Annotated in this window: 102 protein-coding genes, 2 pseudogenes and 1 riboswitch (1 of these 105 running past the window's edge); of the genes and pseudogenes, 47 read left to right on the top strand and 57 right to left on the bottom strand. The window is 72.3% G+C overall.

All coding sequences use genetic code 11. The annotated features are described in order from the left end of the window. A protein-coding gene (locus tag HNR20_RS00515; protein WP_184175352.1) for an NAD(P)/FAD-dependent oxidoreductase crosses the window boundary here: on the bottom strand, window positions 1-742 show its 5' end (the start). 818 nt of this gene lie to the left of the window's left edge; the window shows 742 of its 1560 coding nt (coding positions 1-742); it begins with the start codon at window positions 740-742; its stop codon lies off the left edge, out of view. Between the two features lie 172 nt (window positions 743-914). Between HNR20_RS00515 and HNR20_RS00510 the strand changes: the two genes are divergently transcribed. From HNR20_RS00510 to HNR20_RS00500, 3 genes are all read left to right on the top strand, one after another. After that, on the top strand, window positions 915-2141 hold the full coding sequence (locus tag HNR20_RS00510) for a hypothetical protein (RefSeq protein WP_229687404.1): 1227 nt from the start codon (window positions 915-917) through the stop codon (window positions 2139-2141). A 138-nt stretch (window positions 2142-2279) separates the two neighbouring features. Beyond that, window positions 2280-2852, top strand: coding sequence for a GNAT family N-acetyltransferase (locus HNR20_RS00505; protein ID WP_184175350.1), 573 nt, complete (start codon window positions 2280-2282; stop codon window positions 2850-2852). A gap of 29 nt (window positions 2853-2881) precedes the next feature. Beyond that, window positions 2882-3295 (top strand): type II toxin-antitoxin system Phd/YefM family antitoxin, encoded by a 414-nt coding sequence (locus HNR20_RS00500; RefSeq protein WP_184175348.1) that lies wholly within the window; start codon window positions 2882-2884, stop codon window positions 3293-3295. A 245-nt stretch (window positions 3296-3540) separates the two neighbouring features. Here HNR20_RS00500 and HNR20_RS00495 read toward each other — a convergent pair whose 3' ends face one another. The 3 genes from HNR20_RS00495 to HNR20_RS00485 all read right to left on the bottom strand — a co-directional run bounded on the left by HNR20_RS00495 (window position 3541) and on the right by HNR20_RS00485 (window position 6844). Then, window positions 3541-3933: an SCO5389 family protein gene (locus HNR20_RS00495; protein ID WP_184175346.1), complete on the bottom strand. Its 393-nt coding sequence runs from the start codon at window positions 3931-3933 to the stop codon at window positions 3541-3543. A 141-nt stretch (window positions 3934-4074) separates the two neighbouring features. Next, window positions 4075-4566 (bottom strand): SsrA-binding protein SmpB, encoded by a 492-nt coding sequence (smpB, locus tag HNR20_RS00490; RefSeq protein WP_184175343.1) that lies wholly within the window; start codon window positions 4564-4566, stop codon window positions 4075-4077. Window positions 4567-4591: 25 nt separating this feature from the next. Next, complete coding sequence (locus HNR20_RS00485; RefSeq protein WP_184175341.1) at window positions 4592-6844, bottom strand: hypothetical protein; 2253 nt, start codon at window positions 6842-6844, stop codon at window positions 4592-4594. Window positions 6845-6995: 151 nt separating this feature from the next. On the opposite strand from HNR20_RS00485, the gene HNR20_RS00480 reads away from it, so the two are divergent. The 4 genes from HNR20_RS00480 to HNR20_RS00465 all read left to right on the top strand — a co-directional run bounded on the left by HNR20_RS00480 (window position 6996) and on the right by HNR20_RS00465 (window position 12891). Then, complete coding sequence (locus HNR20_RS00480) at window positions 6996-8654, top strand: NAD(P)/FAD-dependent oxidoreductase (protein WP_184175339.1); 1659 nt, start codon at window positions 6996-6998, stop codon at window positions 8652-8654. Then, window positions 8651-10087, top strand: coding sequence for an ATP-binding protein (locus tag HNR20_RS00475; RefSeq protein WP_184175337.1), 1437 nt, complete (start codon window positions 8651-8653; stop codon window positions 10085-10087). The genes HNR20_RS00480 and HNR20_RS00475 overlap by 4 nt, the downstream gene beginning before the upstream one ends. Window positions 10088-10166: 79 nt before the next feature. Next, window positions 10167-10799: a flavin reductase family protein gene (locus HNR20_RS00470; protein ID WP_184175335.1), complete on the top strand. Its 633-nt coding sequence runs from the start codon at window positions 10167-10169 to the stop codon at window positions 10797-10799. 148 nt (window positions 10800-10947) lie between these two features. Further along, window positions 10948-12891 (top strand): ABC transporter ATP-binding protein, encoded by a 1944-nt coding sequence (locus HNR20_RS00465; protein ID WP_184187767.1) that lies wholly within the window; start codon window positions 10948-10950, stop codon window positions 12889-12891. Window positions 12892-13060: 169 nt separating this feature from the next. On the opposite strand, the gene HNR20_RS00460 is transcribed toward HNR20_RS00465, so the two are convergent. The 11 genes from HNR20_RS00460 to HNR20_RS00410 form a co-directional block, all read right to left on the bottom strand. Beyond that, the gene (locus HNR20_RS00460; RefSeq protein ID WP_184175333.1) at window positions 13061-13576 is read right to left on the bottom strand and encodes an NUDIX domain-containing protein; all 516 of its coding nucleotides are present in this window, start codon (window positions 13574-13576) and stop codon (window positions 13061-13063) included. 57 nt (window positions 13577-13633) lie between these two features. Then, entirely contained in the window at window positions 13634-14275 is a 642-nt protein-coding gene (locus tag HNR20_RS00455; RefSeq protein ID WP_184175331.1) for an SRPBCC family protein, read from the bottom strand. After that, entirely contained in the window at window positions 14275-14640 is a 366-nt protein-coding gene (locus tag HNR20_RS00450; RefSeq protein WP_184175329.1) for an ArsR/SmtB family transcription factor, read from the bottom strand. Before HNR20_RS00450 ends, HNR20_RS00455 begins: the two co-directional genes overlap by 1 nt. Before the next feature lie 27 nt (window positions 14641-14667). Further along, on the bottom strand, window positions 14668-16764 hold the full coding sequence (locus HNR20_RS00445) for a xanthine dehydrogenase family protein molybdopterin-binding subunit (protein ID WP_184175327.1): 2097 nt from the start codon (window positions 16762-16764) through the stop codon (window positions 14668-14670). Continuing rightward, on the bottom strand, window positions 16761-17750 hold the full coding sequence (locus HNR20_RS00440) for an FAD binding domain-containing protein (protein WP_184175325.1): 990 nt from the start codon (window positions 17748-17750) through the stop codon (window positions 16761-16763). Before HNR20_RS00440 ends, HNR20_RS00445 begins: the two co-directional genes overlap by 4 nt. After that, the gene (locus HNR20_RS00435) at window positions 17747-18241 is read right to left on the bottom strand and encodes a 2Fe-2S iron-sulfur cluster-binding protein (RefSeq protein ID WP_229687437.1); all 495 of its coding nucleotides are present in this window, start codon (window positions 18239-18241) and stop codon (window positions 17747-17749) included. The genes HNR20_RS00440 and HNR20_RS00435 overlap by 4 nt, the downstream gene beginning before the upstream one ends. A 97-nt stretch (window positions 18242-18338) precedes the next feature. Further along, on the bottom strand, window positions 18339-19007 hold the full coding sequence (locus HNR20_RS00430) for a TMEM175 family protein (RefSeq protein ID WP_184175321.1): 669 nt from the start codon (window positions 19005-19007) through the stop codon (window positions 18339-18341). Window positions 19008-19118: 111 nt separating this feature from the next. Continuing rightward, entirely contained in the window at window positions 19119-20495 is a 1377-nt protein-coding gene (locus tag HNR20_RS00425) for a GH1 family beta-glucosidase (protein WP_184175319.1), read from the bottom strand. Between the two features lie 29 nt (window positions 20496-20524). After that, complete coding sequence (locus HNR20_RS00420; protein ID WP_184175316.1) at window positions 20525-21364, bottom strand: carbohydrate ABC transporter permease; 840 nt, start codon at window positions 21362-21364, stop codon at window positions 20525-20527. Further along, window positions 21357-22349, bottom strand: a complete 993-nt coding sequence (locus tag HNR20_RS00415) for a carbohydrate ABC transporter permease (protein ID WP_184175314.1) — start codon at window positions 22347-22349, stop codon at window positions 21357-21359. Before HNR20_RS00415 ends, HNR20_RS00420 begins: the two co-directional genes overlap by 8 nt. 70 nt (window positions 22350-22419) lie before the next feature. After that, window positions 22420-23718, bottom strand: coding sequence for an ABC transporter substrate-binding protein (locus HNR20_RS00410; protein ID WP_184175312.1), 1299 nt, complete (start codon window positions 23716-23718; stop codon window positions 22420-22422). 237 nt (window positions 23719-23955) lie between these two features. On the opposite strand from HNR20_RS00410, the gene HNR20_RS00405 reads away from it, so the two are divergent. Further along, the gene (locus HNR20_RS00405; protein WP_184175310.1) at window positions 23956-25155 is read left to right on the top strand and encodes an ROK family transcriptional regulator; all 1200 of its coding nucleotides are present in this window, start codon (window positions 23956-23958) and stop codon (window positions 25153-25155) included. A gap of 255 nt (window positions 25156-25410) precedes the next feature. Then, window positions 25411-28044, top strand: a complete 2634-nt coding sequence (locus HNR20_RS00400) for a discoidin domain-containing protein (protein ID WP_184175308.1) — start codon at window positions 25411-25413, stop codon at window positions 28042-28044. 129 nt (window positions 28045-28173) lie between these two features. Here HNR20_RS00400 and HNR20_RS00395 read toward each other — a convergent pair whose 3' ends face one another. Both HNR20_RS00395 and HNR20_RS00390 read right to left on the bottom strand, forming a co-directional pair. Then, a complete protein-coding gene (locus HNR20_RS00395) occupies window positions 28174-29529 on the bottom strand; it encodes a flavin monoamine oxidase family protein (protein WP_184175306.1) in 1356 nt (451 codons plus the stop codon). A 30-nt stretch (window positions 29530-29559) separates the two neighbouring features. Beyond that, a complete protein-coding gene (locus HNR20_RS00390; RefSeq protein ID WP_184175304.1) occupies window positions 29560-29760 on the bottom strand; it encodes a hypothetical protein in 201 nt (66 codons plus the stop codon). A 187-nt stretch (window positions 29761-29947) separates the two neighbouring features. Between HNR20_RS00390 and HNR20_RS00385 the strand changes: the two genes are divergently transcribed. Together HNR20_RS00385 and HNR20_RS00380 are read left to right on the top strand one after the other, a co-directional pair. After that, window positions 29948-30166 carry a winged helix-turn-helix domain-containing protein gene (locus HNR20_RS00385; RefSeq protein WP_229687405.1) on the top strand — a complete coding sequence of 73 codons (219 nt, stop codon included), beginning with the start codon at window positions 29948-29950 and terminating at the stop codon, window positions 30164-30166. A 267-nt stretch (window positions 30167-30433) separates the two neighbouring features. After that, entirely contained in the window at window positions 30434-31567 is a 1134-nt protein-coding gene (locus tag HNR20_RS00380) for a carboxylate-amine ligase (protein WP_184175298.1), read from the top strand. A gap of 12 nt (window positions 31568-31579) precedes the next feature. Here HNR20_RS00380 and HNR20_RS00375 read toward each other — a convergent pair whose 3' ends face one another. Together HNR20_RS00375 and HNR20_RS00370 are read right to left on the bottom strand one after the other, a co-directional pair. Then, window positions 31580-33364 carry an N-acetylglutaminylglutamine amidotransferase gene (locus HNR20_RS00375; RefSeq protein WP_184187764.1) on the bottom strand — a complete coding sequence of 595 codons (1785 nt, stop codon included), beginning with the start codon at window positions 33362-33364 and terminating at the stop codon, window positions 31580-31582. Between the two features lie 88 nt (window positions 33365-33452). Then, window positions 33453-33884, bottom strand: a complete 432-nt coding sequence (locus HNR20_RS00370) for a MarR family winged helix-turn-helix transcriptional regulator (RefSeq protein WP_184175296.1) — start codon at window positions 33882-33884, stop codon at window positions 33453-33455. A 94-nt stretch (window positions 33885-33978) separates the two neighbouring features. Here HNR20_RS00370 and HNR20_RS00365 point away from each other — a divergent pair, with 94 nt between their 5' ends. The 7 genes from HNR20_RS00365 to HNR20_RS00335 all read left to right on the top strand — a co-directional run bounded on the left by HNR20_RS00365 (window position 33979) and on the right by HNR20_RS00335 (window position 42430). Then, a complete protein-coding gene (locus HNR20_RS00365) occupies window positions 33979-35757 on the top strand; it encodes an ABC transporter ATP-binding protein (protein WP_184187761.1) in 1779 nt (592 codons plus the stop codon). Between the two features lie 189 nt (window positions 35758-35946). Further along, window positions 35947-36888 (top strand): endonuclease domain-containing protein, encoded by a 942-nt coding sequence (locus tag HNR20_RS00360; protein ID WP_184175294.1) that lies wholly within the window; start codon window positions 35947-35949, stop codon window positions 36886-36888. A 70-nt stretch (window positions 36889-36958) separates the two neighbouring features. Further along, a complete protein-coding gene (locus HNR20_RS00355) occupies window positions 36959-37423 on the top strand; it encodes a hypothetical protein (protein WP_184175291.1) in 465 nt (154 codons plus the stop codon). Further along, window positions 37420-37707, top strand: a complete 288-nt coding sequence (locus HNR20_RS00350) for a transcriptional regulator (protein ID WP_184175289.1) — start codon at window positions 37420-37422, stop codon at window positions 37705-37707. The genes HNR20_RS00355 and HNR20_RS00350 overlap by 4 nt, the downstream gene beginning before the upstream one ends. 311 nt (window positions 37708-38018) lie before the next feature. Next, the gene (locus HNR20_RS00345) at window positions 38019-38576 is read left to right on the top strand and encodes a dihydrofolate reductase family protein (RefSeq protein ID WP_184175287.1); all 558 of its coding nucleotides are present in this window, start codon (window positions 38019-38021) and stop codon (window positions 38574-38576) included. Window positions 38577-38699: 123 nt separating this feature from the next. Further along, window positions 38700-39272, top strand: a complete 573-nt coding sequence (locus HNR20_RS00340; protein WP_184175285.1) for a hypothetical protein — start codon at window positions 38700-38702, stop codon at window positions 39270-39272. 56 nt (window positions 39273-39328) lie between these two features. Further along, the gene (locus tag HNR20_RS00335; protein ID WP_184175283.1) at window positions 39329-42430 is read left to right on the top strand and encodes an NACHT domain-containing protein; all 3102 of its coding nucleotides are present in this window, start codon (window positions 39329-39331) and stop codon (window positions 42428-42430) included. A 46-nt stretch (window positions 42431-42476) separates the two neighbouring features. On the opposite strand, the gene coaD is transcribed toward HNR20_RS00335, so the two are convergent. Genes coaD through HNR20_RS00320 form a run of 3 tightly spaced genes read right to left on the bottom strand, consistent with a single transcriptional unit; the run spans window position 42477 to window position 45609 of the window. Continuing rightward, a complete protein-coding gene (coaD, locus tag HNR20_RS00330; protein WP_184175281.1) occupies window positions 42477-42905 on the bottom strand; it encodes a pantetheine-phosphate adenylyltransferase in 429 nt (142 codons plus the stop codon). Window positions 42906-42958: 53 nt separating this feature from the next. Then, on the bottom strand, window positions 42959-44728 hold the full coding sequence (locus tag HNR20_RS00325; RefSeq protein ID WP_184175279.1) for a P-loop NTPase fold protein: 1770 nt from the start codon (window positions 44726-44728) through the stop codon (window positions 42959-42961). A gap of 50 nt (window positions 44729-44778) precedes the next feature. Next, window positions 44779-45609, bottom strand: a complete 831-nt coding sequence (locus HNR20_RS00320) for a hypothetical protein (protein WP_184175277.1) — start codon at window positions 45607-45609, stop codon at window positions 44779-44781. A gap of 163 nt (window positions 45610-45772) precedes the next feature. Between HNR20_RS00320 and mptB the strand changes: the two genes are divergently transcribed. Both mptB and HNR20_RS00310 read left to right on the top strand, forming a co-directional pair. Then, entirely contained in the window at window positions 45773-47209 is a 1437-nt protein-coding gene (mptB, locus tag HNR20_RS00315; RefSeq protein WP_184175275.1) for a polyprenol phosphomannose-dependent alpha 1,6 mannosyltransferase MptB, read from the top strand. After that, a complete protein-coding gene (locus HNR20_RS00310; RefSeq protein WP_184175273.1) occupies window positions 47206-48474 on the top strand; it encodes a glycosyltransferase 87 family protein in 1269 nt (422 codons plus the stop codon). Before mptB ends, HNR20_RS00310 begins: the two co-directional genes overlap by 4 nt. Here HNR20_RS00310 and HNR20_RS00305 read toward each other — a convergent pair. The 9 genes from HNR20_RS00305 to HNR20_RS00265 all read right to left on the bottom strand — a co-directional run bounded on the left by HNR20_RS00305 (window position 48372) and on the right by HNR20_RS00265 (window position 60518). Beyond that, a complete protein-coding gene (locus tag HNR20_RS00305) occupies window positions 48372-49865 on the bottom strand; it encodes an FAD-binding oxidoreductase (RefSeq protein WP_184175271.1) in 1494 nt (497 codons plus the stop codon). The genes HNR20_RS00310 and HNR20_RS00305 overlap by 103 nt on opposite strands. A 151-nt stretch (window positions 49866-50016) precedes the next feature. Then, window positions 50017-51138 carry a hypothetical protein gene (locus tag HNR20_RS00300; protein WP_184175269.1) on the bottom strand — a complete coding sequence of 374 codons (1122 nt, stop codon included), beginning with the start codon at window positions 51136-51138 and terminating at the stop codon, window positions 50017-50019. 92 nt (window positions 51139-51230) lie between these two features. Next, window positions 51231-51959 carry an HD domain-containing protein gene (locus tag HNR20_RS00295; RefSeq protein WP_184175267.1) on the bottom strand — a complete coding sequence of 243 codons (729 nt, stop codon included), beginning with the start codon at window positions 51957-51959 and terminating at the stop codon, window positions 51231-51233. A 155-nt stretch (window positions 51960-52114) separates the two neighbouring features. Then, window positions 52115-53473: a pectate lyase family protein gene (locus HNR20_RS00290; protein ID WP_184175265.1), complete on the bottom strand. Its 1359-nt coding sequence runs from the start codon at window positions 53471-53473 to the stop codon at window positions 52115-52117. 213 nt (window positions 53474-53686) lie between these two features. Beyond that, window positions 53687-54865 (bottom strand): Gfo/Idh/MocA family protein, encoded by a 1179-nt coding sequence (locus HNR20_RS00285; RefSeq protein WP_184175263.1) that lies wholly within the window; start codon window positions 54863-54865, stop codon window positions 53687-53689. An 83-nt stretch (window positions 54866-54948) separates the two neighbouring features. After that, entirely contained in the window at window positions 54949-56439 is a 1491-nt protein-coding gene (locus tag HNR20_RS00280) for a mannitol dehydrogenase family protein (protein ID WP_184175261.1), read from the bottom strand. Continuing rightward, the gene (locus HNR20_RS00275; RefSeq protein WP_184175259.1) at window positions 56430-57734 is read right to left on the bottom strand and encodes an enolase C-terminal domain-like protein; all 1305 of its coding nucleotides are present in this window, start codon (window positions 57732-57734) and stop codon (window positions 56430-56432) included. Before HNR20_RS00275 ends, HNR20_RS00280 begins: the two co-directional genes overlap by 10 nt. Then, the gene (uxaC, locus tag HNR20_RS00270) at window positions 57731-59164 is read right to left on the bottom strand and encodes a glucuronate isomerase (protein WP_184175257.1); all 1434 of its coding nucleotides are present in this window, start codon (window positions 59162-59164) and stop codon (window positions 57731-57733) included. Before uxaC ends, HNR20_RS00275 begins: the two co-directional genes overlap by 4 nt. Window positions 59165-59189: 25 nt before the next feature. Next, window positions 59190-60518, bottom strand: a complete 1329-nt coding sequence (locus HNR20_RS00265; protein ID WP_184175255.1) for a Gfo/Idh/MocA family protein — start codon at window positions 60516-60518, stop codon at window positions 59190-59192. A 239-nt stretch (window positions 60519-60757) separates the two neighbouring features. Here HNR20_RS00265 and HNR20_RS00260 point away from each other — a divergent pair, with 239 nt between their 5' ends. The 7 genes from HNR20_RS00260 to HNR20_RS00230 all read left to right on the top strand — a co-directional run bounded on the left by HNR20_RS00260 (window position 60758) and on the right by HNR20_RS00230 (window position 67282). Further along, entirely contained in the window at window positions 60758-61888 is a 1131-nt protein-coding gene (locus HNR20_RS00260) for a LacI family DNA-binding transcriptional regulator (RefSeq protein ID WP_184175253.1), read from the top strand. A 19-nt stretch (window positions 61889-61907) separates the two neighbouring features. Continuing rightward, window positions 61908-63257, top strand: a complete 1350-nt coding sequence (locus tag HNR20_RS00255) for an ABC transporter substrate-binding protein (protein ID WP_184175251.1) — start codon at window positions 61908-61910, stop codon at window positions 63255-63257. A gap of 31 nt (window positions 63258-63288) precedes the next feature. Continuing rightward, window positions 63289-64272, top strand: coding sequence for a carbohydrate ABC transporter permease (locus HNR20_RS00250; RefSeq protein ID WP_184175249.1), 984 nt, complete (start codon window positions 63289-63291; stop codon window positions 64270-64272). Beyond that, window positions 64272-65171, top strand: a complete 900-nt coding sequence (locus HNR20_RS00245; protein WP_229687406.1) for a carbohydrate ABC transporter permease — start codon at window positions 64272-64274, stop codon at window positions 65169-65171. Before HNR20_RS00250 ends, HNR20_RS00245 begins: the two co-directional genes overlap by 1 nt. Further along, window positions 65155-65874, top strand: coding sequence for a hypothetical protein (locus tag HNR20_RS00240; RefSeq protein ID WP_184175247.1), 720 nt, complete (start codon window positions 65155-65157; stop codon window positions 65872-65874). The genes HNR20_RS00245 and HNR20_RS00240 overlap by 17 nt, the downstream gene beginning before the upstream one ends. Next, window positions 65871-66755, top strand: coding sequence for a DUF6807 domain-containing protein (locus tag HNR20_RS00235; protein WP_184175245.1), 885 nt, complete (start codon window positions 65871-65873; stop codon window positions 66753-66755). The genes HNR20_RS00240 and HNR20_RS00235 overlap by 4 nt, the downstream gene beginning before the upstream one ends. Window positions 66756-66907: 152 nt before the next feature. Then, window positions 66908-67282, top strand: a complete 375-nt coding sequence (locus tag HNR20_RS00230) for a cupin domain-containing protein (protein ID WP_184175243.1) — start codon at window positions 66908-66910, stop codon at window positions 67280-67282. Window positions 67283-67353: 71 nt separating this feature from the next. On the opposite strand, the gene HNR20_RS00225 is transcribed toward HNR20_RS00230, so the two are convergent. The 16 genes from HNR20_RS00225 to HNR20_RS00150 all read right to left on the bottom strand — a co-directional run bounded on the left by HNR20_RS00225 (window position 67354) and on the right by HNR20_RS00150 (window position 81645). Beyond that, window positions 67354-68130, bottom strand: a complete 777-nt coding sequence (locus HNR20_RS00225) for a hypothetical protein (RefSeq protein WP_184175241.1) — start codon at window positions 68128-68130, stop codon at window positions 67354-67356. 72 nt (window positions 68131-68202) lie between these two features. Continuing rightward, a complete protein-coding gene (locus HNR20_RS00220; protein ID WP_184175239.1) occupies window positions 68203-68664 on the bottom strand; it encodes a hypothetical protein in 462 nt (153 codons plus the stop codon). Next, the gene (locus HNR20_RS00215) at window positions 68661-69590 is read right to left on the bottom strand and encodes a carbohydrate-binding protein (protein ID WP_184175237.1); all 930 of its coding nucleotides are present in this window, start codon (window positions 69588-69590) and stop codon (window positions 68661-68663) included. Before HNR20_RS00215 ends, HNR20_RS00220 begins: the two co-directional genes overlap by 4 nt. Continuing rightward, on the bottom strand, window positions 69587-70102 hold the full coding sequence (locus tag HNR20_RS00210) for a phage tail protein (RefSeq protein ID WP_184175235.1): 516 nt from the start codon (window positions 70100-70102) through the stop codon (window positions 69587-69589). Before HNR20_RS00210 ends, HNR20_RS00215 begins: the two co-directional genes overlap by 4 nt. Continuing rightward, entirely contained in the window at window positions 70083-72761 is a 2679-nt protein-coding gene (locus HNR20_RS00205; RefSeq protein WP_184175233.1) for a putative baseplate assembly protein, read from the bottom strand. The genes HNR20_RS00210 and HNR20_RS00205 overlap by 20 nt, the downstream gene beginning before the upstream one ends. Further along, window positions 72758-73192, bottom strand: a complete 435-nt coding sequence (locus HNR20_RS00200; protein WP_184175231.1) for a GPW/gp25 family protein — start codon at window positions 73190-73192, stop codon at window positions 72758-72760. Before HNR20_RS00200 ends, HNR20_RS00205 begins: the two co-directional genes overlap by 4 nt. After that, window positions 73189-73527 carry a hypothetical protein gene (locus HNR20_RS00195; protein WP_184175229.1) on the bottom strand — a complete coding sequence of 113 codons (339 nt, stop codon included), beginning with the start codon at window positions 73525-73527 and terminating at the stop codon, window positions 73189-73191. Before HNR20_RS00195 ends, HNR20_RS00200 begins: the two co-directional genes overlap by 4 nt. Next, window positions 73527-75119 (bottom strand): contractile injection system protein, VgrG/Pvc8 family, encoded by a 1593-nt coding sequence (locus HNR20_RS00190; RefSeq protein ID WP_184175227.1) that lies wholly within the window; start codon window positions 75117-75119, stop codon window positions 73527-73529. The genes HNR20_RS00195 and HNR20_RS00190 overlap by 1 nt, the downstream gene beginning before the upstream one ends. Continuing rightward, a complete protein-coding gene (locus tag HNR20_RS00185; protein ID WP_184175225.1) occupies window positions 75116-76018 on the bottom strand; it encodes a CIS tube protein in 903 nt (300 codons plus the stop codon). Before HNR20_RS00185 ends, HNR20_RS00190 begins: the two co-directional genes overlap by 4 nt. Continuing rightward, window positions 76018-77418 carry a hypothetical protein gene (locus HNR20_RS00180; protein WP_184175223.1) on the bottom strand — a complete coding sequence of 467 codons (1401 nt, stop codon included), beginning with the start codon at window positions 77416-77418 and terminating at the stop codon, window positions 76018-76020. The genes HNR20_RS00185 and HNR20_RS00180 overlap by 1 nt, the downstream gene beginning before the upstream one ends. Continuing rightward, a complete protein-coding gene (locus HNR20_RS00175) occupies window positions 77393-77875 on the bottom strand; it encodes a phage tail protein (RefSeq protein WP_179779319.1) in 483 nt (160 codons plus the stop codon). Before HNR20_RS00175 ends, HNR20_RS00180 begins: the two co-directional genes overlap by 26 nt. A 1-nt stretch (window position 77876) precedes the next feature. Further along, window positions 77877-79136 (bottom strand): phage tail sheath family protein, encoded by a 1260-nt coding sequence (locus HNR20_RS00170; RefSeq protein ID WP_184175221.1) that lies wholly within the window; start codon window positions 79134-79136, stop codon window positions 77877-77879. Between the two features lie 23 nt (window positions 79137-79159). After that, window positions 79160-79858 carry a carboxypeptidase regulatory-like domain-containing protein gene (locus tag HNR20_RS00165; RefSeq protein WP_184175219.1) on the bottom strand — a complete coding sequence of 233 codons (699 nt, stop codon included), beginning with the start codon at window positions 79856-79858 and terminating at the stop codon, window positions 79160-79162. Further along, complete coding sequence (locus HNR20_RS00160; RefSeq protein WP_184175217.1) at window positions 79855-80463, bottom strand: glycine zipper family protein; 609 nt, start codon at window positions 80461-80463, stop codon at window positions 79855-79857. Before HNR20_RS00160 ends, HNR20_RS00165 begins: the two co-directional genes overlap by 4 nt. 11 nt (window positions 80464-80474) lie before the next feature. Then, on the bottom strand, window positions 80475-80810 hold the full coding sequence (locus tag HNR20_RS00155; protein WP_184175215.1) for a hypothetical protein: 336 nt from the start codon (window positions 80808-80810) through the stop codon (window positions 80475-80477). A gap of 145 nt (window positions 80811-80955) precedes the next feature. Continuing rightward, entirely contained in the window at window positions 80956-81645 is a 690-nt protein-coding gene (locus tag HNR20_RS00150) for an LppM family (lipo)protein (RefSeq protein ID WP_229687407.1), read from the bottom strand. A gap of 327 nt (window positions 81646-81972) precedes the next feature. Between HNR20_RS00150 and HNR20_RS00145 the strand changes: the two genes are divergently transcribed. Then, complete coding sequence (locus tag HNR20_RS00145; protein WP_184175213.1) at window positions 81973-82974, top strand: adenosine deaminase family protein; 1002 nt, start codon at window positions 81973-81975, stop codon at window positions 82972-82974. Here the strand turns inward: HNR20_RS00145 and HNR20_RS00140 are convergent. Further along, window positions 82944-84107 carry an FAD-dependent oxidoreductase gene (locus HNR20_RS00140; protein ID WP_184175211.1) on the bottom strand — a complete coding sequence of 388 codons (1164 nt, stop codon included), beginning with the start codon at window positions 84105-84107 and terminating at the stop codon, window positions 82944-82946. The genes HNR20_RS00145 and HNR20_RS00140 overlap by 31 nt on opposite strands. Window positions 84108-84173: 66 nt before the next feature. Here HNR20_RS00140 and HNR20_RS00135 point away from each other — a divergent pair, with 66 nt between their 5' ends. Both HNR20_RS00135 and HNR20_RS00130 read left to right on the top strand, forming a co-directional pair. Then, a complete protein-coding gene (locus HNR20_RS00135) occupies window positions 84174-84803 on the top strand; it encodes a TetR/AcrR family transcriptional regulator (RefSeq protein WP_229687408.1) in 630 nt (209 codons plus the stop codon). Window positions 84804-85025: 222 nt separating this feature from the next. Next, entirely contained in the window at window positions 85026-86153 is a 1128-nt protein-coding gene (locus HNR20_RS00130) for an FUSC family protein (RefSeq protein ID WP_184175209.1), read from the top strand. A gap of 46 nt (window positions 86154-86199) precedes the next feature. On the opposite strand, the gene HNR20_RS00125 is transcribed toward HNR20_RS00130, so the two are convergent. Both HNR20_RS00125 and HNR20_RS00120 read right to left on the bottom strand, forming a co-directional pair. Continuing rightward, window positions 86200-86913: an alpha/beta hydrolase gene (locus tag HNR20_RS00125; RefSeq protein WP_184175207.1), complete on the bottom strand. Its 714-nt coding sequence runs from the start codon at window positions 86911-86913 to the stop codon at window positions 86200-86202. A 96-nt stretch (window positions 86914-87009) separates the two neighbouring features. Next, window positions 87010-87999 (bottom strand): LacI family DNA-binding transcriptional regulator, encoded by a 990-nt coding sequence (locus HNR20_RS00120; protein WP_184175205.1) that lies wholly within the window; start codon window positions 87997-87999, stop codon window positions 87010-87012. 159 nt (window positions 88000-88158) lie between these two features. Here HNR20_RS00120 and HNR20_RS00115 point away from each other — a divergent pair, with 159 nt between their 5' ends. After that, window positions 88159-89424 (top strand): MFS transporter, encoded by a 1266-nt coding sequence (locus tag HNR20_RS00115; RefSeq protein WP_184175203.1) that lies wholly within the window; start codon window positions 88159-88161, stop codon window positions 89422-89424. 73 nt (window positions 89425-89497) lie between these two features. Continuing rightward, complete coding sequence (locus tag HNR20_RS00110; protein ID WP_184175201.1) at window positions 89498-90394, top strand: aldo/keto reductase; 897 nt, start codon at window positions 89498-89500, stop codon at window positions 90392-90394. Window positions 90395-90578: 184 nt separating this feature from the next. Here the strand turns inward: HNR20_RS00110 and HNR20_RS00105 are convergent, their stop codons facing one another. From HNR20_RS00105 to HNR20_RS00090, 4 genes are all read right to left on the bottom strand, one after another. Next, entirely contained in the window at window positions 90579-91247 is a 669-nt protein-coding gene (locus HNR20_RS00105; RefSeq protein ID WP_184175199.1) for a hypothetical protein, read from the bottom strand. A gap of 64 nt (window positions 91248-91311) precedes the next feature. Beyond that, window positions 91312-91809 (bottom strand): hypothetical protein, encoded by a 498-nt coding sequence (locus tag HNR20_RS00100; RefSeq protein WP_184175197.1) that lies wholly within the window; start codon window positions 91807-91809, stop codon window positions 91312-91314. Between the two features lie 100 nt (window positions 91810-91909). Beyond that, entirely contained in the window at window positions 91910-92620 is a 711-nt protein-coding gene (locus tag HNR20_RS00095) for a hypothetical protein (RefSeq protein WP_184175195.1), read from the bottom strand. Continuing rightward, complete coding sequence (locus HNR20_RS00090; RefSeq protein WP_229687409.1) at window positions 92613-93188, bottom strand: RNA polymerase sigma factor; 576 nt, start codon at window positions 93186-93188, stop codon at window positions 92613-92615. Before HNR20_RS00090 ends, HNR20_RS00095 begins: the two co-directional genes overlap by 8 nt. Before the next feature lie 135 nt (window positions 93189-93323). Between HNR20_RS00090 and HNR20_RS00085 the strand changes: the two genes are divergently transcribed. Further along, window positions 93324-93659 carry a hypothetical protein gene (locus HNR20_RS00085; RefSeq protein WP_184175191.1) on the top strand — a complete coding sequence of 112 codons (336 nt, stop codon included), beginning with the start codon at window positions 93324-93326 and terminating at the stop codon, window positions 93657-93659. Between the two features lie 4 nt (window positions 93660-93663). Here HNR20_RS00085 and HNR20_RS00080 read toward each other — a convergent pair whose 3' ends face one another. Next, window positions 93664-94911 (bottom strand): MFS transporter, encoded by a 1248-nt coding sequence (locus tag HNR20_RS00080; RefSeq protein ID WP_184175189.1) that lies wholly within the window; start codon window positions 94909-94911, stop codon window positions 93664-93666. Between the two features lie 94 nt (window positions 94912-95005). On the opposite strand from HNR20_RS00080, the gene HNR20_RS00075 reads away from it, so the two are divergent. Further along, the gene (locus HNR20_RS00075; RefSeq protein ID WP_184175187.1) at window positions 95006-95965 is read left to right on the top strand and encodes an ArsR/SmtB family transcription factor; all 960 of its coding nucleotides are present in this window, start codon (window positions 95006-95008) and stop codon (window positions 95963-95965) included. Window positions 95966-96038: 73 nt separating this feature from the next. Here the strand turns inward: HNR20_RS00075 and HNR20_RS00070 are convergent, their stop codons facing one another. Beyond that, window positions 96039-96746, bottom strand: coding sequence for an MBL fold metallo-hydrolase (locus HNR20_RS00070; protein ID WP_184175185.1), 708 nt, complete (start codon window positions 96744-96746; stop codon window positions 96039-96041). Between the two features lie 323 nt (window positions 96747-97069). Next, window positions 97070-97247, top strand: a riboswitch (cobalamin riboswitch). Window positions 97248-97536: 289 nt separating this feature from the next. Here HNR20_RS00070 and cobN point away from each other — a divergent pair. The 13 genes and pseudogenes from cobN to cobA all read left to right on the top strand — a co-directional run. Next, window positions 97537-101205, top strand: a complete 3669-nt coding sequence (gene cobN / locus HNR20_RS00065) for a cobaltochelatase subunit CobN (protein ID WP_184175183.1) — start codon at window positions 97537-97539, stop codon at window positions 101203-101205. Then, window positions 101202-103421, top strand: coding sequence for a putative cobaltochelatase (locus HNR20_RS00060; RefSeq protein ID WP_184175181.1), 2220 nt, complete (start codon window positions 101202-101204; stop codon window positions 103419-103421). The genes cobN and HNR20_RS00060 overlap by 4 nt, the downstream gene beginning before the upstream one ends. Window positions 103422-103496: 75 nt before the next feature. Then, the gene (cobO, locus tag HNR20_RS00055) at window positions 103497-104108 is read left to right on the top strand and encodes a cob(I)yrinic acid a,c-diamide adenosyltransferase (RefSeq protein ID WP_184175179.1); all 612 of its coding nucleotides are present in this window, start codon (window positions 103497-103499) and stop codon (window positions 104106-104108) included. Further along, window positions 104105-105466 carry a cobyrinic acid a,c-diamide synthase CobB gene (locus HNR20_RS00050; protein WP_184175178.1) on the top strand — a complete coding sequence of 454 codons (1362 nt, stop codon included), beginning with the start codon at window positions 104105-104107 and terminating at the stop codon, window positions 105464-105466. Before cobO ends, HNR20_RS00050 begins: the two co-directional genes overlap by 4 nt. Continuing rightward, the gene (gene cobI / locus HNR20_RS00045; protein WP_184175176.1) at window positions 105463-106281 is read left to right on the top strand and encodes a precorrin-2 C(20)-methyltransferase; all 819 of its coding nucleotides are present in this window, start codon (window positions 105463-105465) and stop codon (window positions 106279-106281) included. Before HNR20_RS00050 ends, cobI begins: the two co-directional genes overlap by 4 nt. Further along, the gene (gene cobM / locus HNR20_RS00040) at window positions 106278-107123 is read left to right on the top strand and encodes a precorrin-4 C(11)-methyltransferase (protein WP_184175174.1); all 846 of its coding nucleotides are present in this window, start codon (window positions 106278-106280) and stop codon (window positions 107121-107123) included. Before cobI ends, cobM begins: the two co-directional genes overlap by 4 nt. Further along, window positions 107120-108271, top strand: a complete 1152-nt coding sequence (locus HNR20_RS00035) for a cobalt-precorrin-5B (C(1))-methyltransferase (RefSeq protein ID WP_184175172.1) — start codon at window positions 107120-107122, stop codon at window positions 108269-108271. The genes cobM and HNR20_RS00035 overlap by 4 nt, the downstream gene beginning before the upstream one ends. After that, window positions 108259-109518 (top strand): precorrin-6y C5,15-methyltransferase (decarboxylating) subunit CbiE, encoded by a 1260-nt coding sequence (gene cbiE / locus HNR20_RS00030; protein WP_184175170.1) that lies wholly within the window; start codon window positions 108259-108261, stop codon window positions 109516-109518. The genes HNR20_RS00035 and cbiE overlap by 13 nt, the downstream gene beginning before the upstream one ends. Then, window positions 109515-111293, top strand: coding sequence for a precorrin-3B C(17)-methyltransferase (gene cobJ / locus HNR20_RS00025; protein ID WP_184175168.1), 1779 nt, complete (start codon window positions 109515-109517; stop codon window positions 111291-111293). The genes cbiE and cobJ overlap by 4 nt, the downstream gene beginning before the upstream one ends. Next, the gene (locus HNR20_RS00020) at window positions 111281-111505 is read left to right on the top strand and encodes a DUF362 domain-containing protein (protein ID WP_184175166.1); all 225 of its coding nucleotides are present in this window, start codon (window positions 111281-111283) and stop codon (window positions 111503-111505) included. Before cobJ ends, HNR20_RS00020 begins: the two co-directional genes overlap by 13 nt. Beyond that, a complete protein-coding gene (locus tag HNR20_RS00015; RefSeq protein WP_184175164.1) occupies window positions 111502-112098 on the top strand; it encodes a precorrin-8X methylmutase in 597 nt (198 codons plus the stop codon). The genes HNR20_RS00020 and HNR20_RS00015 overlap by 4 nt, the downstream gene beginning before the upstream one ends. Beyond that, window positions 112095-113079 (top strand): annotated as a pseudogene (locus HNR20_RS32820) (sirohydrochlorin chelatase); the annotation flags it as partial. The gene HNR20_RS00015 and the pseudogene HNR20_RS32820, both read left to right, overlap by 4 nt. Window positions 113080-113150: 71 nt before the next feature. Next, a pseudogene (gene cobA / locus HNR20_RS32815) lies at window positions 113151-113876 on the top strand (uroporphyrinogen-III C-methyltransferase); the annotation flags it as partial. A 3-nt stretch (window positions 113877-113879) separates the two neighbouring features. Here cobA and HNR20_RS00005 read toward each other — a convergent pair. After that, a partial coding sequence (locus HNR20_RS00005; RefSeq protein WP_311736865.1) for an ABC transporter permease occupies window positions 113880-114950 on the bottom strand: 1071 nt, incomplete at its 5' end.

Below are 114950 nucleotides of genomic sequence, written 5' to 3'. Positions count from 1 at the left end.
CCCGCCGTCGCACCGGGTCGTGGTGCACGGCGGTGACCCAGGTGCCGGTCGACACCCGCCCGCCCTGGTGGCACACCTGCTCGGCGCAGCGCTCCCACATCATTCCCGGCCCGTACTTCGGGTACTGGAACTGCTCGATCAGGCTGGTCACATCCGTGCGTCGACGCCGGGGCAGCAACGCGTTGCGGATCGCCTTGGCCAGCGACAGGTTCTTGATCCGCTGCGCGGCCCAGTCGGCCTGCAGCCGGTCCGCCGGCATCCCCCAGACCTTCTCGGTGTACGTCTTGAAGAAGATCGAATACAACCGCCAGCCGAACCGGGCCGACACCCAGCCCTCGAAGTGCGACTGGTCCTCTGGTGGGCGCAGCCGGGCGCGGGCGTACGAGCCGAGGCAGCGGGCCGCCTCCGGCAGCCCCAGGTTGCGCAGCGCGTTCACGGCGCTGAGTGGGTAGTTGAACAGCGCGCCGCGGTAGAAGATCCGGCTCATCCGGGGCCGGGTCAGGAAGTCCTCGTCCGGCAGGATCTCGTGCCAGAACGCCTCCACCCGGGGCACCTTCGTGAAGAACCGGTGCCCGCCGATGTCGAACCGCCATCCGTCGCGTTCCACGGTCCGGCTGATCCCGCCGACCACCTCGTCGGCCTCGAAGACCCGGACCGGCCGGCCGTGCCGGAGCAGCTCGTACGCCGCGGTGAGCCCCGCCGGCCCCGCACCGATGACCACCGTGCCGTGCTGCTCGCCCATGCCGCAGTGCTCCCTGCTCACCTGCCGTGGTTGAGGTGCCGCGCGTACCCGTTCTGCGTCGAATGTCACTCTTGGTCAACGATCGTTTCCGCTCCGGAGTGGCGCGTGGCGGCGTGCGACGGCGTGGACGACACTCCTGTGCGACGGGTGGGCGGGCGGGGGAGCGGGGCGGATGCACCGGTGGCGGAGCGGCGCGGCGACGCTGGCCGTCCGTTTTGTCGAGGCAGGCCGGGCCGGAGCGCGCACGGTCCGCCGCGTGCCGGCGCCCTGGTCGTACGTGATCGGCCTGTTCCTCGGCGCGAAGCTGCTGCTGACCCTGCTCGGGCTGCTGGTCCTGCACGCCTGGGACGGCGTCCCCGGGGCACCGCCGGCCGACGAGGCGTTGATGTGGGCGCAGCAGCGGGAGATCTCCGGGCACCGATGGATCTCCTTCTGGTTCGCCTGGGACGGGCTGCTCTACCTGCGGCTGAGCGAGCTGCCCCTGACCGGGCCGTGGAACGACTTCGGCTTCCCGTTGCTCTATCCGTTCCTGGCCCGGCCGGTGGGCGTGCTGCTCGGCGGTGACACCGCGCTGGCCCTGCTGTTGATCAGCAACGTCGCGTTCCTGCTCGCGCTCTGGTACGGCTACCGGCTGGCCGAGCTGCTGCTCGGCGACGCGCAGGCGGCCCGCCGCTTCACCCGTTACCTGGTGCTGCTGCCGACCGCGTTCCTCTTCCAGGCGGCGCTGACCGAGTCGCTCTTCGTCTGTCTCGCGTTGGCCGCGTTCTACCACGCCGAGCGACGCCAGTGGCTGCTGGTCGGCGTCCTCGGCTACTTCCTGGCGATGAGTCGCTCGGTTGGCCTGCTCGTCGCGCTGCCGCTGGCCCTGGTCCTGCTCCGTCAGCACGACTGGCGGCTCGGCCCGCGCGCGCTGCTCGGCTACCTGCGGATCGGCTGGCCGTTGCTGCTGTTGCCGGCCGGCTGGTTCACCTTCATGGCGTTCTGCCGGTGGCGCGGCGGAGACTGGTTCGCCTACCAGCACGCCCAGCAGGTCGGATGGGGCATCGAGGTGCAGAACCCGGTGCCGGTGCTGCTGGACGGGCTGGCCGGGGAACCGCGCGACGCCGCCCGGGTCCTCTTCGCGGTGGCCGTGCTGGGCGTGCTGGTCGCCGGGTTCCGCCGCCGGGAGCTGGCCTACCTGGTGTACGGCGTACTCATGGTGCTGGTGCCTCTGTCGATGGGCCCGGCGGTGTACCGGAGTCTGCTGCGCTACCTGCTCGCGGCGTTCCCGGTGGCCCTGGTGCTGGCCCGCTGGGCCCGCCACGCCAGCGTCGACGTGTGGCTGACCGCGGCGCTCGCCGTGGTGCAGGGCGCGCTGTTCGTGCTCTGGCTCAGTTACTGGACCCACATGATCATCTGATCGGGCCGCACCCGTCGATGATCCCGGCGTGCCCCGGTACGGGCGTGACCGAGGGGCCTGTGCGAGGCTGCTGCCCGTCGTCCGAAGCGCATGCGAGGCTGCTGCCCGTCGTCCGAAGCGCAGTCGAGTGGAGGCCTGGTGTTCGCCCTGCCGCTGAGCGAGGAAGTCGAGCTGCGCCCGCTGGACCCGTGGCGGGCCGAGGAGTTCCTCGACCACCTCGATCGGGCGCGGGAGCACATCCTGCCCTGGGTGTCGCCGGCCTTCGTCGCCACCGACCTGCCGTCCGCGCGAGCGGTGTTGCAGCGCTACGCCGACCGCTGGGCCAGCGACACCGGCGGCATCTGGGGCCTGTGGCGGCGGGGCGTTCTCGTCGGCGGGGTCATGTTCGTGTCGTTCGACGTGACCAGGGGCGTCTGCGAGGTCGGCTGCTGGGTGGAGCCGGAGGCGCAGGGGAGGGGCCTGGTCGCGCCGGCGGTCCGTCGGATCGTCGACTGGGCGGTCCGCGAGCGCGGCATTTCCCGGGTGGAGTGGCGGACCAACGCCGACAACATCCGCAGCAAGGCCCTCGCCCATCGACTCGGCCTGCGCCTCGACGGCACCCTCCGCCAGGTCAGCCCCGGCCCGCACGGTCGCATCGACCTTGAGGTCTGGTCGGTGCTGGCCGACGAGTGGTTGGCCGCGCCACGCACCGTCACTGACGACAGCGAATAGTTGTCATACCCGCGCGGCACCATGCATTCATGGCCGTCCCCGCGCTCACCCCGCACCCCGACCCGCCGCGTTCCGTGCCGCTGCGTGAGGCGCGCACCCGGTTCAGTCAGCTCGTCGCGCTGGCCGAGCTGACCGACGCGGTCACCGTCGTCACCCGCGACGGCGATCCCCGCCCGGTCGCCGCGATCGTCCCCGCCGCGGCCGCCCGCAGCGGCGCGCAGGCCCGCGCCGACGCCGACCGGCTCGCCACGGTCACCGCCGGCTGGGCACGGCGCCTTGAGGAGCAGCACCGGCGCAGCGGTCAGCGGCACGCCGCCGAGCTCGGTGCGATCCGCGCGGCGCTGGCCGAGGCGTGGGCCGAGCTGGATCGTCGGGTCGTCCCGGGCAGTGACCCGACGCTGGCCCGGCTGCGCGCCGCGCACAACGACCTGCTCGCCGGCTGACGTCAGCCGGTCGCCGGTTAGGCGTGCGTCTCGGCGGCCGATACCGCCACCCAGACCCGCTTGCGTCCGCATGATCGTGCTCGAACCAGGATGTAGTGGTGTCGGCGTATCGGTGAGGCCACTACATCCTGGATCGAGCACGATCATGGCGGCGGGGCGCGAGGCGGGGCGCGCGGCGGGCGGGGTGCGCGGCGGGCGGGGCGCGCGGCGGGCGGGCTCGCGGGAGCCCGCCCGCCGCGAGGTTCTCAGCAGTTGCGCAACTCGGGGGACTGGTTGAGCAGTTGGCCACGGGTCGACACGAAGCGGCGGTAGCGCTCCCCGTCGACTGCCGAGAGGCGGAACGCGGCGACCCGGTGGCAGTTCTGGAAGGCCAGGCGTACGCCGAAGTGTCGTTCCAGGCCGGCGCGGATCGCGTCGCTCGCCAGCGCTCGAAGCAGTTGACCCCGGTCGGCGTCGGTGGGCGGCGGAACGGTGTTGTCCGCCAGGTCGGCGTCGCCGGCCGCAAGCTCGGCCACCACCCGGCTGACGGTGGCCCAGGCGTACGGGAGGGAGTCGCGGACGCAGGCGATGAACGCCTCGTCGTCGACGGGGCCGCGTTCGGCGGCGTCGAGCAGGGCGGGCGGGACGGTGAGCGACATGGTTCTCCTCCGCTTCCAGACAATGAATACCGTTGTCATTAACGGTGCGAACAGAGCAGACCACGCTGGGTGGATGACGTCAACGACTTCCCGGCGTGCCGCGCCGGAACCCGTGGTGGAAGACGCGCGAGAGAGGGCAGCTCAGGGCTGGCGGGGGTGGCCCTTGAGGTGCCGGCCCAGTTCACGGGCGATCTCCCGGTTGGCGTCCCGCTCGGCCAGCGTCTGCCGCTTGTCATAGGAGCGCTTGCCCTTCGCCAGGGCCAGCTCGACCTTGGCGAAGCCGTTCTCGAAGTACATCGACAGCGGGACCAGGGTCACCCCGCCCTCGCGGACCTTGTCCAGGATCCGGTCGATCTCGGCCCGGTGCAGCAGCAGCTTGCGGTTGCGGCGGGGAGTGTGGTTGGTCCACGTGCCGTAGGCGTACTCGGCGATGTGCAGGCCGTACAGCACGATCTCGCCGTCGCGCTCGTGCGCGAACGCGTCGACCAGCGAGGCTCGCCCCTCGCGCAGCGACTTCACCTCGGTGCCGACCAGCACGATGCCCGCCTCATAGGTGCGCAGCACGGTGTACTCGTGCCGGGCCTTCTTGTTCGAGGCGATCAACCGGCGTTCGGGCTGCTTCGACGGGCTCACCCGCCGACGATATCCGGCCGCCCGATCAGCCCGTCCCGGGGCGGCCGGCGCGAAGCCGCGCGATCAGGTCCCGCGCCGCCTCCGCGAACGCCTCCTGTGACTCCGACGGCCAGTGCGCCATGATCGGCGGGGGAACGCTGTCGCTGGGTGGGGGCACCACGTCCAGCGGGTCGGTCAACCGCCGGTCCACCGCCGCCGCCGGTCCGGCCGGTGTCTCGTTGTCCCCGTCCCGGTGCGGAGCGAAGATCCAACCGCCGATCGGGTCGGTGTCGCGCCACAGGTTCACCCAGCGCCAACCGACCCGCTCGCCGATCTCCTCAAGCGCCGACACGTTGACGGATGCGGGAAACAGCCGCGCGTACAACCGGCGCAGCGGTGACCCGTGGGTCAGCAGGGCGCACCGGTCGGTGATCCGGGCCGGCAGTTGCAGCACCGTGGCGGCGAGCAGCACCGAGCCGTGGCTGTGCCCGGTCAGCAGCACGCCGTGACCCTGCTCCACCAGGTAGGAGATCCGCTTGGCCAACTCCGGCACGGCCCGCTCGGCGTAGCAGGGCGGGGCGAAGGGGTGTGCCGCGCGGGGCCAGAAGGTGCCCAGATCCCACAGCACGCCCACGTACCGGCGGAATCCCACCGTTCGGTACGCGAATAGGCCGCCGATCACCAGCCCGAGCAGGAGCGCGGCGATCACGTAACTGCCCGTTCCGATGAAGAAGTTGACGAAGTTCTCGGGTAGGCCGACGTACTGCTGCAACACGTCACCGGGAAGGATGTGGAACAGCCCGAGCGCGCTGGTCGCCAGCCCGAGCGCGGCCAGCCCGGCGTAGACCACGGTGAGCGGCTCCAGCCGTTCGGTGAACCGTGCCCGGGCAACCGCCTGCTCGACCTGGCGAAGCCGCTCGGCCGCCTCCGGCGGCGCGTGCGGGAAGTCCGCCGCCACGATCGCCCGGGCGGCCCGCCACCGACGGCCGCGGGTCAGCAGCGTGACCACTCCGGCCGCCAGCAACGCGCTCAACACCGCCAGGAAAAACCCGAAGATCGCCCATTTGTACGCCAGTGGCGGGCTGGTCACGAGGCCGTCCGCGGTCGTGCCGTCGCGGTCCAACACGTCTGCGGTCCGGTAGACCAACTCGGCGGAGAACGCCACCGCGAGCCCGGCGGCGATCGTGACCAGGACCGGCGCGCCCAGCGCACGCAGCGGCGCGGGACGTCCTCCGCCGTCGGGGTGTCTGCCGCCCCGCCGCCAGATCACCAAGGCCGCGAGGATCACCACCAGCACCGTCTGGCTGACGAACAGCCAGGCCACGATCGCGCCGTACCCGGGCAACGCGCGGCTCTCCGACCACGGCGCCGGGCTGATGACGACGTGCACGATCACCAGGATCGTCACGCCGCAGGCGATCGTGCGCAGCCCGCGGAAGAAGGCGTCCATGCCGGGCGTCGGGTCGGTCCGGTCGATGCTCCGTACCGCGGCGACCAGCACCAGGCAGGTGAGCAGCAACCCCCCGGTTGCCGCCAGCAGCACCACCATCGTCGGCGAGCGGTGCTGGCTGGACCGCGCGGCCAGCAAGCTGCCGTCCAGCGTGGCGAAGGCGGCCGCGACGTGCACCGAGCGCAGTCGACCCACCAGCGGTGCGCCGTCCCACTGGCCGACCGCGCTCAACCGGTGCTTCGAGGCTGCCGGCTCGCGCGTGCGGAACGCGTCGAACGAGTGGCTGAGACGGGTGCTCAGCCACCAGACGAGCCCGATCGCGGCGACCGGCACCAGCGCCAGCACTCCCAGGCGCAGCCCGATCGGACGGCCGCTGAGCCAGGACAGCCAGCTTCGGCCGCCCATGCACGCCGGTGTGCCCATGCAGCGCCAGGCGATCAGGTCCACCGCCACCCCGACGATGGAGAGCACGTAGAGCATGGTGAGGGTGAGGGCGAGCACCCGGCACAACGCGACGACCACGTTCTTCCAGCCGTGGATCGCCGGATGCATCCAGAGCGCCACGTTGCAGAGCATGAACGGCAGCAGGAACACCAGCGACAGCGTCCGCACGGCCGTGCCGGACGGTAGGTCGCTCCAGCGGTACGCCTCCAACGTCACCCCGCCGGTCCCGGTCGAATCCGGATAGCCGGGACGCGGTCGGTAAAACCCTCCGCTGCGGTCCCCGGCGACCTGGTGCACGTACGGCCGGTTCAACACCTGGTCCGCGCCCGACCCGGAGACGCCGTGCACCCGCAACTCCACGATCCCGCCCGACGTCGTCGTTCCGGTCGGCGACACGTCCGCCATGGGCCCCCCGAGGTGTGCGCGGCAGCCGGCCGGTCGTCGATGTGCGGCCACCCGCGCGGCTCCCCGGCTTACCCATCCCCGACCCGGTCAACCGTGCGTCGGAGCCCAGGCCATGGTGCGGCCCACCCTCGACAGGTGATTTCATGGCGCCATGGCGAACCCGGTGATCCTGAGCGTCGACGACGACCCCGTGGTGTCCCGGGCGGTGGCCCGGGACATCCGGCGCCGCTACGGCGACCGCTACCGGGTCCTGCGGGCCTCCTCCGGGCCCGAGGCGCTGGACGCGCTGCGGGAGGTCAAACTGCGCGGCGAACAGGTGGCGCTGCTGCTGGCCGACCACCGGATGCCGGAGATGACCGGTGTCGAGTTCCTCGAGGCGGCCATGGACATCTTTCCGGCCGCCCGCCGGGTGCTGCTCACCGCGTACGCGGACACCGACGCCGCGATCGAGGCCATCAACGTGGTCGACCTGGACCACTACCTGCTCAAGCCCTGGCATCCGCCCGAGGAGAAGCTCTATCCGGTGGTCGACGGGCTGCTGGAGGCGTGGGCGGTCACCCCGGACGCGGCGAGCGCCGAGATCCGGGTCGTCGGGCACCGTTGGTCGGCGCCGTCGTTCAAGGTCCGCGACTTCCTGGCCCGCAACCTGGTGCCGTACCGCTGGATGTTGTCCGACGACCCGGAGGGCATCCGCCTGCTCGACGCGGCCGGGGCCACCGAGGCGGACGTGCCGCTGGTGGTGACGGCCGAGGGCAAGGCGTTGATCGCCCCGAGCGAGACCGAGTTGGCCGCGCTGGCCGGGTTGACCGTGGTGCCCGCGTCCGACTTCTACGACCTGGTGGTGATCGGCGGTGGCCCGGCCGGCCTCGGCTCGGCGGTGTACGGCGCGTCGGAAGGGCTGCGCACCGTGCTCGTCGAGCGACGGGCGACCGGCGGGCAGGCCGGGCAGAGCAGTCGAATCGAAAACTACCTGGGCTTCCCGGACGGCGTCTCCGGCGCGCAGTTGACCGATCGGGCCCGGCGGCAGGCGGTCAAGTTCGGCGCCGAGTTGCTCAGCGCCCGGGAGGTGGTGGGCCTGAGTGAGGCCGGGGGCGCCCGGCTTTTGCGCTTCGGCGACGGCACCGAGATCGCGGCGCACACCGTGGTGCTGGCCACCGGAGTGTCGTACCGGGTGCTCGACGCTCCCGGGCTGGCCGACTTCACCGGCCGGGGGGTGTTCTACGGCGCCGCCGCGACCGAGGCGCCGAGCTGCGTGGAGCAGGACGTCTACATCGTCGGCGGGGCCAACTCCGCAGGCCAGGCGGCGGTGCACTTCTCCCGGTACGCGTCGAGGGTGCACCTGCTGATCCGAGGCGCGGACCTGACCGCCTCGATGTCGCGTTACCTGATCGACCAGTTGGAACGGATCGATCGGATCACCGTGCACCCGCACACGGCCGTCGTCGGCGCGGCGGGGGAGGACCACCTGCAACGGCTCACCCTCTGCGACACCCGCACCGGGGAGGCCCGCTCGGTCGACACCTCCTGGCTGTTCATCTTCATCGGCGCGGAGCCCCGGACCGACTGGCTGGACGGCGTGCTGGTCCGCGACGGCCGCGGCTTCATCGTCACCGGCCCGGACCTGCTCGCCGGGGGGCGACGGCCGGCCGGCTGGTCGCTGTCGCGCGACCCGTACCACCTGGAGACCAGTGTGCCGGGGGTCTTCGCCGCCGGGGACGTGCGGGCCGAGTCGGTCAAGCGGGTCGCCTCGGCAGTCGGCGAAGGCGCGATGGCCGTCTCCCTCGTGCACCGTTACCTGGAGGCCCAATGAGCATCGAATCGGACCGGCTGACGCCGGCGGAGCTACGCACCCTGTTCCTGTTCGAGGCCCTCGACGACGGGCAGCTCGCCTGGCTGGCCGAGCGTGGGCGGGTCGAGCAGCGCGCGGGCGGCACCCTGGTGTACGCCGAGGGTGAGCCCGCCACCTGCTTCTTCGTGTTGATGCGGGGTGCGGTGGCGCTGAGCCGGCAGGTGCGCGGCGACGACGTCGAGGTCAGCCGGACCGATCAGCGTGGGGTGTACGGCGGGGCCGTCCAGGCGTACCTGGGAGACCAGGTCGACCAGACCTACCGCAACAGTCTGCGGGCGGTGACCGACGCGGACTTCTTCGTGTTGCCGGCGGAGGACTTCGCGCACGCCCTGCGGACCTGGTTCCCGATGCCCATGCACCTGCTGGAGGGGCTGTTCTTCGGTATGCGGAATTCGCAGACCGTCGTCGGCGAACGGGAACGGTTGTTGGCCCTCGGCTCGCTCTCGGCGGGTCTGACCCACGAGCTGAACAATCCGGCCGCGGCGGCGGTGCGGGCCACCTCGGTGCTGCGCGAGCGTGTCGCCGGGATGCGACACAAGCTCGCCATGGTCGCCGACGGCCGGCTCGACGGCAGGGCCCTGCACGGCCTCGTCGCGTTGCAGGAGGAGGCGGTGGCCCGGGTCGCCACCGCGCCGAAGTTGACCCCGATGGCCACCGCCGACGCCGAGGACGCCCTCACCGACTGGCTGGAGGAGCACGGGGTCAGCGGCGCGTGGGACCTGGCGCCGATCCTGGTGGGTGGCGGGCTCGACGCGGCCTGGTTGGCGCAGGTGAAGGCGGCGGTTGGCGCCGCGGATCTGGAAGCGGCGGTTCGCTGGCTCACGTACACGGTCGACACCGAGCTGCTGATGCGCGAGATCGGCGACGCGGTCACCCGGATCTCCGGTCTCGTCGACGCCGCCAAGCAGTACTCGCAGCTGGATCGCGCACCGCACCGAGTGGTGGACGTGCACGATCTGCTCGACGCCACGCTGGTGATGTTCAAGGGGAAGATCCCCGCCGAGGTCAAGCTGGTCCGCGAGTACGACCGCAGCCTCCCGCCGGTTCCGGCGTACGCGGCCGAGCTGAACCAGGTGTGGACCAACCTGATCGACAACGCGTTGGGTGCGATGGGGGAGAAGGGGGTGCTGACCGTCCGCACCGGACTCAGCGGTGACCTGCTGGCGGTGGAGATCACCGACACCGGCCCGGGTATCCCGCCGGAGGTGCGTCCGCGCATCTTCGAGCCGTTCTTCACCACCAAGCCGGTCGGCACGGGCACCGGCCTGGGGCTGGACATCTCGTACCGGATCGTGGTGCACAAGCACCACGGCGACATCCGGGTGGAGACCGAGCCCGGACGCACGACGTTCCAGGTGCTCCTGCCGATCACCGAAGGCCCGTCACCATCCTGACCCGCAGAGCTGGCGGGTCTGTTCCTGGGGCGGTTGCTTCGGCGCACGCCGAACCATGACGGCCGTACGGTCGGCGACTATGACGATCAGCAACACGCCAACCGCCACCGAGCATCTGACGATCAACCCGAGCATCCTCTACTTCGGTACCCCGGTGGTGCTGCTGAGCACCGAGAACGACGACGGCAGCGCCAACCTGGCCCCGATCTCCTCGGCGTGGGCCCTCGGCCAGGTCGTCGTGCTGGGCCTCGGCGACGAGGGGCAGACCGCGCAGAATCTCGCCGCCCGCCCCGACCTGGTGATCAATCTTCCCGCTGCCGACCAGTGGGAGGCTGTCGAGCGGCTGGCGCCGCTGACCGGACGGCACCCGGTGCCCGCGGTCAAGCGGGACCGGTTCCGGCACGAGCCGGCGAAGTTCGAGGTCGCCGGCCTGCGGTCGCAACCGTCGCGCTGCGTCCGACCGCCCCGGGTGGCCGAGTGCCCGCTGCACCTGGAGGCCCGCGCCATCCGGATCCACGCCGACGTCACGGAAACGTTCCTCATCGTCGAGGCCCACGTCCTGGCGGTACACGCCGACGCCCGCATCGTCGTGCCGGGCACCAACCATGTCGACCCGGCGGCCTGGCATCCGTTGATCTACAACTTCCGCCACTACTTCGGGCTCGGCGCCGAACTGGGTCACAGTTTCCGCTCGGAGACGCCGGCTGGCTGACCTGGGCGACTCGGAATCATCCGGTTGGCGACGACACGCCATTGGCACACCCGTGCGACGCGCCGACTACCTAAAGACATTGAGTGGTCGCGGGCAGTAGTGTCGGGCGGCGTTCGTGATACCGCCCGGAGGAGGGTCCGTGGAGTCGATGGCCCGCCAGCGCAGCGCTCCCCAGAGCGACGATCAGCCGGGCGACCCGCCCACCGGCACCATGCTGCCGGAGTTGGAGGATCGCGACTGGTTGCACCACGCGCAGGAGTTCGCCCACACCAGCTTCTGGGCGGTTGCCCGCCGACTGCCCCGGCTGGTCCGGGAGGCGGTCGGGCTGGGCTGGGCCACCAACCGTCGGGACACGGTCGCCTCCATCGGCCTGAACATCGCCGCCGGCGTGATGACGACGTTCGGCCTGCTCGCCACGACCAGTGTGCTGCGCGAGTTGTTCGCCGCCGGTCCCACACCGGATCGGGTCCGCTCGGCTCTGCCGGCGCTGATCGTGGCCGCGGCGGCGGTGTCGGCGCGCGGCGGCCTGACGATCGCGGCCGGCTGGGCCCAGGCCCGGCTTATCCCGCAGATCAACTATCAGGTGGAGCTGCGGTTGTTCGAGGCCACCACTGCGGTGGACCTCGCCGCGTTCGACGACGCCGGCTTCGCCGAGGAGATGGACCGCGCGCGGGACCGGGGAATGGCGGAGGCGGCGTACATCGTCGACCACACCGTCAACCTGGTGACCGGCGTGGTCGGGATGCTCGCCACCGCCGTGGCGGTGACCGTGATCCAACCGTTGCTGCTGCCCTGCCTGCTGCTCGCCGCGGTGCCGCAGGCGATCACGGCGGTGCGGATGGCCCGCCGGGAGTATCTGGCGATGCTGGCCCGGATCACCCGGCGGCGCCGGATGTGGATGCTGGCCCACCTGATGGCCAACCGGCACACCGCTGCCGAGGTGCGCGCGTACCAGATGCGCGATTTCCTGCTCGCCGAGTATCGCGGGGTGATGGCCGTCGAGACCCGGGCCCAGCTGCGGCTGGTCCGCTCGCAGACCGGCACGCGGGTGGTCGGCGCGACGGTGGCGGGGCTGGCCACCTTCGGGGTGTACGCGGTCCTCGGCGGCCTGTTGCTCAACGGGATGGTCGCCCTCGCCGCCGCGGCCACCGCGTTGCTCGCCCTGCAGTCCGCGCGGACCAGCCTGGGCGTTTCGGTCGTCGCCACCAACTCGCTGTACGAGGACGCCCTCTACTACCAGGACTATCGGGACTTCCTGGCCCGCGCCCACGCGCGGGTGCCGATCGGCGGCGACCGGATGGCCGACGGTGTCGGCGTGATCGAGCTGACCGACGTGAGCCTGAGTTACCCGGACACCGACTCGCCGGCAGTGGACCGGGTCAGCCTGAGCGTCCGCCGGGGCGAGGTGATCGCACTGGTCGGCGAGAACGGCTCCGGCAAGACCACCCTGGCCAAACTGATCGCGGGGCTCTACCAGCCGACGGGCGGGGTGATCCGCTGGGACGGCGTCGACGCCGCCGAGCTGGACCCCCGAGCCCTTGGCGCCCAGGTGGCAGTGATGACCCAGGAGTGGTGGAAGTTCCCCTTCACCGCCGGGCAGAACATCCGCGTCGGGCGGCACGACCGCCCGCCGGAGCGATCCGGCCCCAGCGTCCAGGAGGCGGCTGCCGCAGCCGCCGCGCACGAGATGATCGTCGGTCTGCCGCACGGCTACGACACCCTGCTCGACCGGGAGTTCAAGGACGGCCATGAACTGTCCGGCGGGCAGTGGCAGCGGCTCGTCGCGGCTCGCGGCCTCTACCGGGATGCCGCCCTGCTGATCTGTGACGAACCCTCGGCAGCCCTGGACGCGCGTGCCGAACACGCCCTGTTCCAGCACCTGCGCCGGCGCCCTGATCGGGCGGTCGTCCTGATCACCCACCGGCTGGCCAACGTCCGGCACGCCGACCGGATCTTCGTGATGGATCGGGGCCGGATCGTCCAGCAGCGCCGCCACGACGAGCTGATGGCCGCGAACGGCCTCTACCGCGAGCTGTTCGACCTTCAGGCCAGCGGCTACCTGACGGGCGCCGACAACGCCCTGCCCCGCTGAGCCTCACCCGCCTGCTGCCGCGCTGCCCACGCCGCGCCGCCCCATGCAAGATCGTGCTCGATCCTGGAAGTAGTGGTCTCGTCGGCTCTTGATGCCACTAGAACCAGGATCGAGCACGATCTTGCACCGTCGGGGGCGTTGGGGGCGGCGTGTTCGGGGCGGCGTGGGGTCAGGCGAGGTGGCTGGGGGTCAGGAAGTCGGCCAGGACCCGAGTGTGGGTGGAGAACGCCAGCTCGACCGGATCGGTGAGCACCAGCCACTCGCTGGCCTCTTCGGTCGGCGCGGACGGGGGCAGGTCCTCGGCAGCTCGTTCGGGCAGCACCCCGAAGATCATCATCGTGCCGCCGGCGGGAGCGCCGTGCACCGCGAAGAGCTGGGCGTCCTCGGCCGCCGCGATCAGCCCGGTCTCCTCCCGCAGTTCACGGACGAGGGCGTCGGACCACTCCTCGCCGTACTCGATGAAGCCGCCGGGCAGCGCGAGCAGGCCGCGGGCCGGCTCGATGTCCCGGCGGACCACCACCACGCCCAGGCCCTCGGCGGTGCGGACCGGCAGCACCGCGACCGCGACGGGCAGGGGGTTGCGCCAGACGGTCTCGCCGCAGAGCGCGCAGACCCGCGGCCACCCGGCGGCCTCCGGGTAGGCGGCGCCACAGAAGGAGCAGTGCGAGTACGGCGAGCCTGTCATGCCGCAGCACGCTACCCCCGCCGCCGCTGCTCCTGCCGCCGCGCCGCCGCTCTTTGCTCAGGCCTCCGGGGCTCCGGTGTAGAAGGCGGTGGTGCGTGCGGCGGCGGCCTTCGCCTCGTCGGCGTCGGTGCCGGCGGCGATGCTCGCCTCGCCCCACAGGTGACTGCTCAGCTCCATGGTCCGTCGCCCCTCGTCGGACGCGCTCCACTCGGCGCTCTGCTCCGGGCTGACGCCGCTGCCGTCGGCGGCCAGGTGGGAGGCGAGACCGAGCAGCCCCAGGTCCCAGCCGACACCGACGGCACCCGGCCCGAACTGTGCCCACCGGTCCTGGTCGACGTGCGCGATGTGGTCCAACTCGAAGCGGGTCCGCTCGGCGTCGACCGGGGTGAGCCGCACCTCGATCCAGCTCACCTCGTCGCCGTACTCCCAGGTGGCGGTGAAGCTGTGCGGTGGGTCGCAGGTTTCGATGGTGCCGCCGGCATTGCCCTGGAGCTGGTACTTGCCGTGCAGCCGCAGGTCACCGGTGATCGGCATGAACCAGCGCGGGATGCGTTCGGCGTTGGTGCAGGCGTCCCACAGATCATCGAGCGTCGCCTGGTAGGTCTGGCTGAGCGTGCTCACGCGGGCCTCGCCGGCCTCCAGGGTGCGGCTGCCGACCCGCCGCTGGACGGCGTTGATCTGCTCGATCGCGTCGATCATCAGGTGTTCCTCTCGTCGGGTGGGTCGGCGGGCCCGCCCAGCCGACGCTCGCGTCGGCCCCGGGCCAGCTCGGTGGCGAGTGCCGCCAGGGGTGGGGTCCAGAATCGGCGGAAGTGCTCCAGCCAGCCGTCGACCTCGCGCAGTGGGCGTGGGTCGACCGCATAGAGCCGCCGGGTGCCCTCCGGTCGCACGGTGGCGAAGCCGTTGTCCCGCAACACCTTGAGGTGCTGGGACACGGCTGGCTGGGAGATGCCGAACTCGTCGCGGATGACCGCGCTGACCGCGCCGGCGGTCTGCTCGCCGCTGGCGAGCAGTTCCAGGATGCGGCGCCGGACCGGATCGCCCAGCACGTCGAAGGCGTGCACGACGCCTTTATATCACCAACTGCTTATTTAAGCGAGTGCTGATACCCCGACGAGCTTGTCCAACCGGATCGGCAGGTCCCGAATTCGCACGCCGGTGGCGTGGTGCACCGCGTTGGCGACGGCCGCCGCGGCGCCGACGATGCCGATCTCGCCGATGCCCTTCACCCCGGCGGGGTTCAACTCGTCGTCCTGTTCGTCCAACCAGTACGCCTCGATGGACTCCACATCCGGGCATGCGGTGATGTGATAGGTGGCCAGGTCGTGGTTGACCCAGTCGCCGTACCGCTCGTCGAGCAGGCCCTCCTCGTGCAGCGCCATCGACAGCCCCATCGTCATGCCGCCGAGGAGTTGGCTGCGCGCCGTCGTCGGGTTGACGATCCGCCCGGCCGCGAACACCCCGAGCATCCGGTTCAGCCGCACCTCACCGGTGTCCGCGTCCACCCGCACCTCGGCGAACTGCGCCCCGTATGCGTACCGGGGCAGGGTGGGCTGCCCGCCCACCTCGTCGTCGGTGCTCACCTCGGCGGTCACCTCGTCGGCCGGGGTGTCTCCGGGAAGGTTCCGAAGCTTCTCGCGCAGCGCCTGCCCGGCCCGGATCACCGCCCAGCTCCAACTGGCCGTGCCCATCGAGCCTCCGGCCACCGCCGCGGTCGGCAGGTCGCTGTCACCGATGCGGATCTCCACCCGCTCCGGCGGCACCCCGAGCGCGTCGGCGGCCACCTGCCAGACCGCCGTTCGGGCGCCGGTGCCGATGTCGGTGGCGTTGATCCGCACCAGGAAGCTGCCGTCGGGCCGGGCGGTGGCCGTGGCCGACGACGGCCTGTTCCGGGCCGGGTAGCTCGACCCGGCCACCCCGGTGCCGATCAGCCAGCGCCCGTCGCGTCGGGCGCGGGGCGTCGGGTCCCGGTCCGCCCAGCCGAAGCGCTGAGCACCCTCGCGCAGGCAGGCCACCAGGTTGCGGCTGGTGAACGGCCGCCCCTGGTCGGGGTCGACCTGTGCGTCGTTGCGGATCCGCAACTCCACCGGGTCGATGCCGGCGGCGATGGCCAGCTCGTCCATCGCCGACTCCAGCGCGTACGCGCCGGGGCACTCGCCGGGAGCGCGCATCCAGAACGGTGTGGGGACGTCGAGACGGACCAGTCGGTGCGTGGTGCGTCGGTGCGGTGCGGCGTACATGCTGCGGGTGTAGACGGCGGTCTGCTCGGCGAATTCCCGGACGGTCGAGGTCTGGCTGATCGCGTCGTGGCAGATCGCGGTGAGTCGCCCGTCGGCGTCGGCGGCGAGCCGGACCCGCTGGATGATCGGGGTGCGGTAGCCGATGGGCCCGAACAGTTGCTGACGGGTCAGCGCCAGCCTCACCGGCCGGTCCACGTGGCGGGCCGCGAGGGCGGCCAGCACCACCGAGGCCTTGGCGTACCCCTTGCTGCCGAAGCCACCACCGACGTGCTCGGCGACGACCCGGATCGACTCCGGTGGCATTTCGAACATGTCGGCCAGCGTGGCCCGCACCAGCGAGGCGCCCTGGGTGGAGTCGTGCACCAGTAGCCGCCCGTCGCGCCACTGCGCCGTCGTGGCGTGCGGCTCCATCGGGTTGTTGTGGTAGGCCGGCGTTCGATACGTGACGTCCACCCGCACCGGGGCGGCCGCGTACCCGGCGTCGAAATCGCCCTCGGCGGTGTCGGTCGGATAGCTGGGGTTGACCTTGTCCGGCCGGTACAGGCCGGGGTGGTCGGCGGCGAGCACCGTGCTGTGCGCTCCGGCGTCGTAGTCGATCCGGACCAGCCGGGCGCCCTCGCGGGCCGCCTCCAGGCTGGTGGCCACCACCACCGCGATGAACTCGCCCCGGTAGTGCACCGCGGGCTCCTGCAACAGCCACACCTCCGGCTGCGGGCCGGGCGCGAGGCGGGGCGCGTTGCCGTGGTGCAGGACGGCCAGCACACCGGGCGACGCGAGCGCCTCCGCCGTGTCGATCCGGGTGATGCGGCCCCGCACCACCGCCGACGGCACCGCCCAGCCGTAGGTCACCTCGTCCACCGGGTACTCCACCGCGTACCGGGCTGTGCCGGTGACCTTCTCCTTGCCCTCAAGCCGGGGGTACGCCCGGCCGACCGCGCCGGGGCTCACGGCGCTCCCTCGGCCAGCTCGCTGAGCGCCCGCACGGTGATGGCCCGGGTGAGTGGCACCTTGAACCCGTTGTGTCGTAACGGGCGCGCCTCGGCCAGCTCGGCGTCGGCGGCCCGTCCCGCCAGCTCCGGGCTGAACGTCCGACCCCGCAGCTCGGCCTCGGCCCGGTGGGCCCGCCACGGCCGGTGTGCCACCGCCCCATAGGCCAGCCGTACGTCGCGGACCACGTCCCCGTCGAGGTCCAGCACCGCGGCCACCGAACCGACGGCGAAGGCGAACGAGGCCCGGTCACGCACCTTGAGATACGTCGAGCGGCGCGCGGCCGGCAGCGGCGGCAACCGGACGGCGGTGATCAGCGCACCCCGGGCCAGAGTGGTTTCCCGCTCGGGGTGCGCACCGGGGGAGCGGTACAGGGCGGTGATCGGGATGTCGCGGGTGCCGTCGGTCTCGTGCACCTCCACCACCGTGTCGAGTGCGGTCAGCGCGACGGCCAGGTCGGACGGGTGCGTCGCCACGCACTGCTCGGACCAGTCGAGCACCGCCAGGTCGCGGTTCTGGCCGTGCAACGCCGCGCAACCGCTGCCCGGCGCACGCTTGTTGCACGCCTTGCCGGTGTCCTGGAAGTAGACGCAGCGGGTGCGCTGCAGCAGGTTGCCGCCGGTGGTGGCCATGTTGCGTAGCTGCCCGGAGGCGGCGGCGAGCAGGGCGCGGGCCAGCACCGGGTAGTCCCGGCGGACCACCGGGTGGGCGGCGAGATCGCTGTTGCGGACGGTCGCGCCGATCCGCAGCCCGCCGTCGGGCAACTCCTCGACGGTGTCCAGCGGAAGCCCGGTCACGTCCACGAGCACGTCGGGGCGCTGCACCCCGAGCTTCATCAGGTCCACCAGGTTGGTCCCGCCGCCCAGGTAGGCCGCCTGCGGTTCCGCGCTGAGCACGGCGACCGCGTCGGCCACATCGACCGGCCGGTGGTAGCGGAACTCCCTCATCGCGTCGCCGTCTCGCGCACGGCCGCCACGATGTGCGGGTACGCGGCACAGCGGCACAGGTTGCCGGCCATCCGCTCGCGGATCTCCGCGTCGGTCAGCTCGGCCGGCCCGCTCAGGTCGCCGGTGACCGCGCTCGGCCAGCCCCGGGCGACCTCGTCGAGCATGCCGCGGGCGGAGCAGAGTTGCCCGGGGGTGCAGTAGCCGCACTGGAACGCGTCGTGCGCGATGAACGCGGCCTGCAACGGGGACAGCTCGTCCGGCCCGGCCAGCCCTTCGACGGTCACCACCGAGCGGCCATCCAGCGTGACCGCGAACACCAGGCAGCTCTTCACGCGGCGGCCGTCCAGCAGCACCGTGCAGGAGCCGCACTGGCCGTGGTCGCAGCCCTTCTTCGCCCCGGTCAGGCCGAGGTGCTCGCGCAGCGTGTCGAGCAGGGTGGTGCGGTTGTCCAGCCGTACCTCGCGCGCCGCGCCGTTGACCTCGAACACCACCTGGGACGAGTGCCGCTCGTCGGTCGTCGTCGCGTTCTCTGGTCCACCCTGCACCGGCCCAGACTAGCTTTACCGGTACATACAGGGGCGAAAACGGTCAGCGCCGCGCGCCCCGCCGCCGCAACCCCTCGCTGGTCACCGCGTGATAGGCGATCATGACGATGATGCCGATCAGGCCCAGCACCGGGTTGACGAACCAGCCGAGCAGGCCGCTCAACCCGTACAGGACCAGGCCGGTGACCGGTCGCAGCCGTTGCGTCCGGACATGCTGAGGGCTGACCCCACGATCAAGCAGCTCGGGGTGGCGGTGCAGGTAGCCGAAGAACACCAGCCACGGTGCCGACATCAGCGCGGCCGCCAACGCGTACAGGGCGACGCCCGCGCGCTGGTCGGCGGTGTCCCCGTGGGTGAGCGCGGACGCCAGCACCGCGGTGGGGAACGGAATGATCACCGCGCCGAAGAGGACCGCGAGGTTGATCCAGCTCAGGGTGAGGGTCGTCGCGCGGATCAGCCTGAGCAGCGCGTGGTGGTTGAGCCAGAGCACCCCGATGTAGACGAACGACACGACGAACGCCAGGTAGGAGGCGCCTTCGCCGCGCAGCCCCGCCAGCAGCTCGCCCTCGTGGAACTCCGGCACCCGCAGGTCGAGCACCAGCAGGGTGATCACGATGGCGAACACGCCGTCGCTGAACGCGGTCATCCGGTCGGTGCTGGACAGGCGTGAGCCGGTGCCGCGATCGGCGACCTCGTCGGGGGCTTCGGCCATTGGGGAAGGCTAACCGCTCAGGGCGGCGGCAACTGGGCGTTCCGTAGAAGAGAACGGCCGCCCGGGGGTCGCCTACGCAACACCCCGGGCGGCCGGCCTCACCGCCCCCGTTCAGGCCACCTGCGTGGCGGAGCCGGTCGCCCCGGCGAGACGCTGATGGGCGCGGATCAGCTCGGCGTAACGCAGACCGCTCGCCTTCACCGTCCGGCGCTGGGTGGCGTAGTCGACGTGCACCAGCCCGAAGCGCTTGTCGTAGCCGTACGCCCACTCGAAGTTGTCCAGCAGCGACCAGACGAAGTAGCCGTCCAGCGGCACCCCCCGGGCCACCGCCGACGCGCAGGCGGCCAGGTGCTGCTCCAGATGGTCGGTGCGCTCCTTGTCCTCCACCGTGCCGTCCGCGGTGACCTCGTCCTGCCACGCCGAGCCGCTCTCGGTGACGATGATCCGGCCCGGCCGGTACTCCTCGTGCACGTCGACCAGCAGCCGCTCCAGCCCGGGCGGGTAGTTCTCCCAACCCATCGCGGTCTCCACCGATCCGGGCACCGGCACCTGCCGGGCGTACGGCGCCGCGCCGGTCGGGTCGTCCACCACCAGTTGCCGGAAGTAGTAGTTCACCCCGAGGTAGTCGGTGGGCGTGGCGATCACCGTCAGGTCGTCGCCGCGTACCGGCGGCTCGACCCCGTAGGTGGCGATCATGTCGGCGGGGTAGCCGCGCCCGTGGATCGGGTCCAGCCACCACCGGTTGACGTGCCCGTCCGCCCGTCGGGCAGCCGCGACATCCTCCGGCCGGTCGGTCGCCGCCTCGATCGGGCTGAGGTTGAGCACCAGCCCGATCGACGCCGGCCGGGCCGCGTTGGCCCGGACCGCCTGGGTGGCCAGACCGTGCCCGAGCAGCACGTGGTGCGAGGTGTGCACCGCGCGGGTCAGATCCCGGTCGCCGGGGGCCATCTTGCCCTCCAGGTGCCCGATCCAGGACACGCAGAGTGGTTCGTTGACGGTGCTCCAGTCGGCCACCCGGTCGCCGAGGCGGGCGGCGACAACCCCCGCGTAGTCGGCGAACGCCTCGGCGGTGGCACGCTCCGGCCAGCCGCCCCGGTCCTGCAGGGCCTGCGGCAGATCCCAGTGGTAGAGCGTGACGAACGGCCGGATCCCGTCGGCGAGCAGGGTGTCCACGAGCCGGTCGTAGAAGTCCAGCCCGGCGGGGTTGACCCGCCCGACGCCGTCGGGCATCACCCGGGGCCAGGCCACCGAGAAGCGGTACGCGTCCACGCCGAGCCGGCGCAGCAGCGCCAGGTCCTCCGGCCACCGGTGGTAGTGATCGCATGCCACCGCGCCGGTGTCGCCGTTGTCGACGTTGCCGGGGGTCGCCGAGAAGGTGTCCCAGATGGACGGCGCCCGGCCGTCGACGTCGACGGCCCCCTCGATCTGGTACGCCGCCGTGGCGACACCCCAGAGGAAGTCCGGTGGCAGCTTGGACAGGTCGGGCACGGGAAGGTTCTCCTCTGGGGTTGGATGACTCACTTGACCGCGCCGGCGGTGAGGCCGGCGACGAAGTAGCGCTGCAGGGCCAGGAACCCGATGACGACCGGGATGCTGACCACCAGCGAGGCGGCCATGATCTGGTTCCAGTAGACGTTGAACTGGGTGGAGTAGCCCTGCAGGCCGACGGCCAGGGTGCGGCTGCCCTCGTCGGTCATCACCGAGGCGAAGAGCACCTCGCCCCAGGCGGTCATGAACGCGTACACGGTGACCGCGACGACGCCGGGCACGGCGGCCGGCAGGATGACCCGGAACAGGATGCGCAGCGGCCCGGCCCCGTCGACCTGCGCCGCCTCGTCCAGTCCACGGGGGATCGAGTCGAAGTAGCCGACCAGCATCCAGATCGAGAACGGCAGCGAGAAGGTCAGGTACGTGATCACCAGGCCGGTACGGCTGGCGTACAGCTCGATGCCGGTGGCGTTGCCGAGGTTGACGTAGATGAGGAACAGCGGCAGCAGGAACAGGATGCCGGGGAACATCTGGGTGGACAGCACCGTCACCGAGAAGACACCCCGGCCGCGGAACCGGTACCGGCTGACCGCGAAGGCGGCGAAGATGGCCACCGCCACCGAGCAGACCGCCGCGATGCTCGACACCACCAGGCTGTTCACCAGGTACCGGGCCAGCGGCACGGTGCTCCACATGTCCACGAACGGCTGCAGGGTGGGCCGGCTGGGCCACCAGGTGAAACCGTTCTGCACGTCCTGCAACGGCTTCGCCGCGGAGGTGACCATCACGTAGAGCGGGATGAGGACGAAGAGGGCGAGCAGGGTCAGCACGATGCGCCGGCCCCAGCGCTCACCGGCGGTCTCACGCATGGTCGTCCCTCCGTCGGTTGGTGATCAGCAGGTACGCGGCCGAGACGATCAGCAGGAACAGCAGCAGCGCCACCGACATCGCCGAGCCGGAGCCGAAGTCCCAGGTCTTGAAGGAGCTGCGGTAGATGTGGATGGAGATGAGGTCGGCCTGCTCCGGCGCGGAGCCGCCGAAGAGCACGAACGGGGTGTTGAAGTCGTTGAAGGTCCACAGGAACAGCACCAGCAGCAGCACCAGGTTCACCGGCCGCAGCATCGGCAGGGTCACCGAGCGCAGCCGGCGCCAGAACCCGGCGCCGTCGATCGCGGCGGCCTCGTACATCTCGCCGGGCACGTTCTGCAGGCCGGCCATCAGGCAGAGGAACGCGAACGGCCAGTTGCGCCACACCGACACCACCAGCAGCGACCAGAAGCTGTTGTCGCCGATCAGCCAGAACGGCCGCTCGTTGAGCAGCCCGAGCTGGTCGACGAGGACGTGGTTGACCAGGCCGGTGTCACGTTGCAGCAGGAAGCTCCAGGTGATCACCGCGGCGTAGACCGGCAGCGCGTAGGGGGTGAGGAACAGCGCCCGCAGGATCGCCCGCCCGCGGAACGGCCGTTGCAGGACGACTGCCGCCGAGATGCCGAGCAGCCAGGCGAACCCGACCGAGAGCACGCTGTAGACCAGCGTGACCCAGAACGAGTGCAGCAGTTCCTTGCCGGCGGCGCTGTTCAGGTCGAGCGTCGCCCGGTAGTTCTCCCACCCGACGAAGGGCGCGGTGGACCAGTCGCGGATGTGGAACTGGGTCAGCTCCAGCAGGCTCATCCAGACCCCGACCACCATCGGGATCACGTGGATGGCGAGTTCCAGCACGACGGCCGGCGCGAGCAGCAGATACGGCAGGAGCGAGCGGCGGGGGCCGCGGGGCCGGCGGGCCGGCCTCCGGGCCGGTGACCCGGACCGGGGTTCGCGTCGGTCGGCGTCCGGCGCGGTAGTGCTGGTTGCCATCGGGGTCCTCTCGGAGTCGGTGGCCGTGCCCGGGCTCAGCGCCCGACCACGGCCACCGGTGACGCCTGGGTCAGCGCATCTTCTGCTGCGCGTCGGTCAGCTTCGCCTTCACCGACGCCTCGGTGACCGGCTTGCCGCTGGCCGCGTCCGCGAACAGCTCCTTCATCGCGGTGCCGACCAGGGTCTCGAAGGTGCTCTCCTCGGGCACCTGCGGCAGCGGGGCCGCGGTGTTGACCAGGGTCTCCTGGATGTTCTTCTGCTCGGTGGCGCTGAACGCCGGGTCGGAGCCCGCGGTCTTCACCGCTGGCAGCGAGCCGTACGTCTTGTTGAGGATCGTCTGCTCCTCGTCGCTGGTCATGAACTTCACGAAGCTCAGCGCGCCGTCCTTGTTCTTGGTGTGCTTGAAGACCGCCATGTTGATGCCGGCGACCATGCTGTTGACCTTCTTGCCGCCGGCCGGCGGGCTGGCCAGGAACGGCACCGGGGCAACCCCGTACGCGTCGGCGGGCATGTTCTGCGTCTTCAGGTTCGACCCGGCGGACTGCCACAGCAGCATGGCGGCCTTGCCGTTGGCGAAGTCGGAGACCGACTGGTTCTGCGCGTACTCGGCGTTGCTCGGGTTGGTGATCTTGTCGGCGGCCATGAAGTCGATGTAGCGCTTGATCGCCGAGACGTTCTGCGGGGTGTCGAAGGTCGGCTTGCCGGCCGAGTCGAACCACTCACCGCCGTACTGCTGGCTGAAGGTGAAGGCGTGGTGGGCGTTCTCCGACGGGTTGGCCCCCTCGATCGCCAGGCCCCACTTGCCGCCGGTGCTGAGCTTCTTGCCGTACTCGGCGAGCTGCTCCCAGGTGGTCGGCGGCGCGGTGATGCCGGCGTCGGCGAACGACTTCTTGTTGTAGTACAGGCTGTACGCCATGCTGTAGAGCGGCACGGCGGCCGGCGGCTTGCCGGGGGCGCCGGCGGCGGCGAGCGCGGCGGGCACGATCCGGTCCTTGCCGCCGACGGCCTGCAGCGCGGCGTCGTCGAACTCGACAAGGGCGCCGGTGGCCTGCAGGGACGCCGACCAGGTGTTGCCGATGTTGACCACGTCCGGGCCCTTGCCGGAGGTGGCGGCGGCGAGCAGGCGGTTGAGCAGGTCCGACCAGGGGACCACCTCGACGGTGACCTTGATCCCGGTCTGCTTCTCGAACTTGTCCAGCTCCGGCTGGAGGATCGTCTTGTCGGCCTCCAGGCTGGCGCCCTGGTTGCTGGCCCAGTAGGTGAGCGTCTTGGGTGCGTCGGCGGAGTCGTCGCCGGAGCCGCCACAGGCCGTCAGTGAGGCGGCGGCCAGTACGGCGGCGGTGAATATCCCGAGGTGTCGTCTCGACACGGTCAGCCCTTCCGGTGCGTGGTGGGGGTCCGCCGACCTCCGTCGCCGATAGGGGTCGGGGACGACGGGCGGCCGGCTGCGGACAGGGTTCGGGGGTGCGCCGTCGGGGTCCGTCGGCGTTTCCCGGGAGTTACATCACGGCTTAAATTATGTCGTCATTAAAGTGGCTGGTCGGTGGGTCGTCAAGCACGAGGCGGTTACAGTCGCCTCGAACGGCCGACGGGAACGAGGTGACGAGTGGAGCTGGCGCGTGCCACCAACCGCAGCGTGCGGTTGCGTAACCGGTCCGCACTGCTGACCAAGCTCTTCCTCGACGGCCCGCTCACTCGGCAGGACCTGGTGCGCAGCACCGGGCTGAGTCAGCCGGCGGTCAGCAACGTGGTGGCCGACCTGATCGACGAAGGGCTGGTCGCCGAGGCCGGGGCTGCCGAGTCCGACGGTGGCCGGCCCAGCATGCTGTTGCGGATCGCGCCCCGCTTCGCCTTCGTGGTCGGCGTGGACGTCGGCGAGACCCGGGTCCGGGTGGAGTTGTTCGACTTCGCGATGACCCTGCTGGCCAGCATCGAGTACCCGCTCGACCCGGCCCGTACCGAGCCGCACCTGGTGGCCGGGCACGTGCTGGCCGGAATCGACGCGGTCACGGGTCAGGCCGGGGTGGCCCCCGGTGACGTGCTCGGCGTCGGCATCGGCGTCTCGGGGGTGGTCGAGCAGGGCACCGAGGCCGTCGTGCACGCCCAGGCCCTCGGCTGGGACCGGGTGCCGCTGGAGCGCCTGATCGGCGCCGGCACCGATCTGCCGCTGCACATCGACAACGGCGCGAAGACCCTCGGCCAGGCCGAGATGTGGTTCGGCGCCGGCCGCGGCGCCCGGCACGCCGTCTTCGCGCTGGTCGGCTCCGGCGTGGGCGCGTCGGTGGTCACCAACGGCGCGACCTACCGGGGCGCGTCCAGCAGCGCGGGGGAGTGGGGACACACCACCCTCGTGTACGGCGGGCGGGCCTGCCGGTGCGGCGCGCGCGGCTGCCTGGAGGCGTACGTGGGCGCGGAGGCGATCATCGACCGGTACCGGGAGGCGCGCCGGGGTCGACCGGTCCCGGGCGAGGACGAGGAGTCCCAGATCGCCGCGCTGGTCACCGCCGCCGAGACCTCTGCCACCGCCCGGCGGGTGCTGGACGACACCGCCGGCTACCTCGGCGCCGGGGTGGCCAACCTGATCAACCTGTTCAACCCGGAGCGGGTGGTGCTCGGTGGCTGGGCGGCGATGGCGCTGGGCGACCTGCTGCCTGCCGTCCGGGAGGCCGCCGGACGGCAGGCGCTGCGCCAGCCGTACGAGCAGGCGTCGATCGAGCTGTGTCGACTCGGCGTGGACGCGGTGGCGCTCGGCGCCGCCACGCTGCCGATCGCCCGCTTCCTCACCGAGGGTGGCGTCCGCCGCTGAGCGGGAACGACGGCACCGCCGACGGCGAATTACACAAAAAGAATCCTCGGGATAAATAACGAAGTTATAGATCGATGTCTTGACGCCGCCGCAATCTCGCCGCAACACTCCTACGAGAGCGCTCTCCGGCCCGCGGCGCCGCATCGGCGGCACCACGAACGGCGGCACCGCATCGGCGGCACCACCGACGGCACCACGGGGCGAGCCCGATCCCACCCGCGCGGCATCCGTAACCCCCTATCGACAGGCGATGTCATGACATCTCATGCAACATCCGCACGTCCGCGTCCCCGGCGGGCCGTCCGGCACCTGCTCGTCGGGCTCACCGTGGCCCTGGTCGCGGCGCTCAGCCCGACCGGCGCCACCACACCCGCGCAGGCCGCGCCCACCCTGCTCTCCCAGGGCCGCCCCGCCACCGCCTCGTCCACCGAGAACGCCGGCACCCCGGCCGCTGCCGCCGTCGACGGCAACACCGGCACACGCTGGGCCAGCGCGTTCAGCGACCCGCAGTGGCTCCAGGTCGACCTGGGCTCCCGGGCCACCATCAGCCAGGTGAACCTGCTCTGGGAGGGCGCCTACGGTCGGGCCTTCCAGCTCCAGACCTCCGACGACGGCGCCACCTGGACCACCATCTACTCGACGACCACCGGTACCGGCGGCACCCAGAACCTCACCGTCACCGGTGCCGGCCGCTACGTACGGATGAACGGCACCGCCCGGGGCACCGGCTACGGCTACTCGCTCTGGGAGTTCCAGGTCTACGGCGAGACCGGCGGCACCACACCGACCTGCGGCAGCACCAACGTCGCGCAGGGCAGCCCGGCGACCGCCTCGTCCAACCAGGACGCCGGCCTCGCGGCGTCCGCCGCGGTCGACGGCAACCCGGGCACCAGGTGGGCCAGCGCCGCCAGCGACCCACAGTGGCTGCGCGTCGACCTCGGCAGCACCCGGACGATCTGCCGGGTGGTGCTCACCTGGGAGGCCGCGTACGCCCGGGCCTTCCAGCTCCAGACCTCGGCCGACGGGTCCACCTGGACCAGCATCTACTCGACGACCACCGGCACCGGTGGGACACAGTCCCTCACCGTCTCCGGCACTGGCCGCTACCTGCGGATGTACGGCACCGCCCGGGGCACCGCCTACGGCTACTCGCTGTGGGAGCTGGCGGTGAACACGACCGGCGGGACCAGCGAGCCCCCGGTCGGCACGACCGACCCGTACAACCCCAACCTCGGGCCGAACACGTTCGTCTTCGACCCGAGCACCCCGACGTCGACCATCCAGAGTCGACTGAACACCCTCTTCACCCAGCAGGAGACCAACCAGTTCGGCCCGCAGCGCTACTCGGTGCTGTTCAAGCCCGGCACCTACACCGCCGACGTCAACCTCGGCTTCTTCACCCAGGTCGCCGGGCTCGGGATGAGCCCGGACGACGTCAACCTCAACGGCCACGTCCGCGCCGAGGCCTTCTGGATGGGCGGCAACGCCACCCAGAACTTCTGGCGGGCCGCCGAGAACCTCTCGGTCACCCTGCCCGCCGGGCAGACCGTGGAGCGCTGGGCGGTGTCCCAGGCCGCGCCGTACCGGCGGATGCACCTGCGGGGCGCGCAGAACCAGATCCAGCTCTGGAACGGCGGCGACGGCTGGTCCAGTGGTGGCCTGCTGGCCGACACCCGCATCGACGGGCTGGTCGTCTCCGGCTCCCAGCAGCAGTGGTACTCCCGCAACAGCGAGTTCGGCAACGGCTGGACCGGCTCGGTGTGGAACATGGTCTTCCAGGGCGTCGTCGGCGCGCCGGCGCCGAGCTTCCCCAACCCGTCGCACACCGTCATCGGCCAGACCCCGCAGGTGCGGGAGAAGCCGTTCCTCTACGTCGACGGCACCGGTGAGTACCGGGTCTTCGTGCCGGCGCTGCGCACCAACTCGACCGGCACCAGCTGGTACAACAAGACCCCGGCCGGCTCGTCCATCTCGCTGTCGCAGTTCTTCGTCGTCCAGACCGGCACCAGCGCCGCCACCATCAACGCGGCCCTCGCCCAGGGCAAGCACCTGCTCTTCACCCCGGGCGTGCACCACGTCACCGAGCCGATCCAGGTGAACCGGGCCGACACGGTGATCCTCGGCCTCGGCCTGGCGACCATCCAGGCCGACAACGGCACCGTCGGGATGCGGGTGGCCGATGTGGACGGCGTCAAGGTCGCCGGCATCATGTTCGAGGCCGGCACGACCAACTCGCCGGTGCTGATGGAGGTCGGGCCGTCCGGCTCGTCCGCCAGCCACGCCACGAACCCGACCTCGCTGCACGACGTGTTCTTCCGCATCGGCGGGCCACACGTCGGCAAGGCCACCAACACGCTGACCGTCAACAGCGACAACGTGATCGGCGACCACATGTGGTTGTGGCGGGCCGACCACGCGGCCTCCGGCGTACCCACCGGGTGGACGCTGAACACCGCCGACACCGGGCTCACGGTCAACGGCGACAACGTCACCATGTACGGCCTCTTCGTCGAGCACTACCAGAAGTACCAGACCATCTGGAACGGCAACGGTGGCCGGACGTACTTCTACCAGAACGAGCTGCCGTACGACCCGCCCAACCAGGCCGCCTGGATGAACGGGACGACCCGGGGTTACGCCGCGTACAAGGTCGCGGATTCGGTGACCAGCCACGGGGCGTGGGGACTGGGCAGCTACAGCTACTTCAACGTCAATCCCGCCGTGGTCGAGGAGCGGTCCTTCGAGGTGCCCACCAACCCGAACGTGCGGTTCACCAACATGGTGACCGTCTCGCTCGGCGGCGTCGGCACCATCAACCGGGTGATCAACAACGTCGGCGGCACCGCCAACGCGGCCAACCAGACGGTGTACCTGACCAACTACCCCTGACCGGGCCCCCCGCGCCGGCCCGGTCGACTGACCGACCGGGCTGGCCGGGGCGCACCGTGGGCCGGGGCCGGCCCGGTCCCGCCGAGACCGGGCCGGCCCCTCCGCGTGCCACCTCAATCCGTCAGCACCTCAACCCGACAGCACCTGGGCCGCCGCCCGCTCACCGGCCCGCACCGCGCCCTCCAGGTAGCCGGTCCAGCGGGTCGCCGTCTCGGTGCCCGCCCAGTGCACCCGCCCCACCGACGCCCGTAGTCGAGGACCGTAGGTGCCCCAGGTACCCGGGGTGAGCCCACCGCAGAAACAACCCCGCGTCCACTCCTCGGCCGACCAGTCGTACTCGACCAGGTCCACCGGGTCCCGGGCTCGCGGCCCGACCACGCAGGCGAACGCGTCCAGCAGGCACCGCCGACGCTCGTCGGATGACATCTCGCGCAGCGCGGCGGCATCCACCGAGTAACTGAACCCGGTCAGCACCCCGAGCGGCGAGGTCGGGGTGGAGTTGTCGACCGTCTCGGTGAGCGGACCAGCGCTGCTGGTGGACACCCCGGACAGCCCGTCGGCACGCCAGAACGGCTCCGGGTAGACCGCGTGCACCTTCAGCGCCGAACCCATCGGCATCCGCTGGGTCAGCCCGTCGCGGAGCGCGGGCAGCGGTGGGTCGTACCGGATCCGGCCGGCCAGTGCCGGCGCCAGCGCGACCACCACCGCGTCGCCGTCGACGCGCCCGGTGTCGGTCCACGCCGTCACCCGGTCGATGGTCTGCTCGATCGACCGCACCGGTGTGGCCAGCGTCAGGGTCCCCGGGGGCAGGGCCAGAGCCATCCGCTCGGCCAGCGCCGACGGCCCGCCCACGATCCGGTCCTGCTGCGCGCCCCCGGCCATCCCCAGCAACGGCCCGGTCCCGCCGGCGCTGCGCAGGTAGAACAGCAGCTGCAACAGGGACACCTCGTCCGCGCCGGTGGCCAGCAGCCCACCGGCGAGCAGCCGCCCCAGGTAGTCGGCGGTGTCGCCGTCCCCGGCCGTCGCGCGCAGCCAGCCGCCGAGGATCGTCCGGTCCCACTGCGCGGCCTCCGGCGCCTGCCAGGGTGCGTCCGGGTCCAGTCGTGCGGCGTACTCGTCGAGCAGCCCGAGCACCCGGCCGGCCTGCGCGGGCGGCCCGGCCCGGCGCTGGCCGGCCCAGAGCAGGGTGGGCGCGCCGAGCGCCGCCGATGCGAAGGTGACCAGGCCGTGCTCGGCGACCAGCGCGTACATCCGGTCCTGGGTCGGGCCGATCCACTGCGCCCCCAGGTCGAGTTGGGTGCCGTCGGGCAGCCAACGGGTCAACACCCGACCGCCGACCCGGTCGCGGGCCTCCAGCACTCGCACCTCGGCTCCTGCACGGGTGAGCGCCAGCGCGGCGGCCAGTCCGGAGAAGCCGGCGCCGACCACGACCACCCGGATGCCGTCGGTCACGCCGCGGCGCTTACCCACAACCGTCCGGCGCATGACTGACGAATCTCCTCCCACCGGCCTCAACTACGGCGTCCCCGCACACTGCTCCCGGTGGTCGGCGACCGCCTTTGCGATTTCTCCGGGCGTGGTGCCTGTGTCGATGCGCAGCGCCCGCCAGCATCGGTCGCAGGTGACCCGGCCGGGCACCACAACGCCCCATGCCCACACCTCGATATCGACCGGCACTCGCAATGGCTGGCCACCGTCGGCCCGCGCACTGAACATGGCTACTCCCTCCTCTAGGAGGGGGCGCCCGCGTGATCGGCGAGACCAGCGGACGCCCCATGAGCGCAGCGACGCGCACCGATCCCGGATCTACTACGCACCGCGCGAGATCGACAGTAATGCCACAAGTGCCAGTAGTGCAATGGGTGCAAGTAGGCTCTACGCTGGGAAGGCGCAGCCTGTGAAGGTGCCGATCCCACATACCGCGCAGGAGATCGAAGCTGATCTCTTACGGCGCATCGGCTCAGGCGAGTTCCCACGCGGGCAGCGCCTCCCGACGTACGACGAGTTGGCGGCCGAGTATGGGTCGGCCCGCCGCACGGTGGCGCGTGCCGTGGAGGCGCTGAAAGCGCGCGGCATCGTGGTCGGCGTACGGGGGTCGGGCGTGTACGTCGCTGAGGCGTGAGCAGCGCGCGCTCACGGCCCGTCTCTTACGCCTACCCGTAGTCCGCGCCGACCTGCTGGCCCGGCTCGGCCGTGGCGGGAGGCCGTCGACGCGTACCTGGACAGCCTTCGCGTTGACGGACAACGCGGCTGAACGGCCCTTTCCCACCGCCCGCGCGGCGGGCCTGGCGACATCCTGAGCACGCGTTTGTCCCGGTGCTCGGCCGGGAAACCGTGCCGCCCCGGTCGTGGGGTCCACCCACGGCCGTAGGAGCGGATGGAGGCGGCCATGGCCTACCGCGCGGCGACCGCCGACACGGTGCCCGACCTGTCCATCCTCACGATCGGCGTGGAGGAGGAGTTCCTGCTGCTCGACCCGGACAGTGGGCGGAACCTGCCGGTGGCCGACCAGGTGCTCGCCGCGCTGCGCGGTCCCGCCCGCGACCAGAGCCGCCAGGAGTTCCGGCACAGCATGGTCGAGATGGTCACCCCGGTCTGCGCCGACCTCACCGAGCTACGCGCGCAGATGGTGGCGCTGCGCCGATCCGCCGCCGACGCCGCCACGGCGGCCGGGGCCCGGCTCGTGGCCGTCGGAGCGACCCCGGTGGCCGAGCCGCGTCGGACAGTGCCCGACGAGCCTCGCTACCACGCGATGTCCCGCCGGTACGGGCCGGTGGCGCACGACCCCGCGGTGTGCGGCTGTCACGTGCACGTCGGGCTGCCCGACCGGGAGTTGGCCGTGCAGGTCTGCAACCACCTGCGGGTGTGGCTGCCGGTGGTGCAGGCGATCACCACCAACTCGCCCCTGCACGACGGGCGGGACACCGGTCATGCCAGCTGGCGGTCGATGCAGCTGGAACGCTGGCCCAGCATCGGCCCGACGCCGTACTTCGACTCGGCCGCCGACTACGACCGGACCGTCGACGAGCTGATCGCCGCCGGCATCATGCTCGACGCGGCGATGGTCTACTGGTACGCCCGACCGTCGTCGGCGTACCCCACGGTGGAGATCCGGGTCGGCGACGTCTGCCCCGACGTGGACGACGCGGTGCTGGTCGCCGCGCTGGTCCGGTCTCTCGTCGCCTCCCTCGTCGACGACGTACGCGCCGGGGTGACCGCCCCGCCCGTGCGTGACTGCCTGGTCGCCGCGGCGCACTGGCGGGCGGCCCACGACGGCCTCGACGGCGAGCTGATCGATCTGCGGGCCGGTGGCACCCGACCGGCCTGGGCCCTCGTCGACGACCTGATGGCGGTGATCGCGCCCGCCCTGCTGCGCCACGGCGACCTGGGGTACGTGCTGGCGCAACTGGGCCGGCTGCGCCGTGACGGAACCGGCGCGACCCGGCAGCGTCGGGTGCTGGAACGGACCGGTGACCTGCGCGCGGTGATCGACGACCTGGCCGTGCGCACCACGGCCGGCTGACCGGGGGCGCGCTCAGCGGATGTCGTGCGTCTGCAGCCACAGCTCCAGGAGCCCGAGCTGCCACAGTTTGTTGCTGCCGGCCGCCGCCTCGGCCCGGTCCGGCTCGGCGAGCAGCCGTGCCACGTACTCCGGGCGGAACAGCCCGCGCTCGCGCGCGGCCGGCGCCTGCAACGCCTCGGCGACCATCTCGCGCACCGGGCCGTCCACGTTGCGCAGCGCCGGTACGGGGAAGTAGCCCTTGGGCCGGTCGATCACCTCGGCGGGCAGCACCTCCCGGGCGACCTCCTTGAGGACGCCCTTGCCGCTCTGGGCGACCTTGTGCTCCGGCGGGCAGTGCGCGGCCAGGGTGACCAAATCCTGGTCGAGGAAGGGAGTGCGCACCTCCAGGCCCCACGCCATGCTCATGCTGTCCACCCGCTTGACCGGGTCGTCGGGGAGCATCAGATGGGTGTCCAGGCGCAGCACGGCGTCCAGCGCGGTCTGTGCGCCGGGCGCGGCAAGATGCCCGGCGAGCAGGTCCCGGCTGGCGTCGTGCTCCAGCGCGTACGCCGGGCCGACGATGCCGCGCAGCTCGTCGTGGTCGCGGTCGAAGAACGCGGCGGCGAACGTCTCGGCGGCGCTGTGCCGGGGCGCCTCGACCAGCGGCTGGTGGTAGCCGTAACCGGCGAACACCTCGTCGGCGCCCTGCCCGGACTGTGCGACCTTCACGTGCCGCGCCACCTGTTCGGAGAGCAGGTGGAAGGCGACCACGTCGTGGCTGCCCATCGGCTCGGTCATCGCCAGCACCGCACGCCGTACGGCCGGCACCAGATCGTCATCGGCCAACCGGATCCGGTGGTGGTCGGTGTCGTACGCGCGGGCCACCAGGTCGGAGTAGTGGAACTCGTCGCCGGACTCGCCGTCGCGGCTGTCGAAGCCGATGCTGAACGTACGCAGGTGCTGCTGACCGGCCTCGGCGAGCAGAGCCACGATGAGGCTGGAGTCCAGGCCACCGGAGAGCAGCACGCCGACCGGTACGTCGGCGACCAGCCGTCGGCGTACCGCCGCGCGCAACGCGTCCCCGATGGCGGCGCGCCAGTCGGAGGCGTCCATCCCCGCGTCGGCGGGCTCCCGCACGTAGTCGGGCCGCCAGTACACCTCGTCGCGGCTGCGACCGTCCGCCTCGATCACCCGCAGGGTGGCCGGCGGCAGCTTGCGCACGCCGCGCAGCACGGTGCGTGGCGCGGGCACGATGGAGTGCCAGGACAGGTAGTGGTGCAGCGCCACCGGGTCGATGCCGGTGTCGACGTCACCGGCCCGCAACAGTGCGGGCAGGGTGGAGGCGAACCGGAGCCGCCCGGGTGTCTCGGCGAGGTAGAGCGGTTTGATGCCGAGCCGGTCGCGGGCCAGGATCAGGCGCCGCCGCACCCGGTCGACCAGCCCGATCGCGAACATGCCGACCAGGTGGTCGACGAAACGCTCACCCCAGTGCGCGTACGCCACCAGGATCACCTCGGTGTCCCCGGTGGAGTGAAAGGCGTACCCGGCGCGGCGTAGCTCCTCGCGCAGCTCCGGGTAGTTGTAGATGCAGCCGTTGAAGACCAGTGCCAGGCCCAGGTCGTCGCGGACCATCGGCTGGCCGCCAGCGGCGGACAGGTCGATGATGGTCAGGCGGCGATGCCCGAGGGTCACCCAGCCGTCGGCGAACAGGCCCTCGTCGTCCGGGCCGCGCGAGCGCATCGCCTCGGTCATCCGGGTGACCGCCGCCGCGTCGGGCGACCGGCCGTCGAATCGCGCCTCCCCGCTGATCCCGCACATCAGCCGGGCCTCCCGTCGCCTCACCCCGGCCGTGCTGGCCGGTCCCGCCGACCGGACGGGGGCCGCTGGCTACCCAGGTGCGCGGTCGTTATGCGCGCAGGGTGCGCAGGATGCGGGACAGCTCGGCGCGGTCGGCGTCGTTGAGGTGGCCGAAGAAGCGGTCGGCCTCGGCCCGGCGGGCGGTCCGGATGGCGGCGCTGACGCGGTTGCCCTCCTCGGTGAGCGCGACCAGGGTCGCCCGCCGGTCGACCGGGTCGGGACGGCGTTCGACGAGCCCACGGGTCTGGAGGTCGTCGACGACCTCGGTGGCCGAGCGTGCCGCGATGCGCAGGTGCTCGGCGAGCGTGCCGGGGCGGACCTCGCCGTGCCGGCCCAGCACTCCGAGTGCCCGAGACTGGCTGGGAGTGATGTCCCAGGGTGCCAACGACTCCCGCGTCTGCCGGCGCAAACGGGACGCCACCGCCCAGAACGTCTCGGCCAGGCTCTCGTCGTCGCCGGTGTGGGGGGTGTCCTCGGTCACCGGAATACCGTAGCAGCCGATGCGGTTGTTCCCTCATGTTGAGGTAACCTCAGCATATCCGAACGAAAGGCAGTGCCCCTTGGAACCCACCCCCATGGGCCGCGACCGCGGCCATCGCACCGTCAGCGCGGAAGAGAAGACGCAGGCACGCCAGGTGTCGCTACGCCGCATCGGCCGTCTGTTCACCCCCCACCGGCCCGCGCTGGCCGCCGTCACCGCGATCATCGTGATCTCCTCGATCATCGCGATGGCCACCCCGTTCCTGCTGCGTACCGTCATCGACCGGGCCCTGCCGCAGGGCGACGTGACCCTGCTGGTCTGGTTGGTCCTCGGCATGGTCGCCGTGGCCGCGGTGACCTCCGCCCTCGGCGTCGTCCAGACCTGGATCTCCACCCAGGTCGGGCAGCAGGTCATGCACCGGCTCCGCACCGACGTCTTCAGCCACCTGCAGCGCCAGTCGCTGGGCTTCTTCACCCGCACCCGCACCGGCGAGGTGCAGTCCCGCATCACCAACGACATCGGCGGTATGCAGTCGGTGGTCACCTCCACCGCCACCGCCGTCGCGGCCAACCTCACCACCGTGGTCGCCACCGCGGTCGCCATGGTCGCGCTCTCCTGGCAGCTCTCCCTGGTCTCGCTCGTGGTGCTGCCGCCAGCGATCTGGCTGACCCGTCGGGTCGCCCGGATGCGCCGCGAGATCACCGCCCAACGGCAGCGCGAACTCGCCGACCTCAACGTCACCGTCGAGGAAGGGCTCTCGATCAGTGGCGTGCAGCTGGCCAAGACCCTCGGCACCGGCCCCGCGCTGATCGACCGGTTCACCGCCTCCTCGGCCCGCCTGGTCGACCTGGAGTTGCACAGCGAGTTGGCCGGCCGCTGGCGCATGGCCTCGATGAGCATCATCTTCGCCGCCGTACCGGCGGTCATCTACCTCGCCGCAGGACTGCCCGGCACCGCCGGCACGCTGAGCATCGGCACCCTGGTCGCCTTCACCGCCCTGCAGGGCGGCCTGTTCCGGCCACTGATGGGGCTGCTCAACGTGGGCGTCTCGCTCACCGCCTCGCTGGCCCTGTTCGCCCGGATCTTCGAATACCTAGACCTGCCGATCGACGTGGCCGACCCCGCCGAACCGGTCCGCCTCGACCCCACCCGGGTCCGCGGCCACCTGCGCCTGGAGGACGTCACCTTCGGCTACCCGGGCAGCGACACCGCGGCGCTCGCCGGGGTCACCCTGGACGTGCCCGCCGGCACCAGCCTCGCCCTGGTCGGCGAGACCGGCTCCGGCAAGAGCACCCTCGCCGGGCTGGTCAGCCGCCTGCACGACCCGACCGGCGGCCGCGTCACCGTCGACGGCGTCGACCTGCGTGACCTGCGCCTGGCCGACCTGGCCGCGATCGTCGGCGTGGTCAGCCAGGAGACGTACCTGTTGCACACCACCGTCCGGGAGAACCTGCGCTACGCCCGACCGGGCGCCACCGACGCGGAGATCGAGGACGCCGCCCGCGCCGCCCAGATCCACGACCTCATCGCCGGGCTGCCCGACGGGTACGACACCATGGTCGGCTCACGCGGCCACCGGTTCTCCGGCGGCGAGAAGCAGCGGCTCGCGATCGCCCGTACGCTGCTGCGCGACCCGCGCATCCTGGTCCTCGACGAGGCCACCAGCGCGCTGGACACCGAGACCGAACGGGCCGTGCAGAGGGCGTTCGACGTGCTCGCCGAGGGTCGGACCACGATCACCATCGCGCACCGGCTCTCCACCGTGCGCGACGCCGACCAGATCGCGGTGCTCGACCACGGCCGCATCGTCGAGGCCGGCACCCACGACAGCCTCCTGAACCGCAACGGCCGCTACGCAACGCTGGCGGCCTGAGTGGCGGATTCTTTGATCGTTGGCAGCTGAGCAACTCGACACGCCGACGTCTGCCCTGCTGAACTGCCACCGATCGGTGCGACTAGCAGAAGTCTCGCTTCGGCGGGCGTTGTCCACAGGCCGGTAGGCGTGCACAGGGACCTCGTCGGCGGTTGCGGGGGACTGGGGTACGGCTGCACGGTTCGCTCTGTGAATGTCGTGCTTCGGGAGCTGCTCAGGGTGGGCCGAGGGCTGGTGACGTTCGGAACTGCTCGGCAGGTGGTGCCACAGTGGGCGCTGCAGCAGGCTTGCCATAACGGTGAACTGGTGCGCGTACTGCCCGAGGTGTTCGTGGCGGCCCACCTGGTCGGTGCCTCACCCGGCGATCCTGTCCTGAGTCGACTCGAACCAGCCCTGGGCCAGCGCGCGGCACTCGCCTGGGCCGACGGCTCCGGTGCGCTCAGTCACCTCAGCGCGCTGAGCGTGTGGGGGGTGCGCCCGCAGGCGGTGGGCGACCTGGTGCATCTCAGCGCACCGGCGAGCGCCAGCCTGCGCACCCGAGCCGGACTGGTCGTTCATCGGCGCCGTGGGCTCGCCATCGAGCCGCCGCAGGTGGTGGTCCGGCGGGGCCTGACGGTCACCCGGCTTGAGCAGGCACTCGTCGACTCATGGCCGACGTTGCCGCCCCTGGAGCGGCGGGCGCCAGTGATTCGGGCGGTCAACGATTGGCTGGCCACGCCTGAGCGGCTGACGGATGCCCTGGAAGGCGCGCCAAAGTTGATCGACCGAGCAGCGCTCCGAACGTTGCTGGGGAAGCTCGCCGACGGCTGCCGCAGCCCACTGGAGATCTGGGGGCACGAGAAGGTCTTCACCGGGCCGGCGATGCCGGCGTTCCGCAGGCAGGTGCCGATACGGCTCGGTCGACGCACCAGCTACCTCGACATGTTCGCCGAGCGGGAGCGGGTCAACATCGAACTCGACGGGGCCACCACCCACGGCGACCCACGCCAGCGGGAGATCGACCTGCGCCGGGACGCGCTGCTGGCGACCATCGGCATCCTGGTGGTCCGCTTCACCCACCGTCGCCTGGTCTACGAGGTCGACGCGGTACGCCGGGAAACCCTGGCCATCCTGGCGACCCGCAGGAACTGACGGCATGGTGTCGTGGCCTGCCGGACCCATCACTTGCACAACTGGAAAGCTTTCTCTTATGCTTTCCGGCATGGAAAGTATTGGCCTGGCAGAAGAACTCGCAGCGGCCGAGCGCGGGGCCGCTGCCCCGTACATCGACTATCCGCCCAGCCCATGGTGGTACGCGCCATCCATCGGAGCCTGGGCTGCCGCCATGATCGGCACGTTCACCTGGTGGCGCGAGAACGTCGGGCTGTTCGTGGTGTCGCTCGCCGCGCTGATCGCCGTCGAGATCCTGTTCGTCGTCTGGATGCAGCGTCGGCACGGCGCGCTGCCGATGCCCGGCAAGGGGACACCCCCCGTCGAGATCGCCCGGATGTGGCGCGAGTACGTGGCCAGCCTGCCCGTCGTCGCCCTCATCGTCGGCCTCGTCTGGTGGCTGGTCGGCGTTCCCGCCGCCGCCGGGACAGCGTTCGTCCTGGTGACGGCTGGCCTTGCGTTCTACGAACGGCGTTATGCCGTGGCGGCTGCCGCGACCCGGGCGCGGCTTCGGTGATCGATGGCCTGGACCCGATCATCCACGTGCCCAAGCGGTTGGCGGCCATGGCTGTGCTGGCCAACGCACCCTCGGTCTCGTTCCGATTCTTGAAGGACCATCTGCAGATCAGCGAGTCGGACCTGTCCAAGCAGATGTCCGCGTTGGAGGCGGCCGGCTACGTCAGCTCGACGAAGGTCGGCCGTGGCCGCGGGGGCAGCACGACCTACCGGATGACCCAGGCTGGGCAGAAGGCTTACGAACAGCACCGCTCTGCCCTGCTGGCGCTGATCCACGCCACCTAGCGCGTCCCGTGCAGCGCCTGGGACAAACCCGTCTGCGTGAAACGGGCCGACCGCGAACGACCGTGACAGCACCGAAGCCCCGGACATGGTCCGAGACGCCGAGTTCCACGATCTTCTTGATCAGGAGCCGAAGGACCCCGTCAGACCTCGTTCGCACGTGACTCCGGCACCTCACCAGGTTGAGTCGTAATGACGGGCACGATCATGCAACGGACCCCCGACGCGACAGCGTGCCGCTGCCGGTAGACAACGGGATCAAATGGGTGATGCTGCACTTTGTCGACCTAGAAATGGCGTTAGACTCGCCGGCCATGGGACTCCTCACCTTCAGCCTCAACGTCACCCTGGACGGTTGCGTCGACCACGAGGAGGGGATCGCCGACGACGAGACGCACGCCCTTTTCACCCGTCTCATGGACGAGGGCGGGGCAATGCTGTGGGGTCGCGTCACCTACGAGATGATGGAGAGCTACTGGCCGGCCGTCGCCCGCGGCGATGTGGATGCGCCGCCGGCCATGCGCGAGTGGGCGGTCAAGCTGGGGGCCAAACCCAAGTACGTGGTGTCGTCGACGCGCAAGGACTTCCCGTGGACGAACAGCCACCACATCGCCGGCGATCTGCGCGAGGGCGTGCAGAAGCTCAAGGACGCGACCCCGGCCGGGGTCCTCCTCGGCAGCGGCAAGCTCGCGACCGAGCTCGACCGGCTGGACCTGATCGACGAGTACAAGCTGCTCGTCCATCCCAGGATCGCCGGTCACGGCCCGACGCTGTACCAGGGCGGGCTGCCCGGCACGCGCCAGCTCGAGCTGCTCTCGGCGAAGCCGCTCCGCAACGGCGCGGTGGCCATGCACTACCGCCGCGCGCACTGAATCACAGGAGTCCATCGCCGCCCACCGCGGCCATCTACGCGCCCACGGCATCCGGGCCTGTATCCCGAGCAAGGTCGACCAGGACAATGGCGGGGCTTGCCCGGGACTGGCAGCCTCGGCGGCGTGAGCACGCTTCTGACGCAGCTTCCGGCGCTCCTCGGTGTACTGGTCGGCACCCTGGGCACGATCCTCGCCACCTCGTTGGCCGACCGCGCCCGGTGGCGGCGCAGCCAGGGCGTCCGCTGGGACGAGCGGCGGCTCGACGCGTACGTCGACTATGCGCACGCCCTCAAGGAGAATCATGCGGTGGCGTTGCGGATGACTGCCGATCTGCGGCCGGGGTCGCACAGCCATCCGATCGACCGGGAGGAGGGCCTTGCCCGGCTGGCCGAGTCGGATGCTCGCCGCACCATCGTCTGGGAGAACCTGCTGCTGCTCGGCGATGAGCCGACGGTCGTCGCCGCCGCGAGGTGGCGCGACGCGGTCTGGCAGGTCGAGCGGCTCGCCCGGGGGATCGTCGAGGCGCCGCCGGACATCTCCGAGGTGCTGACGCAGGTCAACGAGGCGCGCGACGGCTACTACCGGGCGGCCCGGGGGAGCCTCGGTGTCCGGGGTGGGTCGGTGGAGCAGTCCGCGGCGCTGCGGCGGGCGCTGCTCGGCCGGTCCACCGCGGAGTCGGACGTGGCCGGCGGCTGAGAGCGGCGGCTCCGTGCGGGGTGTCCTGGCGGTCCCAAGTCGACCACAATCGTGCGGTGCGACGTCGGGGGTGGAAGTGGGGATCGCTGACCGTCGTGGCGGTGCTGGCTGGGGGCGGCACGGCGTGGGTGTGGCTGCGCTACGGCTTCGAGAAGGTCAACTGGACCTGGGGCATCGTCGCCGGGGTGATCGCCGTCTATGTCCTGCTGGATCAGGTCTTCCGCGCCGGGGCGACCGGTCTCGCCGAGGCCGCCGCCCACCGTCGCGCCGCCGCCGACGAACTGTTGGAGCTGATCCGCCGCGACCCGACGGACGAAGCGTTGCTGCGCAGCGTCGACGAGCCGTATCCGCTGCCGGTGCGGTGGCGCACCGCTCCCGGCCGATTCCTCCCCTCCTGGCGGGCGATCGGCCGCGCCAGCGACGCCGCCCCGATGGACCTCGCCGGCGGGGACCGCACACTGTGGAGCCGCTACCGCGACATACCGTCCGGGCGGCTGGTGGTGTTGGGGCCGGCCGGCTCCGGCAAGTCGATCATCGCGCTGCGGATGGCCCGGGAGTTGCCCCTGCACCGCGAGCCGGATGCACCCGTACCAGCGTTGGTGCCGGCTGACTCCTGGGATCCCGACCGAGAGTCCTTCCACGACTGGCTGGTCGACCGGATTGGGCGGCGCTACCCCCAGCTCGCCGCCGGCCACCCGCGCCGCGAGGCCGTGCTGCGCGACCTCGTCGAGACCAACCTGGTCGTGCCCGTCCTGGACGGGCTGGACGAGGTGCCCGAAGATCGGCTGATCGCCTGCCTCGACGAGCTCAACGCGCTGCCCACCCAGCGTTTCGTCCTCACCTGCCGGACCTCGGTCTACGAGCACTACCTGACGCAGGGGGAGAAGCTGCGTGGCGCCGCCGTGGTCATGCTCGAACCCCCGGCGCCCGGCGAAGTGGCCGACTACCTGGTCGACGCGGCCTCGTTGCATCAGGTCGACAACTGGTCCACGGTCGCCGCCGCGCTCGGGGACGACCCACAACTGACCGCCGCGCTCTCCACCCCACTGATGGTGGCGATGGCCCGCAGCGCCTTCGACCAGCCGGGGACCGACCCCCGGGACCTCGTGCCGCTGGCCCGCGAGAGGGGCCGGCGCTCGGTCGAGGACGATCTGCTGACCAGGGCCGTGGACGCCGCGCTGCGGTCCCGTCGCGGCACCCAGGGCCTTCGGCGGTGGGAACCCGAGACCGCCCGGCGCTACCTCGCCTTCCTCGCCGCGCATCTGGAGTCCCTGGACGTCCGGGAGTTTCGCTGGTGGCAGCTGCCGACCGCGCAAGCCGGCCCGTTCTGGGCGCTCGTCGCCGGCGCGCGTACCGCGGCGGCGGTGTGGCTGACGCTGACGCTCGCCGCGGACGCCCTCACGGCGACGGCGAAGCTGGTCACTCACCCACCCACCCGGAATCTCCTGGACGTTCTGGTCCGCGAGACGGACACCCTGGCGCTCGTGGCCTTCCTGCTGGCCGCCGTCGTCGCGCTGGTCCGCGGCTCGGGCCGGGCCGGTCGGGAACAGCCCCGCCGGGTGGCGTTCGTCGGCGGATTCCGGGCCTTTCGTGTCGGGCTGCTCAGCGGGCAGATCAGCGGTGTGTTCTGGGCACTCGTCACGCTCGCCGTCCTCTCTGCCGTCACCCCCACTCCGCAACTGGTCGCACTGCTGAACCGTGTTCCGGCGCTGCCGCCGTGGCCCGACTCGGTCCGGGCCGCCGTCGTGGTCGGACTGCTGGTCTGGGCGTACCGGGCCGTCCGGGCCGGGCTGGGGGTGGACGTCGCCGCGCCCGCGGCCGAACTCGGCGCGACCAGCGTGATCGAGACAGTCGAGGCGGACCGTGCCGCCAGCGTTGCCTCGGCGCTGGCCAGCGCCGCTACCGGCGTCCTCCGGCTGCTCGTCGGCGTCGCGGCGCTGCGCCTCACCGGGGTGTTGTCCGCCGTGCCGCCGCTGCCGGCGCTGGTCTACGCCGGAGTGGGGCTCGGGCTCGGCTGGTGGCTGCACCGGCGCGGCGGTGGGGCGTGGATGCGCTTCGCCATCACCCGTGCCGCCCTCGCCCTCCGTGGCCGTACACCGCACCGGCTGCTCGCCTTCCTGGCGTACGCCGAGACCGTGGGCCTGCTGCGCGACGGCGCCGGGGCGTACCGGTTCCGGCACGGCCGTCTGCAGAGCCGACTCGCCGGAGGTTCGGTGAGCGCGCGACGCGGCAGCCGACTGCGCGAGGAGTTCGGCGTCGAGCTCGCCCGGGCTGGCTACTGGCCGGAGGCGCTCGGCGTCTTCGCGGACGTCGCGCAAGCGCGGGCCGCCAGCATCGGTCACGCCGACGATCTGACCGTGGCGGCGCTGCGTCGGGCGCTGCTGGCTGGTGCGGCGGCGGGGGAGTGGACCCGGTTGGCGGGCCTGCTGGCGCTCATCCCACCGCCCGCCGAGCCGGCGCCGTTGGCAGGTCAGCGGCAGCGGATCGCACGGCTGATCGCGGACGGTGCGCCGGTGACACAGCTGCTCGCCGCCGCCGAAGGGCTGAGCCGTGCGGCGACGGACGTGGGCGTGGCGGGGCGAGATCCGGACGCGAGCACGGCAGGCCGGGCGGCGCCCGGAGTGGAGGAGTTCCTGGCCGTCCTGCAACTGGTCAGTGGGGACACCAGCGCGGCGCGTACCCGGTTGGACCACTTGCTCAGCGCCACCAGGCAGGACGTCGGGGAACCGGCACCCATCGGCGCGGGCCTGCTCGCCGGGCTGCTCATCGACGACACCGAGCCGGTCGAGGCGCTGCTCGTCTGCCATCAGGAGTTGCTCCTCGCCGATCAACCGCCCGACCGGGTCGATTTGTTGCTCCTCGCCGAGACGTGGCGCTGGTCGGTCGAGGTGATGCGGCAGAACACCGACGAACGGGCCGAACTGCGCCGTCGTATCCGGGCTGTGCTGGCGCGGCGGCGCGACCACCCGTGGCGGATCGAACTAGGTCGACGCGAGCTGGCCGAGCTGGGACTCCAGCTCTGTCACGCGGTCATCGAGCACCAGACGTTGGGCCCGCTCGCGGTGGCGGCATCCCGGCGGCTGGTCGCCGTCCTCGCCGAGCCGGCCATCGTTGCGCAGACCGTCACCCGCAGCGCCCCCATGTGGCACGGCGGCTGACGCCGACGACCACGGCCACGCGGATCCAGCGGCAGGGCCCGCCGCATCAGCGCTCGGACGCCAGCCTGCGCACCGCAGTCGACGACACCGCAGCCAGTTCGGGCTGCGCAGGCAGAAGGACCGTGGGGACACCCAGCGACTGGTTCATCGCGGCGAGCTCGTACTCGTTCTGAAGGTCGGTGGTGTTACGCACGCCGCGGACGATCACTCCTGCTTTGTGGCGACGGCAGTAGGTGGAGGTCAACCCGCGCCAGGCCGCAACGGTGACGGTGGTCCACTCGACCGGCAGAACGGCCCGAACCGCGGCCGCGCGCTCCTCTTCGTCGGTGCCCGGATGCTTGGTGCCGTTGACCGCGACGAGCACGACCACCTCGTCGAAGAGGGCTCGTGCCCGGTTCACCACGTTCAGATGCCCGGGCGTGAAGGGGTCAAAGCTGCCGGGGTAGACGGCTCGCACGCGTACGTCGGTGCTCATGGCCCGACTGTAGGTATCGACTGTCGGATTCGCTGGCTCCCTGGATGACCTGTTCAGCCTGGCGAGGTCGCTGCGTTCGCGGAATGCCGTTCCAGCCACTCCATGACGGTGGTGGGTGAGGCGGTCACCCCGACCGCCCCGGCGGCGATCGCCTTCTCGTTCAACGTCGTACTGAAATGGGAGGTATAGAAGAGAGCGGGCCCGGCGTAACCGTCCTTGCGAAGCGCCACCAGGTCGGTGAAGCCCACCTCCGCCCCGCCCCGCCCGACGTCGGAGAGCAGCAGGTTCGGATTGAAGTTCGGCAGCAGAGCCCGGGCCTGTTCGCCGGACACGGCCGTCCTGACCTGAGCACCTCGCGCCGTGATGGTGTTGATGAGCGCTTCGTTGCCGGCCGGATTGTCGTCGACCCACAACAGACGAATGCCATCGAGGCGGGGCTCCTTGCCTCGGCCAGAGAGTGTCGTCGGCGCAGTGCTCAACGGGCGGCGACGGAGCCTGCTCTGCAGGTGGCCGCGCTCGGCCTGGTCGCCGAAGCTGCGAAGCAGGTCGAGGAGGTCGTCGTTGTCGATGAGGGCGGGCCAGAGGGCGGGCACCCGTTCGGCCAGTTGAGCATTCGCTCGCGCGCAGTCGCCGGCATCGTAGCTGTGATCGTCGAGCGATGTCGGCAGCGCGACGTCGTGGTGCGTGAGGAGTCGGTGTGCCGCCTCGCGTTGCTGCGGAGGCAGCGCAGCAGCGCGTCGCAGCCAGTCTCTCGTCAGCCGGTAGTTGAGCACGTCGCCGGCGGTGTCGTCTTTGCCCGCGAGGACGTCGTGGTAGAAGTCCGGGTACAGATGTTGGAGTATCACCACCTTCATCAAGCCTTCCGCACCGATCTCGTGCCAGTCCTGGTCGAGGTCGTACTCGGCCACGAAGCTGTTGATGAGCCGCTTGACTCGGCGGGGGTTTCCAACGGTCTGACGTCCGATCAACGCCACCATGTCATCGGTCAGCAGGCTGTCCGTGCGGGACCGGTTGGCGTACCCAATGATCATCGAGTGGACCTGCGCCTCGGCCGGGCGTGGGATGCGGTAATGAACCTGGATGATCTTTTCCAGATAGCTTCGTACCTGTGCTGGCTCGTCCGCTCCCGGCAGTGCCAGTCGGGTGAGGACACTGAGGTCACAGCCCAGCACAAAAGCGATGCCGGGTAGGTCGAGGTATAGCTTCATGGCTTCGAAGATCTCGAGCGCCGTGCGGTGGTCGCAGCGATCGAGGTCGTCCACGAAGATCGTGATCGTCCGCCGGGGCGTGCCATCTCTCCCGTCAGTCCAGGTGGTCATCGCCTCCTCGAGCAACCGACGGACCTGTTGGCGGGCGGACGCGTCCACCGCCATCCGCTCCCACAGCTGATCGAGTGCCCGATCAACGCGGAAGAACCCGGCGGCCATGCCGACGCCGATGCGAAGTGCGCCGGCGACGAAACCGTTGCTGTTGAGCCGGCGAAGCGACCGCCGTACGACGTTGCGGTCGAGGCTGTTGAGGACCGTCTCCAACATGCCGGTGAGGGCACCCCCGCCGGTGGCCGTCCAGGCGTTGAACCAGACGACCTCCATGTCCGTGCGGGTCTGCAGCCCTGCGGACAACTGCTTCATCAGGGTGCTCTTGCCGGCGCCCCACTGGCCGTCGATGGCCAGCGCGAACGGTGTGTGGCTTCGCGAGCCGTAGATGAGATCAGCCAGGCTCGACGCCACCGTGCCAGTACCGAGCAGGTCGTCTGTCCCGTCCGAAACCGGCAGGTCGTCGAGGAGGAGGAATCGACGGCTGCTTCGCCCGGCTGTCGACATGCGACCACGGTACCGTCAGATTCACGCGCGCAACCCGCGCCGACGGCGTCTCAGTTCGGCGGCGTCGAGGTCTCGCGGGTCTGCTGGGGCGGGATTGGCGGCGCGCTCACTGAGTCGGCCGGGTGCTCGGTGTGGCGGCGGAGGAGTTCGGTGATCCAGCGGGCGGCGTCCTTCTGCGCCGCGAGCAGGTGCGCGCGGGCGTCGGCAACGTCCTGGTCCTCGGCATGGGCACCGAGAAGTGTCACCCATTGACGGCTCAACTCCTCGGCGTACCGTGCCCTGCGTAGCTGCTCGTCGAACTGGTATTCCAGCTCGACGAGCCGGTCGACGTGCGGCTGGAGCGCCGGCATGATCCGTTCGTCGAGGCGGACGGCGGCGTCGGGGCGGCAGGTGATGTCGATGTCACCCCGTTGGTAGTGCCACACGGGGTCCTCGGCGAGCGCCTGCTGCAACGCCAGTTCGAGGTCCCCGGCCCGGTGCGGCGGTAGGTCCCGGGCGGCGTCGGCGGCGATCCGCGTCAGCCGTTGGATCGCGTTGGGCTGGAAGTACTGCACGTACCAGCTGAGTATCTCGGCCCGCAGACTCGCCGGCGACGACCAGGCGAAGGTGGCGCGGATGTAGAACGAGTACACGTACCCGCGTGCGGGCACCGCGATCAGCCGGGGCGCGTCGCGCTGTTCCACGAGCGGGCCGGACGGCGACGGTGCGGCGGCGGACCCGACGGGCGCCTCGTCCTGCAATGCGGCGACCAGCCGATCCCAGGTACGCGCCCACCACCGCCAACCCCGGACACTCGCGTCACGCGCGATGGTCAGCCCGCGAACGCCTCGGTGTCGCCACTGGTCCGCAGGCCTCGGCCTCCCATCGGGGGCGTCCGTCATGGCACCCCTCCACGGTCACGGATCCGCGACTCACGCTAACAACCGGTGACCGATATGCCCGTCGCCACGCCGTCACCGCCGCACCCGACACCGACACCACTCCGTCGCCTGCTGATCGTCGGGGCGTCGTGTGCCGGTCAGCCGGGAGCGACATCCTGCCCGGGTGCGCACACTGCCGACCGTCGTCGCGTACCGGCTGCTCGGGGGCGTCGGTGCCGCGCTGCTGGCCTGCGCCGGCCTGGCCGCCGGCGCGCTGCCGGTCGGCGGGCACGCCCCCTGGTGGAGCGCGCTGCGGCAGCTCGCCGGGCCGGCGCTGCTCTGCGGGTACGTCGGCCTGACCCTGCTCGTCGCCGCCTGGTGGTGGGCGGGCCGGGAACTGCGGGCCGCACGAACAGCCGGGCGGGCCGCGCCGGCACCCCAACCCGCGGCGGTACGGCGGTCCGCCGCGCTCACCCTGGCCTGCTGGGCTGGGCCGTTGCTGGTGGCGCCGCCGCTGTTCAGCAGGGACGCGTACAGCTATCTGGCGCAGGGCGCGATGGTCCTCGCCGACATCGACGTGTACCGGCACGGGGTTGCTCAGTTGGGCGGCGCGTTGGCCGTCGAGGTGCCGCAGATGTGGCAGCAGACCCCTGCGCCGTACGGGCCGGTGTTCCTCGCGGTGGCGGCGATGGTCAGTGGCGTGACCGGTGGCAAGCTGGTGTTGGGCGTGCTCGGTCTGCGCCTGGTGGCGTTGGCCGGGGTGGCGCTGCTGGTGGCGTACCTGCCGCGTCTGGCCCGGCACTGTGGCGTCGACCCGGCTGCCGCGCTCTGGCTGGGCGTGCTCAACCCCCTCGTACCGCTGCACCTGATCGCCGGCGCGCACAACGAGGCGGTGATGGTGGGGCTGTTGGTGGCCGGGCTCAGCCTTGCGTTCGAGCACCGCTACGGCACGGCGACCGTGCTGGTGACGCTGGCCGCCCTGGTCAAGGTGCCGGCGGTGGTCGGGCTGCTGGTGGTCGTCTCGCTCGCCGCGCGACACCGCGGGATGCCGGCCTCGCTGGCCCGCACCGCGGGGGTCGCGGTGGGCACCGCCGCCGTGGTCACCTGGGCCACCGGCATTGGGTACGGGTGGGTCGGCGCGCTCGGCACCCCGATGTACCGGCACAGCTGGTCGGTCTCCAGCGCGCTGGGTCGGGTGGCGCTGCGCGCGGCCGGGCGGTTCGGTCTGCACCTGGGCGACGCCCCGATGCGGCTGTGCCTGGGTCTGGGCGTGGCTGCCGCGCTGGCTGTGGCGGTCGCCGCGTGGTGGCAACGGCGGCGGCTCGGCCCGGCGTACGCGATGGGGTTGGTGCTGGTGGCGGCGGCGTTGCTCGGCCCGGCGACCCGGCCCTGGTACGCGCTCTGGGGTCTGGTGCTGATCGCGGCGGCGGCGCCGCACGGGCGGGTCCGGCCGGCGGCGGCGGTGGGCGCGGTGGTGCTCGCGTTCGTGGCGCTGCCCAGTGGCTTCGGACCGGACGCGGCGCAGGCGGCGCTGGCCGCGGCCGGGGTGCTGGTGGGGCTGCTCGCGGTCGGATCGCTGCGCCTGCTGATGCTGCCGGCACCGGTCGAGGTGGCCCGATGAACGTGACCCGGCAGCGGGTGGTGACGGTGCTCGGGCTTGCCGCCGTGCTCGCGGTGGCGATCGCGGTGCTGCCCGGGCACCGGGGTTGGTTCGACGTCGGTGTCTACCACGGTGCGGTCGGGAACTGGGCACGCGGCGGCGACCTGTACGCGTGGAGCACCGCGAACGGGTACGGCTTCACCTATCCGCCGTTCGCCGCCGCCAGCATGCTGCCGATGGCCGCGCTGGCCTGGTACCCGACGATCGTGGCGAACCTGGTGCTCACCGCGCTCGCCGTCGCGTTCCTGCTGCACCTGCTCGTGGAGCCGTTGGCCCGGCGTCACGGGTGGAGCCGCTGGTACGCGCTGGCGTTGGCCTGCTGTCTGCTGGCCGGGCTCAACCCGGTGCGGGACACGGTCAGCTTCGGGCAGGTCAACCTGCTGCTGCTGGGGCTGGTCTACCTGGACCTGTGGTTGCTGGAGCGGGGTAGCCGGCTGGCCGGTGTCGGGACCGGGCTGGCCGCGGCGGTCAAGCTCACCCCGGCGATCTTCATCGGGTACCTGCTGGTCACCGGACGGTGGCGGGCCGCCACCACGGCCATCGGCACCGCCGTCGGGGCCACCATGGTCGCAGCGGTGTTCGCGCCGAACGCCACCCGCACGTTCTTCACCGAGGCGCTGTGGGACACCGACCGGGTCGGTGAGTTGGCGTACGTGTCGAACCAGTCGTTGCTCGGTCTCGTCGCCCGGCTCGACCCGGCGCACCCGGACCGGCGGCTGTGGCTGGTGCTGGTCGCCGCCGTGCTGGTGGTCTGGGCGGTGCGGGTACGCCGGGCGGTACACCATGGCGACGATCGGGCCGGTTTCGCGCTGACCGGCGTCAGCGCCTGTCTGGTCAGCCCGGTCACCTGGGTGCACCACCTGGTGTGGCTGGTGCCGGGGCTGGTGGTGCTCGCCGCGTCGACGCTGCCGTGGCCGCCGGCCGACGCGACGACCCGTCGTCGGGCGCGCGCCGGCGTCGCCGGGTACGTCGTGCTCTGCAGCGGGCTGGTCTGGGTCTTCGCCAACGGCTCGGCCGGGCCGCTGGGGTTCGTCGGCGCCAACGCGTACGTGTGGGTCAGCATCGGGATGCTCGTGCTGCTCCCGGTGGGCGCCGTGCCCCCCCGCACCGCCCGTCCTGCGGTTCAGTGCGTCGCGGGCGGAATACTCTGCTCGTACTGGAAGACGTTGTGCGGGTCGTACTCCGCCTTGATCTTGCGTAGCCGCTCGAAGTTGCGACCCCAGTAGGCGGTCTCCCATTCCGCCATCCCGATGTTCGGCACGTTGACGTAGGCGCCGTCCACGTAGGGCCGCAGTGCCTGGCTGAACTCGGCGATCCAGGTCTGGGCGATCGGGGTGACGGCATCGCCGCTGTCGGGCTCCCCGCGAGTGCCCCAGCCGGCGCCGGGCTCGGAGTAGAAGAGCGCGTCGCGGTGCGGGAAGGCCGCGCCCCCGAACGGTTCCTGCCGTTGCGCCCCGGTGCCGAAGGCCTGGGTGAAGAAGTTGCTGTCGGCGGAGGGGGAGTCCTCCATGAACGCGCGGATGATGCTGATCGCCTTCTCCGGGAACGGATCCCTGGTGAACTGTGAGAAGAACTTCCAGTTCGCGGGCTCGTCCGCGGTCGGAATCTGGAAGCCGGCATAGGTCTCGCTCCAGCCTCCGATCTGCACCGTCACCGTGGGGTTGCCGACCGAGAGGATCGGGGCCAGCAGCTTCCTCGCCTCCGCCTCTGATCCTTCGGCGAGCACCCCGAACAGCAGGACCTCGGTCGGGTGGACCTCGAGTTGGCTGCCGAGGCGGGGGTCGGCGAACGGTGCGCTGCGCTGCCAGGAGTCGAAGACCCCGTGCAGGTCGTCGAGGCCCTCCCAGGTCGCCTGGACGTAGGCGACGCTCTTGAGCGGCGCCACCTTGTAGGTCAGCGAGGTGACGATGCCGAAGTTGCCGTTTCCGGCTCCGCGCAGCGCCCAGAGCAGGTCCGGGTGGTTCCACGGGTCCACCTGGAGCACCTTCGCGCCGTCGGCACCCGCCGCGACGACGATCTCGGCACCGATCAGGTTGTCGCAGGCCATTCCGAGATAGCGGGTGAGGAAGCCGAAGCCGCCGCCGAGGGTCGCACCGGAAAGGCCCACGGTGCCCTCGGTTCCCGTGGTCGCCGCCAGGTCGTACTCCCCGAGTGCGGTGATGGCCTCGGACTGGTTGAGCCCGGCGCCGACCCGTGCGATGCGACTGGCGGTGTCGATGTGGGTGTCCTTCAGCTCGCTGACGTCGATCACGATGCCGTTGTCGACGTTCGACCAGCCCTCCAGGCTGTGCCGGCCGCTGCGGACCCGCAGAGCGACGTTGTGCTGCCGCGCCCAGGTGAGGGCGTTCACCACGTCCCGGGTCTCCTGGGCGAAGACGATGACCAGCGGGTAGTGGACGAAGAGCTCGTCCCAGCCGATGCTCGCGTCCGCGTAGTCGGGGCTCTGTGGGCGGACGATCCGGCCGGTCAGCTCCGCCGGCGGGAACTTGTCACCGACGAACGGTCCGGGGCCGTCGGCCGCGATCGCCGTGCTCCCGGCGATCATGCTCGGGAGGGCGACCGCTCCGGCGCCGACGGCCGTCGCCTTGAGCAGATCGCGACGAGAAAGGTCGCGCATGGTCGGAATCCTCTCGAGTGGGGACTTCGCCGGAAGATTCGACCGAGAGGTCGCTTCCCTCCCATCCGGCGCAAACCAACCGTAATGCGAGAGGCTTCGTCGAGGATCTGAGAACTTGTCGCGGAACCCGGTCGGGTGACGCAGCGGCAGGTCAGTCGGGGTGGGCGGGTTGGTCCGGGATCCCGTTTGGCCGTCCCGCTGCACCCGGCACCGTCGCCGTCAGCCGTTCGTGGAACGCACGGCAGCGCGCCTTCCAATCCGCCTCGGACTCGCTCGTCAGGCAGCGGTCGAGCAGCCCACACACCGTGTCGACGAGCTCCGGATCGGTGATCTGCGGCTCGTACGCCTCCAACGTCTCGGCCAGCCGCCGGCGGGCTCCGGACTCCACCAGTTCCAGCGTCTCCAGGGCCCGGACCGCCGCGGCCAGGTCGATGTCCAGTAGGGCCGGGATGAGGCGCCGGGCCACCCCGACATCGGCCGACCGGTTCGCCAGGGCGATGCAGTGGGCGAAGAACTCCGGGTCGACCGTCCGCGTCGTGTACAGCCGCGGAAGCAGTTCGACGGTGAGGCGCTGCACCCCCTGCTCCATGCTCGACAGCAATGTGACGATGGTGTCCTCGTCCGCGGCGCCGTGGGCGGCCAGGGCATGGATCGCCTGCTTACGTAGCGTCTTCTCCTCGAACTCGTCGGTCGCGATCTCCGCGGTGGTCACGAGCTGGGCGGCGCTCAGCCCGGCACTGTCGGTGAAGATCTGCCGCAGGGCGACGCGACTGTTGCGTACCTGGACCTGGCGCAGCGCCAACTCGAACAGCCGGGACAGGTGACGTCGCAGCGTCTCCTCGAACGATCCGTAGGAGAAGCTGACGACGGTCAGCTTCCGCTCCGACTCGACCTCGCGAAGAGTGGCGATGAGGTGCTGCTGACCCGGGTCGGTCACCGCGGACAGTGCCACGTTCCTGGTCAGCGCCTGGTAGGTCTGGTAAGTCCGGTCCAGGCACAGCACGAGGATCGGCTTGCCGGTGGAGAGGGCCTCGCGAAGCTCCGTCCGCCAGGTGATCGAGCCGTACGATTCGAGGACCACGAACACGCAGAGGTGAGCGTTGCGTACCGTGTCCCGGGAATTGGTGTCCCAGCTCGCCTGTCCGTGATTGATGTAGAGGATGTCACCCGACAGGTAGTGCCACACCTCCGCGCCGAAACCGGCGGCGACCTTGACGAAGTCCTCACGGATGCGGTCCGTGTCGTGCGCGCCGCAGAGCATGATCCGCAGCATCAGCGCCGCACCGGACCGGGCAGAAGGTACAGGACCATTTCCTGCTCCTCTGGGAAGAATTGGACAGCCCGTGCCGGGCACGCCGGAGCGGGTCAGTTCGAGCGGGCGGGCTGGTCCAGGATGGCGCTGAACCGCTCCTCGGCAAGGTCGAGTTGGCCGAAGATGTGCCGCTTCACCGCCGGTGACAACGGTGTGTCCGGCCGGCCGATCAGATCCCGAAAGAGCGGCACCATCGGCCGGTACTTCCGGGCCGACGACACGACCTTCGGCCCGACCGTGTGGATCACGCCCACCCCGTTGTCGGTGAAGTCCGACACCTTGATCACCCGGGCCCACGGCTCCCGGTCCAGGCTGACCGCCAGGTGCTCCCGGTACTGCGCGTTGCGGTCCCGCGCGGGGTCGTACAGCGGGTTGGTGACGGCGGCGACCAGGGTGGCCACCCGCGGGCCGAAGCGCGCGGCGAGCGCGGCCAGCGCGGCCTCGGTCGGATCGCCCTCCGGGTCACCGTCGGCCAGTTCGGACGGGTGGTCCTCGACCGCGTCGTGCAGCAGGCCGGCGACGATCACGTCCACGTCACGGACCTGGTAGTGGTGCATCAACCGGATCGCCACCCGCAGCAGGTGATTGAGGTACGGCTCCCGGACGCGTCGGTCGTCGCGGTGCAGCTCGGCGGCGAGGTCGAGCGCGGCGGTCAGCCGCGCCCGGGCACCGTCGTCGAACTGCTGGACCTCCAACCGGAAGCGCTCCAGCAGGCCCGGTTCGCCGTGGATCTCGGTGATCGCGTGCATCGGCATGCTGCCCAGGTGCGGCGGGAAGTCCATGCGTCACTTATAGCCGATCTTCTCCACGTCGATGTGCCCGTTCGTCGCCGACCCGACCCGTTTCGCCGACATCGGGCTGTCCGCGTGCCCGGACACCGCAATATCGGCGAAACGGAGTCGATCAACGCTTGTCTGATCCGCAATGCGGGCAGGCCTCAGATCGGCAGCCGGTCGGCGCCGGCGAGAGGGCCGACCAGGAGGGGGACCAGTGGGGCCGGCAGGACCGGGTCGCGGCGCCAGGTCGGAGTCCAGCCCGCGTCGGAGCCCAGGTCGGGGTCGTGCGCCGCGTTGTACGCCGCCAGCAGGTCGACCGGTCGCGCCGGGCCGCTGCCCTGACGCACCCACGACCCCCGCTCGGTCAACGCGGTGCCACCCCAGTCGTAGAGCAGATCGCCCGGGTCGACCGGCGCGTCCAGGGTGAAGAAGTTGTTCTGCGCGTAGATCGCCGACTGGACGCCGACGCCGAGCGCGTACTGGAAGTCGTCCCCACCGAGCCGGTAGTGGTTGTTGTAGACGTCGACCTGACCGAAGCGCACCCGGGGCAGCCGTTGCAGGACGCTGTCGAAGAGGTTGTGGTGCAGGGTGACCTTCAGCCGACCCACGTCGGGGCCGACGGTGTTGGACGAGCCGATCAGCATCAGCTTGTCCCGTCCGGTGAAGCGGTTCCAGGACGCGGTGACCAGACTCGCGGTGTGCGTGACGTCCAGCGACCCGTCGTGCACCTGGTACGGCCGCCCGAAGTGGACCGGCTGGGCGCTGTCCGGGTTGTCGCCGTCGGTGAAGGTGTTGTGGTCGACCCAGACGTTCTCGCTGCGACGCACCGAGATCTGGTCGTACTGACTGTTCCAGTTGCCGGCTTCGCCGTCGGTCGGTGACCAGGCCGGGAAGCAGTCGCGGGCGTCGACGAGGGTCAGGTTGCGGACGATGACGTTCGACGCCCGGTCGACCATGAGGGTGAGCCCGGTCAACCGGGCGCCGCGCAGTCCGACGATGCTGGTGTTCGGGCCGACGTTGATCTGGGTCTGCCGGGTCTGGTTGGTCACCGAGCGCACCCGGGCCTCCTCCAGCGGCCCGGTCGGCGGCACCCGTCCCCACACCGCCGGGTCGTACGCGGCCAGGTAGGCGTCCAGCCGGTACGCCGGATCGGCCAGCTCGGAGCAGCTCAGCGGTGTGCCGTCGGGCCCCTCGAAGCCGTCGATGGCGCCGTCGACGTAGATGAGCTTCGGCGTGGCATCGGTGGCGTTGCTGGCGTTGTCGCCGCCCAGCGCGGCGACCAGCTCGGCCCGGCTGCGGACCACCCGGGTCCGTTCGGGGGTGGCCGCCGAGCCACCGGTGGTGCCGGCGCCCTCGGCCGCCCAGCCGTCGCGCTCGGGCAGGGCCTGCCGGCCGAGGTGACGGGCCAGCCAGGAGAGTCGATCGGCGGCGGCGGAAGGTGCGGGTGGCGGGGCGGCGCCGGCCGGGGCGGCACCGAGCAGGAGGGCGATCACCGTAGCGCCGGTGAGAATTCTGCGCATCGACTCATCCCATTCGCTGGTGGTGGTAGGGCAGTCACCAGGAACGGTAGATTCGCAGTTTTATACGGGTCAATACGTGGTGTATGCAGAAATGTTGCAGTTGCCGGGCTCGACCGGAATTGCCCCGGCCGTTGTCGGCGGGATATCCGGGGATCTGTCCAATGCGGCCCGAAGAAGTCCGGGCGATGTTTGCACTCGAGTTGCCGTCGCCCCCTATCCCGCCAACTCGGCGCGGTACGCGGCGGCTGCCCACGGCACCGCCAACTCGCTCGGGAGCGCCCCCCGCTCGGCCGCCCGACGCAGCACGTCGACCACGCCCCGCAGGTGGCGGACCCGCTGCCCACCTTCGCCCACCGCGGTCACCAGGTCGCCGTCGAGGAGCCGAGGCTCCGGCGCGTCCCGCAAGGCGTCCAGCAGTGCGGTGAACGGCGCGGTACGGGCCAGCGGGGCGATCAGCGGCACCCCCGGCGGGTCGAGCCGGTGCGCGAGCAGGTTCTCCAGCAGCCCTTGTCGTCCCGGGACGCGACGGGTGACCACGTCCCCGGGCAGCCGCAACCGGTCGGTCGGGTACTCCAGCACCGCCTGTCCCGCCGTCCCGGTCACCACCACCTCGCCCGCCACGAACTCCTCAGCGGCCAGGGTCACCGCCACCAGGACGGGTGGGCCGGCGCGGAACAGGACCCGCAGCACGGCGGTGTCCTCCACCTCGATCGGCCGGACCCGGTAGCGTTCCACCTCGATCGCGACCGGCCAGGGCGTCGCCCCGCCGAGCGCCTCGGCGATCGCCAGGCACTGCATCACCGCGTGTGCGAGCGGGTTGGCCAGTGCGCCGTCGAGCACCGGCCGGCCGTTCAGACTCCGTCGACCCGCCCAGGGGGAGCGGGCGTAGTAGTCGTCCGGCCGCTGCCACGCGGCGACGGTGGAGATGCCGGTGACCGTGCCCAGCCGGCCGGCGGCCAGCGCGTCGGTCAGCGCGGTGAGGGCCGCCGACCCGAGCGCCTGGAAGCCGACCTGGGCCACCCGGCCAGCGGCGGCGAGGGCCCAGGTCAGCTCCTCGTGCTCGGCCAGCGACAGCACCGGCGGCTTCTCCAGCAGCAGGTCCGCACCGGTGGCCAGCGCGTCGCGGGCGATCGCCAGGTGGGTGTGTGGCGGAGTGCAGATCACCACCACCTCCGGCCGGGCGGCGGCGAGCATCGCCCGATGGTCGGTGAAGACCCCGACGCCGGGTGGCACCGGCGCTGCCGGATCGTCCTCCACCGGCCGGACGTCGACCAGGGCGACCAGCCGTAGTCGACCGGCGGCGTGCAGCGGCGCGATCGCGCGCCGGTGCCACCGGCCGTGCCCGTTCGCCCCGATCACCGCCACCCGGGGCGGCGACGCCACCCCGCTCACCACCCACCGGCCCGCGTCAGTTTGGCCATCGGGCGCCGACCAGTGTCGGCCCGGTCATCGGGCACCGGCCAGTGTCGGCCCGGTCACCGGGCACCGGCCAGTGTGGCCTCGACGCCGTGCCGTTGCAGCGCGGTCAGCCACGTGATCACGTCGGTGCGGACCTCGTCGTCCTCGGCCACCTCGACCGGGACGACCTCGCGCAGCGCGAAGACCGCGTCGACCGCGCCCTCGGGGCTCTGCGCGCCGGCGACCAGCGCGGCGCGAATCGGCTCGGCCAACGGGTCCTGGAACGGCAACGGGCGGCCGTCGTCGGCGTACCCGAGCGCGAAGCGCAACCAGGACGCCACGACCAGCGCGCCCCAGCGCGCGGACCGGCCGGCCGCGCGCAGGTCGGCGATGGTGTGCAGGACCCGCTGCGGCAACTTCTGCGAGCCGTCCATCGCCACCTGCAGGGTGCGGTGTCGGATCGCCGGGTTGCCGAACCGGGCGAGGACCTGCTCGCCGTAGTCGACCACCCGGACCCCGTCCGGTGGGGTGAAGCTGGCCGCGACGTCCTCGGCGATCAGCCTCCGCAGCACGTCGGCCAGGTGCGGGATCTCCAACGCGTCGGCGATCGTCTCCCGACCGGCCAGCGCGCCGAGGTACGCCGCGGCCGAGTGCACGCCGTTGAGGGAGCGCAGCTTCAACCTTTCCCACGGGCCGGCGTCACCGGTGAGCACCGCCCCGGCGTGTTCCCAGCCCGGCCGGCCGCCGGGAAAGTCGTCCTCGATCACCCACTGCGCGTACGGCTCGGCGGCAACCGCGGCCAGGTCGGTAACGCCGAGGGCCCGGCGTGCCGCCTCGATCGTCTCCGGGGTGCTGGCCGGCACGATCCGATCCACCATGGTGCCCGGGCAGGTGACGTTGCCGGTGACCCACTCGACCAGGCCGGGCACCCCGACGGCACGGCTGACCGCCTGGTCGAGCATGCCGCGCAGACGTCGACCGTTGGCCGGCAGGTTGTCGCAGCTCACCAGGGCCACCGGCCCGGCGTCCGCGGCGGCCCGGGCGGCCAGCCCGCGCAGCAGCAGCCCCGGCACCGTGCTCGGCGGGTGACCGCCGGCCAGGTCCGCGGCGAGCGCCGCGTCGGGGGACAACTGGCCGGTCACCGGGTCGAGTTGGTACGCCTTCTCGGTGACGGTCAGCGTGACGACGCGTACCGCCGGGTCGGCGAGCAGCGCCACCACGGCGTCCGGGTCGCTGGGCGCGTGCCGTACGCCGCTCAGGGCGCCCACGACACGGGTGGAGTTGCCGGCGGCGGAGAGGGTGCTGACGCTGAACAGGTTGTCCTGCGCGGTGAGCGCCTCGACCATGGCCGTGCTGCGCGGGGCGACGGCGACGATGCCCCAGTCGCCGCCGGCCGCGCCGATCGCCGCCTCGGTGTAGACGGCCTGGTGCGCCCGGTGGAACGCGCCCAGCCCCAGGTGCACGATGCCGGTCGGCACGGTGCCCGGACGGATCAGGGGACGGGCCTCGGCGGGCAACCGGCGCAGTATGCCCAGGCCGAGCCGGGAGGCGTTGACGGTCACTGCCATGCCGGGCCGTCCGGGAAGCTGAACTCGGCGATCGACGCCGGTTTCATGGTGGCGCTGTAGCCGGGCCGGTCGGGCAGCAGGTACCGGCCGCCGCGGGTGCGTACCGGGTCGACGAAGTGCTCGTGCAGGTGGTCGACGTACTCGATCATCCGACCGTCCAGGCCGGTGCCCACCCGCAGGTAGTCGAAGATCGCCAGGTGCTGGACGTACTCGCAGAGGCCGACACCGCCGGCGTGCGGGCAGACCGGCACGCCGAACTTCGCCGCCAGCAGCAGCTCGGCGAGCACCTCGTTGACGCCACCGACGCGGCAGGCGTCGATCTGCATCACACCGATCGCCTCGGCCTGCAGCAGCTGCTTGAAGATCACCCGGTTGGCGGCCACCTCACCGGTCGCCACTCGGCACCGGCCGTCGGTCAGCTCGGTCACCGCGCGGGCGATCCGGGCGTGCCCCAGGATGTCGTCGGCGTGGGTCGGCTCCTCGATCCAGTACGGATCCACCTCGGCCAGCGTGGCCATCGCGGTGATCGCCTCGTCGACGTCCCAGACCTGGTTGGCGTCCATCATCAACAGCGCGTCCGGGCCGATCTCCTCCCGGATGATCCGGGCCCGACGCAGGTCGTCGGCGAGCGGGCCGCCGACCTTCATCTTCATCGCACGCCAACCGTCGTCGTACGCCGCCCGGGTCAGCGCCCGCACCTTGTCGTCCGGGTAGCCGAGCCAGCCGACCGAAGTGGTGTACGACGGAAAGCCGTCCCGTTGCAGGGTGGCCAACCGGTCGGCCAGCCCGTCGCGCCCCTTGTCGAGGATGGCCGCCGCCTCGTCCGGTGTGAGGGCGTCGGTGATGTGCCGGAAGTCGATGCTGGCGACCAACTCGTCGGTGGGCAGCTCGGCGAGGAACCGCCACATCGGCTTGCCGGCCAGGGTGGCCCGTAGGTCCCAGACCGCGTTGACCAGCGCGCCGGTCGCCATGTGGATGACGCCCTTCTCGGGGCCCAGCCAGCGCAGCTGCACGTCGGCGCTAAGTGAGCGCCAGAACGCCACCGGCTCGGCGGCGATCTCCTCGACCGTGCGCCCGCGTACGTGGTGGGCCAGCGCGCGGACCGCCGCGCAGGTGATCTCGTTGCCCCGACCGTTGGTGAAGGTGAACCCCGCGCCGACCGGCCCGGCGTCGGTGCCGAGCTGGACGTACGTCGCCGAGTAGTCGCCGCGGTTGATCGCGTCGGAGCCGTCGCCCCGAGCGGCGGTCGGAAACCGCACGTCGTGCACGTCGACGGAGGTGATGGTGACGCTCACCGAGCCTGCCTTTCGAAGTTGAAGACCCGCTTGGGCAGCCGGTACGCCAGGTCGACGATGGTCTCGGCCGCCTCGTCCATCGGCAGCCGGTGCTCGGCGACCAGCCGGGCCAGGAATCCGGCGTCCACCCGGCGGGCCACGTCGTGGCGGACCGGGATCGAGCAGAACGCGCGGGTGTCGTCGACGAACCCGGTGGTGTTGTAGAAGCCGGCGCTCTCGGTGACCGTCTCCCGGAACCGGCGCAGCACCTCGGGGGAGTCCAGGAACCACCAGGGCGCGCCGAGCAGCAGCGCGGCGTACCCGCCGGCCAGTGGCGCCAGCTCGCGGGTGAAGGTGTCCTCGTCGAGGGTGTAGAGCACCACGCGCAGGCGGGGGTCGTTGCCGTAGCGCTCCAGCAGCGGGGCGAGCGCGTGCACGTACTCGGTGGCCTGCGGGATGTCGCCGCCGACGTCGCGGCCGTGCCGGGCGTGCAGCCAACGGTTGTGGTTGCGCACCGCACCGGGGTGCAACTGCATGACCAGGCCGTCGTCGAGCGACATCCGGGCGAACTCGACAAGCATGTGCGCCCGGAACGCTTCCGCGTCGGCGGCGTCGGCCTCGCCGCGCCGGCCCTGGTCGTACAGCCGCTCGGCCTCGGCCGGCGCCAGGTCGAGCGTGCGCGCGGTGGGATGGCCGTGGTCGGAGGACGTCGCGCCGGCGGCGATGAACGCGGCGCGCCGGGTCCGCAGCGCGGCCAGGTAGCCGGCGTAGGTGCCGGTGTCCTCGCCGGCCAGCTCACCGAGTCGGTCCACATTCGTCGACCAACCCTCGAACTCCATGTCCACCACGTCGTCCGGGCGGAAGGTGGTGACCACCCGGCCGCCCGGTCCGCCCCAGCCGTCGGCGGCGAGCTTGGCGTGCTGGCCCAGGTCGTCCAGTGGCGACTCGGTGGTGGCCAGCACCTCGATGCCGAACCGCTCGAACAGCGCCCGGGGCCGGAAGTCCGGCTCGGCGAGTCGGGCCGCGATCTCGTCGTAGAGGTCGTCGGCGGTGGCCGGGCCGAGCGGGGTGTGCACCCCGAACACGGTGCGGAAGGTCTGCTCCAGCCAGAGCCGCGACGGGGTGCCGCGGAACAGGTGCCAGTGCGCGGCGAAGCGCCGCCAGATCACCCGGCCGTCGGTCTCCGTCGGGCTGCCGTCGCGGGTGGGCACGCCCAGATCCGCCGGGGGTACGCCCTGACTGAGCAGCATCCTCGTCAGGTAGTGGTCGGGCACGATGAGCAGCTGCGCCGGGTCGGGGAAGGGCCGGTCCTCGGCGAGCAGGGCCGGGTCGACGTGCCCGTGCGGCGAGATGATCGGTTGCTCCGCCGCGAGGGCGTACAGCTCCCGGGCCAGCGCGCGCTGGCCGGGTTCGGGCGGCAGGAGCAGGTCGGTGTTGTCGAACGTCGGCACGGGGATGGGCTCCTCGTCTCCTGGGTCAGCGGGGGGTGAGCAGGTCGGCGACCCGGACCGGTTGACCGGTCTCGAAGGACCGGTTGGCGGCCAGGCCGGTGAGCAGGGCCAACGCGCCGTCGTCGGCGGTGGCGGCGCGGTCCAGCGGGTCGGGTTGGCCACCGAGGAGCACACCGGTCATCCGGGCGTCCGCGCCGCCGTGCCCGTGTCGGGTCCGGCTTGCGACCGGGATCTGCTGGGGTGGCTCCCAGAACTGGCGCAGGGTGAGTGTCGCACCGCCGCCCTCGGCCGGCGCCTCGGTGCCGTGCAGGGCGGCGCCCTTGACCGCGCCGGCGGTGCCCCGGTCGACGAAGTCGTTCTCGGCGACCTCCAGCTCCAGCCGGCCCCGGCTGCCGTTGACCATCACCCGGTAGCCCTCCCAGGGTGCGTAGGCGGTGAGGTGGTAGGTCATCGTGGCGCCGGTCGAGTAGCGGGCCAGCACCGCCATGTCGTCCTCGATGCTGACCCCCGGGGCGAAGACGTTGCGGTCGCGCTGGTAGCCGTCCTGGGCCTCGGCGTCGAGATACAGCTCGCGTAGCCGCGGGTGCGCGTCCAGCCGCAGCGCGAACGGGTCGTCGACCGCGGCGGGGGAGCCGTGTGCCCGTTCGTAGTCGCGGGCGTAGCCGTGTCGGCGACCGTCCTCGCCGTAGAAGAAGAGCCGGCCGGCCGCGTACACCTCGACGGGGGTGGCGGCCAACCACCAGTTGACCAGGTCGAAGTGGTGGCTGGCCTTGTGCACCATCAGTCCGCCGGACGTGGCCTTGTCGCGGTGCCAGCGGCGGAAGTAGTCCGCGCCGTGGCGGACGTCGAGCAGCCACTCGAAGTGCACCGAGCCGATCTCGCCGACCGCACCCTCGGCGAGCAGCCGGCGGACCTGTTCATGCAATGGGTTGTAGCGATAGTTGAACGCGACCGTCACCCGGCCGCCGGTCTCGGACACCGTGTCCAGGATGCGCCGGCAGCGTGGCGCGTCCACGGTCATCGGCTTCTCGGTCACGACCTCCCGGCCGGCGCGCAGCGCAGCCACCACGTACTCGTCGTGGGTGACGTCCACGCTGGTGACCAGCACGACGTCGACGCGCTCCTTGTCCAGCATCGCCGCGAAGTCCGCGGCCGGGTACGTGGGCACCGGACGGTGGCCCAGCTCGGACAGCCAGCGGTTGTGCGCGTCCATCCGGGCCTGGTTGACGTCGGCGAAGGCGACCAGCTCGGTGGTGTCGGGGTGGTCGAGCACCAGGGCCCGGACGAACATCTCCGCCCGCGCGCCGGTGCCCACGACGGCGTACCGGGCCCGGCCGTCGACTCTCGGTGACATTCGGGTCGCCTCCCCAGTGATCCTGCAAAGGTTTGCAGTGAAGTAATCACGCTCGATCCGATGGCGTCAACGATGGCGACACAATCGGTGGTATTTATCAGTGTTTGCGGGGGCGCAAGTCACCAAGGGGAGTGCGGGTGCAACAAAGCCGTAACCATCCACCGTTGACACTGGAGCAACCGTTTGCATTAATGAGCCACACCTACGTGACCGCCGCCACATCGGACGAAGGGGCCGCCGTGCCAGTCACCATCCGGGACGTCGCCCGGGCGTCCGGTGTGCACATCTCCACCGTCTCCCGCACCTTCTCCGCTCCGCACCTGGTCAACCCGGAGACCCGGGTCCGGGTGCTCGCCTGCGCGGAGGATCTGGGCTACCGACCGAACCGGGCAGCGCGGGCCCTGATCACCGGGCGTACGCACAACATCGGGCTGATCATCGCGGACATCGCGAACCCGTTCTTCCCGCCGCTGATCAAGGCGGCGGAGAGTCAGGCCCGACACCGCGACTACCACGTCTTCGTGGCCGACACCAACGAGGACCCCACCGCCGAGGAGGAGCTGGTCCACGCGCTGGCCAAGCAGGTGGACGGGGTGTTGCTGTGCAGCCCACGGATGAGCAACAGCCTGATTGAGCAACTCAGCCGTGAGGTGCCTCTGGTGGTGGTGAACCGTCAGGTGACCGGCCTGCCCTGCGTGCTGATGGACGTCGGGCAGGGCGCCCGGGCGGCGATCGAGCACCTGATCGGCCTGGGCCACCGCAGCATCGCCCTGCTCGGCGGCCCGCGCAGCTCGTGGACCAACCGGGAGATGCGCCGAGCCGCCGGCACGGCCGCCCGAGCCGGCGGGGCTGAGCTGACTTTGCTCGGCCCGAACGCGCCGACCGAGACCGGTGGCGCCGCCATCGCCGAGCAGGTGCGGCGCAGCGGTGTGTCGGCCGTGCTCGCCTACAACGACCTGATGGCGATCGGCCTCATCGAGGGGCTGCACTCGCTCGGGGTCCGGGTGCCGCAAGAGGTGAGCGTCGTCGGGGTCGACGACATCACCCTGAGCCGGCTCACCCGCCCCAAACTGACGACGGTGGCCACACCCACCGGGGCCGCCGGCCGGACGGCCGTCGACATGCTGCTGCAACAGGACATCGAGTCACCGCGCGGCGCGCGGGGGCCCGGTGCCGGCACGGCGCTCGGCGTCCGTCGTACGACCGCACAGGTAATGCTCCAGACCGACCTGGTCATCCGCGACTCGACCGGTCCGGGCCCGCACGCCCGACCGGCACGTCCCCTGGCCGCACCGCAAGGCCCGGACCCGCATTGCCCTGCGGGCCCGGGCATCCCGACCGCGGTCACCGGTGACGCCGTCGCCTCCTAATGCCGAGGAGTGAGCGCACATGCACCCCGCAACGTCCCCCACCACCAACGCGCCTGTCGGGCGCAATCACCGTACCCCGCTGCCTCGGCGGCGCCTGTTGCGCGGCCTGCTCGCCGTAACGGTCGCCGCGCCGTTGATGTTCGGGGCCGCCGCCTGCGGAGACGACGACGGCGGTGCCGCCGACCCGAACGCCCCGGTCAAGCTCTCCATCTTCTGGTGGGGTGGCGACGCCCGGGCCAAGCTGACCGAGGACGCGCTGGCCCTCTACACCAGCAAGCACCCGAATGTGACCTTCGAGAAGACCTGGCAGGCCAACCAGGGCTACTTCGACAAGCTGGCCACGCTCACCGCCGGCGGCAACCCGCCGGACCTGTTCCAGATCGACGACAACTACCTGGCCGAGTACGCGGCCCGCAGCACCACGCTCGACCTGACCTCCTACCAGAAGTCCGGCAAGCTGGACACCTCCAAGTTCCCCGAGAGTCTCTGGCAGTACGGCGTGGTCGACGGCAAGCTCGCCGGTCTGGCCGCCGGGGAGAACACCCAGGGTCTGGTCTACAACAAGACGCTGCTGGCCAAGCACAACCTGCCCGAGCCGACCACCGGGATGACCTGGGAGCAGCACATCGCCTGGGCCGAGCAGGTCACCGCCAAGACGAAGGTGCCCGGCACCCAGGACCCGAGCGCCGACTACAAGGCGTTCTGGGTCTGGCTGCGCCAGCAGGGCAAGGACCTCTACAAGGGCAAGGAACTGGGCTTCACCGCCGAGGACGTGACCAAGTGGTTCGACCTGTGGAAGGGCGCCCGGGACCGCAAGGCCACGCCGACCGCCGACGTCATCCACGAGGGCAACTCCAGCGACATCACCAAGCAGTTGGTGGTCACCGGTAAGTCGGCGACCTCCTGGGTCTGGGCCAACCAGATGCCGGACCTGAAGAAGAACACCAAGGACGAGCTGGGCGTGATCGCCTACCCCGGTGATCCCAGCGCGCAGTGGGCCCGGGCCTCGATGTACTGGTCGGTGTTCAAGGGCAGCAAGAACAAGGACGTCGCGGTCGACGTGATCAACTTCCTGAACAACGACCTGGCGGCGGTCAAGCTGCTCGGCACCGACCGTGGCCTGCCGTCCAACCAGGACCTGCGCCGGGTGGTCAGCGACGACACCACCGACCCGGCCATGAAGCAGTCGATCGCCGTCGAGGCCGAGCTGACCCAGAAGTTCGGCAAGTCGCCGCAGGTGCCGATCAAGGGACACAGCAAGGTGCGATCCGAGTTGATCAAGGCCGCCGAGAACGCGCAGTACGGCCGGGCCACCTCTGCCGAGGCCGCCACCCAGTTCATCGAGGCGTGCAAGTCCGCCATCGCCTGACCGCCCCACCAGGCGAGGAGAGGAGTCGTTCGTGGCGTTGACCACGGCGCCCGACCCGACCCGAAGCGGTCCCGGAGACAGCCGGGCCCACGCCGAGAGGCGTGGGCCCGGACGCTTCCGGCACAGCGAAGGTCTGGCGGGGTACGTCTTCCTGTCGCCGTGGCTCATCGGCCTGATGGGTGTCACGGCGGTCCCCATGTTGCTGTCGCTCTACCTGAGCTTCACCAACTACGACATCCTCACCCCCTTCTCCGAGGTGGAGTGGGTGGGGCTGGCCAACTACGAACGGATGTTCACCGCCGACCCGTCGTACTGGCACGCGGTGCGGGTGACCCTGACCTTCGCGCTGATCGCCGTACCCCTGAAGTTGGCGGCGGCGCTCGGCGTGGCGCTGCTGCTCAACCGGGCCTGGCGCGGCGTCGGGCTGTTCCGCGGGTTGTTCTACCTGCCGTCCCTGCTCGGCGGCAGCGTCGCGCTGGCCATCGTCTGGGTCAACATGTTCAACCGCGACGGCGCGTTCAACTCGCTGCTGAGCCTCTTCGGCATCACCGGCAAACCGTGGGTCAACGACCCCGACTGGGCCCTGGAGACGCTGATGGTGCTGGCCATCTGGCAGTTCGGCGCGCCGATGGTGATCTTCCTGGCCGGGCTCAAGCAGGTGCCCACCGAGCTGTACGAGGCCGCGTCGGTCGACGGGGCCGGGCGGTTCCGCCAGTTCCGCAACGTCACCCTGCCGATGCTCTCCCCGGTCATCTTCTTCAACCTGGTGCTGGAGACCATCAACGGCTTCCAGGGCTTCACCGCCGCGTTCGTGCTCAGCAACGGCACCGGCGGCCCGGTCGACTCCACGTTGATGTACACGCTGAACCTCTACATCACCGGCTTCACCGACCTCGACATGGGCTACGCCTCGGCGATGGCCTGGGTGTTCCTGCTCGCCATCGCGGTCATCACCGCGATCTTCTTCAGCACCGGGCGGTTCTGGGTGCACTACTCCGACGGGGAGGACCGGTGATGGTGGCGGTGACCCCGACGGCCGACGCGCCGACCGCAGCGCCGCCGAACGCGCGCCGCCGGCCGGGCGGACGGCCGGTGCTGCGACTGCTGATCCTGGTGGCGATCGTCGCCGTGGTGCTCTACCCGCTGATCTGGATGGTGGGCACCTCGGTGAAGTCCCAGGAGGAGATCGTCAACAACGTCGGGCTGCTGCCCGAGCGGTTCACCCCGGGCAACTACACCGCCGGGTGGTCCAACTTCGACGTCAGCTTCGGCCGGTTCTTCCTCAACAGCGCCATGGTCAGCCTGCTCACCGTGGTCGGCAACGGCCTCTCCTGCCTGCTGGCCGCATACGCCTTCGCCCGGCTGCGGTTCCGGATGCGCGGGATGTGGTTCGCCGTCATGATCGGCACGCTGCTGCTGCCCCAACACGTGCTGATCGTGCCGCAGTACATCCTGTTCCGGACGCTGGGCCTGGTCGGCGGCGAATGGCCGTACCTGCCGCTGCTCATCCCGCAGTTCCTGGCCACCGAGGCGTTCTTCGTCTTCCTGATGGTGCAGTTCATGCGGGGCGTCCCCCGCGAACTGGACGAGGCGGCCCGGATCGACGGCGCCGGCCCGTACGGAATCTTCCGGCACGTCATCCTGCCGCTGAGTCGCCCCGCGCTGGTCACCACCGCGATCTTCTCGTTCATCTGGACCTGGAACGACTTCTTCCGCCAGCTGGTCTTCCTGTCCCAACTGGAGGACTACACCGTCCCGGTCGCGTTGACCCTGTTCATCGACTCGACCAGCCAGAGCGCGGTCGGGCCGATGTTCGCCATGTCGGTGCTGTCGCTGCTGCCGGTCTTCCTGTTCTTCGTCGCGTTCCAGCGGATGCTCGTCGAAGGGATCAACACCAGTGGCATCAAGGGTTGAGCCGACGGACACCGGCGGGAGGCGGGACTGGCGCGACGTCGCCCGCGACGCCGCCGACCTGGCGCTGCTCGGCATTCTGCTGACGCTGGCGGCAGCACCCCTGCTCACCGCGGCGGCGGCGGCCGGCACGGCCAGCGCGGCGGTGCACGACTGGACGCGTACCGGCAGTTGGCCGTCGGCGGGGGCCACCCTGCGCCGGTTCGGCCGCTCGGTGCTGCCCGGCGTGCCGGTCAGCCTGCTGGCGCTCACCGTGGCCGGGCTGCTCGCCGCCGACCTCGCGGCGCTGGCCACCGGTCGGGTGCCGGGCGGCCCGCCGGCGCTGCTGGTGACCGCACTGATCGTGGCCGGCCTGATCGGGTACGCGGGGCTGGTCGTCGTCGAGGTGGGCGGCAACGGGGGCGGGCGGTGGCGGGCGGCGGCCCGTTGCGCCGCCCGCGCCTGCCTCGACGCGCCCGCCCGCTGGGCCGCGCTCACCGGGGTCACCGCGCTGGCCGGACTGCTCGCCGTGCTGGTCACCCCGGTCGCGGTGCCCATCCTCGCCGGCTACACCGTGGCCGCCCTGCACGCCGTCACCGGCCGCTGGCCGGTCTCCGCCAGTCCTGCCGGCCGCTGGCCGGTCTCCGCCAGTCCTGCCGGCCGCCGGCCGGTCCCCGTCAGCCCTGCCGGCCGCCGGCCGGTCTCCGCCCACTCGGAGCTGTCATGAACACCGAGCAGGAGTCGGCGCGGCTGGTGGTCGACGGGACGGAGGTGGCGCGGTACGTGGTCGACCCTGCGCTGGACGCGCGGCACGGGCCGCGGCCCTACCTGCACCCGGTACGCACGCTGGGCGGCACGGTGGTCACCGACGCGTTGCCCGCCGACCACGTGTGGCACCTCGGCGTCTCCCTCGCGGTGCAGGACGTCAACGGCAGCAACCTCTGGGGTGGGCGCACCTACGTCCGCGACGTCGGCTACACCTGGCGCGACGATCACGGGCGGATCGCGCACACGGGCTGGTCGGAGCGGTCCGCCGACCGGCTGGCTCACCGGCTCGAGTGGCGCGACCCGCACGCGGCGGTGCTGCTCACCGAGGATCGCCAGCTCACCGCCGTCCCGGTGACCGGGAACGTGTCGGCCTGGCGGCTGGACGTGGACTACACGCTGCGCGCCCCGGACGGGCAGGACGTGCGGCTGGGTAGCCCGGCCACCAACGGCCGTCCGGACGGCGCCGGCTACGGCGGGTTCTTCTGGCGGGCGGTGTCGGCCGCGCCCGCGTCGGTGTTCAGCGCCTCGGCGACGGGGGAGGAGGCGGTCAACGGTTCCGCCGAACCATGGGTCGCCCTGGCCGGCACCGGGCCGGACGGGCGGACGTACACCCTGGTCTTCAGTGGTCTCGGCGACGGCGACCGGTGGTTCACGCGGACCGCGATGTATCCGGGCGTGGGGGTGGCGTTCGCGTTCGAGCGGCCGGTCACCATCGCAGCCGGCAGCGAGCGGCGGGGCCGGCACGCGGTGGTCGTCGCCGACGGCGCCCTGGACACCGCTACCGCCGCTGCCCTCGCAGCCGGTGCCCACGTCGGGCGGCCGGACGGTGCCACTGCGTGACGTAGGGCTGGGCAGCCCACGACGTGCGTCGCCGCATCGTGGGCTGCCTTGTCGGTCATCTCTGCCCCGGGTGGGTCTGCGGCCCCATATCCTCGAGCGGATATCTCAACGGGAGTGGGCGCCGTCTGCGCGGCGACTCGTAGGAGGCCGTGGTGAGCGGGAGAGATCGACCCGAGGGCATCAGTCCGGCAGCGGTCGAGGGAGCGCCGGGACTGTGGCGTGTCGATCTGCAGAAACACGATCTCAGCATTCCCGGACGCGAGGTCATCCAGAGTCGTGTCGAATTCACGCCGGACTCGCCGCCGTTCAAGCACTTCCACCCCGGCGAAGAGATCATCTGTGTTCTGCAGGGAACCCTGGAATACACACTCGAGGGTCTGCCGCCGGTGGTGTGCAACGTCGGTGACGCGTTGACGGTGCCCTACGGCGTCCACCACCAGGCCCGCAACGTAGGCAACGGAATAGCGGTAGAGCTAGCCACCTACGTAGTAGAAAAGGGCAAACCCCTCCTGACCAAGGTGGAGTGAGCCGGCGACCCGTGCGGCGATCATGAGGTTGTTGCCACGACACGCCGGGCGGGATGGCAACAACTTCATGATCACCGGGATGAGGGCGCTCCGGCTCGGGCCGGCAGGGCTGCGGTGACCCGGACGGCCTTGACGATCGCCGGGATCGACCCGATCAGCAGCACCAGCCCCCAGATGATCGCGATCACCGCGAAGATCAGCGCCGCCACGTCGTCGACGATGCTGACCAGGATCACCGGCACCAGGTTGTGCAGGAACTCCAACACGATCGTGCAGAGCAGGGTGGTGAGGATCAGCAGGACGAGGCCCTTGTTCTGCAGGAAACGCGGCTGGGCCAGCACCAGCAGCCCGGCCCACACCAGCTTGAGCAGCAGCACCAGCCCGAGCAGCACCGCCGCCTCGCCGACCGGGAAGAACCCCCACAGCGCCAGGTACGCCAGCGTGCCGAACGGGATGGCCAGGAACAGCGACACCATGATCATCAGTTCCACGAACGCGATGATCAGCGCGACCAGCCCGACGATGATCAGGATGATCGAGAAGATCAAGCTGGCCACGCCCTGTACGCGACCCTGGACGCGTTCGGGCAGCAGCAGGCCCAAACAGAACAGCCCGGTGCTCCAGACCGCCACCGCGTCGATCAACGCCAGGTAGCCGGTGCCCCGGCCGGACGGCTCGCTGACCCCGGACGCGTCGTCGAGTTCCACGTCCAGCGCGCCCGCGCTGTCGGCCAGCGCCGCGCCGGCGTCGGCGCCGCCCAGCAGCAGCCCGGCACCCAGCTCCACCCCGATCGCCAGGACGATCGCGAGCATGGCCAGCAGCAGGAACGGCTTACGCAGGTCACCCACGGCAGCACCTTTCTCTCAGCTCAGGACGCGGCCACGACGATCGGGTGTCAGAACGTGGCCACGACGATCGGGTCAGGACGTGGCCACGAGGACTGTGCAGCTGCCCAGGCCGGGGCAGGTCAGGCCCACCTCGGTGGCCTGGTCGACGGCGACCTTCGCCACCACGCCGGTGCCGTCGGACGCCGGCTCGACCTCGTCGCGGATGGTGAGGTCGGCGTCGCCGGGCGCCGACGCGACGACCGTGAACCGCGCCGCGCTGCGCAGTACCAGGGTGCGCAGCCCGCCCGGGTCGGCGACCCGCACCACGCAGCTGCCGGCGAACACCAACCGGCCGGCCTCATCGGCACAGTCGGCGCTGACCGTCGCCGGGTCCACCGCGGAACGCTCGCCCCCCAGCGCACCCAGCCGGTCGACGAGCCCGTGCCGGGCGCCCGGATCACCCGGGTCGTCCCGGCCCGCGCCGACCGCGATCACGAACAGCCCCACCAGCAGGACGGCGAGCAGCCCGAGCAGCGCCTTCTGCTTGCCACTCATCGCGCCACGGCCTGCGCCACGATCTCGGTGAACCGGATCTCGTCGACGCCCGCGAAGTAGCGGTTGGTGCCCTGCGTCTTGCCCACCACCGCCAGGGTGACCCGGTGCGGGCCCTTGGTCAGCCGGACCGTGCCCACGTCCAGGAATTCGGTCTTCCTCACCGTCTGGCTGAAACCGAGGAACGCCCCGCCGACCTGGGCGCCGTCGATGGTGAAGACCGTGTTGGCGTAGTCGAACGACATCGTGCGAACGGCGGCGAACCGCCACGTGCCGTCGGCCGGGATCTGCACCGTCACGGTGACCTGGTCACCGATGGCCAGCCCCTGGAAGAACAACTGCTTGTCGCCGGACCAGGTCACCCCGCAGCAGTTGGGCTGCGCCACCACGACCGCGCCGCTCTTGCGCGGCGACTCCACGGCTGCGGCCTCCACCAGGCTCTCCGCCTCGACGGTGACCACGCGGGGCTCGCCGGGGGCCGGCGTGTCGTCGCGGGTCAGCAGCACCACCCCCACGGTCACCACCACCAGCACCAACGCCGCCGCGGCGGCGATCCACAACCACGGGGTACGCCGTGGCGGCGCGACCGCCCGCACCTCGTACGTCACCCGGCCGCTGGAACGGGAGCTCTCCTCCGGCGCCGTGTTCGCCGAGTACGCGAACCCGGTCATGTCGTAGCGCCGAGGCGGGGTGCCCGCCGGCACGGCGAGTTTGACCAGGAAAGACACCGAACCCTGGCCGGGTACCACCCGCTGCGGCTCGGCGACGGTGAACCAGGCCCGCTGGGAGCCGTCGCCGGGTGCCACGTCGAACACCACCGTGTCCGGTGCGTTTCCCGGGTTGGAGACGGTGAAGGTCAGCTCGCCGCTGTTGCGCGGGTCGAGGGTGAACTGCTCGGCGGCGGCGACGACCGCCCACTCGGTGGTCATGACGACTCCTCTTCCAGGACGATCTCGACGGTGGTCGAGGCGGGTTTCTCCGCCTCGACGATGCGGGTGATCACGGAGAGCTGGCCGGCGGCGGCAGCCGGCACCCGCACCACGACGTGGAAGGGCTGCTCGGCGGGCTCGTCGATCGCGAAGCCGGGCAGCCCGGTGGCCAGCTCCAGGGCTCTGCGCATCCCGTACGGGGTGCCCCGCCACCGGGCCAACAGCGCGGCGTTGGCGACCAGGTCGCGCAGCCGGCCCACCGGCAGCGGCAGCGGGGCGTCCGGTCGGGGCGAGGCCACCACGTGGTCCATCGCCACCCAGCGGGTCAACTGCACGACCAGCCCGTCCGGCGCCCGGTACGGGTCGAACAGCGCATCGACCTCGGCGAGGATCGCCTCGTCGGGGGCGTGCAGCCCTTCCATCACGTCGAGCAGCGCCCAGAGCACGCTGCCGGGCACACAGGCCCGCTGGTAGGCGGCGGGCAGCAGCCGTTCAATCGCCGAACGTCGCATCCTGGCGCACCACCTCGATGTCGTGCTCGCCGGAGCAGAGCAGCCAGGTATCCGGGACGGTCACCACGTCGGCGGTGGCCTGGTTGGCGCTGGGTGTCCAGTCGACGGCGTTGGCGCTGCGGTGCACACCGCGCTCACCGCCGGCCAGGATCAACCGCTCCGCGCCGGCCCCGCCGGAGCCGCCGGTCGCGTGACCGGCCGAGCCCGAGCCCCCGCTCACGGCGATGGCGTCGACCGGCACGAACCGGGTCCGGTCACGCAGCGGCAGACCGCAGTTGACCGACACCGATTGCCACTGTGGCTGGGCGGCCAAGGTGTCCAGCCGCAACACCCCGCCGCTCTGCGTGGCCGCCACCGCCTGCGGCCCGGCGAACGCGAGATCCCGGCAGGTGCCGCCGATCCAGCCGGCCTGCACCGACTGCCATTTCACGTCGGATTCGAACAGCCTGGTGCGGTGGCAGCCCTGGCCGGGCTTCTTCGGGTCCGGCTCACCCGCGCCACTCCACAGCAGGGTGGCAGGGCCGTCGTACTGCACGGCGAGGACCCGGTTGTCCACGTTGGAGAGACCGACGTGGGTGAAGCTGCCGGGCCGACCGCCAGCGGTCGACAGGTACACCCCGAAGCTGGCCTGTGCGGCCACCGCCACACCCGGCGCGCCCCGCTCGGAGACGAACGCGCGCACCGCGTAGAACCCCCGGTCGGCGTCGGACGGGTCGACCAGGATCTGCAGCGGCACCGCCCCGGGCAGCAGCGACACCTCGTACAGGCCGGTGTCGGTGGCCACCAGCAGCGCGCCCGCGCCGTCGCGGTCCAGCCAAGCGACGTCGGAGATCCGCGAATCCAGGTCGGTCAGCAGCGACCACGTCTCGCCCAGGTCGGTGCTCAGGTGCACCCGGGAGCCGCCGGAGGCGCGCAGCGTCACCACCGCCACCGAGCCGGGACGTGCGACGATGCCCGGCCGCACCGGAGCGGGCGCGGGCGCCACCCGCAGCACCGTCTCGCCGTCGAAACGGCCGGCCGGCTCCCAACCCGCACCGCCGTTGCTGGAGCGGAACAGCACCGGGCCGCGCCCGGCGTACCAGGTGCGGGGCTGGTACTGGTCGACGGCGAGCGCGCGTACCTCGGCGTCGGGTGCCTCGTCGACCACGAAGCGGACCGACTCGACGTAACGCACACCCGGCTCGGCGTGCTCCAGCAACCGATACACGTTGGACGCCCGCAGTGGCTCGCCGAACGGCCAGCCGGTCGGGTTGAGCGCGGTCGGCAGCGGGCTCAACGTCTGGTGCAGCCGGTCGTGGATCCGGCGCCGGACCGCGTCCACGTCCTCCTCCCGGCGGACCACCACCCGGGCGCGTACCGACACCGCCTTGAACCGGGCCCAGGTCGCCCGGGACCGGATGCCGACCATGCGGCGTTCCTCCAGGTCCGCCTCCACCCGACGTCGCGCCTCGGGCACCTCGTGCTCGCGCAGCACCGCCACCGGCAGCCGGCCACCGGGGCGGGCCGTCGGTGGCACGTACGGCACCAGCACCACCTCGACCTCCCCGGGCCGGGCGAAGCTGTACACCGCGGCGCGGGTGAACGCCCGCGCCCGTGCCACCGCGCCGGAGCTGGTCGCCAGCATCTCGAAGTCGCGCGCGGTGACCGCCCGCTGCTGGGCGAAGAACTCGTACGGACCGCGCAGCAGCACCGATTCCAGCGCCTCCATCTCCCGGCCGCCGGCCGCGGGCGCGGGGTTGTCGACGCGTACCCCGGGTAGTGGGTCGCGCAGGCTGGTGAGCGTGCCCGCGGCCACGTTGCCGGTGGGCCCGCCGCCGGCCCGGTACCAGAGCCGGACCTGCCGCCCGGCGGGCGGCACCGCCGCCACCGTCACCGCCGTCAGGGGGCCTGCCGCGGCTGGTTCGGCGTCGCCGGAGGCGGCCGGGGCCGTCCCGTCCGGCGGTCGCAGGTCGAGGGCCGGGGCGAAGGTGACGGTGCCCGAGCAGCGGTCGACCAGGTACGCCTTGGCCTGCGGGCCGAGGCCCGCGAAGCTGTCCACCGGCTGCCAGATCTCGAACGTGCGGCCGTCGTGCTCACGGGCCGCCGCACCCAACTCGACCGTGCCGGCCGGAACCTCCACCCCGAGCAGCAGATCCAACGGTTCGGCGGTGTGCGCCAGCGGGGCGTGGGCGGCCCGCAGCACCTGACCGGGCTGGCCGGTGCCCATGCCGAGCAGCTCGGCCTCGACCGGTTCACAGTGGTGCATCCGCACCGTCACCGACGCCTCGCCGGCGGGCAGCAGGGCCGGCTCGGTGGTGACGAACACGACCGGCCGGGGATCCGCGCCGCGGGCCGCCGCGACCCGCAGACCGGCCGGGATCCGCACCGCGGCGCTGTCGGTGCCGCTGCGGGTGAACAGGACGTCCGCCCAGGCCGCGGTGGGTGCGTGCCGGGCGATCCCGAGCAGGTTCAGGAACGAGACGTACGCCTTCTCCGGCAACTGGTTCAGCCGGTAGATCATCACCTCGGTCAGGTGCGCGAACGCCTCCACCAGCGCCATGCCGGGGTCGTGCGCGGACAGGTCGGTCCAGGCCGGGCAGGACTGCCGGATCCGTTCCCGGGCCTCGGTGACCAGGTCGAGGAACCCGCGGTCGTCCAGGTGCGGCACGGGCAGTGTCATGACGCTCCTCCCTGCGCGTGCTCGTCGGCCGGGAGCAGGTCCACGGAGAAGACCAGCTGCCCGGGCGTCAGGCTGGCCCGCACCCGGTAGTCCAGCCGGATCACCAGCCGCCACGCGTCGTCCGGGTCCGGTCCGGCGTCCACGTCGATCACCTCGACCCGGGGCTCCCAGCGGGCGATGGCCTGCCGGACGTAGTGGATGGCCAGTCCAGCCGTGGTGTCGTCGTTGGGCGCGAAGACGAGCCGGTGCAGCCGGGACCCGTACCCGGGTCGCATCAGCCGCTCGCCCGGCGTGGTCGACAGGAGCAGAAACAGCGCCTGTCGTACGCTCTCGTCGCCCTCGGTCATCGCCAGGCCGCCGGCCGCGGTGAGCGCCAGGCCGCCGGTACGGCCGGCGTCGAAGCCGGCGCCGACGAAGCGGAAGGCCCTCATCGGTCCGACCCCAGGAACTGCTGACGTGGGTCACGCACGGTGTGCTTGACCAGCCCCGGCGGAGTGCCGTTCGTGAACCCCTCCAGGTGCGACAGCACCACCTTGTGTCCGTCGACGCGGATCCAGTCGCTGTAGCCGACGCGGACGGTCAGTGTCGTCGTGCACGGCTTGATGGTCGGGCCGTAGTTCGGGCAGGCGACGATCGTGCGGCCCTCCGGGTCGTCGTCCACCAGCACGGGCACGCCGGTGATGGTCACCCACTGCCGCGAGGGTCGGTTCTCGACCCGGCCGTCGTGATCGCAGGTGACCACGGAGTCACGGTGGATCCAGCGCATCAGCCGCCTCCTTCGTGGTGGGCGCGGGCGAGCGAACGGGCCTGCCGCGCCGCAGTCGTCGAGTCCTCGGTCGACTCCGCGTGCAGGAAGTCCACGCTGCGGGCGCGCACCACCATGGCCCGGCCGGGTGCGGAGATCACCAGGTCGGACGCCGCGTGCAGAGTGGCCAGATCGGGGGTCAGTTCCAGAAAGCTGCCGCCCTCGGTGGCGAGCCGCAGACTGCGTTGCACGTCGTCGACGACGATCGACTGCCCGCCGGCGGTACGCAGCGTCCAGCGACGCGCCTTCCCGTCGTCGATGCCCGCGTCGTACGGCTCGACAGCGCCGAACAGCGAACCGAGCACGATGCCCGAGGCCGGCTCGCCACCGGGCAGCACCACCAGCACGGTGTCGTCCGGATCGGGGAGCGCCACCAGACCCTTGCCGCGCCCGGCACCGGGGCAGAGCACGGCGAGCCAGCCGGCGTCCAGGTCCCCGTACGCCGGCAGGGTCAGACGGACCCGGCCCAGCCCGTCCGGGTCGGCGACGTCGGTGACGGTGCCGAGGGTGACCACCGCGCCGCCGGTCAGCGCCGCCGGGGTGGCCGGCGGCACCGTGGAGAACCGCGTCAGATGCCCGTTGCCGTCCACGGTGTGCACCACCTCGGTCAGCACGTACGCCCCGGCGACCGGGTCGGGCACACCGCTCAGGTCGACCCGTCGGCCCGGCCGTAGCGCCGGGTCGCCCTCGGCCACCCCCTCGGCGGTGACCAGCGTGGCCGCGCGGGTGTCCAGTCGCGCCTGGGCCAGCGCCGCCAACTCGTCGTCGCTGCGGCCGGGCTGGTCGACGACGGTGCGTACCCCGTCGGCACCCACGTCGGCCGGGTCCGGGCGGTCGCCGGCGGGTCGGCCGCAGCGCGCCTCGTCAGCCTGTTGGCTGATCACCTCGGCCCGCTGCGGGTGCCAGCCCAGCGCCGCGCTGGCACCGCTGGCCTGGTCGGCGTTGGTGGACAGCCGCAGGGTGTGCACGCCCGCGCCGAGGGTCAGCGCGACCGGCTCGCCGTACCCGGCCAGAGTGATCAGCCGGATTCCGCTGCCGTCGGCGGCCAGGTGCAGCCCGGCCCGGCCGGCCACCTCGCGTAGCAGCTCCAGATCGCTGTGCCGGTGCTGCAGCAGCCGTTCCAGCCGTGGTCCGTCGACCTCCGCGGTCACGTCCAACCCCACCTCGCCGCACAGCTCCCGGGCCAGCTCGGCGGCGGTCACCGAGGTGAAGACCCGCAACCCCTGCCGCTTACGCAGCCGATGCAGCGGGTCGTACGCCCGCAGCCGCAGCACCGCCGCCCCGTCGGCGGCGTACTCGACCTCCACGGCGGTGACCTCCCCGCTGAACAGGGCCTCGGTATGGTCGGCGAGCCGTACGTCGAGTGTCGTGCCGGGGTGCACCGCCGGGTCGAGCGCGCCGGTCCCGGCGGTGGTGGCGAGCACCAGCTCTGCCTGCGTGGGCTGGTCGAGTCGCGCTGCCACCCGCAGCGAGCGAACCCGCTGGCGGGCCGCACCGGCCAGCTCTGCACCGTCGAGCAGGACGATCAACGCCCGGGGCGCGACGCTGGTCATGGCGTACCCCCGGGGTTGCCGGGCCCGGTGCTGCCTGGTCCGGGATTGCCGGGCCCGGTGCTGCCGGCGATCGAGGCGCCCACGAACGATGCGCCCGCGCTCACCGCGCCGGCCACCGTCCGCGCCATCCCGGCCACCGCGCCGGCGAAGGTCGAACCGCTGCCCGGGACGCCGCCGGCTCGGGTGCCGGCGGGTGGTGGGACGGCGAGGGTGGTGCCGGCGGGCACGGCGAGGGGATCGGTGATCCGGTTGTGTTCGGCCAGCAGGCGCCAGCGCAGCGGCGAGCCGAGAGCGTCGTTGGCCAGCAGGTCGAAGCGCACACCGGAGCGGCCCGGCTCTGCCGCGCCGTCGCCGGCGGCGATGACCGCGCTGCCCGGTGCGGCGGTCGGGGTGCTCGCCGCGGCCAACTCCTCGGCGAAGCCGGCCTCCGCCTGGTCGGCGGTCTCGGCGGCCCGGACCAGCTTCAGCCGCAGCCAGGAGCGTCGAGGTGAGCCGGTGCCGGTGAACGCGTCGAACCGCTCCGCCACGGCGATGATCACGCCGGGCACGTTCCAGGTCTTGCCCCAGACCAACCGGACCAGCGGCGGTCGCAGCCAGCCATGCTCGGCGGTCGAGTTCTCCGCCAGCATCCAGAGGGGACGGGTGAGCACCCGTACGTCGGCCGGACGGACCTGCGCCTCCACGAAGTCGACGTCGAAGAGCAGGTCGAGCACCAGCTCGGTCCGGCCGCCGCCGGTGAAGACCAGCGGATCGTCGGCCAGCCCGGAGCCGGTGAGCTGCCCGCCGGAGGCACCCCGATGGCGTACGCCGGCGAGCCGGGTCACCTGCACGGTCTCCGGGTTGAGCAGGCAGTCCACCCGTTCGCCGGAGGAGTCGATGAGAAAGGCGACGCGTTCCATCAGCCGCCCGCCTGTTCGCGATCCAACCGGCTGAGCTGGGCATCGTTCAATGCGTCACCCGGCACGGCCCAGAGCGTCGCGTCGTCGGGCAGCGCCGGCCACGGGTCGGTGACCCTCGCCTCGACCGTGGACGACGGTGTTCCGGTGCTGGTCGACCGGCCGCCGGTCGGGACGTGTCCCCAACCACCGGCCCACGCTCCGCCGCCGACCGTCTCCGCCTCGTCGACCCGCAGCCCGACCGGTCGCCGCGGCTGTTGCCGGGGCCGTGCCGGTTCGTCGGGGAGGGCCAGCCAGGGCCAGTCGCTGGCGGCGTGGCCCAGATCGCGGCGCCGGTCGACCGTGGTGCCCTCGGCGTCCGCCGCCCCCGTCGCACCGGCCGAACCGGTCCACGGTGCCCCCCGGTCGACCGCGTCCAGGTCCGGCCCGGCCGGTGCCCGCCGCGTCGCCCCGCTGTCCGGCCCCGAAGGGCGCGTCGCGCCCGGGTCACCCCGACCGCCCGCGAACCGGGGGTGGTCGTCGGCGAACCCGGGTTGGCCGCTGGTGAACCTTGGTTGGGCCTCCCTGCTCCGGGTCTGGTCGTCTCCCGATTGGTCCCGGTCGCCCCGAAACCCGTCGTGACCAACCGAAAGTCGGTCCGCGAGGAGGTCGCCGGTGGTGGCGGGCGGGCGTGGCGTGGGTCGGGTGGTTTCGGGGCCGTTGGTTCGGTGCTGGCGGTCGTTGCCGGGTGTGGCGGGTGGACCCGAGATCGCGGGGCGGACCAGCGGGCGGACAGGCTGAGCGGTTTCGCCGGCCCGGGGCAGCCCAGACCCGCGGACCGGTGCGGGATCGCCTCCCGCACCCGGTCGCGCCGATGGCCCAGCCGGCGTGTCGGGCCCGGACGCCGACGCACCGCCTCTGCCGGGTGAGCCGGCCTCGCCGGCCGGTCCGTCACCTGGCGCTGGCGTGCGACCCGACCGCCCGGTCCCGCCCGGTGAGCGCGACCCGTCCGGCCCTGCGAGCCCGCTCACGCCACCGCGCCGGCCAGCCGCGACAGCCCCGCTCACGCTGGTGCTGCCGTCGACCGCGCCACCCGTGGCGGGGCCCGCAACACCACCTCCGAGCCGACCGACCGACCCCGTATCGCCGGGCCGGTCGTCGCGGGCCGTCGCGTCGTCGGAGCCGACCGGCGACATGTCGAGGTCCAGGTCGTGCAGCAGGCCGGGCGCGTGTGCGCTGACCAGGTCCAGCCAGTGCTGCGGGGGTTCCCCGAAGCGGCGCGGTGCTGCCGTGGGCGGGGCCGACGGCGGGCTTGCCGGGAGGGGCACGGCGGGCTCGACCCGCCCGGCGAGGCGCTGCACCGCCCCGGCCGCCGAGCGCAACCGGCCGGCCAGCCAGCTACGCGGGTGCCGGCGCGGTGGCACCGCCGGTCTCCAGCTCCAGGCCCTCGTAGCGCAGGGTCAACGACGCGATGGCGATCTCGTGGCTGAGCGTGTTGAGGTGCGCGCCCCGCCACCGGGTGGGCCAGGCGTCGATCAGGTTCCACCGCAGCACCTCGGCGGTCCCCACCGAGTCGAGCAGCACCACGGAGACGTTGCGACGGTTGAGGGTGCCCTGTGCGGTGGCGTTCACCCAGTCCCACAACTCGCGGGAGGCGGTGAGGCCGAAGTGCAGCGTCACCGGCTCGTACTCGGCCTGGCCGGGCACCATCCGCATCCGGCCCAGGCCGTGCTCCCGGTACGGCTGCCCCGGGATGTTCACCTCCAGCCCGGTCATCTCGGTGAAGTGGCCGTTGGTGACGCCGTTGATGAGCAGCCGGAAGTTGTACGCCCGGTACGGGTCGACCGGGGCGCCGGGCTGCGGGGTGGCTGTGGTGGGCATGTCAGCCTCCGATCGTCTCGGTCTCGGTGCCGCCGGCCCACTGGCTCAGCTTGAACACCACGAATTCGGCGGGCTTGACGACGGCGATGCCGATGTGGGCGATCACCATGCCCGCGTCGCGGACGTCCGCCGGGTTGGTCTCCTCGTCGCACTTGACGAAGAACGCCTCCTCGGGACTGCGCCCGAGCAGCGCGCCGTCGCGCCACACCCGGGTGAGGAACGCCCCGATGTCACGCCGGATCGAGCGCCAGAGGGTGAAGTCGTTGGGCTCGAAGACCATCCACCTGGTGCCGTTGGCGATGGCCTGTTCGATGGCGATGCTGAGTCGCCGTACGTTGAGGTAGCGCCACTCGCTGGCCTCGGCGGCGAGCGTACGGGCGCCCCAGACGCGGATGCCCTCGCCGGCGAAGTAGCGGATCACGTTGACGCCCTTGGGGTTGAGCACGTCGTGTTCCGGTCGGGTGACCAGGTAGCCCAGGTCGACGGCGCCGCGTACGGGTTCGTTGGCCGGTGCCTTGTGCACTCCGCGCAGGGCGTCGGTGCGGGCCCAGATGCCGGCCAGGTGCCCACTCGGCGGGGTGAGTTCCAACTCGCCGCTGATCGGGTCGCGTACCCGTAGCCAGGGGTAGTAGAACGCGCCGAACTCGGACTGTCGGGGCCGGTACGCGGCCCCCTCGTGCCCGCCGGAGCCGCCCGGCTGGGCCGAGCCGCCACCGGAACCGCCCGAGCCTCCGCCCGCCCCCTCGGCCGGCTTGGGGGGTTTGCCGGAGGACGGCGTGGCGACCCGGGTCAGCGCGGCGATGTCGTCGATGTCCGGCGCCGGGTCGCAGATCGCGACCATGGTGCGGGTGCGCTCGGCCATGCTGAGCAGCGCCTCGTGGGACACCGCGTCGTGGAAGCCGGGCGCGGCGATGATCGAGATCTCGTCGACGGCCTCCAGCAGTTGCAGGCCGCCGCGGCGCTGTCCGGTGCCGGTGATCGCGCCGCCGTCGCCGACGTTGACCACCCAGCAGCGGGCGCCTCCGTTGTCCAGGAAACCGAAGACCGCCCGGGCCAACGGGGTGCTCTCCACCCGCTCCCCGCCGGCGAAGAGCCGCAGGAACTCCGTCCAGTTGTTGACCGGCACCGCCTTGCCCAGTTGGGCGGAGCGGTCCGGGGCGACGCCGACGAAGGCGGCGATGCTGGTGCTCGCCGGGCCGATCGGTCGGGCGCCGCTGGGGACCTCCTCGACATAGATGCCGGGGGAGAAGTAGCTGGGCATCGGTCCTCCTGTGCGGGTGGGCGTCAGTGGGTCGGTGGCGCGCAGACGATGACGATGTCGGGTTCGGCGGGGTCGACGTCGGCGGTGAGGACGAGCCCACGGCCGGTCAGCCGGAGCCGGACCGGGTTCGGGTGCTCCGGGTCGTGTGGAACGCCGGCGATCAGGAACCGGCCCTCGGGGTCGGTGCGGGTGGCGGAACCGGTGCTGGGCAGTTCGACGCGCATCGCCGCCAGTGGTTGGTCCTCGGGGCCGACCACCCGGCCGGCGAGGGCGCGTACCTCGAGTTGTCGCAGCCGCAGCGGTTGCAGCACCGGCGGTGCGGCCGGGGTGGGGTGGTCCACCTGTGCGGGTACGTCGATCAGCAGCGCCGGGCGGGGTGCCGTGCCGAACGCCGTCCACAGTGCGGCCTCGCCGGCCTCCAGGACGACCGGGTAGCTGCCGTCGCTCGTCGCGGCGGTGAGCACCCGGTCCAGCCGGGGCAACCCGTCCGGCCCGGTCACGCACAGCAGGTAGCGGACCGTGAACCGGTACGGTTCGCGGACCGCGCCGCTGGAGCGGGTCTGCCGGGCGGGGCGCAGCTCCAGCGGCCAGAGGGTGAGCCCGGCGGTGGCGCCGTCGGTGCGGGGCGGGCCGATCGGGACGGGTTCCCCCGCCGCGCTGGTCAGCCAGGCGGCCAGCTCGGCGGTGGCCGTCTCGATCGGTCCGCGCCCGTCGGTGGTCATCGCGGCGGCGTCCCCTGGATCCGGTACGCGATGGCCTCGTTCCACACGTGCGGGTAGACACCGATCTCGAAGTACCGGGTGAACCGGTTGATCGGCGCGCTGGTGTGGTCGTGGTACAGCAGCCACACCGGGGCGATGGTGAACAGGACGTAGTTCGCCAGCACCAGTGGGATGTAGAGCGGTCCGAGCAGGCGACCCTGGAAGATGTGCACGTCCTCGTGCCGCTGGATGCCGGAGCTGGAGCCGGCGCAGACGGTGCCGATGGTGGTGGCGTAGCGGGGCGAGACCCCCTCCACCACGCTGACCCGGCCGCTGCCGGACGAGGTGGGCCGGTCCAGCGAGTGCCCGAAGATGAGGTGCACGGCCAGGTAGATGGCGCCGACGACCGTGTTGAGCAGGCTCCAGGTGTGGTCGACGACGAAGAGGAAGATGCCGCGGGCGTTTGGCGCGTACACGCCGGCGGACGTCACCGCCCAGCCGAAGACCGCGCCGATCAGCAGGCCCACGACGGCGCCGATCAGCAGGCCGATCGGGCCGCCGGCGAGGAAGCCGAACAGGGCGCCGAGGATGACCTGGACCGCCGCGCTGAGAATTCCGAAGATCATGACGGCACCCCTCAGACCCAGGAGCGGAAGATTTTGGGCTCGCGGCCGCTCGCGAGCTGGGTCGGCGTCGCCTGCCGGTTGCCGGGCGGGAACTGGCTGACGCCGAGCGCGGCGGAGAAGATGACCAGTGCGTTGAAGAACGCGATGACCCACTTCTCGCCACCGGCCTCGTCCGCGAACGCCGCGGTCACATAGGACAGCAGGAGCGCGATGACGATGGCGATCCACTTGCGGAGCTTGTCGCCGCTGGGGCCGATCAGCCCCCCGATGACGTTGGTGGCCAGCAGGGTGGCGGCGCTCGCGCCGGCGATGGTCCCCAGGGCTGCCCAGGTGAAGAGATCGTTCATGACGATCCCCCTTTTCTGCGATGGTGCGACCGGAAAGAGATGGTGGTGAGGTCAGCGCTCCTGGCTGGGAGCACCGTGGCCGGTCGCCGTCGTCTCGGGGGCGGCCGGGGCCGGGCGTGGCCGGTTGAGCCGGCCACCAGGTGGATCAGCCGGGCCCCGGGGCGCCGGCGGGTGGGCCGGGCGGCGGGGTCGGGCCGGGCGCCGCCGGTGCCGCGGGGCGCCGGCGGCGCAACAACAGGAGTACGCCCACCGCGCCGAGCAACAGCACAACGAGCACGCCGCCGACGACCAGCGGACATCCGATCCCGCCTTCGTCGCTGGCGGCGGCCGGCGAGGCGGACGGCCGAGGTGGCGCCTCGGCAACCGCCCGCAGCTCGGCCGGCTTGTTCTGGTTGGGGTCCACCTTCCAGCTGACCGACCGGCCGTTGACGGTGCCATTGCTGTCGATCACGCGGCCCGGAAACGTCACCGAGATCTCGAACGACATCAGCGTGAGGAATGCCTGCTGCTGTTGCGGATTCTGCTGCGCAACCTTTCCGCCGTATTTCGACGGGTCGAGCGGCAATGTGAAACGGTACAGATCGCCGTCCCGGACAAGTTTCACGCTCTCCGTGTCGAAACCTGCCAGCGGCGCCTTGTGATAACTGATCTGGGTACCGAAGAGTTTGTCGTCCGCATAGCCGGTCTCCTCGCCCTGCGGCAGGGCGGGAACGTCCTGTCGCAGCTCGGCGAACGCCGCCTGAATGTTCTTGTTCCGCTGGCTCAGCAGGGACTTCTGGGCCGTCAGCAGCAGCTGCCCGTCGACCGTGTCGTCGGCGTTGACGGTGAGCCCCATGTTGAGTTGCATGCAGCTGCTCAGTGCGGCGAGAAGAAGGAGACACACCGCGACGCGGAGTGCCTTACCGCGGTTGACTCTCCTGTTCATGCGATCAGTGTGTGTGATCACTTTCACCACGAGCAGTCAGCGATCGGTCACAACGCAGTCGCCGATTGTACCGACGTACTGTCATATTTGACCGGGTCCTTCGACGGCGCAATTGACTACCCTGGAGTTTTGGGCCAAGCACGGTTTCGCGGTGATGATCCCTCACGCGGGGGAGGCCGGCCCGGGTTGGGGTGGGGCAGGCTGGATGCCCCCGCTCGGCCACCCCGGAGGACCGCGATGACGCCGGCTCAGCGCCACGCCCCGAAAATCGAACTGCACGTCCACCTGGAGGGAACGGTCCGCCCGGCGCTGCTCGCCGCGCTGGCCCGCGGCCATCGCCTCCCGGTGCCGGCCGAGACGCCCGGGACGTTCGACGACCTGTACGACTTCATCGCCACCTGGAACGCGATGACGGTGGTGCTGCGTACGCCGCAGGACTACCGGCGTGCGTTGCTGGCCTACGCCGCGGAGGCCGCCCGCGACGGCGCGGTCCACCTGGAACCGATCGTGGACGCCGAGGAACGGCTCGGGTTGGACGGCTGGGCGAACGTGCTCGCCGCCCTGGTCGACGCGGCGGCCGAGGCCCGCGAGTCGTACGGGGTCTCGATCGGGTTGACCCCGCAGGTCTGCCGAGGCCACGACATCGACTTCACCGAGGCGGCGGCCCGTGTCGCCACCCGTTTCGCCGGGCGGGGCGTGGTCGGTTTCGGGTTGTCCGGGGCCGAGGGGCGGCACCCGACGATCCCGTACACCCGGATGGTGGACCTGGCCCGCGACGGCGGCCTGCCGTTCGTGCCGCACGCGGGCGAGGCGGCCGGGCCGGAGGCGGTCCGCGAGGTGCTGGCGATGGGCGCGGTCCGAATCCGGCACGGTGTACGTGCCGTGGACGATCCGGAGCTGGTCGCCGAGTTGGCCGGGCGGGGCATCGTGTTGGACGTGACGCCCACCTCCAACCTGCGCCTCGGGGTGGCCCGAGCGGACCGCCCCCATCCGTTGACCGTGCTGACCGACGGCGGGGTCGCCTGCTCGGTGTCCACTGACGACCCGGCCATCTTCGACATCACCCTGGCCGACGAGTACGCGCTCGCCGCCCGGCTCGGAGTGGACGCCGCGACCGCCTACGCCGCCGGCCTGCGCGGCATGCTCGGCACTGCCGCTGACCACGCCCGACTGGTGGCGGTGGGGGAGCGGGCTTACCAGGGGGCGACTCAGCCCGCCGGAGGACTCCAGTCCGCATAGCGGGCCATGCCCCGCAGGGCGGCCCGGGCCGGGGTGAGCCGTAACGCGGTGTCCCGCACCGCGACGGCGAGCGGGTTGCGCAGTTGCTGGCCGTACCGGCCGGCATTGAAAGCGGCCCGCGCGATGGCCTGGCTGCGCGGGCGACGCTGCTCGTCGTACGCCGCCAGGGCGGCCGGCACCTCCTCGGCTCCGCCGGCGCAGACCGCGCCGAGCACCACCGCGTCCTCGATGGCCTGCCCGGCGCCCTGTCCGAGGTTGGGTGTCATCGCGTGGGCGGCGTCACCGAGCAGTGCCACCCGTCCCCGCACGTACGAGGGCAGCGGCACGGCCAGGTGGTGGATGTCGTTGCGCAGGACGACTCCGGGTGGGGTCGCCGCGAGTAGCGCCGGGATGGGGGAGTGCCAGTCCCCGAAGCGTTCCCGCAGGGCCGCCAACTCGTCGGGGGCGTGGCCGCCGGGCGGGGCGTTGAGCGCGCCGTACCAGTAGACCTGGCCGTCGCCGAGCGGCACCATGCCGAACTCGGCTCCCCGACCCCAGCTGATCGCGGCCGGGACCGGGTCGGGAAACGCGATGGCGGCGCGCCAGGCCGTCGACCCCGCGTACACCGGGGCGGGGTGTCGCGGCCAGAGCTGGGCGCGGACCTGGCTGCGCAGGCCGTCGGCGCCGACCACCAGGTCAGCGTCGATGGTGTGCGGGCCGGCGGGTCCCTGGTAGCGCACCTTGGCGCGGTCCGGGCCGGACTCCACGTGCTCCACCTCGGCGCCGGTCCGCAGCGACGAGGCGGGCAGCGCCTCGCGCAGGGTGCGGTGCAGCGTGGCCCGGTGTACGCCGAGTGCGGTGGTGCCCAACTGTCGGGTCATCTCCGCCCCGTCCACCCGGGACAGCCACCGCCCGTGCCGGTCCCGGATGCCGCCGGGCGTCTCGGCGTGCCCACCGCGGCGCACGGCCGGGCCGAGGCCGAGGGCGTCCAGCCCGCGCAGTGCGTTGGCCATCAGGGTCAGGCCGGCGCCGACCTCGCGCGGCTGGGCGGCACGTTCCAGCACGGTGACCCGCCAACCGCGCCGGTGCAGGGCGAGCGCCGCGCTCAGCCCGCCGATGCCGGCGCCGACCACCACCGCGTGTGAGTCGTCCATGTCGATCACCTTTCTACACCTGTAGAAGAGTGATACTACCTGCGGAACCCTGGAAGAAGGAGTGCCGTGACGGCCCGCACGAACCGGATCGCGTTACTGACCGACGCGGCCATCGAGTTGATCGCCGACGGTGGGATGCGAGCGCTGACCCACCGGGCGGTCGACGGCCGCGCCGGAATGCCGTCCGGCACCACCTCCGCCTACCTGCGGACCCGACAGGCGTTGATCGAGGCCGTGGTGGGACGGCTCGCCGAACGGGACCGGGCCGACCTGGCGGAGTACGACCTGCCGACCGGCCCGCCGCCCCCGCCGCCCGCGTCCCGTCTCGACGGCAACGACCTCGACGGGCTCGCCGTCGGCGTCGCCGAGGTGCTCGACCGCTGGCTGAGCACCGGGCGCAGTCGGACCCTGGCCCGTTACGCCTGCCTGCTGGAAGCGGTGCACCGGCCTGAACTGCGGGGCATCCTGCAGCACGGCACCGGACTGCGGGTGCAGGCCCGGGACCTGCTGACCCGGGCCGGGGCCACCGACCCCGACCGGCAGGGCGACCAGTTCGTCGCCTTCGTGGACGGGCTGCTCTTCGACCGGCTCGTCGGCGCGGGCGCGCTCAGCGCCCCACAGCCCGGGAGCGCGGCCAGCCGTGCCGACCTGAGCGCCGCGGTCCGTACGCTGCTGCGCGCCCTGACCGGGAGCTGACCGAGCCGCCTCCGGTCGGCGATCAAGACACCGGCATTCGGCGGGCTCGGGTCAGCCGGCCGTCACCCGGTCCCGCCGCCACGCCGGGCGGGGCGCGGAGCAGCCCCGGCGAGCAGGTCCTTCGTGTGGTGGGAGACGATCACCCAGGGGCGTCGCGGGTTGACGGCGCGGTGCCGAGCCGGGTCACGGAAGCCCGGCCAGCGCGTGTGGGGGAGGGTGGCGATGGTGCGGTTCAGCGGGCTGCGGACGGCCGGCGAGCGGCTGCGGCACGGCTGGCGGCCGGTGCTGGAGGCGACCGTCTCGGCGACCGTGGCCTGGCTGCTGGCCACCCGACTGCTCGGGCACCCGCAACCCTTCTTCGCGCCAGCCGCAGCGCTGATCGTTCTCGGCCAGGCCCGGGGGCAGCGCGTCCGCCGGGCCGTCGAGGTCGTTCTCGGGGTCGCCGCCGGGGTGCTCGTCGCGGACCTGGTGGTGCAGGCGCTCGGTCCGGGTACCAGCTGGACGGTGTTCACCGTCATCCTGCTCACCGTCCTCCTCGCGGTGGCCTTCGGCGCCACCGCCGTGACGCTGGTGCAGGCTGCGGTATCCGCGCTCTACCTGGTGGTGGTCGCGCCGCCGGACGGGTCGCTGGTGCCGTTCCGCTTCGTCGACGCGCTGATCGGTGGCGCGGTCGCGCTCGCGGTCAGCCTGCTGGTCGACGTCCGGCACCCGATGGCACCGCTGGTCGCCGAGGTGCGGCGAACCTTCGACGAGCTGGCCGGGTTGCTGGGCGAGATCGCCGACGCGCTGGACCACCGCGACGAGGCCGCCGCGGTCGCCGCGCTCCGGCAGGCCCGGGGGATGGACGCCCGGGTGGACGGGCTGCGCAACGGCGTGCTGGCTGCCGGTGAGGCGTTGCGGCTCAACGTCCGGCGGCGCCACCACATTGGCCGACTGAGGTCGGTGGACGAGTCGATCCGACAGATCGACTATGTGGTTCGCAACGTCCGGGTGCTGGCCCGGGCCGGCGTGACACTCAGCCGGCTGCACACCCCGGCGCCGCCGCCCGAGCTGGGTGCCGCCCTGCGGTCGCTGGCCGAGGCGGTCCGGCAGGCCGGCGCGGCGCTCGCCGCCGACCTGGACGGGCACGACGAGACCGCCGATCGGCACGCCACCCGGGCCGACGAGGCCGCCCTGGCCGCCGTGCACACCGCTGGGCAGCTCTTCGGCTCCACGCAGACGCTCCCACTGGCCATGATCATCGGCCAGGTTCGTGCCACGGCCATCGACCTGCTGCGCGGCGTGAACCCTGAGGACGACGCCGCCGTCCTCGCCCGCGTCGACGAAGCCCTGGGCCTCCCCGCAGTCTGACGTCTCCCCGAGGTCGAGTGCTGCTGAGTGGTCCTCACCGGGGTCCTCAGGGTGAGGGTGGGGTGGTCAGCCAGGCGGTGGCGGTATCGCGGATTGCGGTGGGGACCTCGTGGCCGCCGTGAAACTCCTCGTAGGTGACGTCGTAGCCGAGGCCGTGCAGGTGTGGGACGAGCCGGCGGCTGCACACGTCGATGGGCAGCACGCGGTCGTCGACACCGTGTGACACGAAGATCCGTGGACGGCCGTGAGTCGCCGGAGGCGCGGCGAAACCGGGCGAGAAGGCCAGCACCGCGTCGATCAGGTCGCCGTTGGCCAGGCCCAGCGACAGCGCGTACGAGGCGCCGTCGGAGAAGCCGCCCAGCGTCACGTCGCGCACCGGGTAGCCGTCGAAGGCGGTCGCGAGCAGCCCGTCGATGCGCCGCACGTCCGCCCCGAAGCCGCCAGCGATCAGGTCCCAGCTCGCCGCCGACGACTGTGGGGCGACCAGCAGCAGGTGGTGCGCGTCCGCGACGGGCAGCAGCAGGTCCAGCCCTTGCCGCGCCGAGCCGCCGGCACCGTGCAGGAGCAACACCAACCGGTACGCCGAAGTGTCCGTTGCCGGCTGCGGGGCGTACGCCATCGCCAGCCGCTCACCGTCCGGGCCGGTCATCGGCACGAGCCCGGTGGGCGCCGCCGTCACCGGCCGGTGACGGCGGGCGGTCAACCGACCGTGCCGGGCACCCTGCGCTGGGTCCCGGTACGACGGGGATGAGTCGGGCATGGCTCATCCTCCTCGCGGTCACCGGAATGCCCGACGCGGTTACCCGGCGGCCCTGACGAATAACCCCTGGCGGGCCGCCCTGTCTGACCGTCGGGCTCAGGCGCTGGCGCGGGCTACCAGAACGGACGGGAACAGAGTCTCCGGCGCGGCGGGGCGCCCGTCCAGCAGTGCCGTGGCCGCGGCGACGGCGATCCGCCCCACCGGGTGGCTCGCGGTGGTCAGCGCGGGGGCGGTCATGCCAGCAAGCGGGATGTCGTCGAAGCCGGCGACCGCGACGTCACCCGGCACGCGCACACCGGCGTCACGCAGGCCCGCGATCACCCCGAGCGCGGTGTCGTCGCTGATCGCGTAGATCGCGTCGACGTCCGGCCAGCGGTGCAGTGCCTCGCCGGCGGTCACCCGCCCGCGTGCCGCGGTGAAGTCCCCGGGTAGCTCCCGCTCCGGTAGGCCGGTGAGACTCATGAGTCGGCGGTACGTCTCCACGGGGCGTTGCGCGCAGGGCAGCCACCTGGGGCCGGTCACCATGGCGATCCGGCGGCGACCCGTGGTGTACAGGTGGCGCAGCACCGCGTCGGTGCCGGCGGCGTTGTCGACGTCGAACGATGGCACCGTCTCCGAGCCGATGCCGATCGAGACCACCCGGCCGCGTAGCGACCGTGGCACCGCGTCCAGCATGTCCTCGGTGGTGTTGACGAGGATCACCCCGCAGACGGTGCGATCCGCGCCGAGCTGGTCGAGGCCGCGTGAGTCGCCCAGTGGCAGCCAGTGCAGGGCCACCCCGACACCGGCGGCCGTGCAGACCCGGGCGGCCGAGCCGACCACGTGGTGGACGTACGGGTCTTCCAGCACCGCCGCGCTGGTCCCCAGGGCGGCCACGACCAGTCGCACACCGCCGCCGCGGACCAGCGCCCGGGCGGCCGGGTTGGGGACGTAACCGAGTTGGTCGACGGCGGCCGTGACCTGCTGCCGGGCGGCCGGCGACGCGAACCCCGTGCCGGCGATCACCCGCGACGCGGTGGACCGGGACACCCCGGCGACCCGCGCGACGTCCTCGAGGGTGGCCGGTCGGTGTGCCGCTGTCGTCATCGTCGCCTCCTGCGGCGGCCCATCCGGTCGGACAAACGCCTGCTCACATAATGCCCCGCCCGGCCCAGCGCCGGTAAGGGGCGTATCCGCTTGTGGTGGTAGCGCTCTCAGGTGTGCGATCGTCCCAGGAGATCACCCCGAGGAAGAGGACCTGCCTTCGTGAGCGCCCCCACCAGTCGACCCGTTGCCCCGGACACCGCGCCGCCGCCCTCGCGGGCTGTGTTGCTCGCCCGCAACGGTGTCGCTGTCACCTTCACCCTCAACGGTCTGGCCGTTGGTAGCTGGTTCTCCCGGGTGCCGGCGGTCCGTGAGGCGTTGGACCTCTCCGCCGGCCGGCTCGGGCTGCTCCTGCTGGCGATGAGCGTCGGCGCGCTGCTCGCCATGCCCACCTCCGGGCTGCTCGCCCAGCGACTCGGCGCGGCCCGCACGGTGGCCCTGGCGACCGTGCTCGTCGCGATCGGCCTGACCGTGGCGGGGCTGGGTGCCACGATGACCGGGTCGTTCGCCATCGTCGCGCTCGGGTTGGCCGCGTTCGGCTACGGCTCCGGCGCCTGCGACGTGGCGATGAACGTCGAAGCCGCCGCGGTGGAACGGCGGTTGGGGCGTACCGTCATGCCTCGCTTCCACGCGGCGTGGAGCCTCGGATCGGTGGCCGGCGCGGCGCTCGGTGCCGGGGCGGCACGCTTCGGCGTGCCCGTCGGCGCGCATCTCGTCGCGGTAGCGGTGGTGGTGTTGACCGGCACCCTGCTCGCCGCCCGGAAGTTCCTGCCCATGGCGGGAAGCGACGCGGCCGGGGACCCGGCGGACGACACCCCGGCTGCTCGCCGCCGCGCGCAGCTCGCCGCCTGGCGGGAGCCGCGCACCCTGCTGATCGGGCTGTTCGTGCTGGTGGCGGCGTTCACCGAGGGTGCCGCCAACGACTGGTTGGCCGTTGCCTTCGTGGACGGTCGGGACCTGAGCGAGGCGGCCGGCGCGGCGGTCTTCGGTGTCTTCGTCGTCGGAATGACCGTCGGGCGCACCGCGGGTACGGTCGCGCTGGACCGGTGGGGTCGCGTGCCGGTGCTCACCGGCACCATCGGGCTCGCCGTCGTCGGGGCCGGCCTGGCCGTGCTGGCCGGGTCGGGGCCGGTGGCCATCGTCGGCGTCGCGCTGTGGGGTCTCGGTGCGTCGCTGGGCTTCCCGGTCGGGATGAGCGCGGCGGCCGACGAGGAGGCGCACGCGCCGGTGCGGGTCAGCGTGGTCGCGGTGATCGGCTACACCGCGTTCCTGGGTGGGCCGCCGTTGCTGGGGCTGCTCGGCGACGAGGTCGGCACCCTGCGCGCGCTGCTGGTGGTGCCACTGCTGCTGCTGCCGACCCTGCTGCTGGTGCGGGTGCTGCGCCCGCCGCACACCGCCGAGACGGTTCCGTCAGCACACAAAAACTAACCCACGTCGTCCCCGAGCGGTATCGGGTGCGCGGCCGACTGCGCCGCGTACCCGTGCTGGCTAAGGTCGCCGGATGCCAACCGACGAGATCACCGCCGCCGCGGCGGGCACCTGGACCCTGGGCGACCGCACCGTGCACCGGATGGGCTTCGGCTCCATGCGGATCACCGCGAATCCCGACCGCGACCGGGCTGTCGCGCTGCTGCGCCGTGCCGTGGACCTGGGCGTCAACCACATCGACACGGCCGCGTTCTACGTCTCGCCCGGCGGCACCCTGCAGGTCGGCAGCGGCCCGCCGCGCTACGCGACCGAGCTGATCCGCGTGGCGCTCGCCCCGTACCCGGAGGATCTGGTGATCGCCACCAAGGTCGGCTTCGGGTACGACCCGGTGGCCGGCTTCACCGAGGCGTTCACCCCGGCGCAGTTGCGCGCTCAGGTGGAGGAGAACCTGCGTCGGCTCGGCCGCGACCAACTCGACGTGGTGAACCTGCGCCTCGGCCGGGGACCGGGCGCGGTGCCGTTGGTCGACCGGTTCGGGGCCCTCGCCGAGTTGCGTGCCGCCGGGCTGATCCGGCACCTCGGGCTCTCCAACGTCCGGCCCGAGCAGTTGGACGAGGTGGCGGGCATCGCGCCGGTGGTCTGCGTGCAGAACAACTACGGGGTGGACGCCTACCGGGAGCAGGACGAGTTCGTCCGGGTCTGCGGCGAGCGGGGCATCGCCTACGTGCCGTTCTTCGCGGTGGCCGGCACCGGTCGGGAGTCGGGGGCGAGCGGCGTGCAGGGCGAGGCCGTCGAGGCGGTGGCCCGCGCCCACGGCGTCACCCCACAGCAGGTACGCCTGGCCTGGACGCTGCACCAGGGTCCACACGTGCTCGCCATCCCCGGCACCGCAAACCCGGACCACCTGGCCCAGAACATAGCGGCCGCAGCCCTGCCCCTGACCCCCCAAGACCTGACCGACCTCACCTAACCCCTCCAGCCCTCCCCGGGCCCGCCCGGCCCTTCCCGGCCCCTCCCGGCCCCGACCCGCCCCTGTTGATCATGAAGTTATTGCCATCCCGTCCGGCGTGTCGGGGCAATAACTTCATGATCAACAGGGCGGAGGGGGGCACGGACGGGGCCGGGCCGGGGTTGGTGGGTGGGGTTGGGGTGGGTTAGGGGTGGAGCCAGACTCGGAGGGGGCCTGTTGGGGTGAAGCCTGCTTGCAGGGCTGGGGTCAGGTCCGGGGCGGATTCGTAGCCGACAAGTGTTGCTGCGGGCAGGGTGGCGCAGACTCCGTGCCAGATGTCCAGAGGGTCGTCGGTGTGGGTGAACAGGTTGGAGACGCCATACCCGTCTCCGTCGCCGTTGAGCACCGCGCCACCGGTGAGCACACCTCGGTCGTCGTGGCGGGCGAGCACCCGTACCCGCGGGTCGGCCAGGAGCGCGGGGCGGAACAGCTCCCCGCCGCCGTGTGCCGCCGCCCACGCCGCCAGCTCGTCGGGCGTGGCGACCGGGTCGAGCGGTTCGTCGACCGCTGGCTTCGCCGGTTGCCGGTGGATCCACTGCGCGTCGAAGAGCACCCGGAACCCGTACCCGGACAGGTCGAGGTCGGCGAAGCTGTCCTTGACCGAGGCGCCGGACCCCGCGTCGATCCGGGCCAGCAGCGCCTCGGCTTCGGCACCCGGCCGCAGGGTGACCGCGTCCGGATACCACGGCGGGGAACGGCGGGGGACCGACCAGGCGTCGGCGTCGGTACGGCCGGCCAGCCCGTGACTGCGGCAGACGATGTCGCACCACTCGGCGTTGTTACGGGCCGCCGCCACCCGCGGGTCCTTCAGCACCACGGCAGCCTAGGCCGCCCAGCGGACGACCCGGACACGACGCCTCGGGACGCATCGCAGCAGCTCATGGGGCGTAGATCAGGTCCATCGTGTCGGTGTGCCCGGACCAGCGCAGGTCGAGGTGCCAGCAACCGGCCTGCGGCATGTCGATGATCGACGGACCGGGACCGCCGGCGACCTCCCGGGTCACCCTGGTGTCGGTGCCGTCCAGTGTCCCGGTGATCACCAGGGTTGCCGGTGACGTCGGGTCGGGCGAGGTCGTGGAGGCCTGGGCCACCCACAGGATCTTGTTGTTCGACCCGTCCTTCCGGTCCAGCCGCAACGGATGAGCGAACAGCACCGCCACGATGTCACCCTTCGCACCGAACACGTGCGGTACCCGGGCGTCCCCGCTGAACCCGGCGTCCGCCCAGTCGGGCAGCGACTCCGTCTCGACCCGCGAATCGCAGCCCGCGCTGGCGGTCGCGCCGGTCGGCGTGGCCGACCCGCCGCTGGTCGTGGTCGTGCACCCCGCCAGCAGGACCATCGACGACGCCAGCATCAACCTGCCCCATGCACCCATCTCGCCCCTCCCGGTACGCCGGCCTCGACCTCGGCCTGGAGCAGACCGAGCGTCGACGAGCCGTCGTATCTTCACGACACCGGCCGGGCCCGCCAGGTTCCTACCGCAGCGACCGGGCGACCTCGATCGCCTTGGCCTTGGTGAGGGCGCCCTCAAGCCGGTAGCTCACATCGTCGTCCTGCCAGATCAGGGTCGAGGCGGCCAGCCGGGCGGTCTCTTCGCGGACCTCTCCCGCACGGTCCACGTACGACAGCACGTGTGGGCCGTCGACCCACACGGCGAAGTTGCCGTTGACCTGGACCCAGTCCACCCCTGGTGGGGTGGCCTCCTTGTGGAAGGCCAGGTTGAGATGGCCGTCGAACGCGTCGACGCGCAACGCTCCGCCGTCGTAGAGCAGCGTCGCCACCCGGTAGTTGCCCGTGGGGTCGGGGTCGGCGACCAGCACCTGCTCGGGTGGACCCAGCTTCGCCGGTAGGCGGATCGGGAACCGCACGGCCCGTTCCGCCTCGTCCAGGGTGACGGCCCGCTGCCCGGGCAACGGCGACGGCATGCTGCTGGGCCGCGTCGGCGCGGATGAGGTGGCAATGCTGACGCCGGCGAAGCGCAGCAGCCCTGTGACGGCGTCGGCGATGGCGGCACGTGTCGGCGGTAACACCGCCACCAGGAGCGCGACGAGCGCCACCGCGGCGATCGAGCGCCACCGGGGCGCGGGCCTGCGCAGCCGTACGCGCACGCGCGCGCTCACGTCGGGCGGGTCGGGTGTCTCCAGCCAGGCGGACAGGTCGCGCAGTTCCCGTTCGAGGTCACCCATACCGGACCTCCTCGCGGTCGAGCAGGCCGCGAAGCTTCGCCAGGGCCCGAGACGTACGCGACTTCACCGTGCCTCGGGGCCAGCCCAGTGCCGTCACCGTCTCCTCCTCGCTGAGATCGAGGAAGAACCGGCAGACGATCACCTCGCGATCCCGTACCGGCAGTTGACGCAGGGCCTCGACCAGCGCGGCCCGGCGCTCCCCGGCGAGGACCGCGCTGACCGCCCCGTCCTCGGCGACCTCCGATGTCGGATTCGCCGCCGCCGCCCGCAGGACGAGCCCGTCGCGCCGACCGCGGGACCGGTGCAGGTTGCGGGTCTCGTTGGCGACGATCGCGAGCAGCCATGATCGGAACGACGACTCGCCCCGATAACGGGACAGCTTGCGGTACGCCTTCACGAACGCCTCCTGGGTGACGTCCTCGGAGTCCGAGCCCGCCCCGAGCAGCACCGCCGTCCGGTACGCGGACGCGGTGTGCCGGGCGACCAGGAGGTCGTACGCCTCCAGGTCACCTGCCCGAGCGCGGGTGACGAGCGCGTCGTCGTCCAGGGGAACCTCCGTTCCGGTCACACCCATGACACCGCTCACGCGCTGCGGGTTCCAGCTCCGGGTTCTCGAAACGGGTCAGGTGTCTCCCATCCGGCGTGCAGCGTATTTCCAGGAATCGGTGCTGCACTGGAGGGGCGTCGAGGAGAGGGGCTGGGCATGAGCTGGTTCAACCGCCGGTCACGGGGCGCTGAGGCGACCCCGACGAAGCTGGACCGGGAGGCGACCCGGGATGATCTTGCCGCGCTGGAGTCGTTCATCGCCTCCCGGCAGGGGGTGGAGTTCTACCTGGAGCCGGAGACCACCGCGACGGACACCACCGTGGTGGCGATCGCCCACGACGGCGAGTGGATCCGTCGCCGTACCGGCACGCCACGCGCGGCGGGGGCCATCGCCCGCAAGCACGCGGTGCCGCTGTACGAGGCGGCGCGCACCGGTTACCCGGAGCGGATGCGGGTGTGGAACCGAGCCCACCCGGAACGGCACGCTCGCTGAGTTTTCACAGCGCAGCTTCCTGAGAGGCGGTCGCGCGGGCTTCCATCTGCCGGAATTCGGGCGATGTGACCGTTCGTAACGTCGCGGCGAGCACGAGGGCGCAGAGAGCAGCTCCGCCCCAGAAGACCGCTCTTACGCTGACCAGTTCCGCGGTGAGGCCAGCGAGCAGAGCCCCGAGCGGCATTGATCCCCAGCTGGTCAGACGGCTGACCCCGCTGTAGCGCCCCATCATCTCGTCGGGCACGACGAGTGCGCGCAGCGAGCTGTAGGTGACGTTCCACGCGCCGGAGCCGGCGCCGCCCAGGAAGGTCGTTACCGCGATCAGCCTTGGAGACGAGGAGAACGCTGGCGTTGCCAGCAGCACGGCGAAGCCCGCCATTGACGCGGCGAGGACGACCCGCCGTCCCAGCCGACGGGTGAGAGCGGGCGCGGCGGCGGCTCCCAGGACGCCGCCCATTCCGAGGGCGCCGATCAGCAGGCCGTACTCCGAGCGGCTCAGGTCCATCGGTCCGGGTGCGACCGCATAGACGACGATGACCGCCATCCAGGCCGCCCAGCATCCGCTCGCCGCGCCGGCCACCAACAGCAGGGTCCGCAGAATTCTTGCCTGCCATACGTATCGGATGCCCTCCCGGATGTCGGCACGGAGGCCGGGAGCGTTCGTCGCCGATCTGCGGTGACCGTCGCTGCGGTAGTGACCGGTCATGACTGCCAGAGCGAGCAGTGCGCCTGCGTAGCCGACGCCGCCGGCGCCGAGCGCGACGGCCAGTCCGGCGGCGGCCAGCAGGCCACCCAGAGGCGGCCCGATGAACTCGTTGGCCGCGGTCTCGGTCGCCGTCAACTTCGCGAACGCGGATTCCATGCGATTGCGGGGTATGACCATCGGCACGATCGACATCCGGGTGGTGTCGGCGAACACCTCGGCGGTGCCGAGGAGCAGTGCCCCCGCGTACAGGCCGGCCAGCGGCAGCATGTCCGCGAGGATGCCAACCACGAGTACGGCGAGGACCAGGGCGCGCGCGGCGGCCATCCTGATGATCAGGCACCGGCGGTCGACTCGGTCGGCGAGCGCGCCGGCTGGCAGTGCGAACAGCAACCAGGGCAGGGTGTTGGCCAGGGTGGTGCCGGCAACCAGCGCAGGGGAATCCGTCATCGAGACGGCAACCAGAGGCAGGGTCAGCTTGACGACGCCGTCGGCCAGGTTGGTGACCGCGGTACCGGCCCACAGTGCCGTGAAGTTCCGCGCGCTCACGGTCGTCGGATCGTATGGTCGGCTGTCGCTGTGCATGGTCAGGAGCTTGCAGCGGTCCGCGTTGCCGCCCTAGAGTTTCGACTGGAGGCGAAACGTGGCAGTGTTCCTGGTGGACGCCGAAGTGCTGGCGCAGGCGCGTTTCGGCACGTCACAGCTCACCGAGACGTTGGGGGCGCTGAATATCCTCCGCCGGGCTCAGCCGCTTCCGTGGCACCGGATCTGGCGGGACCAGCATGTCGAGGCCTTCCAGGGCTATCTCGACGGCGACCCGGTGACCGCGGCTATTCTGGCGCACGCGATCTCGTCCTCCTGGATGGCCGATTTCCTGACGGTGCCGCCCGCCCGCCCGGACATGACGCTGGACGACGAGCTCGTGGAGCTGGAGTCGCTTCCGGACGACCGCATCCGTGAGGACCTGGCCCACGTACGTTCCCCGCTGGCCCAGGAACTACTCGGCTCGGGGTTGGCGACCCGGACGGCCGCCCTGTTGCGCTGGGTCTGGCGCCACACGATCGAGGCGGACTGGCCGCGCCGGCAGTCGGTGCTGCGTGCCGATGTGGTGTCCCGGATCTCCCGCCTGGGCAGGGACGGATGGTCCGGGGTCGTCAACGACATGCGACCGGGCATGCGGTGGCTCGGCGACGGACGGCTGCAGGTCGAGGAGCGGCCCTACCCGCCGTCCGACGTGCGGGGCGGGACGCTGACGTTCTTCGCGGCGCACTGCCGGGGAGGCTGGATCTCCTGGAGGTTGCCCGACCGCTTCGGGATCGTCTATCCGGTGACGGGGATCTTCAACGAGGCGGCATCCACCACACCGGATCCTCTGCGTCGCCTGCTCGGGAACGCGCGGAGCAGCATTCTGGTGCAGGCAGCCGAGCCGGTCAGCACCACGGCGGTGGTCGCCGCAACCGGACTGCCGCTCGGCACGGTCGGTGGCCACCTGCGCGTGTTGACGGATGCCGGCCTGCTCCGCAAGCGCCGATCTGGCCGGGAAGTCCTCTACTGGTGGACGGACACAGCCCGGGCGCTCGTGGCCGGAGCCTTGTCGACGTGACGGGGCCCGGCGGGTCGGCACAGGGTCGCCGCAGTCCGCGCGCCGGGCGGCACGTCCGCTGAGGCTCGTCTGCTCAGGCAGCCACAACGGCTGAGCGGGCCTGCTCAAGCGTCATCGGCTCGGCGTGGCTGGACACGTACCAGTGGTAGGTGTCGTCGAGCAGGCGCCGGACCAGGCCCAGGTCGAGGCCGTCCTCGGGTCTGCGCAGATGCGCCGGCGGTGGGTAGAAGCAGTCGCCGAGCAGCATCACGCCCGAGTCGGGCACCAGCACGACGGTCGAGTCCGGCGCGTGGCCGCCGCCGACGTGACGCAGCCGAACCCCCACCGGCAGCTCGTCCACGTCGGTGAAGGTCCGGGTCGGCGGCAGGACGGCGAAGTCGTTCCAGGAGTCCACCGCGCGTGCCCGGGCCCGGAAGCTCGGGCCGAGGCGGGGATTGGCGCGTACCTGCTCGCGCAGATAGTGGTGACTCCACGGTCGGGCGGCCTCCGCGCGAAGCAGCGCGGTGGCCGTTTCGTGCCCGACGATCTCCACCCCGGGCCATGCGCAGGCGCCCCAGACGTGGTCCCAGTGGTGGTGGGTGTAGACGAGCCAGCGCGGCTGCGGCAGGCCGGCGGCGGTCAACGCGGCCTGGATCTCGCGGGCGTGCGCGGGGCTCTGTCCGGCGTCGATCATCACACTGCCGCGTTCGTCGGCGACGACGGCGACACCGGCCTGGACCGCCTCCGGGTCGGGATCGCCCGGACAGAGCCAGACCCGGCCGGCGAGGTGGCGGAATCGCATGGCGACGATGCTGATCGACCCCCGAGATTGATCGCGGACGTTGCTCCGGTGAGCGCCAATCGTAGGTGATCACGCCGAATGGCACCGCCCAGAGGCGATCGGCGCAGGCCAGGGCGCATGCGCCCAACCTTTGCGCCGCTTCGACTGACGCGACGAGAGGCGGCGTCACTGTCGTGCGGGGTGAAGCGGAGCAAAGGGTGCGTCGCATTGACCCGGGGCATTCCGACGCGCGGCTTCGAGCGCCTTGCGATCGGCGAGAATCAATGGAGTGCACCCGTCTGGCGGTGCCGGGGTCGGCGTTGACCGGCGGCGCGACGGTGTGGCAGCATTCGCGGCCTGACGGCAGTGAAGGAAGTCGGTGCGAATCCGACGCGGTCCCGCCACTGTCACCGGGGAGCGATCCCCCCTCGTGAGTCACGGCCGTGTGTCTGCGGTTGGAAGGCCGGGGGAAGAGCGTCGATCCGGAAGCCAGGATACTTCGGCCGTCGGGACGTACCCCAGGGCGTGGACACCCGAGGAGGACCCGATGACGCAGGACGTCTCATTCATCGACGGATACCGTCGTGGCTCGTGCGGCTGCCGTGCCGCCGCCACGATCGGCAGCATTGTCGGCCCACCGGCTCCCGGGCGCGACCTCTCCGCTCACTGCTGAGTTCCGTACCGCACCGCCCGTCGTCCCCGGCCCCGCGCCGCTGACCTGGCCGGACCGCGGTACCTGCCGAACCCTGCGCCCATCCCTCATGCCGGGTCGCTCCCGTGAGCGCCCCGGCGTCACTGTCCGGAGCCCGCCGTGCGCATCCTGTTGCTCTCCACCGCCGACACCGACCTGCTGGCCGCCCGCGCCAGCGGCACCGACTACCGGCTGGCCAACCCCGCGCGGGTCGCCGCCGACGAGGTGCCCGCCCTGCTCGACGGGGTCGATCTCGTCGTCGTACGCCTGCTCGGGGGTCGGCAGGCGTGGCCGGACGGCCTCGCCGCGGTGCTCGCCACCGGCGTCCCGACGGTCGTGCTCGGCGGCGAGGCGCTACCCGACGCGGAGCTGATGGCCATCTCCACCGTGCCGTCCGGTGTCGTCACCCAGGCGCTGGCGTACCTGGTCGAGGGCGGGCCGGACAACCTGGGGCAGCTGGCCCGGTTCCTGTCCGACACGGTGTTGCTCACCGGCGAGGGGTTCACCCCGCCCGCGCCGACCCCCGCCTACGGCGTGCACGGGGAGCACCCCGCCGACCCGGACCGGCCCACCGTGGGCATCGTCTTCTACCGCGCACACGCGCTGGCCGGGAACACCGGGTTCGTCGACGTGCTCGCCGAGGCGGTACGCGCGGCCGGCGGCAATCCGCTGCCGATCTTCTGCGGTTCGCTGCGCGGGCTGACCGCGGGCGCCGGCCCGCTCGGGCTCTTCGCCCGCTGCGACGCGCTGCTGGTCACCGTGCTCGCGGCCGGTGGCGCGGTCGCCGCGGACGCCTCCGGTGGAGGCGACGAGGACGCCTGGGACGTCGGCGCGCTGGCCGCCCTGGACGTGCCGATCATCCAGGCGCTCTGCCTGACCAGCACCCGAGAGCAGTGGGCCAACAGCGATGCCGGGCTGTCCCCGTTGGACGCCGCGATGCAGGTGGCCATCCCCGAGTTCGACGGCCGGATCGTCACCGTGCCGTTCTCGTTCAAGCAGATCGACGCCGACGGGCTCAGCGTCTACGCCGCCGACGCCGAGCGGGCCGCCCGCGTCGCCGGCATCGCGGTGCGCCACGCCCGCCTGCGGTACGTGCCGAACGCCCACAAGCGGGTCGCCGTGGTGCTCAGCTCGTACCCCACCAAACACTCCCGCGTCGGCAACGCCGTCGGGCTGGACACCCCGGTCTCGGCGGTCCGGCTGCTCGCCGCGCTCGCCGCGGCCGGTTACCACCTGGGCGACGCGCCGGTGCCCGACGACGGCGACGCGCTGATCCACGCGCTGATCGCCGCCGGCGGTCACGACGTGGAGTGGCTCACCCCGGAGCAGTTGGCCGCCGCCGAGGCCCGGATACCGGGGCAGACGTACCAGCGGTGGTTCGACCAGGTGCCGGCCGAGTTGCGCGAGCGGATGCGGGAGCACTGGGGCGAGCCGCCTGGCGAGCTCTACACCGACGGCGGCGACATCGTGCTCGCCGGGCTGCGCTTCGGCAACGTGGTGCTGCTGATCCAGCCGCCACGCGGCTTCGGGGAGAACCCGATCGCCATCTACCACGACCCGGACCTGCCGCCCAGCCACCACTACCTGGCCGCGTACCGCTGGTTGTCCGCGCCGGCCGCCGACGGCGGCTTCGGTGCGGACGCCGTGGTCCACCTGGGCAAGCACGGCACCCTGGAGTGGCTGCCCGGCAAGGGCCTCGGCCTGGCCGCCGACTGCGCACCCGACGCGGTCCTCAGTGACCTGCCGCTGGTCTACCCGTTCATCGTCAACGACCCGGGCGAGGGCACCCAGGCCAAGCGGCGGGCGCACGCCGTGGTGATCGACCACCTGGTGCCGCCGATGGCTCGCGCCGAGACCTACGGCGACCTGGCCAAGCTGGAGCAACTACTCGACGAGTACGCGACCGTGCAGGCGCTCGACCCGGCCAAGGTGCCCACCGTGCGGGCGCAGATCTGGGACCTGGTGCGTGCCGCCGAGCTGCACCACGACCTGCACGCCGAGGCGATGCCCGACGCGGACGACTTCGACGACTTCGTGCTGCACCTCGACGGGTACCTCTGCGAGGTCAAGGACGTGCAGATCCGCGACGGGCTGCACATCCTCGCCGACGCGCCCACCGGTGAGCCGCGGGTCAACCTGGTCCTCGCGGTGCTGCGCGCGCCACAGATCTGGGGCGGCGCCCGTGCCCTGCCCGGCCTGCGGCAGGCCCTCGCCGTCGCGTACTCCCTCGACGAGCAGGAGCTGCTCGCGTCGCCGGGCCGACGGCTGGCGCTGCCCAGCACGTTGACCGACGTGGTGGACGGCCCGGCCGGCACCGCCGCCGACGCCGTCGACCTGATCGAGGCCCTCGCCCGACGGTTGGTCATCGGCATGGAGACGCTCGGCTGGGACGCCGACGCCGTCGAGACGGTGGTCGAGGAGGTGACCGGCCAGCGGGTCCCGGACGTCGCCGCGGTGCTGCACTTCGCCGCCACCGAGTTGGTGCCCCGCCTGGACCGGACCACCGACGAGTTGACCCACACCCTCGGCGCGCTCGACGGCCGGTTCGTGCCACCCGGCCCGTCCGGCTCACCCACCCGTGGCCTGGTCAACGTGCTGCCCACCGGCCGTAACTTCTACTCCGTCGACCCGAAGGCCATCCCCAGCCGCAACGCCTGGGACGTCGGAGTGGCCCTCGCCGACTCCCTGCTGGCCCGACACCTCGCCGACACCGGGGCGTACCCCCGGTCGGTGGGGTTGACCGTGTGGGGCACCAGCGCCATGCGGACCCAGGGCGACGACATCGCCGAGGTGCTCGCGCTGCTGGGCTGCCGGCCCGTCTGGGACGACCGGTCCCGGCGGGTCACCGGCACCGAGGTGGTGTCGACCGCCGAGCTGGGCCGGCCCCGCGTCGACGTCACCGTGCGCATCTCCGGGTTCTTCCGCGACGCGTTCCCGCACGTCGTGGCGCTGCTCGACGACGCCGTCCGACGGGTCGCCGCCCTGGACGAACCGGACGAGGAGAACTACCTGCGGGCGCATGTCGCCGCCGACCTCGCCGAGCACGGCGACGAGCGGCGGGCCACCGCGCGGATCTTCGGGTCCAAGCCCGGGGCGTACGGCGCGGGCCTGCTGCCCCTCATCGACGCCCGGACCTGGCGCAGCGACGCCGACCTGGCCGAGGTGTACGCGGTGTGGGGCGGCTACGCCTACGGCCGGGGCCTGGACGGGCGGGAGGCGCGCGCCGACATGGAACGTTCCTTCGCCCGGATCGCCGTGGCGGTGAAGAACCAGGACACCCGCGAGCACGACATCGTGGACTCCGACGACTACTTCCAGTACCACGGCGGGATGGTGGCGATGGTCCGTCACCTCACCGGCACGTCACCGCAGGCGTACGTGGGTGACTCGGCGATGCCGCACGACGTGCGTACCCGAACGCTGGGCGAGGAGACCCGGCGGGTGTTCCGGGCCCGGGTGGTCAACCCGAAGTGGATCGCCGCGATGCGCCGGCACGGCTACAAGGGCGCGTTCGAGCTGGCCGCCACCGTGGACTACCTGTTCGGCTACGACGCCACCGCGGGCGTGGTCGACGACTGGATGTACGAGCACCTGGCCGCCGCGTACCTCTTCGACGAGACGACCCGGGAGTTCCTGGAGCAGTCCAACCCGTGGGCGCTGCATGGCATCACCGAGCGGCTGTTGGAGGCCGCCGACCGGGGGCTGTGGGCCAAACCCGAGCCGGCCACCCTCGACCGGCTGCGCGACACGTACCTGGCCAGCGAGGGCGACCTGGAGGACCGGGCATGAGCGCGACCTATCCGTTCAGCGCTGTGCTCGGCATGGCCGACATGCGACTGGCGTTGCTGCTCAACGCGGTCTCCCCGACGATCGGCGGGGTGCTGGTGCGGGGCGAGAAGGGGACCGCCAAGTCCACTGCCGTGCGGGCCCTCGCCGCGTTGCTGCCCCCGGTCCGCCGGGTCGCCGGTTGCCGCTTCGGCTGTGACCCGGCCGAGCCCGACCCGGCCTGTCCGGATGGCCCGCACCCCGTTGGCGCCGCTGCCGAGACCCACCCCGCCCGACTGGTGGAGCTGCCGGTCGGTGCCGCCGAGGACCGGGTGGTCGGCTCACTGGATCTGGAGAAGGCCCTCGGCGAGGGCGTACGCGCCTTCGAACCGGGCCTGCTCGCCGCCGCGCACCGAGGTGTCCTCTACGTCGACGAGGTCAACCTGCTGCACGACCACCTCGTCGACCTGCTGCTCGACGCGGCGGCGATGGGTCGCAGCCACGTCGAGCGGGAGGGCGTCTCGGTCAGCCATGCCGCCCGGTTCCTGCTGGTGGGCACGATGAACCCGGAGGAGGGGGAGCTGCGCCCGCAGCTGCTCGACCGGTTCGGGCTCACCGTCGAGGTGGGCGCCAGCCGTGACCCGGAGGTCCGGGTCGAGGTGGTCCGTCGCCGGCTCGCCGCCGACGCCGACCCGGCCGGCTTCGCCGCCCGCTGGGCCGACGCCGACGCGGAGGTCGCCCGCCAGGTGGCCGCCGCACGCCGCCGGCTTCCCGGCGTACGACTCCCGGACGCCGCGTTGCGGCAGATCGCCGAGGTGTGCGCCGCGTTCGACGTGGACGGAATGCGCGCCGACATCGTCACCGCCCGTGCCGCCCTCGCCCACGCCGCCTGGCACGGCCGGGACCGGGTCACCATCGACGACGTCCGGGTGGCCGCCCGGCTGGCTCTGCCGCACCGTCGTCGCCGCGACCCGTTCGACACTCCCGGGTTGGACGAGAAGCGCCTCGACGAGGCGTTGCAGCGTGCCCAGGACGCGCACCCCGACGACCCGGACGACGATGGCCCGGATGACCGTGGCCCCGACGGCGGTGGCCCCGACGGCGGTGGCCCGGACGGCGGTGCCGGTCCGGCGGGCGGTGGCGCGCAGGGCGGTGACCCGAGCGGCTCCGACGGCAGCGGCGACCAGGGTGAACCCGGTTCGACCGGGGAGCCGGCGGCCGAGGACAGCCCTGGCTCGGACGGGCGTACCGAGGGGCCGAGCGGGGCTGACGACAGCGGATGGCCAACGGACGATCAGGGCGGGCACGGTCAGCACGCGGGGGCCGGCGGCAGTCGGGAAGGGGCCGCCCGAGGCGATGACGACGACCCGACCCGTGGGCGGGGCAGCGGCGGGGGAGCTCAGCCGGTGGCCGTACCCCGGGGTGGGTTGAAGGCGCGGGTGCTCACCGCGCCCGGGGTGGGTGACGGGGTGCCCGGCCGGCGCTCCCGTGCCCGCACCGGCCGGGGGCGCACCGCCGGAGCCCGGGTGCCGACGGGTCGGGTCGGGGCGCTGCACCTGCCGGCGACGGTCCGCGCCGCCGCGCCGCACCAGACCTCCCGGGGACGGCTGAGCGGCCCCCTGCGGCTACGCCCGAACGACGTGCGCGAGGCGGTCCGGGAGGGGCGCGAGGGCAACCTGGTGCTGTTCGTGGTGGACGCGAGCGGCTCGATGGGTGCCCGGCAGCGGATGACCTCCGTGAAGGACGCGGTGCTCGCTCTGCTCACCGACGCCTACCAGCGGCGGGACAAGGTCGCGGTGATCGCCTTCCGGGGGGCCGGCGCCCGTACGTTGCTGCCGGCCACCTCGTCGGTGCTGGCCGCCTCGACCCGGCTGGCCGAGTTGCCCACCGGTGGGCGTACGCCGTTGGCCGAGGGGCTGCTCGCGGCGGCCGACCTGCTGCGGGTGGAGCGGTTGCGTGACCCGAAGCGCCGCCCCCTGGTTCTCATCGTCACCGACGGCCGGGCCACCGCGGGCAACCGCCCGCTGGACCGTTCGGCGGGAGCGGCAGCGGTCCTCGCGGCAACCGGAGCCCCGTGCGTGGTGATCGACTGCGAGTCCGGCCCGGTACGCCTGCACCTGGCGAGTCACCTGGCAACCCAGCTAACTGCCCCGCTACACCCCCTGACCGCCCTAACCCACCCCCACCCCCGCCCCCATGCCCGCGATCTTGCAGTTCCGGTCGCGGCACAGGGGACATAACGCACTTATGGCAGACCGAAACTGCAAGATCGCGGGAGGAACGGGCGTGGGCGTGACGAGCAGGGGAGACAGCTGATGCCGCAGGGACAGCCGAGCAGCGTGCCCGCCGACGGGTTGACCACCCGGCAGCGGCGGCATCGGCCACTGTTGATGGTCCACACCGGACAGATGAAGGGGAAGTCGACGGCGGCCTTCGGGTTGGCGCTGCGGGCCTGGACGGCCGGCCTGCCGGTCGGGGTGTTCCAGTTCGTCAAGAGTGCCAAGTGGCGGGTGGGGGAGGAGAACGCCTTCCGCGCCCTCGGCGAGGTGCACGAGCGTACCGGCCAGGGCGCACCGGTGGCCTGGCACAAGATGGGCGAGGGCTGGTCGTGGATCCAGCGCGGCGGCGACGCCGACCACGCCGCCGACGCCCTGGAGGGCTGGCGGCAGATCCAGCGTGACCTGGCCGCCGAGCGCTACGGGCTGTACGTGCTGGACGAGTTCACCTACCCGATGAAGTGGGGCTGGGTGGACGTCGACGAGGTGGTCGCCACCCTGGCCGACCGGCCCGGCTTCCAGCACGTGGTGATCACCGGCCGGGACGCCGACCCGCGCCTGGTCGCCGCCGCCGACCTGGTGGCCGAACTGACCAAGGTCAAGCACCCGATGGACGCCGGCCAGAAGGGCCAGAAGGGCATCGAGTGGTGACCGTCCCCACCGAACCGTGGCCGCTGCCCCGGGTGGTCGTCGCCGCGCCGGCCAGTGGTCACGGCAAGACGACCGTGGCCACCGGGCTGCTCGCCGCGCTGCGCCGTCGCGGCCTGACCGTCAGCCCGCACAAGGTCGGTCCGGACTACATCGACCCCGGCTACCACGCCCTCGCCGCCGGTCGGGCCGGCCGCAACCTCGACCCGTTCCTGGTCGGGGCCGAGCGGATCGCCCCGCTGCTGCGGCACGGCGCGAGCGTCCCCACGCCCGCCGACATCGCCGTGGTGGAGGGCGTCATGGGTCTCCATGACGGCGCGGTCGGCCGCCGCGACTACGCCTCCACCGCGCACGTCGCCCGGCTCATCGAGGCGCCCGTGCTGCTGGTGCTGGACACCACCGCCCAGGGTCGGTCGGCCGCCGCGCTGACGCTGGGCATGGCGGCGTTCGACCCGGCCGTGCGCATCGGCGGGGTGATCCTCAACCGGGTCGGCTCACCCCGACACGAGACGCTGCTGCGCGACGCCCTCGCTGAGGTGGGCGTGCCGGTGCTCGGGGCCGTCACCCGCGCCGCCGAGGTCGCCGCGCCAGCCCGGCACCTCGGGTTGGTGCCGGTCGCCGAGCGGGCACCCGAGTCCCTCGCCATCGTCACCGCGCTCGCCGAGCTGGTCGAGGCCACCGTGGACCTCGACGCGGTGCTCGACCTGGCCCGCACCGCCCCGGCGCTGACCACCCCGGCCTGGGACCCGGTCGCCGCCGTCGGCGGGCCGGCCGGCGCAGAGCGGCCACTTGTCGCGCTCGCCGGTGGTCCGGCCTTCACCTTCTCGTACGCGGAGACCGCCGAACTGCTCGCCGCGGCCGGCGCGGACGTCGTCACCGTCGACCCGCTGCGCGATGCGGCACTGCCCGCCGGCACCCGCGCGGTGGTGATCGGCGGCGGCTTCCCCGAGGCGTACGCCGAGGCGCTGGCCGGCAACGCCGCGCTCCGCGCCGAGCTGGCCGACTTCGACGGGCCGATCGTGGCCGAGTGCGCCGGGCTGCTCTACCTCGGACGATCCCTGGACGACGTGCCGATGTGCGGCCGGCTGGACCTGACCGCCCGGATGACCGGCCGGCTCACCCTCGGCTACCGCGAGGCGGTGGCGGTCAGCGACTCCCCGGTGGCCCGCGCCGGCGAGGGCGTACGCGGCCACGAGTTCCACCGCACGACCACCGACCCGCGCCACGGCGATCAGCCGGCGTGGCGTTGGGACGACGCGGAGCACGGCTTCGTCACCGGCCAGGTGCACGCCTCCTACCTGCACACCCACTGGGCCGGTCACCCCGCCGCGGCCCGCCGGCTGGTCGAGGCGTGCCGATGAGTGCCGCCGATGGTTCCGCCGCCGCAGCGCACGCCGGGTCGAGCGACGCCACGCTGACCGGGGTGGGCGTCGGCCCGGGCGACCCGGAACTGCTCACCGTCAAGGCGGTGCGGGTCCTCGGCGAGGCCGACGTGGTCTTCGTACCCGTGATGGCGGATCGGGCCGAGCCCACCGCGACCGCCGGTCCGACGCCGTCGGGCGCGGACGCCGGGCGGGCCGAGCGGACCGTGCGGTCCTACGTCGCGGCGGACCGGCTGCGCCGGCTGCCGTTCGCCCTGGACGACCGGGGTGGAGTGACCGCGCGTCGCGCGGCGGCCTGGGACGATGCGGCCCGGGTGGTGGTCGAGGCGATCGACGCGGGCGCACGGTCGTTGGCGTTCGCCACCATCGGCGACCCCAACGTCTACTCCACCTTCGGCTACCTCGCGCAGAGCGTCCGGGCGCTGCGCCCGGCGGTGCGGGTAGCAACCGTGCCCGGTGTCACCGCGATGCAGGAGTTGGCGGCACGCAGCGGCACCCCACTCTCCGAGGGGCGCGAGCCGCTGACCCTGCTGCCCGCCACCGCCGGCCTGGCGCTGTTCGCCGACGCCCTCGCCGGGCCGGGCACCGTGGTCGTCTACAAGGGGTGGCGGCGGCACCCGGACCTGCTCGCCGAGCTGCGCCGACAGGGCCGGCTCGCCGACGCGGTGCTCGGGAGCAGCCTGGGGCTGCCCGGCGAACGGATCGGTCCGGTCGACGACGCCGAGCACGATCTGCCGTACCTGTCGACGCTGCTGGTCCCGGCCCGCCGCGACCACCGAGGAGGAAAACTGTGACCAGCGACGGCAAGGTGTGGTTCGTCGGTGCCGGCCCGGGTGCGGCGGATCTGCTGACCCTGCGGGCCGCCCGGGTGATCGCCGAGGCGGACATCGTGATCTGGGCGGCCAGCCTGGTGCACGCCGACGTGCTCGCGCACGCCCGCTCCGGTGCGGAGATCGTCGACTCGTCGCAGCTGCCCATCGAGGGCGTGCTGCCGCTCTACGAGCGCGCCGCCGAGCAGGGGCTGACCGTGGCCCGGATCCACTCCGGCGACCCGGCGCTGTGGGGCGCGGTGCAGGAGCAACTGGACCTGTGCCGGGCGCTCGGCCTGGCCGTCGAGATCGTCCCCGGGGTCTCCTCGTTCACCGCCGTCGCGGCGATCGTCGGGCGGGAGCTGACCGTGCCCGAGGTTGCCCAGTCGGTGATCCTCACCCGCCTCGAAGGCGGCAAGACCCCGATGCCGCCCGGCGAACGGGTCCGCGACTTCGCCCGGCACGGCACCACCATGGCGCTGTTCCTCTCCGCCGCCCGCTCCGGGCAGGTGCAGGCCGAGCTGCTGGCCGGCGGCTACCCGGCGGACACCCCGGCCGTGGTGGCGTACCAGGCGACCTGGCCGGACGAACTGGTGGTGCGCTGCACGGTCGGCACCCTGGAGGCGACCGTCAAGGAGCACCGGCTGTGGAAACACACCCTGTTCCTGGTCGGGCCGGCCCTCGCTGCCGAGGGCACCCGGTCGCACCTCTACCACCCCGGGCACTTCCACACCTTCCGGCGGGCCGAGCCGGCCGCCCGTGCCGAGCTGCGCCGCCAGGCCGGCGCCCGCACCGGGGGGACAGCCACACCGGGGCACACACCGTGACGTACGCCGAGCCGCCGCTACGCGAGCCGGACCTGCCGCGTACCGCGAAGGTCCGGCCCACCGCGCTGCGTACCGGCTGGACCACCGGCGCCTGCGCGACGGCGGCGGCCAAGGCCGCGGTCACCGCGCTGGTCACCGGGGCCGCCCAGTCCGAGGTGGAGATCGGTCTGCCCGCCGGGCGGCGGGTGCGCTTCCCGGTGGCACGCTGCGAGCTGACCGGCACCCCGCCGGGCCGCGCCGAGGCGGTCGTGGTCAAGGACGCCGGGGACGACCCGGACGTCACCCACGGGGCCGAGTTGACCGCCACCGTCGACTGGACCGACGTCCCGGGGCTGCGGCTCGCCGGTGGCGCCGGTGTCGGCACGGTCACCAAGCCCGGCCTCGGGCTCGCGGTCGGCGGCCCGGCGATCAACGACACCCCGCGCCGGATGATCGGCGAGGCGGTGGCCGAGGTGGTCGACCTCACCGAAGTCGGCGTACGCGTGGTGATCAGCGTGCCCCGGGGCGAGATCATGGCCCGCAAGACCACCAACCGACGGCTCGGCATCCTCGGCGGGATCTCGATCCTCGGCACCACCGGGATCGTGCGTCCCTTCTCCACCGCGTCCTGGCGGGCCAGCGTCGTACAGGCCGTGCACGTGATGGCCGCCCAGGGGGAGCGGACCGTGGTGCTCTGCACCGGCGGACGCACCGAGCGGGCGGCCCGCGCGCTGCTGCCCGACCTGCCCGAGGTCTGCTTCGTCGAGGTCGGCGACTTCACCGGTGCCGCGGTGACCGCCGCCGTGGGCGACGCGATGACCGGGGTGGTCTTCGTCGGCATGGCCGGCAAACTGGCCAAACTCGCCGCCGGAGTGCTGATGACCCACTACACCCGCTCCAAGGTGGACCTGTCCCTGCTCGGCGCGGTGACCGCCGAGGCCGGTGGCGACCCGGCGCTCGTCGACGCCGTGACCGAGGCGAACACCGGGCGGCACGCGTACGAGCTGTGGGAGACCGCCGGGCTGCTCGCCCCGGCCGGCGACCTGCTCTGCCAGCGGGTACGCCAGGTGCTGCGACGCTTCGCGGGGCCGACGGTCAGCGTGGACGTGGCGATGGTCGACTTCGCCGGAGCGCACGTCGTCGCCTCGTCCGGGCGGTGGCCGCGGTGACCGGCGTGGACGCGGCGACCCGGGTGCCGTCCCCGGTGACCGTGGTCGGTCTGGATGCCGCGGGCGCCACGCCGCACCCCGCTCTCGCGCCGGTGCTGGCCGCCGCCGGGCTGGTGGTCGGGGCCGCCCGGCACCTGGCCGCGGTACCCGTACCGGCCGGTGCCGACACCGTCACCCTCGGGCCGCTCGCCCCGGCCCTGCACCGGCTGGACGAGGCCGTCGCCGCCGGGGTGCCGGCCGTGGTGCTGGCCAGCGGGGATCCCGGGTTCTTCGGAATCGTCCGGCGACTGAGAGCGGCCGGGTTGCCGCTGCGGGTGGTGCCGGCGGTGTCCAGTGTGGCCGCCGCCTTCGCCCGCGCGGGGCTGCCCTGGGACGGTGCCGCCGTGGTCACCGCGCACGGGCGCGACCTCCGACCGGCCCTGAACGCCTGCCGGGCGCTGCCGCTGGTCGCGGTGCTCACCGCACCCGGCGCCGGTGCGGCCGAGGTGGGCGCCGGCCTGGTCGGCTGGTCCCGCCGCCTGCTGGTCGCCGAGCACCTGGGCACCGACGCCGAACGGATCCGTGAGGTGACCCCCGAGCAGGCCGCCGCCGAGACCTGGTCCGACCCGCACGTCCTGCTCAGCCTCGCCGCATCCGCACTCGATCGGGTCGCGGCCGGCGGGATGCGCTCCGACAATCAGCCGGCTGCCGCGCCGGCCGGTGGATGGGCCTTGCCGGAGGACCGGTACGCCCACCGCGACTCCATGATCACCAAGTCGGAGGTGCGTGCCCTCGTCGTCGCCCGGCTGCGCCCCCGGCTCGGTCGACTGGTCTGGGACGTCGGTGCGGGCAGCGGCTCGGTCGGCATCGAGTGCGCGCTGCTCGGCGCGGCCGTGCTCGCCGTCGAACAGGACCCGCAGGCCGGCGCGACCATCCGGGCCAACGCGGCAACGCACGCCGTGACCGTCCGGCTCGTCACCGGGCGAGCCCCGCAGGCGCTGGCCGGCCTGCCGGAGCCGGACGCGGTCTTCGTCGGCGGTGGCGGCGCCGACGTCCTCGCCGCCGTGGTGACCCGCCAGCCCGAGCGGGTGGTGCTCACTCTGGCCGCACTGGACCGGGTCGCACCGGCCGTGGGCCTCCTGCGCGCCGCCGGCTACACGGTCGAGGGCAGTCAACTCTCCGCCGCCCGCCTCGCCGACCTGCCCGGTGGGTCGATCCGCCTCGCGGCCACCAACCCGGTGGTCGTCCTCACCGGGGAGCGCCCGTGAACGACCAGAACCCGCCCGTTCGCATCGGACTGGTGGCGGCCACCGCAGCCGGCCGACGGCATGCGCACACCGTTGCCGCCGCCTGGCCGCACGCCCAACTGGTCGAGGGGGAGACCGTGGCCGACGCGCTGCGGACCGCCTGGGCGGAGTGTGACGCCGTGGTCGCGTTCCTGGCCACCGGCGCCGTGGTGCGGATCCTCGCGCCGCTGCTCGCCGACAAGCACAGCGACCCGGCCGTGGTCGTCGTCGACGAGGCGGCCCGGCACGCCGTGGCGCTGCTCGGCGGGCACGCCGGCGGCGGCAACGACCTCGCCGAGCAGGTCGGCGCAGTGCTGGACGCCCGACCGGTGATCACCACCGCCACCGACGCGGTCGGCCTGCCGGGGCTGGACACCCTCGGCTGGCCCGTGCAGGGCGCGGTCGCCGCGGTGTCCCGGGCCATCCTGGACGGCGAGCCGGTCCAGCTCATCGCCGACGCCCACTGGCCGTTGCCGGCCCTGCCCCCGAACGTCCACCCCCAACCGGGCACCGAGCCCGCCGCCGCCGCCGAGCCCGCCGAGCCCGCTTCCGGCAGCGACGCCGAGCACGGCGTCGGTTACCGGCTGCTGGTCACCGACCGCGTGGTGCCGCTGGACGGACGGACCGCCGTGCTCCGGCCACCGTCGCTGGTGGCCGGCGTGGGAGCGAGTCGGGGCGTACCGGCCGCCGAGGTGGCGGAGCTGCTGCACCGGGTGCTGGCCGAGGCCGGCCTCAGCCCAGCGAGCCTGCGCTGCCTGGCCAGCGCCGACGTCAAAGCCGACGAGGCGGGCATCCTCAGCACCGCCGACGCGATCGGCGTACCCCTGGTGACCTGGCCGGCGACGCAGCTGGCCGCGGTCGACGTGCCGCATCCCAGCGAGGTGGTCCGCGCCGCGGTCGGCACGCCGAGCGTGGCGGAGGCCGCGGCCCTGCTCGGCTCGGCGGGCCGTCCGGGCGACGCCACGCTGCTGGTGGGCAAGACCGCGACGGCGATGGCCACCGTGGCGGTGGCCCGCCACGCGCCGCGCGGCCGGCTGGCCGTCGTCGGGCTCGGACCGGGCGCCGCCGACCTGCGCACCCCCCGCGCGGTCGCCGAGCTGCGGCGCGCCGCCGTGGTGGTCGGCCTCGACCAGTACCTCGACCAGGTCCGCGATCTGCTCCGCCCGGGTACCCGGGTGCTCTCCAGCGGACTGGGCGCGGAGGAGGAACGAGCCCGCGCCGCCGTCGCCGAGGCCACCGCCGGCCAAGCGGTCGCGCTGATCGGCTCCGGCGACGCCGGGGTGTACGCGATGGCCAGCCCCGCCCTGGAGTACGCCGACGAGCGGATCGACGTGGTGGGCGTGCCCGGGGTGACCGCGGCACTGGCCGCCGGGGCCCTGCTCGGCGCGCCGCTCGGCCACGACCACGCCTACCTGAGCCTGTCCGACCTGCACACCCCCTGGGAGGTCATCGAGCGGCGGGTGACCGCGGCCGCCGAGGGTGACTTCGTGACGCTGTTCTACAACCCGCGCAGCCGGGCGCGTGACTGGCAGCTCGGCAAGGCGCTCGGCATCCTCGCCGCGCACCGGCCACCCGACACCCCCGTCGGTGTGGTGCGCAACGCCAGTCGTCCCGGCGAACGCGTGCACCTGGCGACCCTGGCCACCCTCGACCCGACCGTGGTCGACATGTACAGCGTCGTGGTGGTCGGCAGCAGCGACACCAGGCTGGTCGCCGGCCGGATGGTCACACCGAGGGGGTACCGATGGCGATCGTGACCATCGACGCCTGCCAGGGCTGCGGCGCCTGCCTGCTCACCTGCCCCACGCACGCGATCAGACCCGTCGCCGGTGGCCTGACGGTCCGCGCCGACCGCTGCACCGGATGCCTGGAATGCCTGGAGATCTGCCCGGTCGACGCGATCCGCGTCGCCGATGCCTTTGACGCGATCCGCGTCGCCGAGCCTGACGAAGGTGGAGGGACCCGATGAGCCGGGTGGTGCACCCGATCGAGGTCGAGTCGTACCGCATCCTGCGCGAGCGCGTCGACCTGTCGCACCTGCCGCCGCTGAGCCGTGCGGTGACCGAGCGGGTGGTGCACGCCAGCGCCGACCTCGCGTACGTCGACGAGCTGGTCTGCGACGAGGCGGCCCTGGAGTCGGGGTTGGCCGCGCTGCGTGCCGGTACCCCCGTGGTCACCGACGTGGCGATGGTCGCCGCCGGTATCACCCGGGCCGGGCTGGAGCTGGTCTGCCCGGTCGCCGAGCCGGCCGCCGCCGAGCTGGGCCGCTCGGCGGGGATCACCCGCTCGGCGGCGGCGGTGCGGATCGCGCTCGACCGGGTCGGCCCGGGCGCGGTCTGGGTGGTTGGCTGCGCGCCGACCGCACTTGTCGAACTACTCACCCTGGACGCCGCGCCAGCCCTGGTCGTCGGCCTGCCGGTGGGCTTCGTGGGTGCCGCCGAGTCGAAGGCGGCACTGCGGGCCAGCGGCCTGCCCGGGGTGTCCAACGTGGGCGAGAAGGGTGGTTCGGCGGTCGCCGCCGCCGCCCTCAACGCCCTGCTCTACGTCGAGGAGAAGTCATGACCGGGTTGGTCATCGTCGGGCACGGTACGCGCAGCGCGGCCGGGGTCGACCAGTTCGCCGCGCTGGTGGAGCGGGTCCGCCGTCGCGGTGACGTCGGTGACGTCGAAGGCGGCTTCATCGAGCTGTCCCGCCCGCCGCTGACCGATGCGGTCGGCGCGCTCGTCGCGCGCGGGCACCGGGCGCTGGTGGCGTTGCCGCTGGTGCTCACCGCCGCCGGCCACGGCAAGGGCGACATTCCCGCCGCGATGGCGCGGGAGCAGGAGCGTCACCCTGGGCTGAGCTACCGCTACGGCCGCCCGCTCGGCCCGCACCCGCTGCTGCACGACGTCCTTGAACAGCGCATCGACGCTGCGCTGGCCGGTGCGGACCGGGCCGACGCTGCACTGTCTGGTGCGGACCGGGCCGACGCTGCGCTGTCTGGTGCGGACCGGGCCGACGCTGCGCCGTCTGGTGCGGACCGGTCCGACACTACGCTGGCCGGTGCGGACCGGTCCGACACGTGGGTCGCCCTGATTGGTCGGGGGTCCACCGACCCGGACGCCAACGCCGAGGTGGCCAAGGTGGCCCGCCTGCTGTGGGAGGGGCGCGGCTACGCCGGCGTCGAGCCGGGGTTCGTCTCCCTCGCGTCTCCGTCGGTGCCTGCGGTGCTGGAGCGGCTGCGCCGGCTCGGCGCGCGGCGGATCGTCGTCGCCCCGTACTTCCTGTTCGCCGGGGTGCTGCCCGACCGGATCGTGGCCCAGTCGGCGGAGTTCGCCGCCGCCCACCCCGACCTGGACGTGCGGGTGGCCGACCTGATCGGCGACTGCGACGAACTGGCCGATCTGGTGCTGGAGCGCTACGCCGAGGCGCTGGGCGGGGACATCCGGATGAACTGCGACACCTGCGCGTACCGGGTGCTGATGCCCGGCTTCGCCGACAAGGTGGGCCGCCCGCAACGGCCACACGATCACCCCGACGACCCGGTCGGCCACCACCACCACGACCACCACGGGCACGACCACCACGGGCACGACCACCACGGGCACGACCAGCACCACGACCACGGCTCGGTCGCCGTGGTCGGTGGCGGGCCGGGACCCGACGACCTGATCACGGTACGCGCGAAGGCGCTGCTCGACGCCGCGGACGTCGTGGTGGCCGACCGGCTCGCCCCGCAGGGGTTGCTCGCCGGGCTGCGCCCCGACGTGCTGGTGGTCGACGCCGCCAAGGTGCCCCGTGGCCCGTCGATGGCCCAGGAGGCGATCAACGCGGCCCTGGTGTCGCACGCCCGCGCCGGCCGTCGGGTGGTCCGGCTCAAGGGCGGCGACCCGTACGTCTTCGGACGCGGTCACGAGGAGGTGCAGGCCTGCGTGGCGGCCGGTGTGCCGGTGACGGTGGTCCCCGGGGTGAGCAGCGCCTTCGCCGCGCCGGCTCTCGCCGGCGTGCCGGTGACCCATCGGGGCGTGGCGCACGACGTCACCGTGGTCTCCGGGCACCTGCCGCCCGGGCACCCCGACTCGCTTGTCGACTGGGCGGCGCTGGCCCGCGCCCGGGGGACCGTCGTGCTGCTGATGGCCGTCGACACCATCGCCAAGATCGCGGCTGTGCTGATCGAACACGGTCGTGCCCCGGAGACTCCGGTGCTCGCCGTGCAGGACGCCGGGCAACTCGACCAGCGGTCGGTGCCCGCCCGGCTGGACGAGATCGGCGCGCTAGCCGCCCGGGAGGGCATCCGCCCGCCGGCCGTCTTCGTCCTCGGCCCGGTGGTCGCTCTCACGACCACCGGGCCCACGGCCTGACGACTATTCGCTGCGCGCGGTCTCCGGGCCGGTGATGCGTTCCAACAGCGGCAGGGTGGAGGCGATGATGCCGAGGCAGGCCGCCAACCCGACGACGACGATCACGTAGAAGCGGGGTTCCGGCGCGATGAGCGTGTAGTCCATCTGCGCCTTGAGGAACAGCTGCGCGGCGAGGAGGCCCATCCCGATCGCGACCGCGGCGACGACGAGCATCGGTACGGCGCTCTCCAACGCGACCACCCGGCGCAGGACCTGCACCGGCGCGCCGCTGAGGCGCAGCAGGCTGAACGGGCGTCTGCGCTCGCTCAGTCCGCCGATCACGCTGACGGCGAGGCTGCACCCGGCGAGGGCGAGGCTGGCGACGATGGTGACGTTGGCCAGCTGTTCCCAGCCGCGCAGCGTGTTGGCGAAATCCGACTCGAAGTCACCGGGCACGTTGGGCGCCACCTGGAAGGTCGGGAGGGCGGCCTCGAGGACGGTGCGCGTGCGCTCGACGGCGGCGGCGGACCCGTCCGTGTCGACGTCGATCGACATCACCGGCAGCCGTGGGAGGTCGGCGAGCGACACCGACGCGGCGGCGGGCCAGACCCGGGCCGACGACGCCGACCCGTCGAAGGGGACGAGGCCGGTCGCCACCGAGGCGACGGTGACGCCCTCGGCGCACCGGCCGTACTCGCTCGGGATGTCGGCGCAGGCGATCACCCCGGGCTCGCCGAAGCTCGTCCGGTCCGGGTTCTCCCGGATGGCGGTCGCGGCCCGCACGCCGGTGAGCGAGCGCAGCTCGGTGATGAGCGTGTCGGGCACCGCCGGCGCGTTCTGGTCGAGGTAGAGGGACACTCTGCCCGCCTCGGTCGAGCCGACCGGTGCCGGCCCACGATTGGCGACGATCGTGGTGATCACTCCAACGGCGACGCTCGTGACGAAGAGCGCGAGCATGATGCCGCTGATCGCACGGAAGCCGGCCTTCGGATTGTCGGCGAGGCGTCGCGCGGCGATGAGCGTGGCGGGACGGTTGGCGTACCGGGCCAGGACCCGCGCGCCGACCATCGTCAACCACGGGCCGGCGACGACCAG

The organism is Micromonospora parathelypteridis (assembly GCF_014201145.1).
Classification (GTDB): Bacteria; Actinomycetota; Actinomycetes; order Mycobacteriales; family Micromonosporaceae; genus Micromonospora; species Micromonospora parathelypteridis.
Note: the sequence above shows the minus strand (reverse complement) of the source record. Positions and strands in the feature narration are given on the sequence as shown.

What these genes read in the sequence shown, in the direction of transcription:
- HNR20_RS00510 (WP_229687404.1), top strand. Translation starts at nt 915, where the DNA reads ATGCACCGGTGGCGGAGCGGCGCGGCGACGCTGGCCGTCCGTTTTGTC.
- HNR20_RS00500 (WP_184175348.1), top strand. Translation starts at nt 2,882, where the DNA reads ATGGCCGTCCCCGCGCTCACCCCGCACCCCGACCCGCCGCGTTCCGTG.
- HNR20_RS00495 (WP_184175346.1), bottom strand. Translation starts at nt 3,933, where the DNA reads ATGTCGCTCACCGTCCCGCCCGCCCTGCTCGACGCCGCCGAACGCGGC.
- HNR20_RS00485 (WP_184175341.1), bottom strand. Translation starts at nt 6,844, where the DNA reads ATGGCGGACGTGTCGCCGACCGGAACGACGACGTCGGGCGGGATCGTG.
- HNR20_RS00480 (WP_184175339.1), top strand. Translation starts at nt 6,996, where the DNA reads ATGGCGAACCCGGTGATCCTGAGCGTCGACGACGACCCCGTGGTGTCC.
- HNR20_RS00475 (WP_184175337.1), top strand. Translation starts at nt 8,651, where the DNA reads ATGAGCATCGAATCGGACCGGCTGACGCCGGCGGAGCTACGCACCCTG.
- HNR20_RS00470 (WP_184175335.1), top strand. Translation starts at nt 10,167, where the DNA reads ATGACGATCAGCAACACGCCAACCGCCACCGAGCATCTGACGATCAAC.
- HNR20_RS00465 (WP_184187767.1), top strand. Translation starts at nt 10,948, where the DNA reads ATGGCCCGCCAGCGCAGCGCTCCCCAGAGCGACGATCAGCCGGGCGAC.
- HNR20_RS00460 (WP_184175333.1), bottom strand. Translation starts at nt 13,576, where the DNA reads ATGACAGGCTCGCCGTACTCGCACTGCTCCTTCTGTGGCGCCGCCTAC.
- HNR20_RS00455 (WP_184175331.1), bottom strand. Translation starts at nt 14,275, where the DNA reads ATGATCGACGCGATCGAGCAGATCAACGCCGTCCAGCGGCGGGTCGGC.
- HNR20_RS00440 (WP_184175325.1), bottom strand. Translation starts at nt 17,750, where the DNA reads ATGAGGGAGTTCCGCTACCACCGGCCGGTCGATGTGGCCGACGCGGTC.
- HNR20_RS00430 (WP_184175321.1), bottom strand. Translation starts at nt 19,007, where the DNA reads ATGGCCGAAGCCCCCGACGAGGTCGCCGATCGCGGCACCGGCTCACGC.
- HNR20_RS00420 (WP_184175316.1), bottom strand. Translation starts at nt 21,364, where the DNA reads ATGCGTGAGACCGCCGGTGAGCGCTGGGGCCGGCGCATCGTGCTGACC.
- HNR20_RS00415 (WP_184175314.1), bottom strand. Translation starts at nt 22,349, where the DNA reads ATGGCAACCAGCACTACCGCGCCGGACGCCGACCGACGCGAACCCCGG.
- HNR20_RS00400 (WP_184175308.1), top strand. Translation starts at nt 25,411, where the DNA reads ATGACATCTCATGCAACATCCGCACGTCCGCGTCCCCGGCGGGCCGTC.
- HNR20_RS00395 (WP_184175306.1), bottom strand. Translation starts at nt 29,529, where the DNA reads ATGCGCCGGACGGTTGTGGGTAAGCGCCGCGGCGTGACCGACGGCATC.
- HNR20_RS00390 (WP_184175304.1), bottom strand. Translation starts at nt 29,760, where the DNA reads ATGTTCAGTGCGCGGGCCGACGGTGGCCAGCCATTGCGAGTGCCGGTC.
- HNR20_RS00380 (WP_184175298.1), top strand. Translation starts at nt 30,434, where the DNA reads ATGGCCTACCGCGCGGCGACCGCCGACACGGTGCCCGACCTGTCCATC.
- HNR20_RS00375 (WP_184187764.1), bottom strand. Translation starts at nt 33,364, where the DNA reads ATGTGCGGGATCAGCGGGGAGGCGCGATTCGACGGCCGGTCGCCCGAC.
- HNR20_RS00365 (WP_184187761.1), top strand. Translation starts at nt 33,979, where the DNA reads ATGGGCCGCGACCGCGGCCATCGCACCGTCAGCGCGGAAGAGAAGACG.
- HNR20_RS00355 (WP_184175291.1), top strand. Translation starts at nt 36,959, where the DNA reads ATGGAAAGTATTGGCCTGGCAGAAGAACTCGCAGCGGCCGAGCGCGGG.
- HNR20_RS00345 (WP_184175287.1), top strand. Translation starts at nt 38,019, where the DNA reads ATGGGACTCCTCACCTTCAGCCTCAACGTCACCCTGGACGGTTGCGTC.
- coaD (WP_184175281.1), bottom strand. Translation starts at nt 42,905, where the DNA reads ATGAGCACCGACGTACGCGTGCGAGCCGTCTACCCCGGCAGCTTTGAC.
- HNR20_RS00325 (WP_184175279.1), bottom strand. Translation starts at nt 44,728, where the DNA reads ATGTCGACAGCCGGGCGAAGCAGCCGTCGATTCCTCCTCCTCGACGAC.
- HNR20_RS00320 (WP_184175277.1), bottom strand. Translation starts at nt 45,609, where the DNA reads ATGACGGACGCCCCCGATGGGAGGCCGAGGCCTGCGGACCAGTGGCGA.
- HNR20_RS00310 (WP_184175273.1), top strand. Translation starts at nt 47,206, where the DNA reads ATGAACGTGACCCGGCAGCGGGTGGTGACGGTGCTCGGGCTTGCCGCC.
- HNR20_RS00305 (WP_184175271.1), bottom strand. Translation starts at nt 49,865, where the DNA reads ATGCGCGACCTTTCTCGTCGCGATCTGCTCAAGGCGACGGCCGTCGGC.
- HNR20_RS00300 (WP_184175269.1), bottom strand. Translation starts at nt 51,138, where the DNA reads ATGCTGCGGATCATGCTCTGCGGCGCGCACGACACGGACCGCATCCGT.
- HNR20_RS00295 (WP_184175267.1), bottom strand. Translation starts at nt 51,959, where the DNA reads ATGGACTTCCCGCCGCACCTGGGCAGCATGCCGATGCACGCGATCACC.
- HNR20_RS00290 (WP_184175265.1), bottom strand. Translation starts at nt 53,473, where the DNA reads ATGCGCAGAATTCTCACCGGCGCTACGGTGATCGCCCTCCTGCTCGGT.
- HNR20_RS00280 (WP_184175261.1), bottom strand. Translation starts at nt 56,439, where the DNA reads ATGGCAGTGACCGTCAACGCCTCCCGGCTCGGCCTGGGCATACTGCGC.
- HNR20_RS00265 (WP_184175255.1), bottom strand. Translation starts at nt 60,518, where the DNA reads ATGTCACCGAGAGTCGACGGCCGGGCCCGGTACGCCGTCGTGGGCACC.
- HNR20_RS00255 (WP_184175251.1), top strand. Translation starts at nt 61,908, where the DNA reads ATGCACCCCGCAACGTCCCCCACCACCAACGCGCCTGTCGGGCGCAAT.
- HNR20_RS00245 (WP_229687406.1), top strand. Translation starts at nt 64,272, where the DNA reads ATGGTGGCGGTGACCCCGACGGCCGACGCGCCGACCGCAGCGCCGCCG.
- HNR20_RS00235 (WP_184175245.1), top strand. Translation starts at nt 65,871, where the DNA reads ATGAACACCGAGCAGGAGTCGGCGCGGCTGGTGGTCGACGGGACGGAG.
- HNR20_RS00220 (WP_184175239.1), bottom strand. Translation starts at nt 68,664, where the DNA reads ATGAGTGGCAAGCAGAAGGCGCTGCTCGGGCTGCTCGCCGTCCTGCTG.
- HNR20_RS00215 (WP_184175237.1), bottom strand. Translation starts at nt 69,590, where the DNA reads ATGACCACCGAGTGGGCGGTCGTCGCCGCCGCCGAGCAGTTCACCCTC.
- HNR20_RS00210 (WP_184175235.1), bottom strand. Translation starts at nt 70,102, where the DNA reads ATGCGACGTTCGGCGATTGAACGGCTGCTGCCCGCCGCCTACCAGCGG.
- HNR20_RS00205 (WP_184175233.1), bottom strand. Translation starts at nt 72,761, where the DNA reads ATGACACTGCCCGTGCCGCACCTGGACGACCGCGGGTTCCTCGACCTG.
- HNR20_RS00200 (WP_184175231.1), bottom strand. Translation starts at nt 73,192, where the DNA reads ATGAGGGCCTTCCGCTTCGTCGGCGCCGGCTTCGACGCCGGCCGTACC.
- HNR20_RS00195 (WP_184175229.1), bottom strand. Translation starts at nt 73,527, where the DNA reads ATGCGCTGGATCCACCGTGACTCCGTGGTCACCTGCGATCACGACGGC.
- HNR20_RS00190 (WP_184175227.1), bottom strand. Translation starts at nt 75,119, where the DNA reads ATGACCAGCGTCGCGCCCCGGGCGTTGATCGTCCTGCTCGACGGTGCA.
- HNR20_RS00185 (WP_184175225.1), bottom strand. Translation starts at nt 76,018, where the DNA reads ATGGAACGCGTCGCCTTTCTCATCGACTCCTCCGGCGAACGGGTGGAC.
- HNR20_RS00175 (WP_179779319.1), bottom strand. Translation starts at nt 77,875, where the DNA reads ATGCCCACCACAGCCACCCCGCAGCCCGGCGCCCCGGTCGACCCGTAC.
- HNR20_RS00170 (WP_184175221.1), bottom strand. Translation starts at nt 79,136, where the DNA reads ATGCCCAGCTACTTCTCCCCCGGCATCTATGTCGAGGAGGTCCCCAGC.
- HNR20_RS00165 (WP_184175219.1), bottom strand. Translation starts at nt 79,858, where the DNA reads ATGACCACCGACGGGCGCGGACCGATCGAGACGGCCACCGCCGAGCTG.
- HNR20_RS00160 (WP_184175217.1), bottom strand. Translation starts at nt 80,463, where the DNA reads ATGATCTTCGGAATTCTCAGCGCGGCGGTCCAGGTCATCCTCGGCGCC.
- HNR20_RS00155 (WP_184175215.1), bottom strand. Translation starts at nt 80,810, where the DNA reads ATGAACGATCTCTTCACCTGGGCAGCCCTGGGGACCATCGCCGGCGCG.
- HNR20_RS00150 (WP_229687407.1), bottom strand. Translation starts at nt 81,645, where the DNA reads ATGGGGCTCACCGTCAACGCCGACGACACGGTCGACGGGCAGCTGCTG.
- HNR20_RS00145 (WP_184175213.1), top strand. Translation starts at nt 81,973, where the DNA reads ATGACGCCGGCTCAGCGCCACGCCCCGAAAATCGAACTGCACGTCCAC.
- HNR20_RS00140 (WP_184175211.1), bottom strand. Translation starts at nt 84,107, where the DNA reads ATGGACGACTCACACGCGGTGGTGGTCGGCGCCGGCATCGGCGGGCTG.
- HNR20_RS00130 (WP_184175209.1), top strand. Translation starts at nt 85,026, where the DNA reads ATGGTGCGGTTCAGCGGGCTGCGGACGGCCGGCGAGCGGCTGCGGCAC.
- HNR20_RS00125 (WP_184175207.1), bottom strand. Translation starts at nt 86,913, where the DNA reads ATGCCCGACTCATCCCCGTCGTACCGGGACCCAGCGCAGGGTGCCCGG.
- HNR20_RS00120 (WP_184175205.1), bottom strand. Translation starts at nt 87,999, where the DNA reads ATGACGACAGCGGCACACCGACCGGCCACCCTCGAGGACGTCGCGCGG.
- HNR20_RS00110 (WP_184175201.1), top strand. Translation starts at nt 89,498, where the DNA reads ATGCCAACCGACGAGATCACCGCCGCCGCGGCGGGCACCTGGACCCTG.
- HNR20_RS00100 (WP_184175197.1), bottom strand. Translation starts at nt 91,809, where the DNA reads ATGGGTGCATGGGGCAGGTTGATGCTGGCGTCGTCGATGGTCCTGCTG.
- HNR20_RS00095 (WP_184175195.1), bottom strand. Translation starts at nt 92,620, where the DNA reads ATGGGTGACCTCGAACGGGAACTGCGCGACCTGTCCGCCTGGCTGGAG.
- HNR20_RS00085 (WP_184175191.1), top strand. Translation starts at nt 93,324, where the DNA reads ATGAGCTGGTTCAACCGCCGGTCACGGGGCGCTGAGGCGACCCCGACG.
- HNR20_RS00070 (WP_184175185.1), bottom strand. Translation starts at nt 96,746, where the DNA reads ATGCGATTCCGCCACCTCGCCGGCCGGGTCTGGCTCTGTCCGGGCGAT.
- HNR20_RS00060 (WP_184175181.1), top strand. Translation starts at nt 101,202, where the DNA reads ATGAGCGCGACCTATCCGTTCAGCGCTGTGCTCGGCATGGCCGACATG.
- cobO (WP_184175179.1), top strand. Translation starts at nt 103,497, where the DNA reads ATGCCGCAGGGACAGCCGAGCAGCGTGCCCGCCGACGGGTTGACCACC.
- cobI (WP_184175176.1), top strand. Translation starts at nt 105,463, where the DNA reads ATGAGTGCCGCCGATGGTTCCGCCGCCGCAGCGCACGCCGGGTCGAGC.
- HNR20_RS00020 (WP_184175166.1), top strand. Translation starts at nt 111,281, where the DNA reads ATGGCGATCGTGACCATCGACGCCTGCCAGGGCTGCGGCGCCTGCCTG.
- HNR20_RS00015 (WP_184175164.1), top strand. Translation starts at nt 111,502, where the DNA reads ATGAGCCGGGTGGTGCACCCGATCGAGGTCGAGTCGTACCGCATCCTG.